Here is a 115,343-nt window from a genome sequence, read left to right as displayed (position 1 = left end):
GAGCAGCTCTTTGCCTTGGCCGGGCACGTACTCGGCGGCCAGGCCCGCGCCGGTGCTGGAGGCCGTGGTGGTGCCCAGGGTGTAGGAAGTACCCGCCGGGCGCAGGTTGGCGAGGTAGGCCGCGTCAAGGGCCTGGCGCCAGTTTACGCGCACGGTGCCGCTGGGAGCGGTAGTGTTGCTGGGCGAAGGCCGGTAGAACGAGCGGGTCCACTGCACGGGGCCGGCGGCGGGCGTGCGGAAGTACATATACTGCGGCACGTTCTGGTAGGGCGCCTGGGCTCGGGCCAGCTTCTCGATGTCGGCCTTTACCTCGTTCAGGCGGGTAGCAAACAGGTTCCAGCGGATCAGGTCGTACTTGCGGATGCCTTCGCCCCCAAACTCGAGGTAGCGCTCATTCACCAGCGCGGTAAAGAAGCTTTCCTTGGAGTTCAGGCTCAGGCCAACCGCGGCCTTGGCGGCGTTGCCGAAGGCGCGGGTACGCACCTGTAGCAGGGCCTCGCGGGCAGCCTGGGTGGGACCGTTCAGCTCGTTTTCGGCCTCGGCAAACATCAGCACTACATCCGAGAAGCGAATCAGGGGCCAGTTGTAGCCCAGGTAGTTGCTGGAGCCCGTCACGAGCGGAATGTGCCAGTCGCGGCGGAACTTGCCGTCGGCTACCACGTTCAGGGCCACGCCCGAGAAGAAGGTGCTGGTGCTGGCCATGCCGTAGGGGGCAATGGTGACGGGCAGGCGGGTGTCAGTAGAGTCGAAGGCGTAGAAGTAGGTGGGCGCAATGACCATGGCGCCTTGCGTAGAGCCGTAGGCGCTGGATGCGTTCTGCAGACGGGGGCCATTGTAGTAACCCAGCTTGCTGTCGGATACGGCGTTGGAGCCGCCGGCCCCTACCTGGAACAGAATTTCGTTGGCGGCTTCGGCACGCTGCTCGTTAATGCTCTTAAATACTTCCTGGAAGCTGGGGTTCAGCCGGTGCTCGGTAGGCTTGGCCATCAGCTCGGCGCACTCCTGGCGGGCAATGCGGTAATATTCCAGGTAGTCGGAGGGGCGTACCATTTGGGTACCTTTCAGGGAGTAGCCGCCCCGGTACAGGGCCAGGCGGGCGCGCAGGGCCTTCACGGCGCCTTTGGTAATCCGCTCGTTGGCCGTGCCGGCGGCCGAGCGCCAGGGCACCAGCTTCTGGGCCTGGGCCAGGTCGGCAATCAGGCGGGTCAGGGTTGCGTTGCGGTCGGCGTTGGGCAGGTTAAAGTCCTGGCCCGATACCGAGGGCGTAAACTGGGCCGGCACGTCGCCCCAGTTCCGGATCAGCTCAAAGTAATACTGCGCCCGCAGGGTCAGGGCCTCGCCGTGCAGGCGGTGCAGGGCGGCCGTGTCGGCGGCCGAGCCGCTGGTGTAGAGCGCCATCTGCGGAATCTGCTGAATGCAGATGTTGGCGCGCTCCACGCCCTGGTAGAGCTGGTTCCAGGGGTTGGTAATTTCAGTGTTGGTAGAAAGCGCCTTGTAGCGGGCAATGCTGCGGCGCTGCCCGTCGGGGGCGCCCGGCGAGCCAATCATCTCGTCGGTATCCACGGAGTAGTACAGGCTGATGCGCTGGCCGTAGCCGTTGTCGCCGGAAAGCGGGTCGTAGGCCCCGATAACGGCGGTGGTGGCGCCGGCCACGGTGCTGAACACGTAGGCCGTGGTGTTGAGGGCCACCGGCTCTACATCCAGGAAATCTTTGCAGGAAGATACCAGCCCGGCAGTCCCGGTAAGCGCCAGGGCGGCGGCTACGGCCCGGAAGGGGAATGTGGATTTCATATGCTGAAGTGGGAAAGCAGTGGGTGGGAATTACAGGGCCAGGTTCACGCCGAACAGGAAGGCGCGGCTGCGGGGGTAGGCGGCGTAGTCAACGCCGGGCGTGAGCGGCGACGAGCGGCGGGTGTTCACCTCGGGGTCGTAGCCGGTGTATTTGGTGAAGGTGTACAGGTTGTTCAGGGTCACGTAGAAGCGAGCCTGAGTCAGCTTCACGGGTGCAATCAGGGCCTTAGGCAGCGAGTAACCGATGGTTACGTTGTTCACGCGCAGGAACGAGCCGTTTTCCACGGCCCACGAGTGCAGGAAGTAGCGCTGGGTAGGCGTCCAGATCGAGGCGTTCTGGTTTACCTGGCGCAGGGTGTTCAGGTCCGTAATCCGGCTGCCATCGGCATTGATGGTGCGGTAGCGGTCCTCCATAATGCCCAGCACGTTGCTATACACGGTGTTGGGCGTGTTCGAGGTAAACTCAATCTTGTTGGCGTTGTACACATCGTTGCCCAGCACGAAGTTGAGGAAGATGCTGGCATCGAAGTTCTTGTACGTAAACTGCTGGTTCAGGCCGCCCGTTACTTTGGGGTTGGCATTGCCGATTACCTGCTGGTCCTGGTCGTTTACTACCCCGTCGTTGTTGAGGTCCTTCAGCCGGATTACGCCGGGCTGAGCCACCTGCCCTACCGCGGTACCCGAGGGCAGCAGGCCCGCCTTCGGAATCCAGAGGTTGGTAGCCGGATCAAAGCCCTCGAAATCGTCGGCGGTATAGAAGCCGTCGGTGACGTAGCCGTACATCTCGCCCACCGGCCGCCCTACCCGCGCCTTGAAGTCGGCGGCGGAGGCAAAGTTGGAGCCGGCCCAGCCCGAGTTGATGGGGGTAATTTCCTGCAGGTCGCCGCCCAGGCTTTCAATGCGGCCGCGGTTCATGGAGGCGTTGGCCGTGGCCGTCCAGGTGAAGTTGGGCTTGTTGAAGATGGTGCCCGTCAGCTGCAGCTCAATACCCCTGTTCGAGGTTTTACCCACGTTCTGCAGCTGGCTGGTGTAGCCCAGGAAGGGCGGAATGGGCACGTTGATGAGCAGATCGGAGGTAGTGTTGTAGTACACGTCGCCGGTGAACTGCACCCGGTTGTCCCACAACGCTAAGTCAACGCCCAGGTCGCGGGAGGTAGTTACTTCCCACTTCAGGTTGGGGTTGGGCAGGGTGGTAGCCGTGGCGCCCAGCACCTGCGCGTGGTTGAGGAAATAAGGAGCACTACCCGCCGAAAACAGCTGGTCGTAGAGGAAGTCGCCGATGCGGTTGTTGCCGGCCTGCCCGTAGCTCAGGCGCAGCTTCAGGTCCGAGACGCCCGAGACATCGGTAAAGAAGTTTTCCTTGGAAATACGCCACGCCGCCGAAGCGCCGGGGAAGAAGCCCCAGCGGTTGCCTTCCTTGAATTTCGAGGACCCGTCGGCCCGGAAGGTGCCCGTAAACAGGTACTTGTCGTCGTAGGAGTAGGTGAGGCGGCCGAAGCCCGAGAGCAGCCGGAAGTTCTGCGGAATATCGGTGCGGGGCAGCACAGGCTGGGCCGTTACGCCGGAAGGCAGCACCCCCTGGTTGATGTTGGCCCAGGCCCGCTCGGCGGTAATATCCAGGGGCAGGTAGTTGGTTTGGATGTACTGCAGCTTGTTGCGCTGCTGGTACACCTCTTCGCCCACCAGCAGGCCCACCACGTGCTTGCCCTTGGTGAAGCTATAATCCAGCACGTTCGAGTTGTTGATGGTGGACTGGTTGGTGGTGGTGATGGTGGCGAAGGGCAGCTCGTTGTAGCCCCCGGCCGGCTGGCGCAGGGTAGGCGAGTTGCGCCCGTTGAAGGTGCTCAGGTCGGCGTTGGTAATATCGAAGCCGGCCGTGGTCCGGAACACCAGGCCCTTGGCCAGGGTTAGGTCGGCGTTGGCCCCGATGTTGAAGGTGCGGCGCTTATCGTTGCGGAACTCGCTGTCGATGGCCACAATGGGGTTTACCAGCGACGAAGTGGTAAAGAAGTCGGGGTCGAAGGCGTTGGGGTCGAGCAGGACGCCCGTGCTGCGCGGCACCGAGAGCGGCAGGTACTGCACCGCATTGCGCAGGCGGGAGGTGGTATTCGAGCCGGTGGTGGAAGTACCGGCCCCGTTCACCTCCTGGTCGTTGAAGCGCATGTTCAGGCCAATGCGCAGCTTGTCGGTAGGCTTGGTGTCGAAGCGGAAGTTTACCAGGTTGCGCACAAAGCCCGAGCCGCGCTGAATGCCGTCCTCGTCGTTGCGGGTCAGGCTCAGGGCGTAGGTAGTGCCCTTCACCCCTCCCGAAACCGAGAGGTTGTGGGTTTGCTGGAAGGCGTCGCGCCCGAAGGCTTCGTCCTGCCAGTCCAGGAAGGGCGAGTTGCGGGCCCGCGCCAGGGTGTCGCTCAGGTAATTGGAGGAGCCAAACAGGCGGCGGTAGGTTTCCAGGCTGCCGCTGCCGGTAGCGCCTACCTGCTGGGAGCGTTCAAACTGATAGTCGAGGTAGTCTTTGGGGTTCAGCACGTCCAGCTTCTTGGCAATGCGCCGGAAGCCGGCAAAGCCGTTGTAGCTGATGACCGTTTTGCCCTCAATGCCCTTCTTGGTGGTAATAATTACTACCCCGTTGGCGCCGCGGGCCCCGTAGATGGCCGTGGCCGAGGCATCCTTCAGCACGTCAACGGAGGCAATATCCTGGGGAGCAATAACGGCCAGGGCATTTTCAATCTGAATGCCATCCACCACGTAAAGCGGGGAGTTGTCCTGGGTGATGGAGCCCCCGCCCCGTACCCGCACCCGCACATCGAGGTTGCCGGGCGTGCCTTCCGAAGACGTGAGCTGCACACCCGCCAGGCGGCCGGTCAGGGCCTCGGCGGCCGAGTTGACCGGGATGTCCTTGATCTGCTGGGCGCTCACCGACGATACGGAGCCGGTTACGTCGCGGCGCTGCACGGCCTGGTAGCCGATTACTACTACGTCGTCGAGGGTTTTGCTGTCTTCCTTCAGCGTAACGCTCAGGTCGGTGCGCGTGCCCACGGCCACCTCGTAGGGCAGAAAACCGATGTAGCTGAAGCGCAGGGTAGCATTGGCCGGCACGGTCAGCACAAAGCGGCCATCGGCGTCGGTGGTAGCGCCGGCCGTAGTACCTTTCACCACTACCGTTACACCAGGTAGGGCCTCGCCCTTATCCGACTTAACGACGCCCTGCACGCGCTGTTGCTGCGCCCAGGACGGTGCTGCTACCGCCAATAGCGGAGCCAGCAACAGTAGATTTCTTTTCATGACGTAGAGTGTGTGGGAATTAAGTGGGAATTGGAGCGCCGCAGGTGGCTAGCGCATGTCGGTTAGCGGGGCGGGGTCCATGTCGGTGTATTCCTGGTTTTCGCCGCCCATACCCCAGATGAAGGTGTAGCCGGCCGTACCGCAGCCTGAGTGAATAGACCACGGCGGGGAAAGAATGGCCTGCCCCTCTCCTACCCACAGGTGGCGGGTTTCCTGGGGCTGGCCCATGAGGTGGAGCACGCGCTGGCCCTCAGGCAAATCAAAGTAGAGGTAGGCTTCCATGCGCCGGTCGTGGGTGTGGGCCGGCATGGTATTCCAGACGCTGCCGCTGTGCAGCTGGGTCAGGCCCATCACGAGCTGGCAGCTCCGGATGCCCTCGGAGTAGATGTACTTATAGATAGTGCGCTGATTGGCCGTTTCCAGCGCGCCCAGGGTTACCGGTGTGGCTTCGGCCTGGGTCATGCGGGTAGTGGGGTACACGGCATGCGCGGGGGTAGAGAGCAGGTAGAACTTGGCGGGCTCGGCAGCATCCTGGCTGGCGAAGGTTACCTCGCGGGCCTCTTTGCCCACGTAGAGGCAGTCCTGGCGGCCCAGCTCGTAAGCGGTGCCATCCACGGTTACGGTGCCGGCGGCCCCGGTATTCAGGATGCCCAGCTCCCGGCGCTGCAGGAAGTAGTCGGCCTTCAGGTTCTCGGGGGAGGGTAGCGCAATGGCCTGCTGGGCAGGCATCACCCCGCCCACAATCATGCGGTCATAGTGGGTATATACCAGCTCGATTTCGCCGGCCACGAACAGGCTTTCAATCAGGAAGTTTTCGCGCAGCTCGGCGGAGGTCATGCCCGCCGTTTCGCGGGGCCCGATGGCATATCGTTGGGTCATGGAGTAGCTGGGTATTTGAGTAACTGAGCCAGCAGGGCAGCTCAGTAGGTGGACACAGAAAGGGGGTAGAGCGAAAACAGGGTTCTGGCGGAAGCGAGCAGGCCATTCAGCTACTCAGCTTACTCAGGTATTCTATCGTCCCATCCAGCCGCCATCGACGGTGAGGATGGTGCCATGGATGTAATCAGAAGCGGCCGAAGCCAGAAAAACGGTGGGGGCTTTGAAGTCCTGGGGGGTGCCCCAGCGGCCGGCCGGGATGCGGGCCAGAATGCTCTGGGAGCGGTCGGGGTCCTGGCGCAGGGCGTGGGTATTGTCGGTGGCGATGTAGCCGGGGGCAATGGCATTCACGTTCACGCCGCGGCCAGCCCACTCGTTAGCCAGGGCTTTCACCAGAGAGCCGATGGCGCCCTTGCTGGCCGCGTAGCCCGGCACGTTGATGCCGCCCTGAAACGTGAGCAGGGAAGCCGTGAAGATGATTTTGCCCGCGCCCTGCTCCAGCATGCGCCCACCCAGGGCGCGGGCCAGCCGGAACGGGGCATCCAGGTTAATAGCCAACACGTTGTCCCAGAGCTCATCGGCGTGCTCGGCGGCGGGGGCGCGCTGAATGGTGCCGGCGTTGTTGACCAGAATATCCAGGCGGGGGAAATCCTGCTGCACCCGGCTGATAAAGGCATCTACCTGCTCGCGCTGGCTGAAATCGGCCTGGTAGGCGTGAAACTGCCGGCCCAGGGCCTGCACTTGCCGCTCGGTTTCGGAGCCGCGCGGGGGTAGGGAGGCCGATACCCCGATGATGTCGGCGCCGGCCTCGGCCAGTCCGAGTGCCATAGCCTGCCCGATTCCCTTGTTACAGCCCGTCACGAGGGCTATTTTACCAGATAAATCGAACCAGGAAGCAGCAGACATGAGCAAGCAGGTTTATAAACTTTTCGGAGAAATCCGGTGTACTTTTGAAGCAGCCGACTGTCCATCAGCATGATTAAGGTTAAATGATGCTTTTCCGAAACGGAAGAGGATGATCTTAATAATTTGCGCAAACGATGTCGGGAACGTTGCCATTCGACTAATTGCGCGGTTTCGGCGGCAGCAATGGCTCTATATCCGGCGGGTATTTCTACTTTTCAGGCCCGGAACCCGTTGGTTGCTACCGGCTTGTTTCTTGGACTTTAGTAAGTACCCACTCTCCTACCCGTCCCACCTTCCTGTTGCCTCTGCCTGTGGAAACGTACACGATTAAAGACATTGCCCGCGAGCTGGGTATCTCTACTTCTACCGTATCGAGGGCACTGCGCGGGAGCTACGAAATCAACCCCGAAACCAAGCGCCTGGTGATGGAATGCGCTGAGCGCCTGAACTATCGCCCCAACCCAATTGCCCTGAGCCTGAAGGGTAGCGCCAGCCGGGCCATTGGGGTTATTCTGCCCCAGATTGCCAACTACTTCTTCTCGCAGGCCATCAACGGCATCGAGGCCATTGCCTACAACCGGGGCTACCACGTTATCATCTTCCAAAGCCAGGAATCCTACGAGCGGGAGGTAGCTAACGTGCAGCAATCCATGTCGAGGAAGGTAGATGGGCTGCTGATGTCCTTGTCCAGTGAAACCTCCGACGTGGCCCACCTGCAGGAAGTGCTGGATAAAAACGTGCCCCTGGTGCTGTTTGACCGGGTTTCGGCCGATCTGAACGTAACCAAGGTAGTAGCCGACAATTTCGGCGGGGCCTTTGCCGCCACCGAGCACCTGATTCAGTCGGGCCGCCGGCGCATTGCTCATCTCACCATTCAGCCCTGGCTCAGCATCACGCAAGAGCGCCTGGCCGGCTACCGGGCCGCTTTGGAGAAGCACGGGCTGGAATTCGATGAAAGTCTGATTCGCTACGGCACCTTCGGGCCCGACGAGGTAGGCCCCATGGTGGACGAGCTGATGCGCCACTCCGCCCCGCCCGATGCGTTTTTTACCGCCTCCGACCGCCTGGCCGTGGGCTGCCTGCAGGCCCTGCGCCAGCGCAACCTGCACATCCCGGAGGATGTGTCGCTCATCGGTTTTACCAACCTCAACGTGGCTGATTTTCTGGCCCCGCCCCTGAGCACGGTGGTGCAGCCCGCCACCGAAATCGGGCAGGTGGCCGCCGAGCGCCTCATCGACCAGATTGAGCGCAAGCACCGCGCCCTCCCCATTGAAACCGTCAAAATCCCGACGGAGCTCATCGTGCGCAGCTCCACGATGACAAGTAGTGAAGTGGTGAAATTGTGAATGTCATGGCGAGGAGGCACGACGAAGCCATCCTTCCTGACTAACGCCCTACCCCCTGAAATGTGACAAGCCCTTGACGACCGTGCTGGCGCCAAGGGCTTGTCGGTTTATCAGGCTTAGCACAGGAGAAAGGAAGGATGGCTTCGGTGCCCTCGCCATGACAGCTGGAAAGGGTTTGTCACATTTCAAGGGGTAGGCCGAATGGCATCATGCCGCCTCGCTAGGACACGCTTTACTCCACCCGAAACCAATCAATGTCAGCGCTGCCGGAGTCGTTGAACTTGCCGGGGCGGGTAGCGAACAGGCCGACTTTGGCCCCAATCCACTTGCCTTCGCGGGCCTGAAACTCGGGACCGAGGGGCTGAAAGGTCTGGCCGTCGAGGCTGTAGCTGAACTGGCACTTGGCGCCGGCTTTTACGGCTACGCGCAGGTAGAGGGGCTGCTTGGCCTGGGCGGCGGGCACTTCCACGGCGGGCGTGGTGGTTTCTGCGGTGCTTTTGTCGGCGTTCAGGCAGGTGCTTTGGCTGAGCTGCAGTTTGCCGCCTTGGTTGGTTAGCGAGAGGTAGGCGTAATCCAAGCCCATCATTACCAAGCCCACTTTTTCACCATCCAGGCGGGAATCGAAGCGCAGCTTGGTGGTAACGGTGAACACCTCGGCGGGCAGCTTTTGTAATAGTAAATTGGGCTGCTGCCAGAGGTTTTTGTAGCCCTCGGCCAATGGCATGGCGTAGAGGCGCAGGTACCCCTGCGGCCCGTTGAGGTAGGCCCAGTAGTCCTGGGGGTTGGCGTGCCACTGCCACTGCAGGCCCAGCTGGTTGCTGCTGAACTCGTCGGAAGTTAGTGGGGTAGCCGGGGGCTGAGCCTTGGCTTTAACTCGCGGTTTACGGTAGGTCAGTACGGGCTGGCCTTTGCCGTCACCGTCGGGGTCCTCCCCGATAACAGGCCAGTCGTTTTTCCACTGCATAGGCTGCAGGTGCACCACCCGGCCGTAGGGCCCCTGGTCCTGGAAGTGCAGAAACCAGTCTTCGCCCGCGTTAGTATCAACCCAGGCGCCCTGGTGCGGCCCATTGATGGGCGTTTTGCCCTGGTCCATCACAATGCGCTCTTCGTAAGGGCCGTACACGTTTTTGGAACGTAGCACCAGTTGCCAGCCGGTGGGTACGCCCCCAGCCGGCGCGAAGATATAATAGTAGCCACGGCGCTTGTAAAACTTCGGCCCTTCCAGCGTCGGGTGACCTTGGTGCCCGTCGAATACCAACGCATCGGGCCCGGTCAGGCTCAGGCCGTCGGGTGCCATCGGCGACACCGCCAGGATGGTTTTGATGCCAGCCCGGGAGCCCGCAAAGCCGTGCACGAGGTAGGCCCGGCCATCCTCGTCCCAGAGCGGGCAGGGGTCAATCCAGCCCTTCGCTTCCTTGATGCACACGGGCGTGCTCCAGGGCCCGGCCGGGTTCTTCGCCTTGGTCACGAAGATGCCCAGGTCGGGGTCGGGGTAGTAGATGTAGAACTCCTTGCGGTGGTAGCGGATGGCCGGGGCCCATACGCCGTTGCCGTGCTGGGGCTCACTGTAGCGCGCCTTGGGCAGTTGCTCCGTAAACGCTGCCCCGATGATGGTCCAGTTCACTAGGTCGCGGGAGTGCAGGATTTGCAGGCCCGGCGCGGCATTAAAACTCGATGAGGTGAGGTAGTAGTCCTCCCCCACCCGCACCACGTCGGGGTCAGAGTAGTCGGCGTAAAGAACCGGGTTCTTATACGTCCCGTTGCCCAGGTCCGGCACCCATACTTTTGATAAAGTAGATTGAGCCCAGGAGCCCAGCGGCAAGAGCAGCAATAGGGAAAGAAGTCGGCGCATAGGCAGCAAGGACAGGGTAGCGAAGAAGCAAGAAGAACTATCATTCCGACGCAGGAGGAATCTGGGTTATTCATCCAATGGCTTGACTCAGATTCCTCCTGCGTCGGAATGACACGAAGCAATGCGCCCCGACCACCGCCCCACTCACCAGAGCCAGTTGCCGGGGCGCTACCTGTTTAGCGGCCAGCCTGTTGCAGCAGCCAGGCCGCCAGGTCCTTCGCTGCCTGGAAGTTCTGGTACTCGGCCGGAATCTTGCGGCCATCCACGTACTCGTTGTATAGCCACGGGTCGCCCACGGCGAAAACAGTGCCCTTGCCCACCTTGGCCGTAGCGATGATGACGTGGCCATCTTGGGTAATAACCGGCTGGGCCGGGGCTTTCACGTCCAGCGGGGCCAGTTCCTTGATGTAGGCCGTGCGGGCATTCTTGAACACGGCGTTGCCAGCCGGCAGCGCCACTTTGCCTTGCTCAAACTGACTGCCCTTCACCATATTCAGGTTCAGGGACTTGAATTGAATACCGAAGGCCTGAGCCAGGGTATTGAAGCGCGGAATCTCGCAGTTGCTGGTATCGTTGGCCATAAGCACCAGCGTGCCGCCGTCCTTCACCCACTTGGTCAGGGCCTGCACATCGGCGGGCTGCACGAAGTTAGGCTTGGGCGTTTCCTTTTTGGTGTCAGGGTCCACGATGATGTACACATTGACGCCTTTGAGGGAGGTAGCAGTGGGCGCGGTGCTGATGGTAGCGGTTTTGGCGCCCAGGTCGCGGAACTGCTGGCCCCAGAAGTAGAAGCCCCCGTGGGTGCGGTCCTGCCAGGTATAGTGCCAGGGTTCCTCCTGCCCGCTGAGGGAGTTCTTGCGCAGCTCGTGGTTGAAGTAATTGTCTACGGCCACGGTTTTGCCGCTGCCCAGCTTGCTGTCGGCGGCCACTTCCATTTCCACGCTAGCCAGGATAAACGGCCCTACCCCCTTCAAATCGTTCTTACGCAGGGGTTCCGAGAGGTAGTACTCGAAGCTGCCGTCGCGGTAGGGGTTGCCGCCGAGGCCGCCTACGCTCACTGTGCCATTGAAGGCCAGGGCGTCGCCGGTTTCAGTAGCTACGAACTGTTTCAGCAGACCGTCGTAGCCTTTGCGGGCCACGTCGGCGTACTTCTTATCGAGGTAGCCCATGCGCACGCCCTTCTGCAGGAAATACACAAACATGCTGCTTCCGGAGGCCTCCTGGTAGTTGCCTTTGCGCGAAGCCTGATCGACTACCAAGGCCCAAGTACCTGTTTTCGAATCCTGGTACTTGGCCAGTACCGGAGCCAGTCGCTGCACATCTTTGATGAGCTGCTGGCGCTGGGGGTGGTTCTCGGGGAAGTAATCCAGCACATCTACCAGCGCCATGGCGTACCAACCCATACCCCGGTCCCAGAAGTTCGGCGACTGGCCAGTAGTTTTGTTAGCCCACTTTTGCTCCCGGCTTTCATCATAGCCGTGGTAGAGCAGGCCGGTTTTGGGGTCCACGAGGTTCTTTTCAATCAGAGCAAACTGCTTGGCTACATCATCAAAGCCGGCGGGCTGGTTGAATACCTTGCTGTATTCAGCGTAGAAGGGTTCGGCCATGTAGAGGCCATCCAGCCACATTTGGTTGGGGTACACCTTCTTGTGCCAGAAGCCGCCGGCCTTGGTGCGCGGCTGTCCTTCTAGCTGCTTGCGAAGCAGCTGGGCCGCCCTCTGGTACTTCTCGGCCTGGGGCACCGACATCTGCCCCACCGTGAGCAGGATGTGCCCGGTGGTCAGGTTATCGAGGTTATAGTCTTCCAGCTTGTAGGTCCGGATGGTGCCATCGGGGCGCACGAACTGGTCGAGGTCTTTCTGGATGTAGGTGAAGTAGCGCCCGTCGCCGGTGCGCTGCCACACCCGTTCCAGGGCTTTCAGCATCAGCCCCTGCTCGTAGTCCCAACGGGCCGTTTTGCGGTTACCAATCAGGATGGAGTCCGGGTGCCAGCTGATAAAGGCGTCCGCCATGCGCTGCGACATGGGCCGCGAGCTAGCAGGCGTGGTCTGGGCTTGAGTTGACAGAGAAGCGAGTAGCAGGCCGGAAAGGAGGAAGCGGCGAGAGAGCATGGGTAGGGATGTGCTGATGGTGCGCCTCACCCCCGGCCCCCTCTCCGGTGGAGACGGGGAGCCGAACAATTCGGATGCCGGGAGCAGGCGTACGTGTTGTCGTTTTCTTGTCAGGCTCCCCCTCTCCACCGGAGAGGGGGCCGGGGGGTGAGGCGCCCGCCAGAACGAGCGGGCAAACCGCTACATTTTCGACACGGTCACCGTCTTCTTGGCTACCTTCTCGCCGGTTTCCAAGCCTTTTTTGGCGGCTTTGGTGTCGGTGTTGCGTAGGCTCACGGCTTTGCTGCGGCTACCGGTAACGCGCAGCAGCAGGTCGGCGCCGGGGGCGTAGCGGATGTTATCGAGGCTGATGTTGCGGCTGTTCTGTACTTCCATTACCGGGTTGGTTTGCTTGGAAAGTAAGGTCACGTTCTTGAGACGGATGCCGTCGGCTTCCTGGCACACGAGGCCCTTGTTGCTTTCCAGTACCGTGTTTTCAATGTCCACGTCCTGGATGGCCATTTCCGGCAGTCCTCGCACCAGAATACCAGTGTTAGCGCCCTTGCACGTCACGTTTTTGATGCGGAAGCTCTTGAACTGGGGGGTGCCCTCGTTCAGGGGCTCGGCCTTGATTTCGGGAATACCGAAGGCCTCGCCGTTTACCTGCACCGGGTCCTTGGCGGCGTAGTACATATCGAACAGGATGGCCTCGCCGGCAATGTCGGTCATGTCCACACCGTCCACGAAGATGTTTTCTACTACCCCCCCGCGGCCCCGGGTAGTTTTGAAGCGTAGGCCCACATCGGTGCCCATGAAGGTGCAGTTGCTCACGTAAATGTTGCGGGCCCCGCCCGACATTTCCGAGCCGATTACGAAGCCGCCGTGGGCGTGGTACACTTTCGTGTCGCGGATGATGAAGTTCTCGGTGGGCACGCCGCGCTTGCGGCCTTCCTCGTCGCGGCCCGACTTGATGCAGATGCCGTCGTCGCCCACGTCAAACGTGCAGCCTTCCACCAAGCCGTTGCGGCAGGATTCCAGGTCGAGGGCGTCGGTATTCTGGCCGTACCAGGGGTTTTTGGCTGTTACGTTGCGCAGGGTGATGTTGTCGCAAAGCAGGGGGTGAATCGTCCAGGCCGGGGAGTTTTGAATGGTGAAGTCTTCCAGCAGAATTTGCTTGCAGCGCTGCAGGCTGAGCATGTTGGGCCGCAGGAAATCCTTAAACTCCTGGTATTTGCTGTAGTCGGGCTGTTGGCCGGCCGGAATGGTCCAGGGCTTGTTGAGCGTGGAGCCTTTCAGGGAGCTGGCCGAGGGATACCAGGTAGTACCCTTCTCATCTACTACCCCTCCCGACTTCACCAACCGTTGCCACTGACCAGCGTTCAGCTTTTCCTTTTTCACCATGCGCCACGCGTCGCCGGCCCCATCGAAGGTGCCCTGGCCGGTAATGGCAATGTTTTCCAGGTCGTAGCCCGAAATGGGCGACTGGTTGCGCACGGCGTCCTCGCCTTCCCAATTGGTTTTGATGAGCTGGTAGTCAGAGAGCTTGTTGCTGAACTGCACCAGGGCGCCTTTGGCTACGTGTAGGTTTACATTGCTTTTCAGCTGAATGGGGCCCGTCAGCCACAGGCCGCGCGGTACCAGCACTACCCCACCCTGCTTGCTGCAGTCGTCAATGGCTTTGCGGAAGGCTTCGGTGTTCAGGGTCTGCCCGTCGGCCACGGCCCCGTACTTGGTAATGTTAAAGGTGTCTTTGCGGAAATAGGGCTGCAGTACCACGGGCAGGTCATACTGATATTTGCCCGCGAAGGCCAGCGGCTGCAGGTGCGAGGCAATGCCCAGGTTCATCTTCTTCACGTCCTGGGCTACCAGTTGGGCCACGCGCTCCGCCCCGTAGGCCGAGAAGTGCGTGTTGTCGAGCTTGGTGTTGTTGGCACCGTTCTGGTAGCTCCAGAACAGGGGCTTGGTGCCCGCGTCGCCGAGCTGGGAGTACATCGCCCAGCTGGTTTCGTGCAGGTCAATCAGGGGCACCTTCTGAGTTTTGGCAACTTCCTTTACTACCCCGGGGTAGTCGCCGTGGTCGTCCTTGCGCTTGCCTTGCTCATCGAAGTAGCGGCGGCCAACGGGCGTGAGCAGCACCGGGTTAGCGCCCTTGGCGCGGGCCTCCTGCACGTAGCGGGTCAGGTTTTGGCGGTAGGCGGTTTTGGGCGCGGCGTAGCGGGCCGTGTCTTCCTGCTTGCTGTCGTTGTGGCCGAACTGAATAAACACCCAGTCGCCGGGCTTCACTTGCTCCAGCACTTTCGCCCAGCGGCCTTCGTGGCGGAAGTTGCGGGTGCTGCGGCCGTTCATGGCGTGGTTCTGAATGGTCACGCCTTCATCGAAATACTGCTTGAAGTACATGCCCCAGCCGCGCTCGGCTTTGTCCAGGGGCTTGTCGGACATGGTGGAGTCGCCGACCAGGAAAATGGTGGTTTTCTGGTCGGCGGCCGGCCGGAAAGCCAGCAGCACAATGGCCAGCAACAGAACGGTGAGCTGTTTCATACGGAGCGGGTAGGAGTTCGGAAGCAAGGCATCCCAGCTCAGACAGCATGGGCAACTGGAGTTTTCCAGGACCAGGTGCTGGTGAGTGAGTGCTGATATACCCATTAAGGTTAGCGGAATAGTTGGGGGTAGCCGCACCCGTCGGTGGCATTTTTTGTGCAATCGTTATCGGGAACGTTCCCAATGCCCGTTGCGGGGCTGGCGGCTGCACGCAAACGGCTCCGGCTACCACCGGATTCCCGCTGTTCGCCTTCTGGCTGGTCTTCGTAGAAGGGGAAGAGAAATTGCACTCGTCGCCCACAAAAAAAGAGTGCGGCCGAAGCACGCACTCTTTTCAGTTGGAACTCTAGCACTACCAATTTCCGGGGCGGGGTGGCCAGGCAGCTGGCGCTGCTGCCGCGGAAGTCTGGCGGGTTGCTTAGATGGAGTTCAGGAAGGCCACCAGGGCATCCCGCTCTTCCTTGCTCATTTCCGTCACGATTTTGCGGGAGTTTTCGCCTTCACCACCGTGCCACATGATGGCTTCTACTACGTTGCGGGCGCGCCCATCGTGCAGCAGGCTGGTGTGGCCGTTCACGGTTTGCTGCAAGCCGAGGCCCCACAGCGGAGCCGTACGCCACTCGCGACCGGAAGCCAGGAAATCGGGGCGGTTATCAGCCAGGCCGGGGCCCATGTCGTGCAGCAGCAGGTCGGTGAAGGGAGCAATTACCTGGTTCGATACCTCCGGACGACCGGGCAGCGTACCCGTTTTCATGCGGGGCACATGGCAGCTGCCGCACTCTGCCTTGGCAAACATCACGGCCCCTAGCTGGGCTTGGGCGCTGCTGTTGTTGCGGAAGGCTGGCACGCCCATGGTCTGGGTGAAGATGGTCAGGTCGCGCAACTGCTGCTCGCTGAGGTTAAGCTGAGCCGAGGCAACCGATTCACCGGGCTCAATGGGGAACACCGGCGAGGTCAGCCCCATGTCGCCGTTGGCAGCACCGGCATTCTGCTGACGCAGGCTGGGCTGGTTGGCCTTCCAGCCGAATCGCCCGAGGCGGGTGCGGCCCTGCTCCTCATCCCACACGCGGTTGGGCCGGCCCGATACGCCGTTGTTGGTGTTGTTGCGGGCAAAACCGAGGATGGTTTCCTCCGGTACGGCTTCCAGCAGGCCCAGGCCCGTTACCTGAGAGCCCGTGCGGGGCGAAATCATGGTACCGGCGGGCAGATCCTGCGTGGTTTTCGCGAACGTGTACGTGGGCCGGCGCAGGCTTACGGTGCTGCCATCCTTAAACGGCAGGCTTCGCTGCTCGGTGTAGCGCACCAGTACGTTGCCTTCGGCGCTGGCGCCGCGCACCTCGTCTTGCGCGTCAATGCCCTCTACTACCATCAGCGGCTGAATCTGGTCGCCGAAGCCAGGTACGGGCCTGGGCTCCCCGTGGGGGCCGGTGCCCGGCAGGCTCACGCGAAACAGCAACTGCGGGGTTAGTTCGCCGGTAGTGGCATTCACCTTAGGCAGCCCCGCGCGGGACCCGCCCAGGTGGCAGCTTTCGCACCGCACGTTGTTCCACAAGGGGGCTACCTCACCCAGCTCGAACGTGCGCTGAAACAGCACCTTACCGTTCAAGTGAGCCGTCAGGTCGGCGCCGCCCAAATTGGGAGCAGGCTGAATCATGCTCAGGCTACTGAAGTTGTTGACGGTGGTTGCACCGCCGGCGGCGGTAAAGGAGGCAAAGACCCGCCCCCAGTCCACGTCCAATTCATCATCATCGTCCTCGTCATTCGACGACACGGTAACCTGCAAAGCGTCAGGACCTTCCAGCTCAGGCTTTTCGCAAGAGGTCAACGCCGTAACTCCAACCACACAACCTATCAGCTTCCAGGAGGTAAAGGGTTTTATCATATAACTGTTCCAAAATGAGACTAAGACAGCGGCAATATACAGTGTAATTATATTGCTATAATATTATATTTAACATAAAACGATTTTTATTTTCTATGACTATACCAGCTTAAACTTAGCTTCTGTTCAGCGCTGGATTCAAATTGGGATAAATCAGGCAGGACGCGGCATTCCAGCCCTGCGCGTGAATTTCCCGAAAGTGGAAGAAGGGGTGTCTTTTTTGTTGCAACCTAGGGGCGCTTGCTGGCACGCCAGCCGGTAGTCGGGGCAGCGTATCGCCTAAACCCAGCTACGGCCGCCGCACCAGCCACATAATCAGACTCAGCAGCAAGCTCACCAGCAGCATGGACACAATTGGTGCATAAAAGCGGAAGCCCGGCCGCTCCACCCGAATGTCGCCGGGCAGCCGCCCAAACCAGCCCAACAGACTACCCCCACCCAGCCACACAAAGGCCCCCAGGGCTACCAGCACAAGGCCGAGAAGGATGAGGGTTTTACCGAGTTGAGGGGTCATCGAACAGGAACGTCATATGGGTGTTCAACGGAATACCAGCGCTGCTGAGTGCGGAGGCGGGCTATCAGTTCGTAAAGCCTACTTACTCCCCAGGTTGCCCGTTCGCCATAATCCTTAATATGTACAACCTTGCCGTTGCCATATTCAGCCGTTAGCCATGCCGTACCTGCATCCGTCCAGCTCACTGCGTAGGATTTAGCTAACTTATCAGGCTTTATGTATTGAAAGAGCTGTTGCAACTGCTCGAACTGTGCGCTGTCTAACTCGCTCTGAAATTTACCCCGCTCCCTGTTAAATAAATAATACTCACTACCACTGGTATATCCCACCTGATATTCCAGCTTACGGTCGGCGTGTATGGTTATAGTAAAGCTAGCGCAACAGTCAAACCCAAAGCTTACTTCCAGGCGGCTGAAACGTGGGGTAGCAATAGAAGTAGTATATTCTACCAAATCGCCGAAACGATGTACCAGTGTATCTATTTGTAGTACTGGTGGTGAAGAAAAGCCGTCTGATTGTGGTGGCGTGACGTGGTGCACAAATAGTAAGGCGGGCCGTCCATCTAGCTGCGTTACGGACACTATTTCGCAGGGCCCTGCTCCCCGCCCCTGCAAGTACTCTGTTCGGATTCCGTCATTCGGCCCGTAATCATAGAAGATATAGGGCTCATGCGAGAACCGTCCGAAGGATTCTCTCAGCCGAAAAGCTATCAAATCACTTCGCCCATTCCCATCTACATCAACTACTGCCCAGGGCTTTACATTCAGCGTAGTGCAGTATTGCTGACAGTCAGCATTGTAGGTTACTAGTGCGGTATCTAATTGAAAAGCCGGGTAGAAATAACTGCGCTTTCGCCACCCAGCGTGTTTTCTAACCCATTGTTCTACGTCGGCATTTGCGCGCAGTGAATCAATGCTGTTAGGAATACGGGCAACAACTACACGCGGGGTTAAAGCTGTAACGGGAGCTAATCGGCTCTTTCTTAACAGTTGCGCTGTAGCACCATAACTCAGCAGTAGCAGCAACCCGCTCAATTGCCATCTGCCCATCACCCCTTGTTATCAAACACGGGCTCAATCCTGCCCTCCGCGCCTACCTGCAGGGCGGCTTCGTAGCGGTTGCCGGTTTTGGAGGAGATGAAGCCGCGGATGACGCCGGTTTTGCCTTTGCGCAGGAGCTGGTTCATCTGGGCGTCGGTGAGGGTTTTGCCACCCCACTCGAAGGGTACCCGGAACTGGCAGTCCTCGCGGAAGCGGGAGCAGCCCCAGGCGCTTTTGCCCTTTAGCATCTGACCCAAGCGGCACACCGGGCAGGGTATCTGGCCGGGGTCGGTGGCGGTGGTGGGCTTGCTTTCGGCGGCGCGCACCAGCTCCAGGGTGTGCTGGGGAGTGAGCTTGATGGCGGCGCTGTACTTGTTGCCGGCGTCATCCAGAAAGCCCTGCATGACTTGGGTACGGCTCTTCTTGAGCAAATCACCGACTTGCTTATCGGTGAGCTTCTTGCCTTCGTATTGGGTAGGAAGCCGCAGCTGGCAGCCTTCGCGCCAGCGCGAGCAGCCGAAGGCCGTTTTACCGCGCAGCACATGGCCGCTCCCGCAGGCCGGGCACGGACCCAGCGCGCCGGGTACGGCGGGGGTAGCCGCCGCAGCGGGCGTCGGGCGAGGGTTGGCGGCTTTGGCGGGGGTAGCGGTTTCGGCAGAAGTTACCGTTACGGCCCGGCCGGAGCCATCCTGCTTTACCTCGTGCACCATTTCACGCACCAGCTGCTTCAGCTCGCCCAGAAACTGCTCCTGATCCAGCTGGCCGCCTTCAATCTGGCGCAGCTTCCGCTCCCACTGGCCCGTCAGCTCCGCCGATTTCAGGGTGGGGTTGCGGATGAGGCCAATCAGCTCCACGCCGGTAGCGGTAGGCACAATCTTCTTTTTGTCGCGGCGGATGTAGCCGCGCTTGAACAGGGTTTCGATGATGGCGGCGCGGGTAGAAGGCCTCCCGATGCCGTTTTCCTTCATGGCCTGGCGCAGCTCCTCGTCGTCCACGTTGCGGCCGGCGGTTTCCATGCCGCGCAGTAGCATAGCCTCCGAGTATTCGCGCGGGGGCTGGGTCATCTTAGAGTCGAGGCGGGGCTTGTGGGGGCCGTTCTCGCCTTTCTCGAACGAAGGCAGCACGGTGCTGACTACATCATCGTCGCCCTCGCCGGCGGCTTTGGGGGCCGAGGGGGCCTGCTGCTTCTCTGGGTCGCCGTACACCACGCGCCAGCCGGGGCTGAGAATCTGCCGGCCCCGCACCCGGAAGGTGCGCCCCGCGGCTTCGGCCGTTACCGTGGTGTTTGATACTTCACAATCGGGGTAGAACGCGGCCAGGAACCGGCGCACGATGATGTCATAGACGCTGTGCTCGGTGCCGCCCAGGCCGCCAGCGCTGGCCCCGGTCGGGATGATGGCGTGGTGGTCGGTAACTTTATTGTTATTAAAAACCTTGCCCGACTTCTTGATTTTGCCGGCCAGCAGCGGCTGGGTGAGGCTGTGGTAAGCCCCCAGCCCGCGCAGAATGCCCGGAATTTTGGGGTACTGGTCGTCGGGCAGGAAGGTGGTATCTACGCGGGGGTAGCTCACCACCTTCTTCTCGTAGAGGGCCTGCACCGTTTTCAGCGTGTCCTCGGCGGAAAGCCCCAGCTGGTTGTTGCACTGCACCTGCAGGGAAGTCAGGTCGAACAACGACGGCGGCGTTTCCAGCCCCTTTTTGATTTCGACGTTGGTGACGGTGAGCGGCACGTCCTTCACGGCGGCCAAGGCGGCGTCGGCCTCTTCCTGGGTCACGAAGTAGCCGCGGGCTTTCAGGCGGGCCTTTTCGTCGGGCTCGTCGTCGTCCTTACCCTTCTTTACTATGGCTACGTGGCTGAACATAGTACCCCGGTACTCCGTGCGCAGCACCCAGTAGGGCTCGGGCCGGAAGTTCTGGATTTCGTGGTAGCGGTCCACGAGCAGGGCGAGGGTAGGCGTCTGTACCCGCCCAATGCTGAGCACCTGGCGCTGACCGGGCGCGTACTTCAGGGTAAACAGGCGGGTAGCATTCAGGCCCAGCAGCCAGTCGCCCACGGCCCGGCTTTTGCCGGCCTGGTAGAGCGAGTCAAACTCCGAGCCGTCGCGCAGGTTCTGAAAGCCCTGGCGGATAGCTTCTTCCGTGAGCGAGGAAATCCAGAGGCGCTTGGTGGGCTTGCGGTACTTGGCTTCCAGCAGCACCCAGCGCTGAATCACCTCCCCTTCCTGGCCGGCGTCGCCGCAGTTAATGACTTCCTCGGCATTAGCCAGCAGGTTTTTGATAACGGTGAACTGGCGCACTACCCCGTCGTCGCGGCGCATGAGCTTGATGCCAAAGTTCTCGGGCACCATGGGCAAATCATGGATGCTCCAGCGCTTCCACTCGGGGCGGTAGTCCTCGGGCTCGCGCAGCTGGCAGAAGTGCCCGAACGTCCAGGTGACCTGGTAGCCGTTGCCCTCGAAATACCCGTCCATTTTGCGGGTGGCACCCAGCACCTGGGCAATTTCGCGGGCTACGCTGGGCTTTTCGGCAATGCAAACTTTCACTACTGGCTGATTCTCGCTGATGAATATCCTACCCCCGGGGCGGAAGCAGTACGGAATCAACAAAGATAACAGGAGAAAAAGTCGGGGCGAAGACGTCCAATTTCTATCTACACCATCTTTCAGGAGGCGGAGGCCAGCTCCAGCTGGTTGGCCGTCACGAAGTGGTAGCGCACCTCATAGAAGCCCGCATCAGACACCCGATCCAGCATCACTACGCTTTCAATTTCGAAGGGTAGGCCGCGGGCCGCTACCCGCACCGGGTTAAGGCGGCGCTGCAGGGCAATTTCCTCGCGGGCAATGTGGAGCGCGGCCGTTTCGGAGGAGGCCTGTACGCGCACGTAAAACAGGTTGGCCATCGGGAACTGACGGTGCTCCCGGATTTCGCCATCCCAATTGCTGAAATTATCTAAATCAGAAGGAAAAGCGCTGTCGTAACGCTCGTCCAGCACTTTCTGCTTTACGCGGTGGTAGGCCACGGGCGTGTTCAGGCGGTGGGTAATGAGGCGCACCAAGTGCTCTACTTCCAGCTGCGGGCCCTGCCCCACCAAGCTACCCCGGTGGTACAATCCAAATAGGTTTTGCTGCTCGTTGTGCGTAACCACCACGCCGCTTTTGGCCGCCACCTGCTGCAGTTCCTGCTCGTAGTCCTCCTGATCGGCGTGGAGGTGGCCCCAGCGGTTATCCGGCGGCACCAGTACCCCAAACTCATCGGGCGGCGTCAGGACCATGGTGGCGGAGTTGTTGCCCTCAAAAATGCGGGGGTAGTACTGCTTTAGCTGACTGAAGCTCAGACTGGCCACCCACAGCGCCAGCGTAGTGCGGTGCAGCCGGAAGGTGCCCGCTTCGCTATTCACGTAGTAACCAATGGAGGTGAACCGGCTTGCCTGGCTGAGCGGCAGGGTAATCACCTGGGGCTCATTCTCGGCGTTGAGGCCAAAGAAACACGGGTGGCCCTCATCGGCTAACTGAAGAACATACAGCCCGAAAGGAATATTTTCCTGGGCGCTCTGCAGCAGCGCCCCACGGTATTCCGCTTCGTGTTTTTTCACCTCCCCGGCCAACTGGACGAGTGAGTCATAGGCAAACAGTTCTTCAATCTTCCTCAAACCGTGCATGACAACGACACTATATACTTTGTATTATGCGGCAAGATATTATGACTAAGCCAACTTTACACAATTAATAATACAATATATAGTAAATATAGTTATAAAATATTGACAAAATAATATCTGCATATTACTGATTACCAGCCTCTTACCTGTTAGCGCTGCACAAACAGCCAAGCTCGACCGCAAAACAATTTCCAGCGGCGGCTTTTCCCCACTGCCCGGCTACCACCGTTACCTACGGTGGCGCTTCAATTCCTAGGCTCCGGGTCACTGAGAGCCGGAGCCAGCTGCCCCCCTCCCCGGGCTTGCAATGTGCGAAGGGAGTTACCTACCGCTTGGTTTTCAGCTGAATGCCCAGGGGCTGCGTATTGCATCCCGAAGCTTCTCTTTTCAGGAATTGTATGTGGTGGATGTTTTCCTTGCTGGCCGCCCTGTCGGCGGCGGTAGTGGTTACGCTTTCCAAGGTGGGCGTGAAGAATATTGAATCCAGTGTGGCTTTCGCCATACAGTCGGTGCTGATTGTGGCGGTGGCGTGGGGAGTGGTGGCCTGGCAGGGGCACCTGGGGCAGGTAGCCGAAATTGACCGGCGCACCTGGCTGTTCCTGATTGCTGCGGGCGTCATTACCTGCGCCTCCTCCCTGTTCTCGTTTCAGGCGCTGAAACTGGGGCAGGCGTCGCGTACTTCCTCCTTCGATAAGATTTCCCTGGTTTTCTCTATCCTGCTGGCTGCACTCTTTCTCAAGGAAAAAATAACCTGGCAGGTTATCCTGGGCGCTACCCTGATGGCCGCCGGGGCCGTGCTGATAGCCTTCACCCAGGAAAGTAATTAGCTCCGTAGTACGCAAAAAACCGCCGCACCCAACGGACGCGGCGGTTCCACACATCGAAAGCGCACTCCCCTCAGACTACGCCCGATGATGCTGCGTGCGCGGAGTAACTACCCCCGGCGCACCTGGTTGCTGGTTTTCTAACGGGCAGGCGTACCGCTCGGTGCAGCAGGCGCGGCGGCTTCGGCGGCGGTCTGCGTGCCATAGATGTGCTCCAGCTCCGTGATGAGGTCGTCCTCCACCTTGAGGTCCTTGAGCAGGCCTTCCTTGATATCATATACCAGTCCGTGCAGGCGCGGGGGCTTGGCTCCTTTGCGGGCGTTCTGGATAATGCTGGTTTTGGCCAGATTGCGCACCTGCTCTATCACGTTCAGCTCTACCAGGCGGCGCAGGCGGGCATCCTCGTCGGAAATGGCCAGGAACTCGGTTTCGTGCACCCGGATTACGTCGCGAATGTTGGTCAGCCAGTTATCAATCAGGCCAAACTGCTTGTTACCGGCCGCTGCCGCTACCCCACCGCAGCCGTAGTGACCTACCACCATAATGTCTTCCACGCCCAGCACTTCCACGGCGTACTGCAGCACCGAAAGCAGGTTGAAATCGGTGTTCACCACCATATTGGCGATGTTGCGGTGCACGAACATTTCGCCGGGGCCGGTGCCGGTAATAGCCGAGGCCGGCACGCGCGAATCGGAGCAGCCGATGAACAGGTACTTGGGCTTCTGCCCATTGGCCAGGCGGTTGAAAAAGTCGGGGTCCTGGGCGCGCTTGTCGCTAACCCACTGGCGGTTATTTTCCAGAATTGGCTCGATGCCTTTCATAGAGAGAGAAATGGAGAGGTAAAAGGGAAAGGATACTGCAGGTTTGGGAAGACGAGAAACGGGCCGCTTCAGGTTACGTGCCGGCTAGTGCCCCAGCACATGCACTTGCTGAATACCGCGCAATTCCAGGTCAATGCCGCGCTCGGGGGCCGAGAGACGAAAGTTCTCAATGGCTTCCAGCACATCGTAATCGATGAAGGAGGAATCGGAGCCATCAATGAGCACCTGGGAGTTGGGCGGAAGCTCGTTGAGCACTTTTACGATGCTGGCTTTATTAAGGAACGACACTTGCTCCGATAATTTCAGATGAATAGGCCCCCCGACCTGCGCCGCCGGCCGGCTCAGGAAGTACGCCGACTCATAGTTGGCCTTCAGGATGTAGAAAATGCCCACCACCAGTCCTATGGTTACGCCTTTTAGCAGATCGGTAAGCAGAATGGCAATAATGGTGACGACAAAAGGCAGAAACTGCTGCCAGCCCAGCTTCCACTGGGTGCGGTACAAGGTTGGCTTGGTAAGCTTGAAGCCCACCATCAGCAGCACGGCCGCCAGCGCCGACAGCGGAATCCGGTTCAGCACAGGCTCCAGAAACAGCAGGCTGGTGAGCAGCAGCAGTCCGTGAAAGAAGGCTGATATGCGGGTTTGGCCGCCGGCGTTGATGTTGGCCGAGCTGCGCACGATAACAGCCGTCATGGGCAGCCCCCCGAGCAGACCGCTCAGGATGTTGCCTACCCCCTGAGCCAGCAGCTCGCGGTTGGTGGGCGTTACCCGCTTGAGGGGGTCCAGCTTATCCACGGCTTCTACGCTCAGCAATGTTTCCAGCGAGGCAACAATGCCAATGGTGAAGGCTACGGTATAGGTAGCGGGCCGCTGAAACGCCGACCAGTCGGGGAAGGTGAAAACCCGGGTGAAATCCTGCCAGGCCGTGATGGAAGGCAGGCTGACCAGGTGCTCGGGCCGAATGCGAAGAACGGGGGCGGCGACATCCAGCAGGCTGTTGAGCCCAATGGAAACCAGCACCACCACCAGGGCGCCCGGCACCAGCCGCAACAGGGCAACGTGCTTGCTGAACGTATCCCAGAAAAGCAGGATGGCCAGGGAAACCAGCCCCACCAGGGCCGAGCCGGCACTGACGCCCCCCAGTGCTGATGTAACGGCTGAGAAGGTATTCTGGCCATCAAACTGCAGGAAGTCCATGTCCTCGAAGTAGTCCGAGTCGGCGCCTACAAAGTGCGGAATCTGCTTAAGAATGAGAATCAGACCAATGGCAGCCAGCATACCCCGGATAACGGAGGTAGGAAAGTAAAGCCCGATGATACCGGCCTTAGCTACCCCCAGTACCAACTGCAGCACCCCGGCTATTACGGTGGCGGCCAGTACAGCCTCAAATGAGCCTAGCGTACTCAGGGCCGAAAGGATTATGGCCGTCAGGCCGGCGGCCGGGCCGCTTACACTTAGCTGAGAGCCGCTAACCCATGATACAACTACCCCGCCTATGATGCCGGCGATGATGCCAGCCAGCAGCGGCGCCCCCGAAGCCAGCGAAATACCCAGGCACAAGGGCAGGGCCACCAGAAAAACCACCAGTCCGGCGGGCAGGTCTTTACCCAGGGTCTGCCACGGTGAGGAAGGCACATTTGGTGGTGGCTGAAGCGCGGATGCTTCGGCCGCCAATGTAGGCTTTAACATGGAGAGAGGGGAGTTGAGGGCAGACCATTTCGATGAAAGCCCGAAGACCACACCGAACGTATGCAATGCTACGACTCGCTTGTTAAGACCCCATTAAAAGTGAGTTAAAAGTAAATTAAAAGCAGCAGCCCCCGTAGCTGCGGGGACAAAACCCTGGAAAACAGCAACATACGGCGCGGTTTTATACCACCGCAGCCGGCAGGTCGAGGGTAACGGCCGTGCCCTGGCCCAGCTGGCTTTCCACGGACACATGGCCGCCGTGCAGATCCATAATCTTAGCAGTAAGGGGTAGTCCAATGCCGTGCCCCGGCACGTTGCGCACGGTTTCGGCCCGGAAGAAAGGCACAAATACCTGCTGGCGGTCGGCCTCCGTCATGCCCACCCCTTTGTCGCGTACCACCAGCTGTACCCGGCGCTGCGTGGCCGTGAGTGTTGCCACCACCGGACTGGGGCACCCGGCCGAAAACTTGCAGGCATTCTCCAGAATGTTCAGAAAGGCAGACAGCAGCAGGGGTTCGTTGCCGAGCACCCCGTAGGGTACCCGGCGCCGGCTGTCGGCGGGTTCACTGAACTCCAGGTCGATGCGGCAGGTAGGATGGCGGCGGTGCACTTCCTCGTGGGCCTGCAGCAGCAGCTCATCCACCCGAATCAGGCTCAGGGGCACCTGGGAAGGGTCGTCGGAGGCGCGGGCAATCTGCAGCAGGCCATTGGTGAGGTCTTTGAGCAGGCGTGCCGCGTCGAGGGTGTTCTGCAGCACGCGCCGATACTCCTGGGGGGTGCGCTCCTGCTGCAGCAGGGCCACTTCCAGCTGCCCGATAATGGCCGTGAGGGGCGTACGCAGCTCGTGGGAGGCGTCGCGGACGAAGGTGCGCTGTCCCGCAAAAGCCGTTTCGAGCCGGTTGAGCAGGCTGTTGAAGCGCTGGGCCAGCAACGACACCTCGTCCTGCCCATCAGACTGGGAAAGGCGGCGGTGCAGGTCGGAGGCCGTAATGTTGTCCACCTCCTGAATGATGCGCTGCATGGGCCGCAGGGCCTGGCCGGCAAAGAAAAACCCACCAATACCCACTATCACAAAGGAGGCCAGCAGGCCCGTGACCAGCACCGTCAGCAGGTCGCTCATTTTCTGGCGGCTGTCGTCATCCACCGAAGAAGCCACCACCACGAAGTCGCCGCGCCGGGCGTCGCGGTAGAGCAGGCCTACCGTCTGGCGGTAGTTCTGCTCCCGAATTACTTCCCGGCCTTCTTCGCGCACTGCCGCCAGCAGCTCCTGCGGCACAGGCTCCGGACCGTCGCGCCCCTCCTTAAACACTACCCGGTTGCGGGCGTCGAACACGCGCACTTCCTCCTGGGGTAGGGTGCGGTAGAACTGCCGCAGGTAGCGCCGGTAGGAAGCTCGGCTGACTTCGTCGGCGCGGTTGGTGCCATCCAGGTAAACGTGCGCCACAATGCGGGCCCGGGCAAACAGGCTCTCACTGAAAAAGTCGCGCCGCGAAGTGTAGGTAAAGTAGTAAATGGCCACCGAGAACAGCAGCAGCGTGATGGCCAGAATAAGGGCAAACTGCAGCGTCAGGCGCGTCCGGATAGTCATGGATCAGTTGTCAGGTACCAGTTGTGAGTTGCCGGGTATCAGTTGCCGGTTGCGGAAAGGTATGCCGACGCCTGCAGGTGTAGCGCATTGTCTTGGAACTGACAACCGGCAACTCACAACCGGCAACTGAATCAGTCTTCCTTCATCACGTAACCCATGCCTACCAGGGTATGAATCAGTTTGGGGGTGAAGTCTTTATCCAGCTTCTTGCGCAGGAAGTTGATATACACGTCGATGACGTTGGAGCCGGTATCGAAAGATGTTTCCCAGACGTGCTCCAGAATATCAACGCGCGAGACCACGCGGTTCTGGTTGCGCAGCAGATACTCGAGCAAGGCAAACTCGCGGGCCGTTAGCTGCACTACCTGGCCGGCGCGCTGCACTACTTTCCGCACCGGGTCCAGGGTGAGGTCGGCCAGGCGCAGCACCGCCTCCGCCGCCGGCGACTCGTTGCGGCGGCGAGCCAGGGCCCGGATGCGGGCCAGCAGCTCCTGAAAGGCAAAGGGCTTCACCAGGTAATCGTCGGCCCCGGCATCGAGGCCCCGGATTTTGTCGTCGGTTTCGCCCAGGGCCGTGAGCATCAGAATAGGAACACTCGTATCCTGGGCCCGCACTTGGCGGCATACCTCCAGTCCGCTCAAACCGGGCAGCAGCGTGTCCAGAATCAGCAGGTCGTAGCCGCCGGCCTGGGCCAGGCGCAGGCCCAGCAGGCCGTCGGCGGCCAGGTCAACGGTGTACTGTTGCTCCGTCAGGCCCTGGTGCAGAAAGGAGGCCACTTTCGGTTCGTCTTCAACCAGCAGAATTTTCATGGGCAGGCATACGCAAGTTTGGGCAGGCAAGGTAGCGCCTTACCAGAAGACCAGCCGAATTGCAGCTCAGCCGCAACCGCCCAGGCCATAATTGCGTTGCTTGCACAAATACTAATAATTATAGAAAAAATTTAAATACTCCTTGACTTTATAGATTACATCCAATACGTTTATGGAAATATTCCATGCCCTTTTTATCCAACTTCTCCATTTTTCATCTTCTCTCTGGTTATCGCCAGTAGCCGCTTTCCCTGCCTCACTCCTCTCCCCCTGCTGCTATGCTCCCCACGTTCTGCCGCTTCGGTTGTACCCTGTTATTGTCTTTACTGTTTGTTTTGCCCGCCCTGACGGGCTGCGTATCCCAGAAAAACCTTCCTTACCTGCAAGGCAAAAACTACAACGCACGCACGCCGGTAGTCACCGAAAACGCCCCGCAGCGCTACCGCATTCAGCCCGGCGACGTGCTCAGCATTCGGGTGCAAAGTGTGCAGCCCCAGCTCACGGATATATTCAACACCACCGACTCGCGGGCCGTGTTCAGCGGCGACCCGGGCAACCTGTATCTGACGGGCTACTCCGTGGATGAAGCCGGCACCATTAACCTGCCAACGGTAGGCAAGCTGAAGGTGCAGGGCCTCACGGTGGAAGAAGCCCAGAACCAGGCCCAGCAGCAGGTAGCCCGCTACGTGCGCGACGCCAATGTGCTGGTGAAGCTGCTTTCCTTTAAGATAACCGTACTGGGCGAGGTGCGCAATCCGGGCCGCTACTTTGTGTATAACGCGCAGTGCACCGTGCTGGAAGGCCTGGGCCTGGCCGGCGACCTGACCGAGTTTGGCAACCGCAACAACGTAAAGCTGATCCGGCAGACGGCCAAGGGCTCTGAGGTGGTCCTGCTTAACCTCACCGATCCGGCCCTGCTCAGCTCGCCCTATTTCCACCTGCTGCCCAACGACGCCCTGTACGTGGAGCCCTTGAAAGCCCGCACCGACCGCGGCAACGCCAACAACCTGGCCCTGGTATTCTCGGGAGTTTCGGCCCTGGCCCTCATTCTGAGCTACCTGAAAGTTTTCTAAGCCTGTACTCTCCTTTCCCCGCGCTCCTCTTACCCTAACCTGTTCTGGCATGGAAACACGTCCACACACTCCCTCCGACGAACTTGATTTGCACGAGCTGCTATTCCGGTTGCGCAACCGGTGGCCTTTATTTCTGGTGTCGGGGCTGCTGGCGGGCCTGCTGGCCTTCCTGTATCTGCAGGTGAAAGAGCCGGTGTACGCCTTCCGGGCCACCATGCTGCTGGGCGACCAGGGCACGGGCTCCAAGCAAGCCCAGGAGCTACTCAAAATCCTGGAGGTAAAGGAGAAAGGCACAAAGATGGAGGACGAAATCGGGCTACTGACCTCAGCCGATATGGTCAGCCAGGCCCTCAACCGCCTGCCGTTTAGCGTGGCGTATTACGCGGCTCCCGCTACCTGGTTGAACACGCTCAAGGAGGTGCAGGTGCGCGAGCGAGCCGCCGGCGCGGTACCGTTCCGGCTGGTGCCCGACCCGAATGCTCCCCAACTAACAGACGTCCGCATTTACGTGGAGCCCCAGGCAGATGGGCGGTTCACGATTACAGCCGATGCCGACAAAGGCCGCCTCTACAGCCTGCCCACCGGTGAGCTGGTGCGTGAGGTGCTGGACGTACACCTCAACGAAACTGTGCGCGCCGGCGACACGCTCCGCCACCCCCTGCTCACGGCCGTGCTGCTGCCCGAGCCGGGCTACCCGGCCGGCGGCTCCGCGGAGCGGTATTTTGTGCTGCTGCGCGACCACAACAGCCTGATTGGGGAGTACACCCAGCACCTGACCATCAAGCCCATCGACCGGGAGTCGCGGATAATTGAGTTGACCAGCAAGGGCACGGTGCCCCAGAAAGAAGTACAGTTTCTGGACACCCTGATGCAGAGCTACGTGGAAAATGACCTGCTGAGCAAGAACCTGACGGGCCAGAAAACGGTCGCCTTCCTCGACAAGGAAATCGGCCACCTCTCCGATTCGTTGCGGCGCTCTACGGCGGCGCTCAGCTCGTTTCGGGCGGCCCGGGGGGTAGTCGATGCCGGGGCCCAGTCGGCGCGGGGCATTCAGCAGCAAGGCGAGCTGGAGATGATGCGGGCCAAAGTGGCCACCAACCGCAAGTACTACCAGAACATGCTCAGCTACCTGCGCGAAAACCAGGGCACCACCCAGATTGTGGCGCCCAGCAGCGTTGGTATTGAGGACCCCGTGGTAAACAGCCTGATTCTGCAGCTCACCGACCTGAACAGCCAGCGGGCGGCCCTGGGCGTGAATGCCAGCGTAGAAAACCCCATGGTAACGGTGCTGAATGAGCGCATCAAGGTAGCCAAGGAAAGCCTGACCCAGACCCTGGCCAACATGACCCGCGCCGCCGATATTACCCTGCGCGACCTGGATGCCCAGCTCAGCCGGGTGCGGGGCAGCATGAGCCAGATGCCGGAAAATGAGCGGCAGCTGGCTTCGCTGCAAAGCAAAACCGACTTCAACGACAAAAACTATCAGTTCCTGATTGAGAAGCGGGCCGAAGCGGCCATTGCCCTGGCTACCAACGCCACCGACAAGAAAGTGGTGGACGCGGCCGGCATGCAGGGCGACGCACCCACCGCCCCTAAGCCGGGGGTGGTGATGCTAATTGCCCTGGTGGCCGGCCTGGGCCTGCCCCTGGGCCTCACGCTGCTGCTGGACAAAGCCAACCGCCGCATTCAGAGCAAGGAGGACCTCTCGCGCATTACCGCCATTCCGCTGCTGGGCGTGGTAGCCCACGGCAGCAAGCAGGATAAGGAAAACATGCTGCATGACCCCAAAGGCCCCCTGGCCGAGTCGTTCCGCTCCATCCGGGTAAACCTGCAGTATCTGGCCGCCGGCCTCGACAAGAAGCTGATCGGGGTTACCTCCTCGGTGCCGGGCGAAGGCAAAACCTTCTGCTCGGTGAATCTGGCGGCCGAAATGGCCCAGAGTGGCCGCAAGGTGCTGCTGCTGGAGTGCGACCTGCGCCGCCCCACCGTGGCGGGCTACTTTCAGCTGGATAACGCCTGCGCCGAGCACGGCCTGAGCAGCTACCTGATGGGCCTGAGCAGCCTGGAGGATAGCCGCCACCCCTCGGGCGTGCGCAACCTGGATGTGATGTGCTGCGGCCCGATTCCGGCCAACCCCACCGAGCTGCTGGAAAGCGCCCGCATGGAGGAGCTGCTGGCCCAGCTGCGCCAGCAGTATGATTACGTGATTGTGGACACCCCGCCCACGGGCTACGTATCGGAGTTCTTTATGCTGCTGCGCCACCTCGATGCCAACATCTACGTGGTGCGCCAGAACTACACCGACAAGGGCCTGATCAGCCAGATCAATGAGCTGCACCGCGAACAGAAAGTAAAGCATATCTACATCGTCATCAACGATATGCACTTCACCAAAACCTACGAATACCGCCATAAGGAAAAAGCCTATGCCTACGGTTATTAGGTAGCGCTCCGCTTCTTCCTGTCACCCTGCCTCCTTCCGGCCCGCCGGAAAACCGCTGGCCATACGCCCGCAGCTTTCCGGTCAGATTCCCGCCCTGTACTCCCCCGCGCTGCTCCCGTACCTTTCTACCCGGATAGCCTTATGGCATCTTCTGCTCCTAACCTGACCACCGCCGCCGTACATGGCGTCAAGTGGACTACTGCGGCAACTCTTACCACTTCTTTACTACAAATCGGCTACACCGCTACCATGGCCCGCCTGCTGAGCCCGGCGGCCTTTGGGGTGGTGGCCCTGGCCGGCGTTATTCTGCGGTTCGGCTCTTACTTCGCCCAAATGGGCATGGAGCAGGCCATTATTCAGAAGCCCCACATTACCCGCGCCGATATCCGGGCGGCCTTTACCTCATCGGTGGCTCTGAGCCTTGTGTTTGCCGGGCTGCTGCTGCTGGCCGCCCCCCTGGCCGCCGGCCTGGTGCGCCAGCCGGAGGTAGTACCCGTGGTGCGCGTACTGGCCGCCGGCCTGCTCCTGACGGGCCTCAATGCCACGGCCCTGAGCCTGCTGCGGCGCCGGATGCAGTTCCGGACCCTGGCCCTGATGGAAGTAGTTTCCTACGTACTGAGCTACGGCGGCCTGGGTATTGGGCTGGCAGTGCAGGGGTACGGCGTCTGGAGCCTGGTAGCGGCTACCCTGGGCCAGGGCCTGCTGCTGACGGTGCTGAGCTACGCCGTGGAGCGCCACGATATCCGCCCGCTTTTCGACTGGGCCACGTACCGGCCCCTGCTGGCTTACGGCAGCCGCATGTCGGCCATCAGCTTTCTGGAGTTTATTACCGGCTCCCTTGATACCCTGCTGATTGGCCGGCTGCTGGGCGCGGCCGCTTTGGGCATTTATAGCCGGGGCTGGCAGCTGATTGGCCTGCCCGTGTACTTCCTGACTACCAGCGTCTCGAAGGTGGTGTTTCCTTCCTTCAGCCAACTGCAGGCTGATAGACCCCGCCTGAAAACGGTGTACCTGAGCAGCATTACCCTGATTGCCACCCTGGTGCTACCTATCTGCGCCGGCGCGGCCGTAGCCGCCCCCGAAATTGTGCAGGTGATGCTGGGCCCGAACTGGACGGCCACCGTCCCGATTCTGCGGGTGGTGTGCGCAGCCTTTGGCCTGAGCATGGTCACGATGTTTGCGGGGGTAGTATGCGATGCTACCGCCACCCTCACGCCCAAGCTGTGGCTGAACCTGGGCTACGCCGTGCTGCTTACGGGCCTGTTCTTCGGGCTAAGCCGATTTGGGCTGCTGGGCGTGGCCGGCGCGGTGGTGGCCGGCGAGGTGATTCGGACGGTACTCTACCTGCTGCTCATGCGCCGGGTGCTGGCCGTCCGGACGGCGGAGGTGCTGGGTTCGTACGTACCCGGTTTGCTGGCGGGGGCACTGGTGGCGGCGGGCATTGCGGCCGTCCGGCTGCTGTTGCCGCCCGGCACGGTGCCCGCCTCGGTAGTGCTGCTAGCTGAAATGCTGACCGGCGCCCTGCTGCTGGGCGCCCTGGCCGTGGGGGCGCCGCCGGCCCGCCTGCGTAGCGTGCTGCGCCGCCTGCTGGCCGGCCTGCAGGAAGGCCCGGCCGGCCCGGGCCGCGCCCAGCGGCTGCTCCGTGCTTTTGCCACCCGGCTGGCCCGCCTCGATGGGGAGTTGCCCCCGGTTGCAACACCTGCCGCCGCCGCCCCGGCCCCGCGCCGGGCCCACCCGGCCCTGCTGCCCGATCCGGAAACCGAACTGGTATAGCTATGCGGGTACTCTACGATCATCAGGCCTTTACGCTGCAGGATTTCGGGGGCATTTCGCGCTACCACCACGAGCTGCTCTGCCACGCCAGCTGGCAGTCGGAGCTGGCCGTAGCCCTGAGCAACAACCTGTACCTGCGCGACGGGAGCTACTCCCACCACCGCACCTTCCTGCCCAACGTACCCGTGCGGGGCCGCTGGCGCGTGATGCGCTACTTCAACCACCGGGCCTCGGTGCGGGCGCTGCGCCGGGGCGCGTATGATGTCTTCCATCCGACCCTCACCGACGACGACTACTTTCTGGAGCTGCTGGAAGACCGGCCGCTGGTCATTACCCTGCACGACACCATTCCGACCTTGTTTCCGCAGTACTACCCCGACCGCGACGGGAAGGTACTGGAGCGTATTGTGCGGCGCGCCAGCCGTATTATTACCGTTTCGGAAAACACCCGCGCCGATGTGCTGCGCCTGTTGCCGGTAGCGCCCGAGCGGGTGTGCGTGGTGCACCACGGCTATGCCGACCGCGAGTACCTGAACGCAGGCCCCGCCCTACCCCTGCCGGCGCGCTACGTGCTGTTTACCGGCAGCCGGGCGCTGTACAAAAACTTCGGCGGCCTGCTGGCGGCCCTGGCCCTGCTCCCCCCGGCCGTAGCCGCCAACCTGCACCTAGTGTGTGCCGGTGGTGGTCCGTTTACGGCCGATGAGCGGGAGCAGCTGCAGCGCATAGGCTGGGCCGGGCGCGCCCACCAGTTCGGGCCCGTCTCCGACGCCCAACTCAACCAGCTCTACCGCCAGGCCCAGGTGTTTGTGTTTCCCTCGCAGTATGAAGGCTTCGGGTTGCCTATTCTGGAAGCTTTCGGCCAGCAGTGCCCGGTGCTGCTGAGCAGCGCCTCGTGCTTTCCGGAAATAGCCCAGGATGCGGCCTTGTATCACCACCCCCACCAGCCCGCCGAGCTGGCCCAGCAACTGGAGCGCCTGCTGCTGGATACGGCTCGGCGGCGCGAACTGGTGCGGGCGGGCCAGCTGCGCCTGCTCGACTTTACCTGGCAGCAAACCGCCCGCCGCACCCGCGCCGTGTACGAAGCCGCCGCCCAGGATGCTAACCCTCACGCCGTACTCTCACCGGTGCCCCCTCGCATTCCCGTGCTTGAGCTATGAAAATCAGTCTGCGCTTTCGCCATGTGCTGCCCGTGCTGGTAGTGGTAGCCACCGACCGGGCCTTCACCGACTTTGTGTTCCCGGACCCCGATGACCCTCGCCTGGGCCTGTACAACTATGCCATTACGGGTTTCTCGCTGCTGCTGATTGGGTGGTACTTCCGCTACCTGAGCCCGGTAATGCGCCGGTGGCTACTGGTTACGCTGGCCGCCACTGCTGCCCTGGCGCTGGAGTCGTACAATGGCTGGGGCACTCCCCTGGTTTACCCCCACGTATTTGCCAAGCTGCTGATTCTGCTGCCCATTTTTGCCCTGTACGCCTACTACCGGCGCCACCCGCTGCCCCTGCCTTTGTTTATGGGCTTGCTGCTGGGCGGGCTGGTGATTAACCTGGCGTTCTACCACCCCGAGGCCCTGAGCGTCTCGGCCTTCCTGGAAAACGAGCGGGGCTTTGATGTTACCTCGGCGTTTCTGCTGCTGCTGCCGGCGCTGTACCACTTCAACCACTACCTGACCCGGGGCGGCTTGCTGCGGCTGGCGGTATTTTTCCTGATTCTGGGGCTGATTGTATTTCTGCAGCACCGCACGGTGTGGCTCACTACGGCTCTGGCCCTGGCCCTTAATGGGCTGCTGGTAGCGGCAGGGCGGGTAGCGGGCGCACGCCTGAGCATGCCGCGCCTGCTGCCGGTTGTGCTGATGCCCCTGATAGCCGGCCTGCTGGGGGGCGCGGCGCTGGTACTGGACAATCCGCAGGTGCTGCGCCGGCTGGAAACCAGCCTGGAAGACATTGAGCACGCCGACAAGCAGGGAACCGGCAGCTGGCGTCTGCACCAGATTGAAACCTACCTGCCCTTCGTGGAGGAACACCCCGTGGCGGGCATGCGCCTGGAAGGTTTTGAGCTGCCCGTGCAGTTTTACGGCGACGGCGACACCCCCGTGTGGGCCGACCGCACCGGCCACCATTTCCACAGCTTCTACCTCGACCGGCTGTTCTACTTTGGGGTGCTGGGCTTGCTACTGGTGCTGGCCGTGCCCATCGGTCAGCTCTGGAAGCGGGCGCGGCAGCCAGTGCCCTTCAGTGGAGCTACGGCGGCCTTCGTGTGTTACGCGGGCTGCAGCCTGCTCTACGGCGTTTCCTATGACTGGCCTCCCTACCTCTACGGCCTGCTGGGCCTCACCCTGGCCCTGGCCGCGCCGGCCCCCATTGCGGCCCCGGCTACCTCCCCCGCCTTCGGCAGTGCTAGCCCTGGCGAAGGTTCGGTTCGGCTTCCGTATTCTGCCCCTCCAGCTCCCGCCCCGCATGCTCTCCACTCCTGACGCTGCCGTTGCTGCCGCCGCGCCGTTGCACACGCCGGTGCTGCTGCTCATCTTCAACCGCCCCGCTACCACCCGGCGCGTGTTTGAAGCCATTCGCCGAGCCCGGCCCCGGCGCCTCTACATTGCCGCCGACGGCCCGCGGGCCACGCACCCGGAGGACGCCGCCCGCTGCGCCGCGGCCCGTGCCGAGGTGGCCCGCGTTGATTGGCCCTGCGAGGTATTTACCTTGTTTCGGACCAGCAACCTGAACTGCGGCGTAGGCCCGGCCAGCGCCCTGAACTGGTTTTTTGAGCACGAAGAAGCCGGTATTATTCTGGAGGACGACTGCGTGCCGGCGCCCTCGTTTTTTCGGTTCTGCGAGGAGCTGCTGGCCCATTACCGCCACGATACCCGGGTGCTTCACATCGGGGGCAACAACTTCAGCCGGGAGGCCCGGCGGCCCCAGCCTGCCGGCGCCGATTCGTACTTTTTCTCGACCCAGGTGAACAGCTGGGGCTGGGCCACCTGGCGGCGGGCCTGGCGCCTCTACGATTTTCACCTGAGCCAGTACCACCGCCTCGCGGCCCAAGGCAAGCTGCGTGGCCTATACAGCTCCTGGCTCGAAAACCGCTACCGGCTCGGCAAAATCCGGAGTGTGGTGGGCCTGCCCCAGCCCCCCGACGTATGGGACTACCAGTGGCACTTTACGGTGGCGGCGCACTCGGGCCTCTGCATTGTGCCGGCCGTGAACCTGGTGGGCAACATTGGGTTCGGGGAGCAGGGCACGCACACCCTGGACGCCACCGATGCGTTTGCCGACATCCCGACCACCGATCTGGCCTTTCCGCTGCAGCACCCCGCGTTCGTGCTGCCCGACCGCCGCCGCGACCAGCAGCGGTTCCGGGAATTTTTGTGGGGGCGCCTGGCGGCCAAAGCGCGGCGCCTCGCTGCCCGCCTCCTGCCCCGCCCGTCCGGCCCACCGCCGGCTCCGGTTTCCTCGCCCCCTGTTCCGCACACCCAACTGGTATGAACGCTCTACTATCGGCCTACGCCTGCAACCCGGCCCACGGCGGCGAGGACAGCAACGGTTTCAACTGGGCCTGGCAAACCGCCCGGCGGGGGCATCGGGTGTGGTGCCTTACTACCCCCGACGGGCAGGCAAACATCACGGCCTTCCTGGCAACGCATGAGGTTAAGCTACCGGCCGAGCAGCTCCGGTTTTTGTTTGTGGCGGTGCCGGCCTGGGTGCAGTTCCTGTACCGCTGGCAGTTTGGGGTGTACCTGCACTACCTGGTGTGGCAGTACCAGGCCTGGCGGCAGGCCCGCCACCTGAGCCAAACGGTGACCTTCGATTACGTGCACCACGTTACCTACGGCAGTCTGCAGATGGGCTCCTGGCTGTGGCGGCTGGGTAAACCCTTTGTTTTCGGGCCGGTGGGCGGAGGGCAGCAGGCTCCGGCCGCCTTCCGGCCGCTTATTCCCGGGTGGTTCAAGACCGAAACCCTACGCAACGCCATCAGCTGGCTGCTGATGACCTTCGACCCGAACGTGCGCCAGACCCTGCGCCACGCTACCCTCGTGCTGGCCGCCAACTCCGAAACTGCCGCCCTGGCCCGCCGCCTCGGGGCGCGCCGGGTCGAGCTTTTCCTGGATACCGGCCTGCCGGAATCCTACTTTCCGGAAACAATTCCGGCGCGCCCGCCGGGCCCGGTGCTGCGGCTGCTGTGGCTGGCCCGGCTGTATCCGCGCAAGGCGCTGGTGCTGGTACTCGATGCCCTGGCGCGGGTAAATCCGCGGGTTGCCTTTCACCTGACCATTGTGGGTGATGGGCCCCTGGGGCAGCAGGTGCCCGGCTGGATTGCCCAGTACGGACTTACGGACCGGGTTACGTGGCGCGGGGCGGTGCCGTGGCTGGAAGCGCGGGCGGCCTTTCTGGAGCACGATGTATTCCTGTTCGGCAGCCTGCGCGACTCTTTCGCATCCCAGTTTCTGGAGGCTATGGCCACGGGCCTGCCCATCGTCACCCTCGACCACCAGGGCGCCCACGATTTTATTCCGGCTGCGGGGGCCATTAAGGTGCCGGTTACTACCCCCGAGGCTACTGCCAACGCCCTGGCCCGCGCCGTGGAGTACCTCCACGACCACCCGGCCGCCCGCCATACAATGGGCCAGGCCGGCTACCGCTTTGCCCGCACCCAAACCTGGGCCGCCCGCACCTACCGCCTCCTGAAGCTGACTGCCCACTTGGTACCGGCGCGCCGGGTGCGCTACCACCGGCCACCGGCGTTGCCCCTGGTACCCGCTGGTTAGCCGCGTTTCTGATTTGCATCTGAGTACCTCGCCCCGCTTTCTTCCTCCCCTATGCTCTACATCGTTATACCCGTTTTCAACCGGAAAGAATTTACCCGGGCCTGCCTGGAATCGTTGCGCCGCCAAACCCATCCCGATTTTCGGGTGGTAGTGGTCGATGACGGCTCCACTGATGGCACCGGCCAGATGCTGCGCACGGAGTTCCCCGAGGTGCTACTTGAAGAAGGCGACGGCAACCTGTTCTGGACGGCCGGCGTGAATAGGGGCATCCGGCGGGCCCTGGCCGAGGGGGCCTCCCGGGTAATGACCCTCAACAACGACGTGGTAGCTGCCCCCGATTTTCTGGCCCGCATGCTGGCCTGGGCTGATGTTCATCCGACGGCCGTGCTGGGAGCCCTGGAGCTGGATATTGCCACCGCCCGGCCCGTGTACGGGGGCGAAACCCTGGACTGGCGCACCAACACCCGCCGCGACCTGCTGGCCACCCTGCCGGCCGAGCAGCGCCACGGCCTGCACCCGGTTACCTACCTGCCCGGCCGCGGCCTGCTGATTCCGCGCCGGGTGCTGGAAACCATTGGGCTGTTTGATGAGCGGCGCCTGCCCCATTACCTCGCCGACTTCGACTACACCAGCGTGGCCCGGCGCCACGGCTTTCCGGTGTACTGCAACTACGACGCTCACCTGAGCACCTACCCCGAGGAAAGCGGCCAGGAAATAACCCGCCGCCAGCGCAGTCTGCGCGGCTACTACCAGCACTTGTTTGGGATTCGGGGCGGAGGCAACCTGCGCAACTTCACGTACTTCAGCCTGAAAAACTGCCCCCGGCCCTACCTGCCCTACTTTCTGCTGAACGGCTACGCCCGCCGCCTGGTAGGATACTTTTTGCACTAGCACCTCACCCCACGGCCCGCGGGTGCGGGGCCCCTGCCCGTTGTCTCTGTTTTATTCTCGCGCTATGATGGGCACTTCTATCCTGCGGCTGGCCGGGGCTCTGGGCTTGTTGCTGCTGGGCAGTTTCTGCAGGCTGGTGGGCCAGGATGCCGTACTTGTGATTACGCAGGGCGGCACGTATTCCGGCCGCTACGAAAGTCAGGATTCAGACCGGGCCTGCATCCGGATTGCCACCACCGAGCCCGTGGTGCTGGAAAACTGCGAGCTGCGCGGCCCCGGCCGCCTGATTGATGCCACCGCCGGCGGCGCCCGCCTCACCGTACGCAACTGCCGCGGCTACGGCCAGCCCCCGACGGCCGATAACCGCACCCGCGGCCGTTTTCTGGAAATAAACAAAGGGGTAAGCTTACTCGCCGAGCACAACTACCTGGAGCACACGGCTGGCCTGCTGGTGTACCAGTGGAGCGGCGACGGCTCAGCCACCCAGACCATAACCGTGCGCTACAACCAGGCGCGCAACATCGATGGCCGGTTTCGGAACGGGGGCGGCGCGCACGTCAGTTTTCTGCAGTTGAACGAAGTGCACGGCGTTGAGCGCATTGACATCGGCTGGAACCAGGTGATAAATGAGCCTAATAACAGCTTGGTCGAAGACAACATCAACCTGCACAACTCCTCGGGCACGCCTGCCAGCCCCCTGCGCGTGCACGACAACTACCTGCAGGGAGCCTACCCCCTACCTGCTACGGCACCGAAGTTTACCGGCTCAGGCATTACGACGGACGGGGATGCGTCCTCGGCACTTACTACCACGGCTTATGTGGAAGCCTACCAGAACCATGTGGTGAGTACCTGCAACGCGGCCATGAACATTGCCGCCGGCCACCACAACGTATTTCATCATAACCGCATGGTGACCAGCGGCCTGCTGCCCGATGGCACCCGCCTGCGGGCCACGTACGCGGCTACCTCCATTTTCAATGCCTACCAGAAGCCGGGCACGGTATTCTTCGCTAACCGGGTGGAAAACAATACGATTGGGTTTGTGAGCTGGGGCCGCCACTTGCCCGGACCTGACCGCCACGACTTGAGCGAGGGAAACTGTGCTGAGTGCACGGGCACTGTTCATTTGGCGGGGCCCATTACCCTGGCGCAGGAGCGCCAAGAGCTGACAGCCTGGCAAGCCCGGCTGCGCCAGACAGGCCAGGCCGTAGGGCCTGACAACAGCCGTAACCCGGTTTCTGCCGCGCCTTAACCCAAAATTTGTCTGGTAATGAACTGATTACCAGTGGCGGGATTTTTCGATGCCCGAATTTTATACAAACCCCCTGCACGGTAGCAGTAAGCTATTTTTTGGGCTACGCAGAGGACTATAAATAAGAATAATACAATATCCGGAGCTCAATAACGGGTTTGAGTTTTCAATCTATTTTATACATTTGCAGTGAACCAAGGGTATCAGTATAGAACTTTTCCAAGTCTATTATTGAGCAGGTTTTTTCAAAACGGGCAGGGTTGCGTAGTTTTCAGCATCCCGATTGCACCGAAGGGAGAACCGACAGTTCTGTGGGGCGCAGTAAGCCCCTGGTGGCTGCGAATGGGTAGTGCAGAGTGATAAACAGGTTTGCCACAGTAGTTTCGAACCAAATTGCGCAGCTGAGATGTTGGTACTGAGTGCTTCGAGGTATGGTCAGAATTGTGTCAGGCGCCGGGCGCAATTTGCAGGCCAGATCAGTACTACAGCAGCCAGCCTGCAGCAATAACACGGCTTTCGAATAGCACAAATTCCATCCAGCCATCTGGAACGAATTGACTTACGGAATAGGCTTTCACACCGTTTCCAACCTGGTTTTTTTCTTTGAAGGCTCACAGAATGCAAAAAGCCCTCGGACCACAATTTTTCCTGATGACTCAACGCAACCGCTCTGGTGCCCATTATCTGCCGCTGGCGGCAGTAGCCCTGTCTTTGTTTACGCTGGCTCCCGCTGCCAGCCACGCCCAGGGACAGTTTCCTTCAAATCTCACGTATTCGGCCCCCATTACTATTACCAAGGGGGGCACGTACACGGGCAACTTCCGCAGCACCGACTCGAACACGCCTTGCATCAAGATTCAGACCACCGAGCCAGTCACCATCACGAACTGCGTGCTGGTTGGCGCCGGCGACCTGATTGACGCTAAAAACGGTGGCTCTACCCTGGTTATTACCAACAACAAGGGCTACGGTACGAAACAGAGTGTGGACAACCGGCGCCACGGCCGGTTTGTGGAAGTAAACTCGGGCCGCTCCGTGCGGATTGAGAACAACTACTTTGAGCACACCTCGGGTATTGCCGCCTATAAGTGGGGCGGCGACGGCTCGGCCTCCCAAACCCTGACGGTTCGTTTCAACCAAGCCAAAAACATTGACGGCCGCTTCCGCAACGGCGGCGGCGAGTACGTGCAGTTCTGCGGCCTGAATCAGGTGCGCAACGTAGGCAACATTGAAGTTGCGTGGAACCAGGTGGTCAACGAGCCCAACAACAGCCTGGTAGAAGACAACATCAACTTCTACAACTCTGGGGGTACGCAGCAGAGCCCGGCCCGTGTGCACAACAACTACGTGCAGGGTGCCTACCCCTACCCGGCCACTGCCAACAAGTTCACCGGCACGGGCATGACCACCGATGGCGACGGCTCTTCGCCCTCGACCACTACGGCCTTCCTCAACGCCTACGAGAACCAGTTCATCTCGACCTGCAACGCGGCCATGAACATTGCCGCCGGCCACGACATCAAGTACTACAACAACCGCATGGTGACCAGCGGCTTGCTCCCCGATGGCACCCGCCTGAATGCGACGTACGCGGCTACTTCCATTTTCAATGCCTACCAGCAGCCGGGCAACGTATTTTTCGGCAACGCTACCACCAACAACACCATTGGTTTTGTAAAGTGGGGTTACAAGGTACCCTTCGCTGACCGCCACGACCTGAGCTCCGGCTCCTGCACCAACTGCACGGGCACCAACCATTTGCCCAACCCCATTACCCTGCAAACCGAGCAGAATGAGTGGGCTTTGTGGCAGCAGAAGCTGAAGCAGAACAACATCGTAGTTGGCGCCGACGGCACCAACACTGCCGCCCCGAGCCCCTCGGCTCCCGCGCCGCTCCCCGAAGCTCCGCCTACCACCAACACCCCAATTGTTAACACGCCAGTTCCTACTCCCAGCGAAGCAGTCTTTGTGCGGGCTATCAACGTAAACGGCGGCGCTATTACCCTTGACGGTCAAAACTGGGATGCTGGTAACGCCAGCGGGGTGCAGATTAACGGAATTCCGTTTGCCAACCAGAACGTAACGCTGAACCCAGCCACCGATAACGGCCGCGCCCAGATGATCCGCTCCTCGGTGTACTCACGCAACCTCAGCGCCAACGTAGCCGTCAGCAACGGTACCTACCTGGTGTATGCTTACGTGTGGGAAGACAACGCGGCCCAAACCTACAGCATCAGCCTGGAAGGCAAGGTGGTACAGAGCAACTATAACAGTGGCTCAACGGGCCGCTGGGAACGGCTGGGTCCGTTCGCGGCCACTGTCACCGACGGCAACATCACGTTTACTACCTCCGGTGGCGACGCCAACCTTTCCGGGCTGGAAATCTGGCGCCAGGGCGCTACGGCCTCGGCTCCCGCTCCTACTACCCCAGCGCCTACCACGCCGGCTCCGGCCCCGGCCAACCAGGCTCCTACAGTGAGCTTGGCTGCCAACAGCACGGTTACGGTAAACACGGCCCTGGTCCTGTCGGCAACTGCCGCCGATACGGATGGCTCCGTGGCGAAAGTGGAATTCTACAACGGCTCAACGAAGCTGGGCGAGGATACGTCCTCCCCGTATCAGCTGAGCTGGACGCCCACCGCTACGGGCAGCGTATCGCTCACGGCCCGCGCCATTGACAACGCCGGGGCTGCTACCACCTCGGCGGCGGTAAACGTGACCGTAAATGCCGCTCAGGTGGCCGCTACGGGCTCTACCTTCTACCGGGCCATCAGCCTCAACGGCGGTGCTTTCACCCTCGATGGCAACTCCTGGGAAGGTAGCAAAACCAGCAACTACAGCGTTAACGGCGCTTCCTTCGCCAACCAGAAGGTGACGTTGAACCCGGCCACCGACGACGACCGGGCTCAGATGATCCGTTCCTCGGTGTACAGCAACAACATCAACTTCACCATGAGCAATGTGCCCAATGGAACGTACGAGGTGTACGCCTACGTGTGGGAAGATGATAATGCCCAAACGGTAAACATCAGCCTCAACGGCCAGAAGGTGCTGAGCAACTTTAACACTGGCCCGGCCGGCTCCTGGAAGAAGATTGGGCCTTACGCCGTGAATGTGACCAACGGTACCATTCAGTTGACCAGCAATGGTGGCCACCTGAACCTCTCGGGCGTGGAAGTATGGCGGAAATCCACTTCCACGGCTTTCCAGCCCGTAACGCTGCCTTCGTCTGGCTTCCGGCCGGCCGCGGGGCAGGCACCGGCCGCCGCCGGTTTGCGCCCGGCGCTGGTAGCCGTGCTGGCTCCCGGCTCGCGTCAGCAGCGGGTAGGCCTGCGGCTTATTTAGCGGCGCCAGCAGTCTGCTACATGCTTTTTTCCGGCAAAGCCCGGTCCTGTTCAGGGCCGGGCTTTTGCATTTCCGGGGTGCCAGCACGGTAATCACAGCATATAATTTACTTTATTTAATATTAAAGATGAATATTTTTACCAAGGAGCTTTGATATATCAATCATAATGCAATAATTTGTCACTAAAGTTCTAAAAAGAATCTACCCCGATTCTATCCAGCTAACTTCTCATTCCCCTCTTTCATGAAGCGCGCACTCATCACCGGAATTACGGGTCAGGACGGCTCTTATCTGGCGGAACTACTGCTGAGCAAGGGCTACGAGGTGCACGGCATTAAGCGGCGCTCCTCGATGTTCAACACGGAGCGGGTGGACCACCTTTACCAGGATCCGCACGAGCCCCATGTCCGCTTCAAATTGCACTACGGCGACCTAACGGACTCGACCAACCTGATCCGGATTGTGCAGGAAGTGCAGCCCGATGAAATTTACAACCTCGGGGCCATGTCGCACGTGAAGGTATCCTTCGATACGCCCGAGTACACGGCCGATGTGGACGGCATTGGCACGCTGCGGCTACTGGAAGCCATCCGGATTCTGGGCCTCACGCACAAGACGCGCATCTACCAGGCCAGCACCTCGGAGCTCTACGGGTTGGTGCAGGAAGTGCCCCAGCGCGAAACTACCCCCTTCTACCCCCGCTCGCCCTACGCCGTGGCCAAGCTGTACGGCTTCTGGATTACGGTCAACTACCGCGAAGCCTACGGCATGTACGCCTGCAACGGCATTCTGTTCAACCACGAAAGCCCGCAGCGCGGTGAAACCTTCGTGACGCGCAAGATTACCCGCGCCGCCGCCCGTATTGCCCTGGGCCTGCAGGAAAAGCTGTACCTGGGCAACCTGGATGCCAAGCGCGACTGGGGCCACGCCAAAGATTACGTGGAAGCTATGTGGCGCATGCTCCAGCAGGACCAACCCCGCGACTATGTGGTAGCCACCGGCGTAACCACCACCGTGCGCGAGTTTGTGCGCCTGGCTTTTGCCGAGCTGGGCATTGAGGTAGGCTTTAGCGGCACCGGCGCCGCCGAAACGGCATTTGTAGTGGCCTGCCACCACCCCGATTTTCAGCTGCCTCTGGGCCAGGAGGTAGTGGCCGTGGATCCGGCCTACTTCCGCCCGACGGAGGTAGAACTGCTAATCGGGGACCCCACCCGCGCCAAAACCGAGCTGGGCTGGGAGCCGCAGTACGACCTGCCGGCCCTGGTGCAGGACATGGTGCAGGCCGATCTGCGCCTGTTCCGCCGCGACGCCGTGCTGCTGGAAGCCGGCCACCAGATTATGTACCACGACGAGTAGCGGTTGGATGAGGGCGCGGGGGTAGGAGGTTTTGTAAGGGTAAGAAGGTAGGTGGGTGTGAGGGCAGGAGTTGATAGCCCCCACTACCAGCGCTTCCGCCTTTTTTCTCTCTTCCTCCACACCCAAAACCCTCACGCCCTCCTACCCTCCTACCCTCCTACCCTAAATCAACTTCCCCTCTCCCGCATGGAATTAGACGCTAAGATTTATGTGGCCGGCCACCGGGGCATGGTGGGCGCCGCCCTGCTACGCCGCCTGCAGCGCGCGGGCTACCACAACCTGATTACGCGCACCTCTCAGGAACTGGACCTGCGCGACCAGGCCGCCGTGGAAGATTTCTTTGCCCTGGAGCAGCCGGCCTACGTGCTGCTGGCCGCCGCAAAGGTGGGCGGCATCATGGCCAACAATACCTACCGCGCCGATTTCCTGTACGATAACCTGATGATTCAGAGCAACGTGCTGCGCGAAAGCCAGCGCCAGGGTGTGCGCAAGCTGCTGTTTCTGGGCTCCTCCTGCATCTACCCCCGCTTGGCCCCGCAGCCCATCCGGGAAGAGCACCTGCTCACGGGGCCGCTGGAGCCCACGAATGAGCCCTACGCCATTGCCAAAATCGCGGGCCTCAAGCTCTGCGAAGCCTACCGTGCCCAGCACGGCTGCAATTTTATTACGGTGATGCCCACCAACCTCTACGGCCCCGGCGACAACTACGACAGCCGCAACTCGCACGTGCTGCCGGCTTTGCTGCGCAAGTTTTCCGAGGCCGTGGCGCTGGGGCTACCCCGCGTGCCGGTGTGGGGCACGGGCACGCCGCGCCGCGAGTTTCTGCACGTAGATGACCTGGCCGACGCCTGCCTGCACCTGCTGCTGCACTACGATGGGGCCGAGCCCGTCAACATCGGGACCGGCCGCGACATCAGTATTCAGGAGCTGGCCGACTTGCTGGCGGAGCTCACGGGCTACGCCGGCGAAATCCTGTTTGACTTCTCCAAGCCCGATGGCACCCCGCGCAAGCTACTGGACGTCAGCAAGCTGCACGGCCTGGGCTGGCAGCACTCCATTGGCCTGCGCGAAGGTATTACCGCCGTGCTGCAGTCGGCGGAGTGGCAACGGGCTACGGCCCGGCCGGAGCTGAACGCCCTGGCGTAGGCGCATTCCTGTTTCTGAAACTCTCCCCCCTTCCTTCCCTCATGTCGTCTGCTCCGTTTCCGGCCGCCGCTGCCCCGACAGCAGCTCCCGCCGCTTCCTCATCAGCCAACCCGGAGACAACCCAGCCGCTGCTCAGCATCTGCGTGCCCACCTACCGGCGCCCCGACCTGCTGGACCGGGCCTTACGCTCCCTGGGGCGGCTGCCAGCCGAGGTGGAAGTCATCATCTCCGACAACGACGCCGCCGCCGACCAGGGCGAGCAGGTAACTACCCAGGCCCTGGCGGAGCAGTTGCCGGGCACCTGGCGCTACTACCGCAACGCACCCGGCGGCTCGGCGGCTACCAACTGGGTAGCCTGCATAGAGCGGGTGCGCGGCCAGTACGTGCTCATGCTGCATGATGATGATTACCTGCTGCCCGGCGGCCTACAAACGGTACTGACTACGCTCCGGCAGCTCCGGCAGCAGCCCGCAGCGGTGCACGCCGTGCTCTTTGGCGTGAGCGTGGTGGATGCGCAGGAGCGGGAGCTACAGCGCCAGCAGCCCACCGGGGCCGGCTATCTGCCACCCGCCGCCGCCGTAGAGGCCGTGCTCACCGACTCGGCCCTGGTGCGCATGCCAGCCCTGGTGGTCAGCCGCGAAGCCTACCAGCACACCGGCGGCCCCGACCCCAGCCAGCGCAACACCGACGATACCGACCTCTGGCTGCGGGTGTTTGCGTTCGGCGGGGTGCACCTGGTGCCGGCCCTCACGGCGGCATACTCGGTGCACGAAGGGGCCCTGACCACCGGGGTTTTTCATGAGCAGAACATTGAGCTGCTCCAGCGCATTTTCCAGAAAGCGCGTACCCACAACCTGCTGCCGGAAGCCCGGCTGCGGCGGGCCGAGAATCAGTTTTTCCACCAGTTTATTCTGGCCGGGGCCTACCGGGCCCTGCGCCGCCACGATGCCGACGGTGCCCGGCAGGCGCTCCGGCTGTTTCAGCTGCCTACCCTGCGCCACCTCTCCACGCCGCTGCGCTGGCTGCCCATCCGGTGGGGGCTGGGCGTGCTGGTACGCCTGAACGTGACGCCACCCCGCCTGAACCGCCTGAGCTGGCTGCGCCCTACGGCGTAGGCCCTGGCAGCGTGGAAGTGCTACCCCTGCTTCCGGCCCAAAGGCCCCATTCGTAACCGACACCAGGTACTAAACCCTGCGGTGCAGTGCGGATGGGGCCTTTGGGCCGGAAGCAGGGGTAGCCGGGCTAGTTGTAGCGCCGATACACCGATTTCACTGGCTGGCCGCGCAGGTATTTTTCTACCCCTTCGTCCAGGGCGCGGCGGTACACGCCCAGCACCTCGTGCAGTTGCTCCAGCACGTGCCCAATAATAGCCTCGGTGTGCGAGTAGTTTACAATAAGGGAGGGCATGAGCAGGCCGCGGCGCATGGTTTCCTGCAGAAACAGGGTCCGCAGGGCGGCCGAGTGCTGTCCGGCGGCGTCGCGGGTGGTGTAGATCAGGCAGCAGGGCTGCCCCAGGGCCTGCACCTGCTGGCCAAGCCCATGCTCCCGCGCCGACTGGTGCAGGCCATCGGCTAGCTGCTGGCCCAGGTGGCGCAGGTGCTCCACCACGGGCTCCTGGCGGTACACCTGCATCACGGCGCGGGCGGCGGCCAGGGCGTGCGTTTCGGCCCCGTAGGTAGTGGAAAGCAGGAAAACCCGCTCGTGGGGGTGGTGCAGGCCGCCGCGCTCCATCAGCTCGCGTCGGCCGGCCAGGGCGGCCACGCTGAACCCGTTGCCCAGGGCCTTCCCGAAGGTGCTCAGATCGGGGCGGACGCCGTAGAAGCCCTGGGCGCCCTGGTTATGCCACCGGAAGCCGGTAATGATTTCATCGAAGATGAGCACTACCCCCTCGCGCCGGCACAAGGCCTGCACGCCTTCCAGAAAGCCGGGCGCCGGGGGCACTTCCTTTTCCACCTCCATCAGCACGCAGGCTACCTGGCCGGGGTGGGCACTCAGCAGGGCTGCCAGGCTGCTCAGGTCGTTATACCGAAAGCCCAGAGTCAGGTTCCGGATGGCCGGCGGAATCCCGGCTCCTACCGCCGTGGTACCGATAAACCAGTCATCGACGGAGAAAAACGGGTGGTCCTGACAGATGGCCACCAGGTGGCGGCCGGTGTAGGCGCGGGCCAGCTTCACGGCGGCGCTGGTCACGTCGGAGCCGTTTTTGGCGAACTTCACCATGTCGCCGGCTTTGGTAAAGTCCAGAAACTCTTCGGCGGTTTCCAGCTCCAACACGGCCGGCCGCCCGAAGTTGCAGCCCTGGCTCAGCTCCTGCGCCGCGGCGGCAACCACCGGGGGGTAGGCGTGCCCCAGCGCTACGGAGCGCAGCCCAGCCCCAAACTCTACGTACTCATTGCCATCCAGGTCCCATACCCGGCAACCTTCGCCCCGCACGATGTAGGGCGCCATGTGCTCGGGAAACTGGTCGTCGCCTTTGGCGTAGGTGTGGGCCCCGCCCGGAATGGCCGCATGAAACCGCTCCCGCAGCGCCTCTGAGCGCTCAAAAGAAGGGTTCAGAGCCGCAACCGGGGTAGCAAAGGAGGCGGAGGTCAGGGTCGATTCCATGAGTGAGGGGAGCGGCCGGAGCCGGTGGTAGAAGGTTACAAAGGTTGCAGCAGTCCGGCCGTTTCCAGGGCGCGGGCCGCCCGGTGCAGCAGCGCCACCCCCAGCCCTGACTGCTCGGCTACCTGCAGCAGGTTGTGGCTTCCGTCGGAGAGGTTAAGCAGCCACAGCAGAGCCATTTGCCAGTCGGCGCCCTCTTGTCCACCGCCTACCCCTTTGTACAAGCCCCGGCGGCCCAGTTGGGGCTCGCCGTAGGGGCTGAGGTTCTGGTACGTGCGGTTGGCTTCCAGGGCCGCGCAAAAATCTTCGGCCAGACGCAGACTTTCGACCAGCTGCGCGGGTTGCACAAAGCTCAGATTATCAGCGGAGGTATGATACTCGGCAAACTCGCCGAAGGGAGTGCGCGAGAGGCAGCCTACGGGCAGGTTGAAGCCGGGGGAGCAGTACTGGCGCTCATCGTAGCCGTAGGGCAGCCAGGGCCGCACCTCGTAGGTTGTTCCGGAGTCGCGCAGGACCAAGGCGGCGGCCCGGTCCACCTCGGCCGTAGCGCGGCGGCTTTGCTTGTAAGTGAAGCCGCCGGGCCCGCCCAGCAGCGTAAGCACCAGCCCGTGCCGGATGCGGCCCACCGCCTCGGGGTTACGACTCAGCCACACAATGGAGCCAATGGTGCCCGGCCCCAGCACCAGGCGGTAGGTGTAGCGGCGCGGCTGCCGGGCCAGTTCCTGCATCAGAAACACGGCTACCACCAGTCCCGAGAGGTTATCATTCGCCAGCGAAGGATGGCAGCAGTGGCAGGACAACAGTACTTCCTCCTCCGAAGCGCCCGGCAGCACCAGTTCGCCGTAGGTCAGGGCGCCGCTCTCATCCAGGGTGCTGTCAATGCAGACTTCGTAGTGCTCCTCCTGCAGCTGCTGGCGCTGGCGGTGGCTCAGGCAGAAGCCCCAGTTGGGTTGGTAGTAGCTGGTGCGGTAGGGAATCAGGTCGGGCTGCTGGGGCAGGGAAAACAGGTGTTCCTCCAGCTCGGCCCGCGAAAACCAGCCCCGCACCGGCGTACTGTACTGCAGTACGTGCAGGTTGTGCGCCCGGAAATCAATAACCCGCTCGCCGGCGGCGTTTTTCACCCAGGCGTCGCGGATGTTCCACTCGGCGGGCACCATCCAGTCGAGGGCGGGCGTGCCGCTGGGCACCTCGTGCACCTGCAGCTCCGGCAGGTATTCGCGCACGATGGCCAGGGTTTCGCGCACCCCGTTGCCCGTGAGGCTGCGGCAGATGGGAAACAGCCGCGCCAGTAGGGCATGCATGGCTTCGCCGGAGGCAAGGGCTGCTTCCGCAGCAGCGGGGGCAGGTAGCGCCGTAGAGGTTGGCATCAGCAGCAGGGGTAGGAAAACGAGGCTTGGTGAACGGGCAGCGGGCAGACCCCCTTGCTACTCGTACACCTGCACTTCCGGAATAGGCACCACAAAGCGCCCGCCCCAGCTGCGGATGTCCTGCATCTGCTCCATAATCTCCTCGCGCAGGTTCCAGGGCAGAATCAGCACGTAGTCGGGCTGGGTCTGGCGGATGCGGTCGGGGTGGCAGATGGGAATGCGCGTGCCGGGCAGAAAGTTGCCCTGCTTGTGGGGGCTCACATCCACGGTATATTCCAGAAAGTCGGTCCGGATGCCGCAGTAGTTCAGCAGCGTATTGCCCTTGCCGGGGGCGCCGTAGCCCACCACTGTTTTGCCGGCGCGCTGGGCCTCAATCAGGAATTCCAGCAGCTTGCGCTTGGTTGCCTTGGCTTTCTCCTCGAAGTCGCTGTAGTAGGCCAGGTCCGTGATGCCGGCCTCCAGCTCGCGGTGGCGCAGGGCTGTTACCCGTTCGGTTACGGGCCGACGCAGGTTAGCCGCGTGGCGGGCAAAGATGCGCAGGGAGCCGCCGTGGGTCGGCAGCTCTTCCACGTCAAACAACACCAAGCCGTGGTGGGCAAAGATGCGCTCCACGGTGTAAAACGACAGGTAGCTGAAGTGCTCGTGGTAAATGGTATCGAACTGGTTGCCCTCCATCAGGCGCAGCAGGTGCGGAAACTCCATGGTAATCACGCCGCCCGGCTTGAGCAGAATGCGCATGCCGGCCACAAAGTCGTTGATGTCGGGCACGTGGGCCAGCACGTTGTTGCCCAGCAGCAAATCGGCCTGCCCCGACAGCTCGGCCACGTACCGGGCCGTTTCCGTCCCGAAAAAGCGCACCAGCGTGTTGATGCCCTTGGCCTGGGCGTGGCCGGCTACGTTGGTGGCCGGCTCAATGCCCAGCACCGGAATATCCTTTTCCACGAAGTACTGCAGCAGGTAGCCGTCGTTGGAAGCTACTTCTACCACCAGGCTCTGGCTGTTCAGCCCAAACCGCTCGGTGGCCATGTCGGTGTAGCGGCGGGCGTGGCGCAGCCAGGAGGCGGAGTACGACGAGAAGTAGGCGTAGTCGTTCTGGAAGATTTCCTCGGAGGTCACGAACTCATCGAGCTGGACCAGAAAGCAGCTGCGACATACGCGGGCGTGCAGGGGGTAGAACGCCTCAGCCCGGTTGAACTCGTGGGGCCGCACATGGTTCTGGCACAGCGGCGAGGTGCCCAGGTTCACGAAGGTGTAGTCCAGCGGCTCCCCGCAAAACCGGCACGGACTGGCCGGCGGCTCTACGGGCTCGGGCAGCAGGTGGGGGGCATCGGCCCCGACGCATGGGCAAGTAGCAGTGAGCGTCGCACCGGAAACGAGCGAGGACAGATATTCCATAAAAAGGTGAGGGGAGTTGAAATAGGCGGAAAGAGCAGACAGATGCAGATAAGCGCGGCGGCCGCTACGCTACGGAGGGCGCCGCCGCTACGGTAAGCGGGGTAAGCGGCCGCGCAAGAGACTGGAAGTAAGCGGCCTGCTCGCGGCGCAGCTGGTCAATCAGCCGGCCCTCGGGCACCAGCACGTCATCGTAGGTCAGCACTTGATCTTTGGGCACGTCGTGGCGCAGAATGCAGCCTTCGGCCACGCCAATGGGCAGCAGGTTTTCGCGCTCAGCTACGTCGGCGTTTTCGGCCAGGCCGTAGGTGTGGTAGTGCCCGATGCCATCCAGCACCTGCCCGGCCAGCAGGGGCACTTTGGCGGCCGTTACTACCTCCACGCACATGGGGCCCGCCGGCGCCAGGGCGGCATCCTGAAACAGTACGGCCCGCGCTACGGTGGTGGGGGTTTCGAAGTGGCAGAGGTGGTAGGGGGTGTGGAAGCAGTACAGCGGCCCCGGCCCCAGCTTATAGAGCTTCAGGTAGTGCTGCTGCACGGGGTCATCAATGGTGCCCAGCACAAACACGCCGGGGCCGGGCTCGGCGCCCACTACGTAGTCTACTATGCCGGGGCCGTTGCCCAACAGCAGCTCGTGGGGGTACCACTCGGCGGCTTTGGTGATGGGGGTGCCCGGCTCCACGGTGGGCCCCAGCATGCCCCGGCGGGCCACGCGCATGCCCAGGGCATTGGCTACCACGGCCTGCTCAAAACTGATTTTGCTGCCATCGGCGAAGCTGGTCACCATGCTGGGGTTCTGGCCCCACTGCCGGGCAAAGCCTTCCTGGGTGGTAGGGTTGCGGTAAGGGTCGTGGAGACCTTTGATGTTGCCGCACAGCACCGGCGTTACCCCTAGGCCCTTCACGAAGCGGGCCAGGTTGAGGGTTACGCCCGGCTGGTCGCCGTCGGCCACGGTATATACTACCCCGGCGCGGTCGGCGTACACTTTCAGGATGGGCCCCACGGTGCCGTCGAGCTCGGCGTTGAGCAGAATGATGTGCTTGCCGTGCCGAATGGCTTCCAGCACCACGCGGGCGCCATGCTCCACGGCTCCGGTTACCTCAATAATGGCCTCGATGCCCGCGGCCCGACTCAGCAGCAGAGCGTCGTCGGTGATGGCGGGGCGGCCCTGGGCTACGCAGGCCTCCAGCTGCGCCACCGTCCCGACTTCGGTTACCTCGGTCACGCCGGCTTCGGCGTAAATAGCGCGGGCTTTATCTGGGGTGCGGTTGGCAATGGCTACCAGCTCCATGCCGGGCACGTAGCAGCAGATTTGCCGGGCCACGCCCCGGGCCATAAAGCCCGCCCCTACCATACCCACCCGAATGGGGCGGCCTTCGCGCTGGCGCTGTTGCAGCGCCGTATCAATAATGAGCATCTGGGAGAGAGTAACGGAGTGAGGGGAATAGCGAGTAACGGAGCAAATGAGCATCTGAGTAACTGCTGTGATAATCAGACTGCTAGCACATGGCACACCAGCCGCACGATTATCCCGCTACTCAGTTTACTCCGTTACTCAACCGGCACGGGCACGCGCAGCTCAAAGTCGGGGTGGCGCTGGTCTTTCTCGGAAATCAGGGTAGGCTCCAGGGGCCACTTGATGCCGATGGCGGGGTCGTTCCAGCGCAGGCCCCGCTCGAAGCCCGGAGCGTACTTGGCCGATACCTGGTAGCACACGTCGGTATTGTCCTGCAGGGTGATGAAGCCGTGGGCAAAGCGGCCCGGCACGAACAGCATCCGGAACGAGTCGGCGGTCAGCTCCACGCCCAGCCACTGCCCGTAAGTCGGCGACTCTTCGCGCAGGTCCACAATCACGTCGTAAATGGCCCCGCGGGTGCAGCGGACGAGCTTGGTTTCCTCGTGGGGCGGCAGCTGCAGGTGCATGCCGCGCAGGGTGCCGCGCTGGGGGTTAGAGGATACGTTGGCTTGCAGGGGCGGCATCAGAATACCATGCGCCTCAAACTCATCGGCGCACCAGGAGCGGGCGAAAAAGCCGCGCTCATCGGCCATACGGTCCACATCAATGATGAAGGCGCCGGGCAGCTCGGTTTCGGTGAAAATCATAAGGGGGTAGGTGTTGGAAGTTGATGGCAGAAAGCGGCGGCGGGCCACCCGCAGTCCTAGGCTATGGTAGCAGCCGGAGCCGCTACCACCCGGGCACTGGCGGCGCGGGCCCAGCCCAGGTCGTCGGCCAGCTCGTGCGCTTCGCGCAGGCTGGTGAGCACGCGCAGTCGCATCAGCTCCGAGGAGCGAAAGGCCGCGTCGCGGAAGTTCATGCCCAGCAGCCCGTCGCGCAGCTCGTCAATGGTATCCGCAAGGGTGCGGCGGGGCTGGTGGTCGGGGGCCAGCTCGCGGTACAGGCTGAAATCGACGCGGTAGGAGCGTTTGTCGGGCGGGGCGGCGGGGTTCAGGCTCACGCGGGTACCGGGCAGCGACTCCGCCACGGCGTAGGCCAGCTCGCGCACCTGGTAGTTCCACTGCTCCGAGCCCGTATTGATGGCCAGGAAGGAGCCCCCTACCTCGGGGGTGCGACCCAAGGCCCACGCAATGGCCCGGGCCATATCCTGCACATGAATGAGGGGGCGCCAGGGCGTACCATCGCTCAGGATGCTGATTTCGCCGGCGGCCACGGCCCCGGCCACGAAGTCGTTTACCACCAGATCCAGCCGCAGCCGGTCGCTCCAGCCGCAGGCAGTAGCAAAGCGCAGGCAGGTCACCACAAAGTGGTCGTCGGCGAGGGGGCGCAGGGCCTGCTCGGTCAGCACCTTAGAGCGGGCGTAGGCCGTGAGGGGGTTCAGGTCGGAGGCTTCGGTTTTGGCGCCCTCGCCCCCCGCCCCGTACATGCTGCACGAGGAGGCAAACACGAAGCTGCCCACGCCGGCCGCCTTGGCCTTACGGGCCAGCTCAATGCCAGCCAGGTAGTTTACATCCAGGGTTACCTGCTCGTAGGTCTGGCCCATGGGGTCGTTGCTGATGGCCGCCAGGTTTACTACCGCGTCCACGCCTTCGAGCAAGCCTTCGGGCAGGTGGCGGATGTCGCCGAAAATCTGCCGGTCCAGCCGCGACTCGGGCAGGCGGCGGGCCCCGGTGAGGCAGTGGGCAAAGTAGCCCATGTCGTAGCCAATCAGCTCGGCCTGCGGAAACTGCTGCCGCAGGTGGCGCACCACGCCCGGGCCCACGTAGCCCATGTTACCCGTGATAAGAATGCGCATATGGTGTAGAGTATGAGGGTAGGAGGGTATGGGGGTGTGAGGGCGAGGGGGGGGGGTGAGGAGGTGTAGGGTATGGGGATAAGGGGGCGAAGTGTCCGGAAGAGAGAAGGAAACCCGACAAGCCACGCTGTCAGCTTCTCCGCTATGCTTTCCTACCTTCTCATTGCAATAACGCCTGCCCTACTACCCCCTACCCCTCCTGCCCTATCAATCGGCCGGCATGATGGTGGGGGCGGCTACCCGCTGGCTGAGCGGGGCCACTACGGGAGAGGCCAGGATGTCGGCCAGCACCGGGTCGGGCTCCGCCGACTCAGGGGCGTTGCTCCATACTTTCCACTGGGCGCGGCCCTGCTGCCACATTTCTTCCAGCATGTTTTTGTCGCGCAGGGTATCCATGGGCTGCCAGAAGCCGGTGTGGCGGAAGGCGGCCAGGCGGCCTTCGGCGGCCAGGCGCTCCAGCGGGGCCTTTTCCCATACCGTGTCGTCGCCGTCGATGTAGTCGAAAATGGCAGGCTCCAGCACGAAGAATCCCCCGTTGATCCAGGGCGTTTCGCCGCCCTCCGGCTTCTCGGTGAAGCTGGAAACCAGGCTGCTGGAATCCTGCAGGTTAAACACCCCGAAGCGGCCGGGCTGGCGGACGGCCGTGAGGGTAGCCAGGGCGCCCTGCTGGCGGTGGTAGCGCACGGCCTCCCGAATGTCCACGTCGCCTACCCCGTCGCCGTAGGTCAGGCAGAAGGTTTCGTTTTCCACGTACTCGCGCACCCGGCGCAGGCGGCCGCCGGTCATGGTTTCCTGACCGGTATCTACCAGGGTCACGGTCCAGGGCTCGGCGTGGTTACGATGAATCTGCATCTCGTTACGGTCCATACGGAATGTCACGTCGGAGTTGTGCAGGAAATAATCAGAGAAGTACTGCTTGATCAGGTGCCCCTTGTAGCCGCAGCAGATAACGAAGTCGCGGATGCCATGGTGGGCATATATCTTCATGATATGCCACAGAATCGGCCGCCCCCCAATCTCCACCATGGGCTTAGGCCGCACGCCGCTTTCCTCACTGATTCGGGTGCCGTAGCCACCCGCCAGAATCACTGCTTTCATACGTGTAAGGGTTAAATCATTATCAGGGGAGAGAAGTCGATAAAAGGAGCTCAACACGCATTTACGGCATGATCTATAGTGAGCTAAGGTTGCTGAAATATAGATGTAATTATAATCTTGACAATATTTTTTATTAATATTTTTTATAAAAATTAAAATAAACGTGTGTATTATCCATTCGCCGCGCACAATGAGTCCGCCCGCCCTGTTGTGGGTGGGAGAAGCAGGGTTTTCGCACGGGGCAGCGGAGCTAGGCGGCGGACTGAGCAACCGGCCGGCCGGCCAGGTTAGCGAGTGTGCGCCGGGTGAGCAGGTACACGAAGCGGGTGTTGGTAACCAGGTAGCGGCGCCACAGCCGGCGCGGCTCCAGCCACAGGCGGTAGGCCCACTCCAGCCAGAGGCGGCGGGCCCACAGGGGCAGGCGGCGCTCCAGGCCCGCGTACACCGGAAACGCCTGCCCTACCCCCAGCATACAGGCCCGAATGCGCCCCTGGTGGGCAGCCATCCATTTTTCCTGGCGCGGGCAGCCCAGGGCCACAAACAGCAGGTCGGGGTCGGCGGCGTTGATGGCGGCTACCTCGGCCGCGTCTTCCTCCGGGGTCAGGGCCCGGAACGGGGGCGAGTGGGTGCCGGCTATGCGCAGCGTGGGCAGCTCACGCCGGGCCCGGGCTACCATAGCCGTCAGCACTTCGTTGGTGGTGCCATAGAAATACACCGACTGCCCGCTGCGGGCGGCGGCTTCCAGCAGCACGGGCAGCAGGTCCATGCCGGCCACGCGGGCCTGGGGCGCACTGCGGGGGTTGAGCCAGTGTACGGCGGCAGCTACGGGGCTGCCATCGGGGGCTACCAGGGCGGCCTCGCGCAGAATCTGCCGGAACTGGGCGTCGTGCTGGGCCTCCACTACCATGTGCACGTTGGCAAAGCACACGTAGGCCGAGGCGCGCGCCGCCCCCAGCTTCAGGATAGTCGCCACAAAATCAGCCACCGAGCCGGTTGAAATCCAGGAATCCAGAACGGGTAGTTTTGGCAGCATCTGGTGAGATAGTGAGTTTAAGAGTTCAGTAACTGCGAACGGCGCGGCATTGCCCGGTCCGACGGGCGCAGCCCGTCCGACCGATTGGCTTCGTGCTGACTTCCGGTCCGGGAGGGTTTGGCAAGATAGAGGGGGTAGGCGGGTGCCGGCCTTTCGGCGCGAATGGCGCGGACGGCAACCGGTCCGACGGGCTGCGCCCGTCGGACCGGGGCAAACTCACTATTTCACCGCTAGTAAGCGTTCTTTTCGCCTTTCACCATGTTCCAGACGGTAAGGCCGATGATTTTCATATCCAGCCCGAACGACCAGTTTTCTACGTACTTCAGGTCGTACTCCACGCGCTTTTCCATGGTGCCGGCCTCGCGGGTTTCACCCCGGAAGCCGTTTACTTGGGCGTAGCCCGTGATGCCAGGCGTTACGGCGTGGCGCATCTGGTAGGTGCGGATGTGCTTGCTGTATTCCTCCAGTTGCGAAATCATGTTGGGCCGGGGCCCTACCACCGACATGTGCCCGAGCAGGACGTTGAAAAACTGGGGTAGCTCGTCGAGGTTGTACTTGCGCAGGTACTGGCCCACACGCGTCACGCGCAGGTCGCCTTTAGTAGCCTGCAGCTCGGTCTGGCCGTGGCCCTGGCGCATGGTGCGCAGCTTGTAGCACGGAAACAGTTGGTTGCGCTTGCCCGGCCGCATCTGCTTGAAGAATACCGGCCCCGGCGAGTCGAGCTTAATGAGCAGGGCCAGCAGCGTGAGCACCACCGGAAACACGCCCACAATCACCAGCAGCGAGAAGGCAATATCAAACAGGCGCTTCAGCAGCTGATTGGTCCGGATGCCCAGCGGTGCGTGCCGGATGGTGAGAATGGGCAGGTGGTCGTAGAAATAGACGTTCACATCTTTACGGACGGTGCCGCGGAAATCGGGAACAATGCGAAAGGACAGGAAATGGTCGTCGGCGAAGCGCGAAAGGTCTTCAATCAGCTGGCGCCGGTCGAGGGGCATGGCGAAGTAGATTTCATCGACCTGGGTGCGCAGGCAGTAGTCCTTCAGCTCCGAGAGGCGCCCGCGCACCAGCGGCCGGATGCCGGCCGGCACGGGCTCGGTGCTATCGGCGAAAAAGCCCATAAACTGGTTGGCTATCGGGTCGTGCGACTCCAGGAAGCGGTACAGCTCCTGCCCGGAGGCCCCTGCGCCTACTATCACGAAGCGGCTGTGCGGGCGGGCCAGGTGCTTATGGTAGGCCCGGTAGAAAAACGTAATCAGAAAGCGCCCCGCCACCACGGCCGTTACCGAAAAGCTGTAGGCCGAAAACAGGTAGCGGGCCGGCAGCCAGTACATGTGCAGGGCCACTACCCCCAGCAGCACTACCCCCGCGTGCAGCAGAAAGGTGCGCATCAGATACAGCAGCTTCTCGGGGTAGGTAATCAGCCGGTCAGTACGGTACAGGTTGGCAAACTGCCCCGAGAGAATCCACCAGAGCAGGGCGAAAATGGCGTAGAAGAAGGGATAGTACCCCCCGAAATACCAGTTGCCCAGAAACAGGTAACCCGCCAGCCGGAAGGCCGCGAAAATCAGCAGAACATCTACCGCGGGCAGAATAAAACGGGAAGTATCAGAGTAGTGTCTGTAACGTTCCATAAGCCTGAGGGGAGAAGTGCTAAGGAAACTAAGTGTGGAGCAATCAGCGGTATAGCCTACGGGGGCGGTATGAACAAAGAAACGTATAATTATTCTTTTATCAATAATAAATATGATTAATTTTTACACACAGTAAACTATACCTTAGAATGGTTCATAAAGTTTCACCTCACTATTTTCTTTTTACCTCTATATAATCCTCCCCTTCAGCAAGCCTTCAACCGCAGCGTGCAGCCTATGCACCCCACCGGGGGTAGGCCCCACAGGGCGGTTTGCCAGCCCTTGTGTTGGCGGCTACTGATGCAGATAATCAAGTGGCATTAAGCTCCGGGCAGGCAGCCAGCCTTTGGCTCTGCCGGGCCTTGCTGCGCCGGGGCCTCCCTTGCCCAGTGGCTGATTAAGCGTAACGCTAACCAACAAAATCCGTAGGTTTGACATGCCAACCGTTACAGGTGTGTGTCGGTTGGCAAGAGCTGCACCTATTGCAACACAAGCCCCGGCTGACGAGCCGGGGCTTTTTGTTTGCCGGTGGCCTGCTGCCAGCCACGAGCTAAACTCCAAACTTTTTTGACGGTGTTACGGTCCGGATAGTAGAGAAATCCAACGCCCCAACAGGCAACCGTTCAGCCTTGATCCACTCAAAATTTGATTTGCAAGCTTAGGTATAGCGACTTCGTGAACAGAACGGAAACGCCTACCTGCGTCTTGTCGTGGCTGGCGTTGCATGGGCAGCCGATGCCTGGCCAGTTGTTCAACCAGCAGACGCACATGAGCGTCCCGGCCTACCTGCTACCGCGTTCGTAAACCAGCCATACGTTTTCCAGGCTATACAGCCTATCATGCTGATTGTCAGCCTATATTCACCGTATCTATTCCGGTACGGGTTGCTGCTTTTACTGCTCTGCCAGCTCTTCTCGACGGCTGCCTTTTCTGTTGTTTTCTGACGGGCCGGGTGGCGTGCTAGTGGCAAGCCGTTTTGGCAGAACCTAAGCCCTGCCCCAGCAGCCATCCAAAGAAAATTTGGCTTTCTGACGTGGGGCGCCGTACCTTTGCCGCACTCAATTCTTTCCCCACAAAGGATTGTTTTTATACAGAGGCGTGGAGAGACAGGCTCGACGAAACGCCGGCAACCTTCCGTAGCAGTACGGAAACGGTGCCAAGTCCTGACCATATAAAAACAACGTACCGTGAACCGCTTCCCGCACTTCGCCCCAGCTCCTGCCACCTCTGCTCCCGTACAGCATGGCTGTTGTGGCATGTGGTGTTGGGCCGTCTGTACGCCGCTGGCCGCGTAAGAATCCGCCGGTCCACTGGCCTTGGTCGGGGCAATTCTGAGTTTTGGAGGTACCGCCACCGCTGCTAAGGCGGGGCATTGGCCTACGGCCTAACGCGCTGGCCCTCCCCTGCCCTAACCGGCCCTTTTCCTACCTCCCTCATGCGTGCTCAACCCGAAATCTGTTCGGGCTTATGCGACTGCGTGGCGTCTTTGACCCCGGCTTGACTTCCGGAGGTTCTGGCGGTTACAGGGGGTAGCGTTTTCCGCTGACTTCAACTACCTATTTCTTTTTTCCTTCTCATGTCACAGCCTGTAAAGCCCATTGGCATTTATTTCGAACACCCCGAGTGGTTTAAGCCCCTGTTTGCCGAGCTGAACCGCCGGGGCCTGCCCTACGAGAAAATCGACGCCGCCCACCACCTCTTCGACCCCGCCGAAACCGAGAGCCGTTACTCCCTGGTAGTCAACCGCATGAGCTCCTCGGCCTACCTGCGCGGACACGGTCAGGGCATCTTCCACACGGCCGGCTACGCCACCCACTTGGAGCGCATCGGCACGCGCATCATCAACGGCTCGGCGGCCACGGCCATCGAAACCAACAAGGCCCGCCAGCTCAGCCTGTTTGCCTCGCTGGGCCTGAAATTCCCGAAGTCCTTCGTGATTAACCACGCCTCGCGGGTGCCCGACGCGGCCCGGCAGCTGCAGTTCCCCATCGTGGTGAAAGTCAACATCGGGGGTAGCGGCGCAGGTATCATCCGCTTCGATACCATGGCGGGGGTAGAAGCCGCCGTGGCCGCCGGGCAGATTGACCTGGGCATCGACCAGACAGCCCTGGTGCAGGAGTACGTGGCGCCCCGCGGCGGCCACATTCACCGCGTAGAAACCCTGAACGGCAAGTTTCTCTACGCCATGAAGGTGTACACCACCGGCGAGAGCTTTAACCTGTGCCCCGCCGAAATCTGCCAGATTCCGGAGGAGCCCGCCGCCGGTGATTTCTGCCTTACCGAAGCCCCCAAGAAGGGGATTCAGGTAGAAGCCTTTACGCCCCCGGCCGAGGTAGTAGAAGCCGTGGAGCGCATTGTGGCCGCCGCCAAAATCGACGTGGGCGGCATTGAGTACCTGGTGGATGACCGCACCGGCGAGGTGCTGTTCTACGACGTGAATGCCCTGTCCAACTTCGTGGCCGACGCCGTGAATGTGGTGGGCTTTGACCCCTACGCCCGCTTCGTGGACTACCTCGAAACCCAGATTGGCGCCCCCAACCCCGGCAGTCAGCCTGCTTCCGCTGAGGCCATTTCTTCCACCCACCAGCCGGTAGCGGCTTCCATTCACTAAGCCATGCGGTACGGATATTGGATGCCCGTTTTTGGCGGGTGGCTGCGCAATGTGGAGGACGAGAACATGCGCGCCGACTGGGACTACGTGAAAACGCTGGCCCAGCGCAGCGAGGACCTGGGCTACGACTTGTCCTTGATTGCGGAGCTCAACCTCAACGACATCAAGGGCGAGGAAGCGCCGAGCTTGGATGCCTGGAGTACGGCCGCTGCTCTGGCCGCCGTAACCAGGAAGATCGAGCTGATGGTGGCCGTGCGGCCTACCTTCCACTCGCCGGCTTTGCTGGCGAAGCAGGCCGCCAACATTGACCACATCAGCGGGGGTAGGATTTCCCTGAACGTGGTGTCGTCGTGGTGGCAGGATGAGGCCAAGAAGTACGGCGTGCACTTCGAGCAGCACGACGACCGGTATGCCCGCACCGCCGAGTGGCTGCACGTAGTGGACAACCTCTGGAAGCAGGACCATTTCTCCTTCGAGGGCAAGTTCTATAAGGTGACGGACTCCATTCTGCAGCCCAAGCCCGTGTCGCGCCCCCGGCCGTTCATCTACGCCGGCGGCGAATCGGAGGCGGCCAAGAACCTGATTGCCGCCCAGTGCGACGGCTACGTGATGCACGGCGACGAGCCCCAGGCCATCGGCCGCCGCATCCGGGACCTGCAGGAGCGCCGCGACCGGCTGGGTTTGCCGCCCATGAAGTTCGGGGTAGCAGCTTACAGCATCGTGCGCAACACCGAGGCCGAGGTGAAGAAGGAGCTGGAGCGCATTACCAACGTGCAGGGCTCGGCGGCGGGCTACAAAAACTACCAGCAGTGGCTGGCCGGCACCCAGCTCGAAAACCAGGTTTCTCTGCAGGACTACTCGGTTTCCAACCGCGGCCTGCGCTCCGGCCTCACCGGCACCCCCCAGCAGGTGGCGGACCGCATCGGGGAGTTTGAAGCCGTGGGCGTGGATTTGTTCCTGCTCCAGTGCAGCCCGCAGCTGGAGGAAATGGAGCGGTTCTCGGAAGCCGTCATTCAGGTGCTGGCATAAGCAAGTTTATCCGTGGCAAAAAGGCCCCGCTAATTGCGGGGCCTTTTTGTTTACCTAAAAGACTTCGGATGCTCGGGGAGCCGCCGGGCAGGCTGGTGCATCGTAGGGAGCAGGTAGCAAGCGGCGGGTTTGCATTCGGGGCAGGCCGGCGCTGCCTACATGGCCGGCCTGGCCATCAGCGCCTGCACGTCGTGTTCGGTAAACGCGGGGGTTGCGCCCGGATGGGTGGCCACCAGCGCGCCGGTAGCGCAGGCCAGGCGCAGCGCCTGCCCGGGGTGGGTGCCGGCCAGCCAGCCTTTAAGCAGAGCGGCCAGAAACGCGTCGCCGCTACCGATGGGGTCCTTTACTGCTACCGGCACCCCGGGTGCGCGGTAGAGGTGGTTGCCGGTCCAGAGCAGGGCCCCGGCGGCCCCGCAGGTTACGCACACGGCCTGCAACCCAAAGTTTTCGGTTAGCCACTGCATAGCAGCGGGCAGCTCGGGCTCCTTGCCAAACCAAGCCATAATTTCCGCTAGCTCGTGGTGATTCAGCTTCAGCAGGTTGGTTTGCGCCAGCAGCTCGGTTACTACCGCCCGCGTGTAGTGCGGCGGGCGCAGGTTCACATCGAATACTTTGAGGCGGGCGCGCTCCAGCAGGCGCCGCAGGGTTTGGCGGGAATCGGGCTGGCGGGCGGCCAGGGAGCCAAATACCACTGCCTCGGCCTGCTCCGCCCGCTGCTCCGGGGCCGCCCCGGGCCGGATGTAGTCCCAGGCCACGGGCTGGTCAATCTGGTAGGTTACATCCTGGGCCGCATCTACGCTGGCAGTTACCCGTCCGGTGGGGTAGTGCTTGCTGCGCTGAATGAAGGTAGTATCCAGGCCGCGCGACTGGATAAAGTGCAGGAGCTCCGTACCCGGCTCATCTTCCCCAACACAGCTGATCAGGTCTGCGGAGCAACCCAGCTGGCGCAGGTGCACGGCTACGTTAAGGGGCGCGCCGCCCGGCTGTCGGCCGCCCGGCAGTACGTCCCAGAGCATTTCCCCAAAGCAGACAATAGACATAGAAAGCAGCAAAGAAGAGAACGGCTGCCGGCTTCGGCAGCGGGACCTGTGGCAGCCAGCAGCTTATGGGGCAAGGGCGCCTCCTGCTCCATTACAGTACCTGGGTAAAAAGGTACGGCCCTTTGCCGAAGCGCCCCACCCGAAAGTGCTGAGCAAATTACGTTACGCAACGGACACTACCAGAAACTCAGGCCAGCTGCCGGGGTAGGGCGCACCGCTTTTTTCCGGCCCTAAACCGGGGCGCATAAGCCCGGTTTAGGGCCCTGGGGTAACCAGAAAGGCTTGTAGCAGTTGGCGGGCAGCGGTGCCTATCACTATTCTGACATTGCATTGCATAAACCTGGCGGGCAGTGTGTAGCTTTACTACAAACGGCTAGCTGCATTTCAGCAATACCCGGCCGTTGTGCTTCGTTTCTAAGGTAGTGGGTGGCAGCTTCTTTTTTGCGCATCTGCTTTCTCCTTTGCTCTTCACCTGCCCTACTATGCGTGCAGAACTACCGCACTCTACCCGTACCTCCTTTCTGTGCCTTACCCAACCCCGCCGGCCAGCCGGACGGGCGGGCGCGGCGGCCAGCCGGCTGCTGAGCCTGCTGCTACTTTTGCTGCTGAGCGGAGCCGCTACCACCACGTTCGGTCAGGCACCACCCCCTCCCCCCCCGGAGTGCGCGGCCGATGAAAAGTTTGCCAACACCTGGTACTTTGGCTTTAAAGCGGGGCTCGACTTCAACCAGGCCTCTGCCGACTCCCTTCCGAAGGTGCTCACAAATGGGGCAATGGATGCCCCGGCCGGCTCGGGGGTAATGTCAGACGCCAACGGCGAAATTCTGTTCTACAGCAACGGCGAAACCGTCTGGAACGGCGACGGTAGTGTGATGACCAACGGCACGGGGCTGGCAGGCAGCCGCTTCACTACCGACGGCCCCCTTCCCATCAAGCTGCCGGGCAAACCTATAGCTGGCCAACCCACGCGCTACCTGCTCTTTACCCTGAAAGACACCGTTGGCCTGAGCTACTCGGAAATTGAAATTCCTGAGGGTGGTGGGCCGGGCACCGTTATAGCGGCTACCAAAAACACCCCTCTGGCCCGCGGCACGGCGGAGAAGCTGACAGCCGTATTCCATAAAAACGGCTGCGACATCTGGGTTATCGCGCACGGCTGGGGCACTGCCAAGGGGGGGAATAATAACCGCGGCGACGCCTTTCTGGCCTACCGTGTGCGGCAATCAGCCGGCTATGTAGGTCCGGTCCTCATCGACGAGCCCATTATTTCAACCGTCGGCAGCCTGCACGCGCCAAGTGTGGCGGCCCTGGGCTATAAGGGCCAGATGAAGGTAACTCCCAATGGTCAGCAGTTGGCCCTGGCCCGCTACAGCGAAGTAGTGGGCGACAGCAGCAGCACCGTGGAGCTGTTTGGGTTTGATACCGGCTCGGGCCAGGTCAGCGTTAACCCACAGGTGCCGTACATTGTGGACAGCGGCGCCGGGAAATATTATGGAGTAGGGTTTTCGCCTGGCAGCTACCTCTATGCTACGGTGCGCAACCCGCCCAAACTGCTGCAATTCGACATCAGCGGCCGCGGGCCGGTTACCAAGGAAGACATTCCGCTCAAACAGAAAACCCCGGCCGACCTGGGCTCCCTGCAGGCCGCGCCCGACGGCAAGATTTACGTGGCCCGTGACAACCAGCCCGCGCTGGGCGTCATTCCGTACCCGGACTCGCTGGGGGCCAAGTCCCGCTACGCCGACGACAGCCTACAGCTGGGTGGTCGCCTGAGTGGCCTGGGCTTAGTCAACTTCAACCAGAGCTCTTTGTTGCGCGTGGGACCTATTGCGCAGATAACGGGTTGCCGACAGATTTCATTTGAGGCCCCACCCATTGATTTTGATAATAAGAAGTATCTCTGGACGTTCGGCGACGGTGCTACCTCAACCGAAGAGAACCCCGTTCATACCTACGCCAGGCCCGGCAACTACACCATCACGCTGCGCATCGACACCGACTGCTTTTGCCGCGAAAGCTCGGGGATAATCCAGGTGCCCGATCTGCCGGAGCCGGGTAGCATCGCGGGCCCGCAGGTGCTATGCGCTGGCGCTGCGCCGGCCGCGCTTACCAGCACTACCAATGCCTCCAGTGATGCTGACCTGCCCTTAGAGTACCAGTGGCAAACCTCCACGGATAATGCTACCTGGACGGATATTCCCGGGGCCACCGCCGCCACCTATCAGCCCGGCAACTCATTGCCTGCGGGCGTTACGTATTTCCGGCGGCGCGCCCTGCTGCTTTTGCCTGACCAAAGCGGTCCGTACTGTACCCCCACCTTTACCGCTTCGGTAGCCATTACCGTGCTGCCAGCCCTGACGCCGGGCGGCATTGCCGCCGACCAGACGGTATGCGCCGGCAGCCCGGTTGCCCCCCTGACGAGCACCGGTCCCGCTACGGGCGGTACGGGTACGTTTGCGTATCAGTGGGAATCGTCGGTAGATGGTGGTACTACCTGGACCGCTATTCCAAATGCTACCAGCGAAACCTTCGCGCCCGGACTGCTCACGGTTACTACGTCGTTTCGCCGCCAGGTAACCTCCGGGGCCTGCACGACTACGCCTTCCAACACGGTTACCATCACCGTGGTACCTGCCCTGACGGCCGGTACCATTGCGGCCAGCCAGACCATCTGCGCGGGCAGCATACCGGCCCTGCTAACCAGCGAAACTGCGGCTACGGGGGGCTCCGGCACCATTACCTACCAGTGGGAATCATCGGTGGATAATGCCACCTGGACGCCCATTGGCGGGGCCACCGGACCAAACTTTGAGCCGGGTCAGCTCAGCGTAACTACCTCCTTCCGCCGCCGGGCAACTTCGGGGAGCGGCTGCGCGCCGGTCTTGTCCAACGTGGTAACCATTACGGTAACGCCCGCCTTGGTGGCCGGCACTATTGCCGCCAGCCAAACAGTGTGTTCGGGTGCTACCCCCGCCGCGCTTACCAGCGCGGCCCCTGCTACGGGCGGCACGGGCACGTTTGCGTATCAGTGGGAGTCCTCGCCGGATATCAACGTCTGGGCGGTTATTGCGGGTGCCACCGCCGAAACCTTCGCGCCCGGTCCGCTCACGACTACCACCTACTTCCGCCGCCGGGTTACCTCCGGGCCCTGCGCCGCTACCCTGTCTAATGTGGTAACCATCACGGTACTGCCGACCCTGACGCCGGGCCGCATTGCCAACGACCAGACCATTTGCGCCGGGGCTACCCCCGCCCCGCTTACCGGCCCGGCCAGCCCTGAGGGCGGCACAGGCAGCTACGCCTACCAGTGGGAATCTTCCCCGGACAACACCACCTGGACGGCCGTTGGCGGGGCTACCGGCGCCACCTTCGTGCCTGGCCCGCTTACGGCTACTACCTTCTTCCGCCGCCGGGTAACTTCCGGCGACTGTGGGCCGGTGTATTCCAACGCCGTCACCATCACGGTGGTACCAGCCCTGACTGCCGGGAGCATCGCCGCTAACCAAACCATTTGCACCGGTGGTACTCCGGCTCTGCTTACCAGCACTACCCTGGCTGCCGGCGGCTCGGGCGCCATTGATTATCAGTGGGAAGCCTCGCCCGACAACGTTACCTGGACTACCATCCCCGGCGCCACCGCATCAACCTTTGCCCCAACTCCGCTGGCCGCTACCACCTACTTTCGGCGGCGGGCAACCAGCGGGCCCTGCGGCCCGGCTTATTCCAACGTGGTAACTATTACGGTAGCGCCGGCCCTGACCGCCGGTGCCGTTGGCCCCGCCCAGACGGTGTGCCCAGGCGCTACCCCCGTGCCCCTTACCAGCACTACCTCCCCTACGGGCGGCACGGGCAGCTACACCTACCAGTGGGAATCTTCTCCGGATAACAGCACCTGGACGCTCATTGACGGGGCTACCGCCGAAACCTTCGCACCGGGCCCGGTTTCGGTTACCACCTACTTCCGCCGCCGGGTAACTTCCGGTCCGTGCGGACCCGAGGTTACGGCTTCGGTGGCGGTAACAGTGCTGCCCGAACTGCTGGCCGGCACCATCGGCACCGACCAGGACATTTGTGCGGGAGCTACCCCGGCTCCGCTGAGCGGGGGCGGGGCCAGCGGCGGCACCGGCACCTTCACCTACCAGTGGGAAGCGTCCACGGATAACTCCACCTGGGCGGCCATCAGCGGCGCCACCGCATCAACCTTTGCCCCCGGCCCGCTCACGACTACTACCTTTTTCCGGCGCCGCGTTACCTCGGGCACGGGCACCTGCGCCACGGCGGTTTCCAACGTGGTAGCGGTGCGGGTGACGCCCCTGGTGACACCCACCGTAACCCTGGCCCCGGCCCCGGTGCAGTGCCCCGGCACCCCCCTGACCTTTACGGCCGCGGCTACCAACGTGGGGGCTAATCCCACGTTCCGCTGGCTGGTGAACGGCGTGTTCGCGGCCAGTGGCCCCACGTTTACCAGCAGCACCCTCGTCACCGGTGACCAAGTGCGGGTGGAGGTAACGCCCACGGCGGGGCTGTGCAGCACGGGGCCGGCAACGGCTTCCGTTACCGTCACGCGCACGCCTACTTCCCTGCCTACCCTTACTATTGCCGTGCAACCGGGCGGCCCCGTGTGCCTGGGAGCGCCTCTCACCTTCAGTCTGGCCAACGTGAACGGGGCGGGTCCGGCGCCGGAGTACCAGTGGCAGGTAAACGGCACCGATGTACCGGGCGCCACGGGCCCGGTATTCACCAGCACCACCCTGCAGGCCGGGCAGGTCGTGACGCTGCGCCTGCGCACTACCAACATCTGCGCCCAGCCTGTTACGGCGGTTTCCAACGGAGTGCCCGTGCGGATTCAGCCTCCGGTGGACGTGGACGCCGGCCCCGACCGGGAAATTCTGGCCGGCACCTCCATCACGCTGGAGGGCCGGGCCGATGGGCGCTACCCCGTGCGCTGGACGCCGGCCGCGGGCCTGCGCTTTACCGGCGACTCGCTGCGGCCCGTGGCTACGCCCCGCGTCACGACCACGTACACCCTCTCGGCGGGGGCGGGCGGCTGCGCCGACTCCGATCAGGTAACGATTACCGTGCGCCCGGCCATCCGGATTCCGAATGCCTTTACGCCTAACAGCGACGGCCGCGACGATACCTGGCAGATCGAGAACATCGAGCAGTTCCCCGACAATACCGTGACCGTGTTCAACCGCTGGGGCAACCAGATTTTCTCGGCCACCAACTACAGCCGGGCCAATGAGTGGCGCGGTGACATCAACGGCCAGCCCGCCCCGGTAGGCACCTACTACTACGTCGTCGTCACGAAGGGGCCGCTGGGCAAGTCCTACAGCGGGTCCATTACCATTCTGTATTAACCAAACACCCGGCCGTGCCAGCCGCGGCCGGGCTACCTTCTACCCTCCCCGCGAGGTTCTCAGGCAACTTCTGCTATGAAAAGAGCTTTAACGCTACTGCTGCTCCCGCTGCTGCTGCTGGCTGCCGCCCCCCTCCGGGCCCAGCAGCAGGCGCAGTACAGCCAGTACATGAACAATAACTACATCCTGAACCCCGGCACTACGGGCGTGGAGGACTACATCGACGTGAAAACCAGCTACCGCACCCAGTGGACGGGGCTGGAGGGCGCCCCCAAAACCTACTACCTCAGCGCCAGCTCCTCGCTGGGCAAGTGGCGCAGCACCGGCAAGCGCACCCTGCGCGACCGGCGCCGGCCGTTTCACGCCATCGGGGGGCTGATTTATAACGATGTAACCGGGCCCACCAGCCGCAAGGGGGCCTACCTCTCCTACGCCTATAACCTAGTGCTGGCACCCAACCTGCGAGCCGCCCTGGGCGTGTCGGCGGGCATGCAGCAGTTTGCCGTGGATGGGCAGCAGCTGCGGTTCTATGACACCACCTTTCAGGCGGGCAGCGCCGCCTCGCGGGTGCTCGATGGCTCTATCGGCCTGTGGGTCTATAGCTCCGATTTCTACGTGGGCATCTCGGGGGCGCAGCTGCTGGGTAACAAGCTCGATTTTTCTTACAGCCCCGATGGGGTAAGCGCGGGCGCGGGCAACACGCTCAAGCGCCACTACTTTGCCACGGCCGGGGTACGCGTACCGCTCAGCGACGACTGGTCCCTGGTGCCCTCGGTGCTGCTAAAGGCCGTGAACCCGGCCCCGCTTTCCCTTGACCTTAACGCCAAGCTCAAGTACCAGGATTTGCTGTGGGGAGGCATCTCGTGGCGGGCCTTCGACTCGTTTGTGGCCATGGTGGGCCTGAACTACGAGCAGCTCACGCTGGGCTATTCTTATGATGCGGGCCTTTCCCGATTGGCTGGCTACCACGGCGGCAGCCACGAGGTGCTGCTGGGGTTGCGGCTCAAGAAAAAAGCCCAGGTAGTGTGTACCAATCGGTTTTGGTAGGCAGGACGGGCGAGGCGCTCAGGCAGTCAACAGCTTTTATGAACGTACTTTACCTGACGGATTTAATCGGGACCGGCGTGTTTGCCATATCCGGCACGCTGGCTGCGCTGCACAGGAGAAAAGACCTCGACGTGCTGACCTTGTTTCTGTTTGCCTTTGTTACGGCCGTGGGCGGGGGCACCCTGCGCGACGTCATCATGCAGGCCTCCCCCGTGGTCTGGATCAGTGACGGTACCTACCTGATAGTGATTCTGGGCAGCACCCTGCTGGCCATTGCCTGCCGGCGCTGGTGGCTGGGCGTTCTGCAGCGCCCCCTGCTGCTGTTCGATACCCTGGGCATCGGTATTTTTACCATTCTGGGGCTGGAAAAAGCCCTGCACCAGGGCGTGAATCCGTGGGCGGCGGTGCTGCTGGGCGTTGTGTCGGCCCTGTTCGGGGGCGTCATTCGGGATACGCTGGCCAACGAGGTGCCGCTGGTTTTTGAGCGCCACCTCTACGCTACCCCTTGCCTGACGGGCGCCATTCTGTACGTGCTGGCCCTGCCCCTGGGCCTGAACCCCACTGGGCTTTTTTTGGGGGCGGTGGGCGTTATCACGGGCTTTCGGCTGCTGGCCCTGCGTAAGGGCTGGGCCCTCCCCCCCATCCGGACCTGAAACCTCCCCACGCGGCGGCCCGGGCCTGGGCCGCAAGCTTAATGGCAAAAGTATTGGCAATAAATAAAAAACCCGCTTCACGCGAGCGTAAAGCGGGTTTTTGTGGGCCCAACTGGAATCGAACCAGTGACCTACTGATTATGAGTCAGTTGCTCTAACCGATTGAGCTATAGGCCCTTGCCTTGCACAACCGCCGGGCGGTTGGTTTCAGCTGCGCAAACTTCGACTTTTGTCGGCAGATTTGCAACGCCTACCCCCTGACTTCCCGCAAACCGTTTACGGCCACCCCAATCCGCTATGCCAACCAAACTACCCAACCTGCTCTTCGATTTTGGGGGCGTCATCATCAATATTGATTATAACCTGACCCGGGAGGCCATGCGCCGGCACGGCAGCAGCATTGAGTTCACCCAGGCCGCCCAGGCCGAGCTGTTCGACCTGATGGAAACCGGCCGCCTCACGCCCGAGGAGTTCCGCCAGGGCCTGCGGAAGCATTACCAGTTGGCGGCCACCGACCCCGAGCTGGACGCGGCCTGGAATGCCATGCTGCTGGATGTACCCGCCGAGCGCCTGGCCCTGATTGCCGAGCTGCGGGCCCAGGGCCACCAAACGGCCCTGCTTTCCAACACCAACCAGATTCATATTGAGGAAATCAACCGGCGCCTGCGGGAGCAGTACGGCTTCGGGCACGGCATTGCCGACTGCCTGGACCGGGTGTTCTACTCCCAGGAGGTAGGCTGGCGCAAGCCCGGTGAGGAAATTTTCCGGCACGCCCTGGAGCAGATGAACTGGAAGGCCGAGGAAACGTTATTCATTGAAGACAGCCCCCAGCACATTGAAACGGCCCGCCGGCTGGGGCTGCGCACCTTATTCCTGACCCCGCCGCTCACGCTGCAAGACGCTTTGCCCGCCGCCCTCCGTGCCTTTCCCCGAGAATACTCCGCCTCTGTCTGATATCACGCCAGCGCCCCACCACCTCCCCAACCCGGCCCCCGCGCCCCCGGCGGAGGACGATGATGTGGAGGCCGCCTTCACGCGCTACGAACGCCCTGCCCTACCCCGCTGGGCCCGCTACGGCCTGCATCTGCTGCTGCTACTGCTCACGCTGGTGACTACCACCTTCGAGGGGCTGGTGCTGGTGGCCGGGGCGCTGGGGCAGGCCTATGCCCCCTATGAGCTGCTGGCCGGGCCCTGGCAGAACCTTTGGCCGGCCGTGCAGCCGGGCTTGTGGTACGCCCTGCCCTTTCTGGGTGTGCTGCTCGTGCACGAGTTTGGCCACTACTTCACGGCCCGCTACTACCGCATCCGGGCAACTCCGCCTTACTTCATCCCTCTGCCCATGGGGTTCGGTACGTTCGGGGCCGTTATCCGCATCAAGGACCGGATTTTTTCCCGGCGCGAGTTTTTTGATGTGGGCCTGGCCGGGCCGCTGGCAGGGTTTATAGTAGCGGTAGGGGTGCTGGCCTACGGCCTCACGCATTTGCCCCCGCTGGACTACCTCTACAACATTCACCCGGAGTACCGCTTCTACGGTTCCCGCTACGCCCAGTACGTGTACCAGGCGGGCCAGGGCGCGGGCACAGTGCTGGCCCAGCCCCTGCTGTTCCGGGCCATGGCCGCCGTGCTGGCCGACCCGGCCCTGCTGCCCCATCCCAACGAGCTGGTGCACTACCCCCTGCTGGTGGCCGGCATTCTCTCGCTGTTCTTCACGGCCCTCAACCTGCTGCCGATTGGTCAGCTGGATGGCGGCCACATTGTGTACGGCCTGCTGGGGCCGCGGCGGGCGGCGCGGGTATCGGTGGTTTTGTTTGTGGGCTTTATCTTTTACGCGGGCCTGGGGCTGTTTTCGTTGGCTTCCGAGGGCACTACCTGGCTGTACTGGGCCGGGCCTTACGCGGGGTATCTGTTTCTGGTGTTCCGGCGGGTGGTGCCCACAGTGCGCCGCGCCGTGCTGCTGGGTGGGGCGGTATGGCTGGCGCAGGTGGCGCTGGCCTCGGCGTTTCCTGGGGCTGAAGGCAACCCCGGCTGGCTGGTGTTCGGGCTGGTGCTGGCCCGCCTGACCGGCATTTTTCACCCACCGGCCCCCGATGAGCGGCCGCTTTCCACGGGCCGTAAGGTGCTGGGCTGGCTGATGCTGGTTATTTTTGTGCTCTGCTTTACGCCCTTTCCGCTTACATTCCGCTAAAGCCTTATCGGCCGGCAGCAGGGCCTGCCGCCCCGATTTTTTGAATGACAGTTCCGCAATTTTCTCAATATCAGTTTCTTCGGGGTTCTACTCAGCTACTGCTGCGCCAACACGGCCTGCACGTAAGCCAGCGCAGCCGGCGCGGGGCGGCGTGGCTGGAAACCGAAATTCCCTACGAAGAGCTGCTGCCCGTGGAGCTGGAATACGCCAGTCCGCCGCCTCTGCGCACCGAGTTCTTCTGGATACTGGCGTGGCTGATTGCACAGGCGGCGCTCCACCTAACTCAAAATCGGCAAGACACGGCCGCTCTACTGGTGGGCGGTCTGGGCTTTGTGCTGGGCCTGGGGGTAGTGGTGCTGGTGCGCCGCCGCCGGGCCCGCACCGTTACGCTGGGCACCAACCGCCTCCGTGTTGTGCTCCGCAACCGCCGCAGTCAGCGCGCGGTCCTGGAGGCCTTCACCGAGGAGCTGCGCCTGCGGGCCCATGGCTACCTGCGCGAAGAATACGGCCAAATCAACCCACTGGGGCCCATTGAGCTGCAGCTGCACCGCTTGCGCTGGCTACACCAGCTCCGGGTGCTCAGCAACGAAGAGCTGCAAACCCTCAGCACCCGCCTCACCGGCCGCCTCTCCCTGGCCCCTCTCAACCTGATGGGCCAGGAGCTGGAAACGCCCTACGTGAATTAACAGTGCATGAGTGACGTGTCATGGCGAGGAGGCCCGACGAAGCCATCCGTCCTGACCAACTCCCTACCCCCTGAAACATGACAAGCCCCGCTCGATTGTCATGGCGAGGAGGCACGACGACGCCATCCGTCCTGACCGATTTCCTACCTCTTAGGAAATGACAAGCCCTTACTTCCGGCGTGGAGGTAAGGGCTTGTCACATTATCAGGTTTGTCGCAGACGAGAGGAAGGATGGCTTCGCTCTGCTCGCCATGACGCCCTACTCAGCTACTCTCTACCCCAGCGCCGTAACGCCGGGCAGCTCTTTGCCTTCCATGTACTCCAGCAGGGCGCCGCCGCCGGTGCTGATGTAGCTTACCTGCTCCGAGAAGCCGAGCTGGTTTACCGCCGCGGCCGAGTCGCCGCCGCCGATGAGGCTGAAGGCGCCCTGCTGGGTAGCATCGGCAATGGCCTGGGCCACGGTTTCGGTGCCTTTGGCGAAGCTGCTCATTTCGAACACGCCCATCGGGCCGTTCCACAGGATGGTTTTCGACCGGCGCACGATGTCGGAGAAAGCCTTGATGGACTCCGGGCCGAGGTCGAGGCCCAGCCAGCCGTCCGGAATCTGGTTGTTGGGGGCCACTTTGGTTTCGGCGTCGTTCGCGAATTTGTCGGCAACAACGCTGTCGGTGGGCAGCACCAGGTTCACGCCTTTGGCTTTGGCCTTCTCAATCAGCTCCAGGGCCAGGTCCATCTTGTCGGCTTCCAGCAGGGAATTGCCGATCTGGCCACCCTGGGCCTTGGCGAAGGTGTAGGCCATGCCGCCGCCAATCAGCAGGTTATCTACCTTGTCCAGCAGCTTCTCAATGATGAGAATTTTGTCGGAAATCTTGGCCCCGCCCATGATGGCCGTGAAGGGATGCTCGGCCTGCTCCAGCACCTTCTTGGCGTTGTCCAGCTCGCCTTGCAGCAGGTAGCCGCCTACCCGGTCTTCGGGCGCGAAGCTCTCGGCCATAACGGCGGTGGAAGCGTGCTTGCGGTGGGCCGCCCCGAAGGCGTCGTTCACGTACACCTGACCGAGCTTAGCCAGCTTGGCGGCAAACTCCGGGTTACCCTTTTCTTCCTCACCGTAGAAACGCACGTTTTCTACCAACAGAATCTGGCCGGGCTGCAAAGCATTGGCTTTTTCTTCGGCCTGCAGGGCATCATCGGCAAACTGCACCTCCTGGCCGTACTCCTGACCCAGGCGGGCTACAATATGCTTCAGAGAGTATTTCTCCTCCGGTCCGCCCTTGGGCCGACCCAGGTGCGAGAGCAGCACCACGGAGCCGCCATCCTGCAGGATTTTCTTGATGCTCGGGGTAGCCGCCCGGATGCGGGTGTCGTCGGTGATGGCGAAGCTCTTATCCAGCGGCACGTTGAAGTCCACGCGCACCACGGCACGCTTGCCGGCGAAGTTGTACTGATCGAGGGTTTTCATGGAAAAGGAAATGGGTTTGGCTGGGGCGAAGATAGGTGATGAGGTGATGAGGCGAGGAGGTGACTTGCTCCATTCCCCAACGGGCAGACACCTCCAGCGAGAATTCTGCCATCCGGTAGCTGGCTCACCTGTCACCTGTCACCTGTCACCTGTCACCTGTCACTTGTCACCTCCTCGCCTCATCACCCCATCACCTCATTACCTATCTTTGCCCCTACGTATGAAAATAGGCATCTTCTTCGGCGGCCCGTCGCGCGAGCGGGAAATCAGCTTTGCGGGCGGCCGCACCGTGTATGATAACCTGGATAAGTCCTTGTTTGAGGCTGTGCCCGTGTTCGTGGACAGCCGCGGCAACTTCATCCTGCTCAACTGGGAGTACATCTATAAGGGCACTATCCGGGACTTTTACCCGCCCGTGTCGGCGCTGCCGCGCACGGAGTTGCCCTGGCAGGTATACATTGAAAGCCTGGGAGAGTTGAGCCAAGAGGAGCAGGACCGCATCATTTCCGAAGTGGGCCGGCGCATTCAGCCCCAGGAGTTGCGCCCCCTCATGGACTTCGCCTTCCTGGCTTTGCACGGCCCGGCCGGCGAGGACGGGGCCATTCAGGGCCTGCTGGAGTGGTACGGCATTCCGTACTCCGGCTCCGGCATTCTGCCTTCGGCCTTCGGTATTGATAAGATTGCCCAGAAAAAGCTACTCAAAGCTCTCAATCTTCCTACCCCAAAGTTTCGGGTGCTAGAAGAATCATGGGCTCTGAATGCCGCACATCCCAAATATCTGCGGGGATTAGTTGAGGACCTTGGTCTACCTCTGGTTATTAAGGCCCCACGCCAAGGTAGCAGTCTGGGTATCAGCATACTGAAAGAAGAGGATTCAATGGCCTTTACAAAAGCCATCGAGCGGGCCCTTTTCCAGCATACGATAACACGCGAGGAGTGGGCCGCGCTGGACGAGACGGCCCGTTTGGCCTGGGTACGACGGGTGACAGATATCCGAGAGGGTATTGGCTTACCCATCACGGCGCTTGCTGCTTACGCCGGTTTTGGAGCCATTTCCTCTGATTATGTCATCCCTGTTGTGGATCATCCAGAGGCCCTGCTGAATTTCCTTGACCAGCATTTCCCAAAAGCTGATGAAGTTCGATTACGCAGCACCACCGGCGAAACGCAGGTGCTGGTCGAGCAATTCATTGCCGGCCGTGAGTTCAGCTGCATCGTAGTGGAGAATGAGCGGGGCGAGCCGCTGGCATTGCCACCCACAGAGATTGTGAAAGGGGATGAAATGTTCGACTACCGCTCAAAATATCTGCCTGGTCTGGCGCGCAAAGTAACGCCCATCGATTTGCCGGAAGCTGATATCCAGCGGATTCGCCAGCAGGCGCAAACGATGTTCAGCACGTTTGGCTTCCAGGTCTACGCCCGCCTCGATGGATTTATTCAGGCTGATGGCACCATTTTTCTGAATGACCCGAATACCACCTCGGGCATGCTGCCGGCTTCGTTCTTCTTCCACCAGGCCGCAGAAATTGGGCTCAATCCCTCGCAGTTCCTAACCTATATCATCCGCACCTCTTTGGTTGCACGGCGGCGTAGTGGTATGGCGCCAACCAAACTAGAAGAGCAGATTCGGCAACTAGATGCAGCCGTAGCGGCCCGGGCCGCGGAGGAGCGCACCCGCACCAAGGTGGCCGTGATTATGGGCGGTTACTCCTCGGAGCGCCACATTTCGGTGGAAAGCGGCCGCAACATCTACGAGAAGCTCAGCTCCAGCGTGAAGTACGAGCCGGTGCCGGTGTTTCTGACGGGTAGCAGCCAGGAGTTCCGCCTCTACGTGCTACCCATCAACGTGATGCTCAAGGACAACGCCGACGACATCCGCGAGAAGGTAGAGCACCTGGAAGCTGGCCACGGCCTGCACCCCATCCTGGAGCGCATCCGCCGCGAGGCCCAGGCTATTACCAGCACCTACGCCGGGCAGCCCACGGCCCAGCCCCGCCGCGTGTCGTTTGAGGAGCTGGCCCAGATGGTGGATGAGGTGTTTATTGCCCTGCACGGCCGCCCCGGCGAGGATGGCGCCCTGCAGCGGGAGCTGGAAAAGTTCGGCCTGCCCTACAACGGCTCCGGCGTGGAAAGCTCCAGCATCACCATCAATAAGTTTGAAACCAACCGCCGCCTGCGCGAGGCCGGCATGCGTGTGGCCGAGCACCGCATGGCCAACCGCCTGGAGTGGGACGCCGACCCGGAAGGATTCTACCGCAGCCTGGAAACCCAGTTCCCCTACCCCTTCATTGCCAAGCCCGCCGACGATGGGTGCTCTTCGGCCGTGAAGAAAATCAAGAACCGCCAGGAACTGGAGGCCTTCACCCGCCTTATTTTCCGCCAGGAAGAACCCCTCAGCGAGGCCGAAGCCACTACCCTCAGCCTGGGCTTCAAGGAGGAATTCCCGCAGAAGGATGCCTTCCTGGTCGAAACCTTGATTGACCGCGACGGGGCTGCGCACTTCCTGGAAATTACGGGCGGCCTGCTCACGCACTGGACCGACGGCGGCGAGCTGCAGATTGAAGTGTTCGAGGCCTCTGAAGCCCTGGCTACCGGCGAGGTGCTAAGCCTGGAAGAGAAATTCCTGGCCGGCGAAGGCCAGAATATTACGCCCGCCCGCTACGCCCCGGACCTCACGGAGCGCCAGCGCATATCGGAGGAAGTGAAGAAGGAGCTGCGCCGGGTGGCCGAAATCCTGAATATCCAAGGCTACGCCCGCATTGACGCCTTTGTGCGGGTGCGCCAGAACGGGGCCGTGGAGGTGATTATCATCGAGGTGAACTCCCTGCCCGGCATGACGCCCGCCACCTGCATCTTCCACCAAACCGCCCTGGCCGGCTACACCCCTTACGACTTTATCGACCAGATTCTGGAGTTCGGCAAGCAGCGCACGGCAAGTGCCGTAGCGCAGATAGAAAACAGGTAGGGAGCGGGGCTTGCCCCCGCCCATCGTCCACACGGCTTCAGGTGTGCCATCCGGACGGCGCGAACGATGGGCGGGGGCAAGCCCCGCTCCCTACCTGGTCAACTTCTTCGTGCTAGCCTTCTAATTTCTAGCTTTGTCAGCTTCCGGCTTCTAACCCCTAGCTTCTCCCCTGATGTCTTTCTTTAAATCCGATACTCCCGCTGACCTGCTCAAGCATGTGCTGGTGATTTTGCTGGCGACGGGTATCCTGGTGTTCGGGTTCTTTTACGTGTACCTGCCCATCACCACCAACCACGGCGAAACCATTGTGGTACCGAAGATTACGGGCATGAGCCAGGCCGAGCTGGAAGACTACCTCGACGAGCGGGACCTGGCCTACTTCGTGGACGACAGCACCTACGACGCCTCCATCCGGCCCGGCACGGTGCTTACGCAGGAGCCCAAGGCGGGCGAAAAGGTGAAGGAAGGCCGCAAGATTTACATTTCGGTGGCCATGAAGAACCCACCCGTCATCAAAATGCCCAAGCTGACGGACGGCTCCCTGAAAAACGCCCAGCTCATCCTCAAAAGCTACGACCTGATTGTGGGCCAGATTAAGCTGGTGCCCAACATCCAGAAAGATGCCGTGCTGCGGCAGTTTGTGGGCGGCAAGGAGGTAGCACCCGGCGCGGCCATCACCAAAGGTACCCGCGTGGACCTGGAGGTAGGCGACGGCCTGGGCAACCAGGAGTTCCCCGTACCCAACCTCGTGAACATGCCCGTCGATGAGGCCACTACCCTGCTCGTGGGCCAGGGCCTGCAGCCCGGTGAAATCTTCTACCAGGAACCCGAAGAAGGCCAGGCCGAAGGCACCGTGGTGAAGCAGCGTCCCGTGCCCGGCCCCGGCACCACCATCCGGATGGGCCAGCTCGTGGACCTCTGGGTAGCCGGCCAGGAGCCCGTGAAGGAAGTGCGCTAACTCTGCGCCGACCCAAGGCTGAAATACAAGTGAAAAAGGTTCGTTGGTTATACCACGAACCTTTTTTCGTTTCTGTCCGTGAGAGAAGCACGGCCGCCTGCTCTTGGTTGGTTTCTGTTACTTTGTTATCAATGACTCGTTTTCTACGCTTTCTGCCCGCTGTGCTGGTAGCGCTGAGCCTGCTGCCCCGGGTTGGCTTTGGGCAAGTGCTGGTTCACCCGCTGGGTACCGAGCCCGCGCACCGGGCCGCGCCCGCCCCGGCCCGCCGGGCGGCAGTGCTGGCCCTGCCGTTCTTCGATGATTTTTCAAGCCAGCCCGAAGGACAACCCGACGCCCGGCGCTGGGAAACCTCGGGGGGCACCCTCATTAATAACCGCTACCCCCGCCGTCCGCCCACCAAGAACGTGGCCACCCTGGATGGACTGGATGCCCAGGGTAAGGCCCGGGGGCCGGTGTCGTTTATTGGGGAAGGCGACCTGCTGACTTCCCAGCCCCTGGACCTAAGCGCCCTCAGAACCACCGACAACGTGTACCTGAGCTTTTTCTGGCAGGCCGGCTCCATCTTCGGGCCGCCGGCTCCCAGCGGCTCGCGGCCCATTGCCCTGTACGTCGATTTTCTGAGCCAGAGCAACCAGTGGGAGCAGGTGTGGCAGCTGCGCAGTCCCGGCGACACAACCGTATTTCGCTTCCAGGCCCTGCCCGTTAATCAGGCGCAGTTTCTGCACGCCGGGTTCCGGTTCCGGTTTCGGATGAACGGGGTGCTCTACAACAACCGCGACGCCTGGAGCGTGGACTACGTGCGCCTGGACCGCAACCGCACCGCCACCGACTCTACGTTCCGCGACATAGCCGTAAGCCGCGCCCTGCCCAGCGCTCTGAAGCGCTACACCGCCCTGCCCGTGGCCCAGTTCAACCAGAACGCGGCCCAGGAGCTAACGGACCGCACCGGCACCACCGTCAACAATTTTGATATTGGTCCGGCCCCTACCCCCATCAGCTGGACCGGAACCCTGGCAGTGCTGCCCGGCGGCCCCACCAGTCAGTTTCTCACCGGCGGCCGCTCCCTCGATGCCAACGCGCGCCAGCTGCCGGTAACGGGCAGCGTGCGCACGGCCACCGTACCTCTGACTACTACCCCCAAGTTTCTGCGCCAGCGCCTTACCCTGCTGACCAACGAAACCAACCCGCTTACCCAACCCAACGACACGATAAGCCGCGTTACGCCCCTGACCGACTATTTTGCCTACGACGATGGCACGGCTGAGGCCAGCGTGAGTCTGCCCACGGCCTCCACCGGTCCGGCCAGCTACCTGGCCCTGCGCTTCGACCTGAACCAGCCCGACCAGATCCGGGCCCTGCGGCTGTACCCGGTGCTGGCCACGGCCGGCGGGCGCGCTATCACACTCAACATCTGGGACGATGACGGCACGGGCAAGCCCACCGCCCGGCCCAAAGCCACCAAAGCCTACACTGTACCCACTACCCTCCCGGAAGGGCAGGCGTTTGTGGAGGTGGCCTTTGATGCGCCGGTGCCCGTGAGCAATCGGTTCTATGCTGGTTACGGGCAGGCTGCCACGCCGCAGTTTGTGGAGTTTGGCTTGGATTTGAATAACGCCTCGCCCCCGGGCTACCTGCTGCTGAACGCGCTGGATACCTGGAGCATCAATAACACGGCTACTCCCACCCGCCCCGCGGGTGCCCTGATGCTGCGGCCCGTAACCGGCAGCACTGTCACGGGCACGGCGGCCCCGGCCGAGGTGGCGGCTACCTACCTGCTTTACCCCAACCCTGCCCCCGCCCAGGGCCGGGTGCGGGTGCAGGGCCGCTACGTTAGTGCCACGGTGCTGGATGCGCTGGGCCGCGTGGCCTGGGAGCAACCGACGGGGCAGCAGGGCCAGGCGGAGCTTGTGCTACCTGCCCTGCCAGCGGGCCTGTATTTTGTGCGCCTGATTCTGCCCGGCGGTCAGCTGGTGACGAAACGGCTGTCGGTGCTGGCGCCGTAAGCAGCAGCTGGCAACAGTGTACCGGTTTCTTGTTATTGCTACCCCCCCCCCGACGGGCGTAAACCGCTACTTTTCTTCACCCTTTACCCTAAACTAGTCCCCATGACTGACATCACCCCCGCCGAACTCAAGGAGCGCCAGGCCGCTGGTACGGCCCCCACTATTATTGACGTGCGCGAAACGTGGGAAAACGCCGAGGCCAGCATTACAGGCAGCCAAAACATTCCGCTGGGTGAGCTGCCCGGCAAGCTCGACGACTTGGAGCACCTCAAAAATGAAGAGGTGGTAGTACACTGCAAGGGGGGCGGGCGCTCGGCCTCGGCCAAAGCGTTTCTGCAGCAGCAAGGTTTCCAGAACGTGCGCAACCTAGTGGGCGGCATGCAGGCCTACCAGCAAGCCTAACGGACCACCTCCGCACCACAAAAGCCGACTCTACCAGCTGTGGGGAGTCGGTTTTTGTGTGCTGCAACTGTTCCTATCGAAAAAATTTACTTTCTGTTTCTCAACTAGTTGAAATGAATTTCGTTATTTAGTTGTACACAATTAAATAGCATAAAATTTAATTAACTTCCTTTGCGGAGTCTCTATGCGTAAGCCAACGTCGCCTTCTGTTGTACATCCCGCGCTGCAGCTGGAAAATCAGTTGTGTTTTCCGCTCTATGCCCTGTCGCGGATGATTACGAAAGCCTACCAGCCGCTGCTGCAGGAACTGGACCTGACCTATCCGCAATACCTGGTATTTCTGCTTTTGTGGGAACACCAGGAGCTGACGGTAAAGGAGTTAGGCGAGAAGCTGCTACTGGACTCCGGAACCCTGACGCCCCTGCTCAAGCGCCTGGAGCAAAAGCAGTGGATCAGTCGCCGCCGCGACCCGCGCGACGAACGTTCGGTGATTATTGAGTTGCTGCCGGCGGGGCGCGCCTTGCACGAGCGGGCCTGCAAGGTGCCCGAGCAGATTTTCGCCCAGCTCAACATAACCCCAGCTGAGTTTGAAACGCTACGCACTCAGCTGAATACGCTCCTGAACCACTTGGCCTAGCGCCACTTTTCTTTCACATTTTCTTTCCCCCCCTCTCATGAAAATCGAGAAAATCTTCACGGCCCAGGCCAAAGCCAAAGGAGGCCGCGACGGTCAGGTTACTTCCGAGGATCAGGTGCTGAACCTGGCCCTGAGTACGCCCAAAGCCATGGGCGGCCCCGGCAAAGCCGGCGCTACCAACCCCGAGCAGCTGTTCGCGGCCGGTTACGCGGCCTGCTTCGAGGGCGCCCTGGGGGTAGCCGCCCGCCAGGCCGGCGTGAAGCTGGAAGGCGTGACGGTGGAAGCCTTCATCGGCATTGGCAAAGCCGAGGACGGCGGCTACGGCATCTCAGCCGACCTGCACGTGAACATTCCGGGCGTAGAGCAAGGCCAGGCCGAGCAGCTGGTAGAGGCCGCCCACGGCATCTGCCCCTACTCGCGCGCTACCAAAGGCAACATTGAAGTAGCCCTCACCACTACTACCAACGCCGCGTAGCCGTTTAGGCGGCTTCTTACCGGCTGCCATCCTGAGCTCTTGGCCGGCCTTATTCGCCCCGAACGGGTAGCCTACCGTTCAAGGAGTTGAAAAGGCCGGCCATAAGCCCAGGATGGCAGCTTTCGTTTCCTGGCTTCCGTCGGCCTTCCATTCTGTTCACTTCCGTTGCCTGCGTTATGCAAAACCGCACCATTCTGCTTGCCAGCCGCCCTACGGGCGTGCCCTCAGTCGAGAATTTTCGCTTTGAAACCCGCGAGATACCGGCTCCCGGGCAGGGACAAGTGCTCCTGAAAGCCCGCTACGTTTCCGTGGACCCTTACATGCGCGGGCGCATGAACGAGGGCAAATCCTACATTGCCCCCTTCGAAGTGGGCCAGCCCATAACAGGTGGCATGGTAGCCGAAGTGCAGGAAAGCCACCTGGACCGCCTACCCGTGGGCAGCCTGGTAGTAGCCAACCTGCCCTGGCAGGAGTATCAGGTGGCGGACGGGAGAGGGCTACAGTTGATTCCGGCTGGCCAGGCTCCAGCCAGCTACTACCTGGGTTTGCTGGGTATGCCCGGCCTGACGGCATATTTCGGGTTGCTGGACATCTGCCAGCCCCAGGCCGGCGAAACCGTAGTGGTATCGGGGGCGGCGGGCGCGGTAGGAATAGTGGTGGGGCAGATTGCCAAAATCAAAGGCGCCCGGGTAATAGGCACGGCCGGCTCCGAGGACAAAGTGGCCTACCTGAAACAGCTAGGCTTCGATGAGGCCATCAACTACAAAACGACGGATATCCCGGCGGCTCTGGCCGCGGCGGCCCCCCACGGCGTGGACTGCTACTTCGATAACGTGGGCGGCCCCATCACCGACGCGGTATATGACCTGCTGAACACGGGCGCCCGCATTGCCATCTGCGGGCAGATTTCTATGTACAACGCCACGGAAGTACCCGTAGGGCCGCGCCCCGAAGCCAAGCTACTTAAAACAAGCTCCCGGCTCCAGGGCTTCACTATTGGCAACTATTATTCCCGCTGGCCCGAGGGGGTGCAGCAGCTTACCGCCTGGTATGAGGAGGGTAAGCTGCAGTTTGAAGAAACCATTACCGAGGGCTTCGACCAGATTCCGGCGGCTTTCCTGGGGCTGTTCCGGGGCGAAAACACGGGCAAAGCCATTGTGAAGCTTGCCTGATGTGGTGCTGGCCACCAGGGCTACCCCCATACGCGCGCCGGACAACACCCTGGCTACCCTAACCGGCCGTCCGCCGCGTACTTCAGCTCGCCCAGCTCCACCAGTTCCCGCAGCAGCCCCGTAACCACCGCGGCCTGGCCCGGCGCAAACTGCCTGAGCACTTCGCGGGGCGTTTGGGGGGTAGCCTTCAGCAAAGACACTAGCTGGGCCCGCACCTCGGGGGCAGGCACCGCTTCCTGGCGGGCCTTTTTTTTCGCCAGACAAAAGTCGCAGACGTTGCAGGCGGGCGCGTCCAGCTCCCCGAAATACTGCAGCAACAGCTGCTGGCGGCAGCGCCCCCCGGCGGCGTAGCCAATCACCGCCTCGGTTTTGTGGCGGGCCAGCTCCCGGGCCAGCTGGAGGCGCTTCTGATCCAGCGGCAGCTTGTCGGCATCAAAGCGGGGGGTAGTAAACAGGGCCTGGGGCGCGTTGTGGCTGGGCTGGTATTGAATAATGCCCGAGCGGTGCAGAAACAGCAGCATCTTACGCACATCCGTCACGCTCAGGCGCAGGTACTGGGCCAGGCTGTTCTCCGAAATTCGCTGAAAGCCCGCAAACAGCTCACCCCCATTAAAGCGCAACAGGCTTTTGATCAGCTGGTCATGCTGCTGGTTGGCTACCTGGAAGCGGTACAGGTCGGTGTGGTCGATGGGGATGTGGACGCGGGCGGGGTTGTTGACGGCTTCATTCAGCTGCACGAATCCCTCGCGCTCCAGGGTACGCAGGCTGTTGTGCGCATCCAGAGCCCTGATGCGGTAGGTTTCCGCGAACTGCTGCAGGTCGAAGTCGAAGGCCACCAGCTCGCCCCCGCCCACTGCCGTGCGCGAGAAATTGGCCAGCGCTTGGTACACGCGCCGTGCGGTGTCCAGCGGGGGGTAGGCCTGCTGAGTGCGGCGGCGCAGCTCGTCGGCGTCGTTGGGGCCCTGCAGCAGCACGGCAAAGGCGTATTTTTCGTCGCGGCCGGCCCGACCCGCCTCCTGGTAGTAGGCCTCCAGGTTATCGGGGGCTTCCAGGTGCACTACCAGCCGCACATCGGGTTTATCGATACCCATGCCGAAGGCATTGGTGGCTACCATGCAGCGCGTTTTGTTTTGCATCCAGTCCTGCTGAGTGCGGGTGCGCTGCTCAGCAGGCAGGCCGGCGTGGTAGGGCGCGGCGGCTACCCCCTGCTGCCGCAGGTAAGTAGCCGCTTCCTCGGTCTGGCGGCGGGTGCGGGCGTACACAATGCTGGTTTTCCCCTCGCCTACCCCCCGTACCACCTCCAACAGGCGCCGCATCTTATCTTCGGTAGTTAGCACCGAGTAGGATAAGTTGGGCCGGGCGAAGCTCTGCTGAAACACCCGGTGGGACGCGCCAAACTGCAGTTTCTCTACAATATCCTGGCGCACCTGCTCGGTGGCGGTGGCCGTGAGGGCCATGCAGGGCACACCCGGCAGCAGCTCGCGCAGCTCCTGAATGCGCAGGTAGGGCGGGCGGAAATCGTAGCCCCACTGGGAAAGGCAGTGCGCCTCATCCACGGCCAGCAGGCTTACTTTCATCTTGGGTACCCGCGCCCGGAACATATCCGTCAGCAGCCGCTCGGGGCTTACGTACAGAAACTTCACCGGGCCGTACACGCAGTTGTCCAGGGTCTGGTCGATTTCCTGGTGACTCATGCCGGCGTACACGGCCTCCGCCTTTATTCCGCGTTTGCGCAGGTTTTCCACCTGGTCTTTCATTAAGGCAATCAGCGGCGACACCACCAGGCACAGGCCCGGCCGGGCCAGGGCCGGCACCTGAAAGCAGATGCTTTTCCCCCCGCCCGTGGGTAGCAGGGCCAGCGTATCGTGCCCGGCCAGCACCGCCCGGATGATGTCTTCCTGCAGGGGCCGGAACCGGGTGTGGCCCCAGGTCTGGCGCAGTACGTGCAGAATATCGTCGGTGGCTTGCTCGGGCATAGGGCAAAGGTAGCGCCTCCCCGCCCCCGGCGCTAGTGGCCGACGGTTTTCGGGGCAGCCGGCGGCAGCAGGTGGGCCGCATGGCGCCGGATCAGGCGGGCCCCTACGGCGGTGGTTCCGGCCGTGGCGGCCACTACCACGGGCCAGAATACGTTCATGGGTAACAGGCGGGTAAACGTTTCGGCCCAGAAAGCAGCGTACAACCCTACCACCGACCAGTTCATGAAGTAATAGTGCCAGTACAGCCACCCTCCCAGGCGCCGACGCGCCAGCAGTGGCACCATGCCGCCGGCCAACGAAACCAGGCTAGCCAGCGCCAGCCAATGAAACGGGCCAAAGCTGCCTGTAACCCGGAAAATGGTAAAGGCCGTGGCATTTACCACCAGCATGGCTACCACGTACAGATAGCCTATCTGCCGGTGCAGGCGGCCACCTTTGCGGTTGAGGAGTACTACGGCCCCGACCAGCATGGCAAGCAGGGCGCTTAGCAGATGAATAAGTCCGGTGGTGGAGTGAAACATAGCGCTATCCGGCGGAAGTGGAACTGAATTGACGACCCGAAGGTGGCCCCACATCCGACCGGCCGCAACCGCAGGTTACTGAAGCGCCTGTTCCAGTGGCTGAAATGTCAGGAGCACGGCCCCAACCGTTTGCTACCCCCTGCTGTTGCGACCAGGCTGCCCACCTATGCAAAAAGCCCGCTACCAAATGGTAGCGGGCTTCTCACAGATAGGGTGCACAAACCTTAGGCAGCGGCGGCCTGACCATTCTCCCGGTCGTCGATGGCCTTCTTCAGCTTGGCAATGGCCTGCACGGCGCGCTCCTCGTCCAGACGGTTAATATTGAGCAGCATCTTGGTCTTTTCCGGACGGGTGATAACCGGGTGGTTCAACAAGCGGATGATTTCCTCTTTCTGGGCAGCCGTGGCGTAAGCCGGAGCCGGGGCTTCCGGGGCCGCTGCGGCGGGTTCGGCAGGCACGGCCTTCATAGGAGCCGGAGCCTCGGCGGCTACGGCTACCGGAGCGGCGGCCGGCGCTACTACCATGGCGGGCTGGGCAGCGGGCGTGTTGCCGCCGTACTCCATCTCCTCGGCCGGGGTAGGCTCGTAGCCAGCGGCGCGAATAATCCAGGCCAGAATGTTGCGGTAGGCTTTGCCGATGGCCCGGGTCTGGGCCATGCTCATGATGGCAAACTCCTGGTAGAACTTCTTGCCCTGCTCCTTATTCGAGCAGATGGCAAAGCCCGCCCCCACCGTGTGGCCCGACTTCATATCGAAGAGGGTCACCTTAGCCTGGTACTTAATTTCCTGTTCCGTCGAAACGTTGATGACGTGGTCCACGATGGGCACGATGCCCAGGCGCGAGCCAGCGTACTGCCAGCCTTCCACGTTCACGAACTCCTTGCCCTGCACCGTCGTGCTGAGCTTGTTATCCTTGATGAATTTAGCAAGGTCCGTCGCCAGGTGCAGCGTCTCGTCGGAGCGCGAGATGTCAAAGCTCTCCACTTTAGTCTTACGAACCGGCTCTTTGATGGTCTTAGTTGCTTCGCTCATGGCGTCTTTCCTTTTATGTCCTGTAGTACCGTATTGTGTTACGTGAATATAACCAAACAGCCCGCTAAAAGGTGCAAAAACACTGCTTTTAATATGTATTTTTTATTGTTGATTATCAGCTAGTTGTAAATATAATTTCCAAAATCTTTAGCTGGCCTCTGTTTTTAGCAACCCGTACTCGCAAAAACACGCTTCCCGACGATTCCGCCCACCCCACTCCAACGCTGCGCGTCGGACTATTTGGCTTCGTGCTGACTTCCGCCGGCAAGGGGTTGCGGCCGTGGAAGGGGTAGGCGGAAACCGAGCAAGTAGCGCAGGCGTCAACCGGTCCGACGGCTTAGCCGTCGGACCGGGGCAACCCTGGGGCACAACCTAATAGCAAAAAAAGAGGAGCGGCTGTCAGGTGGCCGCTCCTCTAATAATCAATTTCTGCTATGTTATAGTTCCGCTTCCCTACCCCTCCCAGATGTTGCCATCCTTCATGGTAATCTTGCGGTCGGCCATTTCGGCCAGCTGGTCGTTGTGGGTCACGATGACGAAGGTCTGGCCCAGCTCCTTGCGCAGCAGAAAGAAAATCTGGTGCAGTTCCTGGGCATTCTGCGAGTCGAGGTTGCCCGAGGGCTCGTCGGCGAAAATGATTTCGGGAGAGTTGATAAGGGCCCGGGCCACGGCCGTGCGCTGCTGCTCGCCCCCGCTCATTTCGGAAGGTTTATGGTCGGCGCGACGCTCCAGGTTCAGCATTCCGAGCAGCTCGCGGGCCCGCACGCGGGTTTCCTTCTCCGAGCGGCCAGCCAGGTAAGCGGGCAGGCACACGTTTTCGAGGGCCGTAAACTCGGGCAGCAGGTTATGAAACTGGAAAATAAAGCCGATGTGGCGGTTGCGGAACCGGGCCAGATCGGAGCGGCCCAGGGAGCTGACGGATTCGCCATCAAACAGCACCTCACCGGAATCAGGGTTATCGAGGGTGCCCAGGATGTGCAGCAGCGTACTTTTTCCCGCCCCCGATGAGCCAACGATGGACACGATTTCCGATTTCTCAATGGTGAGGTCAATGCCCTTGAGCACTTCCAGCGTGTTGTATTTCTTGCGGATGTTGATGGCTTGCAGCAAAACGGAACCAGGTAAAGTGAGCCCGGGCGGGTACGGGAAACAAATCTACGGAATGTAGGGCGTTGCCGGTTATGAGTTGCTAGTTGTCAGTTATCGGTTGCCGGTTTTTAGTTACCGGTTATCGGAGCCGAAACCAAGGTCCGGAAGGTTTCAGCGGGTACGGGAGGTAGGCAAAGCGAATTTTTCGGCCCGCAAAACGTAAAATCTCCGGGCGGGTAACCGGCAACTGGCAACTGGCAACGGAAAACTGCCTACTTTCGCGCCTAGTAAACCACCCCCATACCGGACCCTTAACTGACCTCTATGAACATTCACGAGTATCAGGGCAAAGACATTCTGAAGCGTTACGGCGTACGCGTGCAGGAAGGCATCGTGGCCGATACGGCCGAAGAAGCCGTTGAAGCCGCCAAAAAGCTGACCGAACAAACCGGCACTGGCTGGCACGTTATCAAAGCCCAAATCCACGCTGGCGGGCGCGGCAAAGGGGGCGGGGTGAAACTCGCCAAGAACCTGGAGCAAGTCAAAGAAATTGCCGGCCAGATTATCGGCATGCAGCTGGTAACCAAGCAAACCGGCGCCGAAGGCCGCAAAGTGCACCGCGTACTGGTGGCCCAGGACGTGTACTACCCCGGCGAGTCGGAAACCAAGGAGTTCTACATGAGCGTGCTGCTGGACCGCACTACGGGCCAGAACGTTATCATCTATACTACCGAGGGCGGCATGGACATTGAGGAGGTAGCCGAGGCGCACCCCGAGAAGATTCACAAGGAGCACGTTGACCCGCGCGTGGGGCTGCAGGGCTTCCAGGCCCGCAAAATTGCCTTCAACCTGGGCGTCGAAGGCGAGGCTTTCAAGGAGATGGTGAAATTCGTGCAGGCCTTGTACAAAGCCTACGACGACACCGACTCCAGCATGTTCGAAATCAACCCCGTGCTGAAGACCTCGGACAACAAGATTCTGGCCGTTGACGCCAAAGTAACCCTCGACGAAAACGCCCTCTACCGCCACAAGGATTTCGCGGCCCTGCGCGACACCAACGAGGAAGACCCGCTGGAAGTAGAAGCTTCGGAGTCGAACCTGAACTACGTGAAGCTCGACGGCAACGTGGGCTGCATGGTGAACGGCGCCGGCCTGGCCATGGCAACCATGGACATCATCAAGCTTTCGGGTGGTGAGCCGGCCAACTTCCTCGACGTAGGGGGTGGGGCCAACGCCCAGACCGTGGAAGCTGGCTTCCGCATCATCCTGAAGGACCCGAACGTGAAGGCCATCCTGATCAACATCTTCGGGGGTATTGTGCGTTGCGACCGGGTAGCCAACGGGGTGGTAGAAGCCTACAAGAACATCGGCACCATCAACGTACCCATCATTGTGCGCCTGCAAGGTACCAACGCCGAGGAAGGCGCCCGCATCATTGATGAGAGCGGCCTGAAGGTGTATTCGGCTGTGCTGCTGAAAGATGCCGCCCAGAAAGTGAAAGAGGTGCTGGCTGAGCAAGGTATTTCATAGTTTTTTTCCTATATTTTCTGGTACCTTACTATGCCCATCCGGTTCGCCGGGTGGGCATTTTGTTTGCCGGTTGCCAACCTGGCCCAATTTCCTTCCGTTTACAGCAGCTCATCAGCGTTTTACTATGTCCGCGAAGACCTTTACGCTTTGTTTGCTGGCCGTAAGCTTTCTTGATTCTCCTGCCTGGGCCCAAACGGGGCCGGGAGCCGGCCTCTCGTTTCCCTACCTCACTACCCTCGACCCGGTTTCCTACCCTTTCCAGTACAGCTCGCCCAAATCCGACTACCTGACCCGCTTCCGGGAAATGTATGGTCTGGACCAGGTGGTAGCCCAAGAAACCACCGACCTGGGCCGCGCCCGCGCGTTGTGCCGCTGGGTGCACTTCCGATTGAGCCACGACGGGCACAAGCAGTTTCAGTCTCAGGACCCGTTTGCGATTCTGAAAGCCGCCATGCTGGGCCAGCAGGTGCAGTGCGTGGAGTTTGGGCTGGTGCTGGCGGCGGCTTTTAACGCGGTAGGCATTCCGGCCCGGCCGCTGTACCTGAAGGCAGCCAACGTGCAAACCAAAGCCTCGGCCGCCGGGCACGCCCTGGCCGAAGCCTGGCTGCCCGACCAGGGTAAATGGGTCATGGTGGATGCCCAGGCCGATATTATTCCGCTGCTCGCTGGTAAGCCCCTGCACGCCGTGGAGCTCCAGCAGGCCCTTTCGGCTGACGATCCTGCCCTCAGCGTGCTTACCTCTACGGACGCCAAGCCCAAGTCTTATTTTAAGTGGTTGAATCAGTACCTGTTTTACTTTGATACCGTCATGGATAACCGCTACGGGGTGAAATCAGCGCGTACCGGGCTGATGCTGGTGCCGCTGGGGGCTCACAAGCCCGTTATCTTTCAGCGCACCGAAGCCATTCATAACATGCGCTACACCAACTCGGTAGCCACTTTCTACGCTGCCCCTACCAACATCGATTGGTTGGCGGCAGGCACTGACGCGGACCGCTAGCTGCTTCCGGGCAGGCACCCTACAACACAAGGCCCGACTACTGGAGTAGCCGGGCCTTGTGTTGTAGGGTGAGGGCAATCAGCCGTGCCTATTGCACTCCGCCGTTTGCGGCTACGCCTGCATTTTCTTCGGCTTGCACCGGAAGGGGCTCACCCTGCACGCGCAGTTCTACCTCAATGTTGCCGCGGGTGCCCACCGAGTACGGGCAGATTTTATGCGCCTGCCGTACCATATCAATGGTTTTCTCCCGGTCAAAGGATTTCAGATCTACATCCAGTACCGCTGACAGGCCGTAGGCCTCACCGTCCTGGAACAAGGAAACCGAGCACTTGACCTCGGTTTGCGGATCAAGCCGGTCGCCGGCGCGCTGGGCAATAACCAGCAGGGCCTGCTGAAAGCACGACGAGTAGCCGGCCGCGAACAGCTCCTCGGGGTTGGTGGCGCCTTTTTTGCCGCCCAAGCCTTCCGGCACCGACATATCCAGGTCAATGGTGCCGCTGGAAGAACGTACGTGGCCGCTGCGGCCGCCAATGGCCGTCGCATCGGCCGTATATAGAGTCTTTTTTTCGGTGCTTGCCATACAAAATAGGTTCAGGTGGTGTTGGTATTCGAATTTAACTGCCCTGAGCCGCCGAAGGTTACCGATGAGCTGTACAGGATTTTGCGGAAAATGCGGATTACTGTTTGGCGGCCCCGCATTTTCTCTCTAGTTTTGCCACCCACTACCCCCCTGGTGGCGTAGTACAACGGATAGTATGGGAGTCTCCGAAGCTCTTGATCCAGGTTCGATTCCTGGCGCCACCACTCCTCAAGCCCTTGCCTGACCCAGGCAGGGGCTTTTTGATTTACAGCGGGCCAGGAGCCTGATGCCAGATGCTGGATATTTTATTATTCAAAGATATTTTAGTAATATCACATTAAGCACTTCAGGCACAGTCTTGTGTGCATGACGGCGAACCACCAGCAGATTTTAGCACTTCTTCCCCGTCAGCTCTGCATGAACGCCTACCCGTTTATTCCCTGCGCATCTGTGTTACTGGCTGTGGGCGTTGGTTTTTCAGCCTGCGATTCTAAACCCACTCACTCAAACGGCGCAACTCAGCTGGCTCAAAGTCCGTCGAAGAACTCCTCGGCTGATTTTATGGACCCGGCCCCTACGCCTTACAATCCAAGATACAAGGGTGGGGAGGGCTTTGTTGAGCGAAAAGACATTGAGCGCATCAAAGTTTTCACCGGCAATCATCAACAAGATCGAAGCCGGGTTGGCTATCCGCAGGCTTTTTTCGTGTCCAGGGAGCTGTTGAAACGTGTTTTGTTCCCGGAGGAATTCAACAAAGGCGTTGCCACGCAGCAGTGCAACGGCCTGCGGATTTATCTGGCCCAGGAGAAGAAAGGCGCGGAACCCTACCTGGTAATTGTGGGAACTACCTACAGCGAGTCCCTGCAACGGAACATCGACCTTCTGCCGACCACCAACAAGGACGAAGTTAAAGGCGCCGCCCAGGTAGCCACCTATTTCATGATTCAGACCGATGACAAATGTCCTTCCAACTGCGACGTGGATGGGCGTTTGTACACCAAGCGCTGATTTGCTTACCCTGTGCAATGGACAACTGGGCGACCCTGCACGTGCTCAATCGGGCGTTGGAAGCCGCCCCTTTGGGAACCTTTGCCTGCGCCTGGGTCCGGCGGCACCACCTGCCGCCCGCTTTTCGGGCCGTGTATTACTACGTGGGCATTGAGGCGCTGTTTTACGTTCTTGACATGTTCAGCCGGCTCGTCTTCCGCAACAACGTGTACCTGTACCACGCCGATACCGTGGTGCTGGTCTGCTGCCTGCTGGGGGCGTACCGGCGGCTGCTACCCCAGCGTCTTCACCGCGCTATGGGGGCCGGGCTGCTGCTGTTTCTGGGGGTAGCCCTGCTGGACGCGGCGGTACTCAACGGCCTTTTCACCGACGTAAACACGTACTCCCAGGCCTTTGGCTGCGCCCTGCTACTGGCCCTGGCCATCTGGCACGTGCTCCACCTCACGCGCGGCAGCGCCCAGGGCAGCCCGCTGGAAAAGCAGCCCGAGTTTTTCCTGAGCACGGCCGTGCTGGTGTACTGCTCCAGCTCCGTGGTCAGCGCCGTGGCACTCAACATTATTTACCACGCCGGTTACGACGTAGCTACCGTTATTCGGCTGGACACCTTGTTGAGCGTGCCTGATATGCTGCTGATGGCCACGCAGATGGGCCTGCTGGCCTGGATGTTTCAGCTTTTCCCGCTGAGCGTATCGCCCCGGCGCGCCTTACCCCACTGGCTGCACTACAGCCGCTGGCATCCGCGGCACTACCACCTGCTGGGCCGCTCGCTGCCGGGCCTGCGCCTACCCCGGCGGCCCCGCTGGAGTGCCCCCTGAGCCTACCGGGCCGCTCCGTACCAGCCCGGTATTTTTTCCTGCACAAGCTGGCAGCCACCCATGCCCGAAGAACTTTTACCACTGCTGTTTGTTGGCCCCCTGCTGCTGCTGCTGGCCGTGGGCATCGTGGGTGTGCTGATTCGGGAGCAGCACCGGCGGCTGCGCCAGGAGCAGGAAAAGCAGCTGCTGCTGGCCCAGCAGAACGAGATGCTGGAGCAGCAGGTGGCGCTGCGCACGGCGGAGGTGGTAGCCCAGCGCAACAGCCTGGAACAGGCCCTGCAGGAACTGCGCACCACCCAAACGCAACTTATTCAGAAGGAAAAGATGGCTTCGCTGGGGGAACTGACGGCCGGCATTGCCCACGAAATCCAGAACCCCCTCAACTTCGTCAACAACTTCTCCGAAGTCAGCAGCGAGCTGCTCAGTGAGCTGGAAGCCGAGCAGCAGCAAGCTCCCGGCCGCTCCGCGCTGGAAACCGAGCTGCTGGCCGACCTGAAGCAAAACCTGATGCGCATAACCCAGCACGGACAGCGCGCGGCTGCCATTGTGCGGGGCATGCTGGAGCACTCGCGCGCCAGTAGCGGCGAGCGGCAACCCACGGACCTTAATGCCCTGTGCGAGGAATATCTGCAGCTGGCCTACCAGAGCGCGCGAGCCCGACACAAAAACTTTACCGCTACCCTCACTACCCGGTACGCGCCGGGCGTGGGTCCGGTATCCGTAGTGCCCCAGGACGTAGGCCGTGTGCTGCTCAATCTGTTTCTGAACGCCTTTTACGCCGTGCAGCAGCGCCAGCAGCAAAGCGCCCCCCCGTACCAGCCCGAGGTGACGGTGAGCACAAGCGTACGGGGCGGGTACGTAGTAATTACGGTGCGCGATAATGGCACGGGAATTCCTGTGGCCATCCGGGAAAAAATCTTTCAGCCCTTCTTCACCACCAAGCCCACTGGCGAAGGCACCGGCCTGGGTCTTTCGCTGAGCTATGACATCATTACCAAGGGCCACGGCGGCCTGCTCACACTAGACACGGAACCAAATGAGTTTACGGAGTTTAGCATTTCACTACCGCTGCAGGCAACTTCTTAAATAACCGGTAATGCCGAAAGGCAGTGCGCAGAATAAAGTGCGGTCTTTTGCTGCATATCATCTATTTTATCTTTATTTTTATTCTTCCAAGAAAACAAGAAAAGTGCGCAGCACTCAAGCGGTAGGGGCCTGCTTTAACTGTCCTACTCCTGGCGGTTGTTGCGGAGCCCGGGACTTGGCTGGGGCCAGAAGCCAGCTGAGCGTGCGAGTGAGGTAGTGTAGGACGCGGAAGTTTTCGCCGGTCCGGCCCAGAGCGGCCGTCATTAATTGGGAAAACTTTTGTGCGCAGGTGGCCCCGGCCCCGCGTTTCCATCCCAAGCAGGCAGTGCATCATGCTGATTGAGCAACTTATTCCGTTGCGCTTACGCACCCGGCGGGCACCCCGGCCGGCGGCGGCGCCGGTTCTGGAAGCTACCCTAGCTTCCCGGCACGACTATGGCCTGTTCTACCGGCTCTCGGGGCAGTGGCTGCGGCAGCTGCTGGTGCACGGGGCTCTGCTGGTGGTGGGCGTATTCTGCGCGGCCCTGGGCCTGAAAGCCTTTCTGCTGCCCAATGGCTTTATTGATGGCGGCGTTACGGGTATTTCTCTGCTGGTCAGTCAGGTAACGGGCATTTCGCTGTCGGCGCTGATTGTGGCTATCAACATTCCCTTCATCATTCTGGGCTACTTCCAGATAGGCCCGCGCTTTGCCCTGAAGACCCTGCTGACCATCCTGACTCTGGCCGGGGTGCTGCTGGTGGTTTCCTTTCCTTCGCTGACCCAGGATAAGCTGCTGATTGCGGTGTTCGGGGGGTTTTTCCTGGGGGCGGGGGTAGGCCTGGCCATGCGGGGCGGGGGCGTGCTAGACGGCACCGAGATTCTGGCGGTGTACATCAGCAAGAAGCTGCCGGGCTCCATCGGCGACATCATCCTGATTATCAACATCATCATTTTTGGGGTGGCGGCCTGGCTGCTTTCCGTAGAAACGGCCCTGTACTCCATTCTGGCCTACCTCTCGGCGGCCAAAACCGTCGATTTCGTTATTGCCGGCATTGAGGAGTATACCGGCCTGACCATCATTTCAGCTCAGAGCGAGGCCATCCGCCAGCTGATTACTGACAAGATGCGCCGCGGGGCCACCGTGTACGAGTGCACCCGCGGCTTCGGCTCCCACGGCCACCAGCACCTGCGCATCGAGGCCATTTTCACCGTCGTGACGCGGCTGGAGGTGATTCATCTGACCGATGAGATTCGTAAGCTGGACCCCCACGCCTTCATTGTGATGCAGAGCGTGAGCGACATCCGGGGCGGCCTGATCAAGAAACGTCCGCTCCACTAGCGGAGCAGGGTAGCACATCCGGCCCGGTAGCACCTTTTGGGTTATATCAGGCTTTGACGCAGCAGTACGGCAATGGAAACATGGCAGCAGTTTTTGGGGGTGCGGGCGCGGGAGGCGAAGACGGTGTGGCTGTTCTTTCTGCATAACTTCCTGCTGGGCATCGGCACCATTCTGGTGTACGTGGTGGCCAACGTGCTGCTGCTGGAGCACCACCCCGAGCGCAACCTGCCCCTAGCCTATGGCTTAGGGGCCCTGGGCATGGTAGGGGTAGCCCAAGCCTATACCTATTGCGAGCATGCCTGGCCCCTCAAAACGCTGGCCCGTCGCACGTTGGTAGCGGCCATCGGATTCACGGGGCTGCTGGGTGGCCTGGTGCTGCTGCAGGCCAGCGCCGTGGGCGCGGCCGTGCTGCTCATGGTGGGCTACCGCATTATTTACCTGCTGACCAATCTGGAGTTCTGGGGGCTGTCGGCGGTGGTGTTTGATGTGCGCCAGGGCCGGCGCCTGTTCAGCGTCATCAGCTCCGGTGACATGCCCGCCAAGGCCCTGGGCGCCGTGCTGGCGGTTTTCGTACACGCCCGCACCGACCTGGTTTTTCTGCTGGTGCTGGCTTTTGGCGCCTACCTGGCGGCGCTGTACACCCAGCACCGCACCTTCCGGGCGCACGTAGTAGAAGCCCGGCCTACCCCCGCCCGGCCGGTCCAGCCCGTTCCCTCGCCCCTGCTGGGAAGGCTGCCGGGCAGCAACCCGCTGGTGGGGTCCATGGGCCTGAGCTGGCTGGCCGTGGCGGGCGTGGCTACGGGCGTAGAGTACTTTTTCTTTGTCAATGTTAAGTACAAGCTGCTGGAGCAGGCCACCATTCTGCAGTATGTAGGCGGGGTGCTGGCCCTGTCCTACGGGCTGGCCATGCTGGGCAAGCTCCTGCTCACGCGCCACGGCCTCGATCGGCTGGGCTTGCCCCGCACCCTGCTGCTACTGCCACTCACGGCCCTGGGCGGGGTAGTGCTGTTTGGGGCCCTGCAGCTGCTGGGCGTAGGGCCGGGCGGCCAGCTGGTGTACTTCTGCGGCCTGTATCTGGGGCTGGAAGTGCTGCGGCGGGCCGTGTTCGAGCCGGTGTTTCTGGTGTTGTTTCAGCCACTTTCGCCCCCGGAGCGCCTGAAGGGCCATACGCTGGTGAAGGGTTTCTACGAGCCGGTGGGCATGGGCCTGACGGCCCTGCTGCTGCTGGCGGTGCAGGCGGCACCTGCTCTTGGGGCCTGGGTGCCTTTCCTGTGGATGGGCCTGCTGCTGCTGGGGGCTATGCTGCTGCTTCAGCGTACGCATCAGTATTACCTCGCGCAGCTGAAAACGGTGCTTAGTCGCCGGTTTCCTAACCAGCCGCCTGCCGGCCCGCCGACCAGCGTGTTTGAGATGCGAGAAGAAGTTACCTCACTGGAGGACGCGGACGCCCCGGAGCATGACCTGGCCGGGCGGCGGGGCTCGGCTTTGCCTACAGACCCCACGGAGGCGTTGCACCACCCTGACGCGGCGGTGCAGCAGGCCGCCATCAGGGCCTGTCTGCGGGCCGAGCCCACCCACCCTCCTGCCCTGGCACGCCTGCACGAGCTGGCCGCCGCCCCGGAGGCCGAGCACCGCCAAACGGCCCTGGGGCTGCTGGAATTGCTACCCCCACCCCAGCAGGTAGCCTTGTTGCGCAGCTGCCTGCACAGCCTGGAGCCGGGGCTTACGAAGGCAGCCGTGGCGGCGGCCAGCCAGGTACCCGGGCCCGAGGTTATAGCCCTACTCATTGAGTTGCTGGAGGAAAAAGCCGTGCGCAAACCAGCGGCCGATGCGCTGGTGGGCATGGGCGCGGCCGTGCTGCCTACCCTGGAAAAAGCCGTGCACCGCCTCACCGACTACCCCCTGCTGCGCCGCTTAACCGCCGTGTGTGCCCGCCTGGCTACCCCGGCCGCACGCCGCGTGCTGGTGATGCTGGCCCAGCAAACCAACCTGACCCGGCGCGCGGCCGCCCTGCAGGCCCTCACCCGCTTCGATACCGTCGTGACCGACGCGCCGCTGTTTCAGCACCTGATGCAGAAGGAAATGCGCCTGGCCCAGCAGCTGCTGCACGGTATGCTGGGAGCCAACGTGGAGCTGCGTTCCTGCCTGAAATACGAGCTGAGCAAGGTGCAGCAGCGCCTGTTCGGGCTGCTGCTGCAGCTCTACGACCGGCAGCCCATCCTCGACGCCCAGCGCAGCATTGCCCGCGTGGGCCAGGAGCGGCAGGCCAACGCCCTGGAAATCCTCGACAACCTGATTCCGCGCCCCCTGTACCAGGGCTTGCAGGCCCTGGTACAGGTAGGCCGCCTCACCAAAAAGGTCCAGACCTTTGATCAGCTGCTGGGCCCTGTGCCGCCGGAGTCCATCCTGACGACCATTCTGCAGCGGGGCGAAGAGGCCTTTGCGCCCTGGACCATCAGCGTGGCCCTGCGCCAGTGGCAGCCTACCCCGGCTACCGTGCCTACCCTCCGCGCCTACCTGCAGGCGGCCAACGTGCTGGTGCGGGAAAGCGCCGAGGATGTGCTGGAGCTGCTGCCGGCCCGCTACCCGGCCGTGCATGAGCACTGGCTCAGCCTCTACCCCACCCCTGGCGGGCCGGCCCACCCTACGCCCCTGGCCCCGCGCGTGTCGGCGGTGGAGCGGGTACTGCTGCTGAAAAACACTTCCCTGTTTGCCGAAACGCCCGAAAACGTGCTCAGCAGCATCGTGCCCATCATGAAGGAAGTGAGCTTCGAGGAGCAGCACCGGATTTTCGCCCAGGGCGACCTGGGAACTTCCCTGTTCATCATCTATACCGGTCAGGTGGGCATCTTTACCGAGGAGCACCAGCTGGCGGTTTTCCATGAGGGCGACTTTTTCGGGGAGCTGGCCTTGCTGGATGCCGAGCCGCGCTCGGCCTCGGCCGTGGCCCAGGGCCCGGTGGTTGCCTTCCGCCTCGATCAGGAAGATTTCTATGATGTGATGGAAGAGTGCGCCGAGGTGCTGCAGAACATTCTGCGGGTGCTCTGCCAGCGCCTGCGCCTCCAAAACGAGAAAATCAGGGGGCTGGCCGTGGGCGAGATGGTGAAGTAAGCCAGGGCCACTGGCCGTCTGGTGGGTCTGGCTTCAACGTAAGTACAGGTGTGGGCTGAGGTGGACCACGGTTCCGGGGCGGCGGCCGGGGCCAGCAGGCTCAGGTACGCCGCGGTTTCTACCCTCATGTCTGCTCCTTCCTCCTCTCTGCGCTCCTGGCCCGCGGCCCGCACCATTAGGGGGCGGGTGGGTGCCTGGCTGAGCCATTGGTGGTGGCGGGCCATTAACCTGGGGGTGCAGCCGGGCCTCACGGTGTGGCAGCTCAAGCGGCTTCACCTGCTGAACGGCATCTGCTGGATTACCATTGGTATTTACGCCGGCTACGTGCTGGTGTACCTGAACTCGCCCGACTGGCTGACGCTGCGCATCTGCCTGGCCGGGCTGGTGCTGCACCTGCCGCCCCTGGTCCTGAACTACTACCACCGCTACGACGCCTCGGCCTACTATAACATCCTGAGCGTAACCCTGATCTGCTCCCTGACGGCCGTGGTACGGCGCTACAACGGCGTGGAGTACTTCCTGATTACCAACAGCATTGTGGGCATGCTCTTTTTCCGCACGTTCTGGAAGCTGACGTTTCTGTTTCTGGTGAACGTGGCCGCCTACTTCGCCGTGCGCTACGCCATGACGGTGGTGACGTTTTCGCTCTACGTGCCGGGCAGCGCCTACTTCTACAACATCAACGTGGCCCTGTGCTTTCTAACGTTGTTTCTGGTGGTGTACTATTTCCGGAGCGAGAATCTGCAGCAGGAAACCCTGCTCAGCCGCCAGAATGAGTCGCTGGCCCAGTCGTTGCAGCACCTGCGCACCACCCAGGCCCAGCTGGTGCAGCAGGAAAAGCTGGCGAGCCTGGGGGCCCTCACGGCCGGCATTGCCCACGAAATCCAGAACCCGCTCAACTTCGTGGACAACTTCTCGGAGGTAGGCCTGGAAATGGTGCAGGAGCTGCGCGAGGCGCTGGCCACCGAAACCTTGTCGAAGGAAGCGCAGCAAAACGTGGCCCTGCTGCTCGACGACCTGACTCAGAGCCAGCAGAAGGTGCACGAGCACGCCGACCGCGCCGGCAGCATTGTGCGGGCCATGCTCCAGCACAGCCGGGCCGGTACCGGCCAGCGCCAGCCCACCAACCTGAATGCCCTCTGCGACGAATACCTGCGCCTGGCCTACCACGGCCTGCGCGCCAAGGACCCCAACTTCAATGCCACCCTCACCACCGATTTTGCCCTGCACCTGGCCCCGGTGGCGGTAGTGGCCGAAGACCTGGGCCGGGTGCTGCTGAACCTGTTTACCAACGCCCTGTACGCGGTGCAGCAAAAGTCCCGCCACGCCGCCCCCGGCACCTACCACCCTACCATTGCCGTAAGCACGCGCCAGCTGAAAAACACCGGGCAGGTGCTCATCCAGGTGCGCGACAACGGCACGGGCATTTCGCCGCAGGTGCTGGAACAGGTTTTTCACCCCTTTTTCACGACCAAGCCACCGGGCGAAGGCACCGGCCTGGGCCTTTCGCTGAGTTATGATATTGTGACCAAGGGCCACGGGGGCACGCTTTCCGTTTGCTCCCAGGAGGGCGAGTACAGTGAATTCAGTATCCGGCTGCCGGCCCCGCGCATCCAAGCGTAAGCTCCTGCGTATACAGCGGCATTCTGGCCTCCCGCCCGAGGCGGCGGGCCCCTACCCCTGATCCTCACCCCAACCCCTCTCACACGATGAACAAGTACCTGCTCTCGACCCTGGCTCTGGCCTTCACCTTTAGCACCGGCACCACCCTGGCTCAGGGCAAGATGAAAACCAAATCGGACGACGAGAAAACCAAAACCAAGGAAGGTGGCATGACCACCAAAACCAAAGTTGCCGACGATGGCAAAGTGAAGGTGAAAGGTGAGTCGGAGGACGGCGCCAAGCTGAAGGCCACCACCAAGCCCCGCAAAGGCGTGGACATGAAAAACATGTCGATGTCGTCGGGGGCGGGCGTGATGGTAGGCGGTGCCATGATGACCCCGGACAAGGACATCGTGGATAACGCCGTAAACTCCACCGAGCACACTACCCTGGTAGCCGCCGTAAAAGGCGCCGGCCTGGTGGAAACGCTGAAAGGCGCGGGCCCCTTTACAGTTTTCGCGCCCACCAACGCCGCTTTTGACAAGCTGCCGGCCGGTACCGTGAATACGCTCATTCAGCCCGAAAACAAGCAGAAGCTCACGACCATCCTGACCTACCACGTGGTGCCCGGCCGCCTGCTGGCCGCCGACCTGAAGGACGGCCAGATGCTGACCACCGTGGAAGGCGAAACCCTGATGGTGCACCGCTCCGGCAACACCGTAATGCTGCACGATGCGAAGGGCGGCATGGCCAACGTGACCATTGCCGATGTGGTATCCAAGAACGGCGTAACCCACGTTGTTGACGCGGTGCTAATGCCCACGAAGTAAGCATCTTGCTTGCGCGACCAAAAAGGCCGGCTCCGGAAACGGGGCCGGCCTTTCTGCGTAGTAACCGTGCGCGGGCGACTGGGGCGGTGTATTACGGAATTGTTACCAAACCCGGCCAAGGCTTTCGTAGCTTAGGGGTGCGAACAGGATTTGCGACCTTTGCCCTTCGCCTTTCTTTACCACACCCACTTGCTCTTATGAAACACTTTTTCGCTTGGCTGGCTGGCGTGGCGCTCGGCCTCAGTTCGGCCGCGGCTCAAACGCTTCCGGCGGCTCCGCCTACTACCCTGCAGGGCCAGGACCTGAAAACCTGGCTGCGCCAGAACTGGTATGATGGCAAGCGCATCGAGCTGAGCTACAACGCGGCCCGGGGCCGCATGTACAATTACGTTGATAACCAGAACGGGAAGGTGGTATGCGTGTACTCGGGCTACACCGAAAACGCGCCCCTGGACTCCAGCAGCACCAACCCCGGCGTGGTCACGCGCATCAACTGCGAGCATACCGTGCCCCAGTCGTGGTTTGACGAGGTAGTGCGCATGCGCTCCGACATTCACCACCTGTTTCCGACCTACGACACCTGGAACAGCAACCGCGGCTCCGACCCGTTTGCAGAAATTCCGGATGCCCAAACCCGCCTCTGGATGCGCAACAACCAGAGCCAGACCAGCATCCCGACGGCCAACATCAACGAGTACAGCGAGGATACGGACACGCAGTTTGAGCCCCGCGAAGACCACAAGGGCAATCTGGCCCGGGCCATCTTTTACTTCTACACCATGCACCAGAACGAGAAGTTTGATGCGGGCAAGGAAGTAATTACGGCCGCCGCCAACCTGCAGACCCTCTACCAGTGGCACCTGGCCGACCCGGTGGATGCCCGGGAGCGGGAGCGAAACCGCCGCGCCGCCAAAAGCCAGGGCAACTTCAACCCCTACATCACCTACCCCGATCTGGTAGCCCGGGCCTGGGGCTTCCAGGTGCTGCCCACGTTCTTCTTCGCCACGGCTACGGGCAGCGCGCCGGAAGGTAACACCGGCACCAGTACCTATACGGCTACTGTTTCGGTGACGCCGGCGCCTACCGCTCCCCTGACCGTGGAAGTAGCCCTGGATGCGGCTACTTCCACCGCCACGGCCGGCCAGGATTTCGCCTTTGCCTCGCCCCAGACCCTGACCTTCGCGGCCGGCCAAACGTCCCAGACGGTAACCGTAACCCTGAACGGCGACACCCAGCCCGAAGCCAACGAAACGGTGGTGCTGACCCTGCGCAACCCCGCGGAGGGCGGGGCTGTGGGCGGCCCGGCCTCGCACGAGCTGACGGTTACCAACGACGACGGTCCGGCACCGACCATCACATTTGCTTCGGCCAGCGGCAGCCTGCCCGAGGGCGAGGCCGGCACGAGCAGCACTTACTCGGTAAACGTGACGCTCAGCGGCAGCGCCCCCACCGCGGCGGTAACCGTGCCCGTATCGGTTAGCACCACCGGCACCACGGCCACCAGCCCCGCCGATTATATCCTGACTACCACCAGCCTAACCTTCGCGGCCGGGCAGGCCTCCCAGACCCAGACGGTAACCTTAACGGTAGTGGGCGACGCCCAGCCCGAGCCCAACGAAACCCTGCGCCTGGTGCTGGGTGCCCCCACTACGGGCGGGGCCGTGCTAGGCGCTCCGGCCGCTCACGTCCTTACTATTCAGAACGACGACCAGGCCCCGGTGGGCTCGCCCTGCACCGACCTGTTTTTCTCGGAATACGTGGAGGGCGTGGCGGGCAACACCAAAGTGCTGGAAATCTTCAACCCCTCGCCGGCCGCCGTTAGCCTCGAAGGCATGCAGGTGCGCCTATACGCGCCCGGCTCCACTACCCCCTCGCAAACGGCCACCCTCAGCGGCATCATTGCCCCCGGCGACGTGTACGTTATTGCCAATACGGGCGTCACCTCTTCTGTGGTACAGGCCCAGACCGATCTGCAGTCGGGGGTAGGCTTCTTTAACGGTCCCCACGCTATTGGCTTGTTTTCGGATGCGGATACGCTCGACGTGATTGGGGTGATTGGCCAGACGCCGGCCAACAACGCCTGGACCGTGCCCGGCGGCTCAACCCGCGACAATACCCTGGTGCGCAAGCCTACCGTAAGCCGCGGCCAGGCCCGCTGGAGCCAGGCCCAGGACGGCTGGCAGGCTCTGGGCGCCGATGTATATACCAACGTAGGCACCCACATCAGCAACTGCACCACGGTAACTGGCACCGCCACCGCGGCTCCCCTGAACATGGGTATTGAGCTGTTCCCGAACCCGGCCGCCGGCCAGGTGCAGCTGCGCCTGCCTGAGCTGCGGGGTCGCCAAGATGCCGTTATCAGCTTCTACAATCCCCTGGGGCAGTTGGTGCTGACTCGTACCCAGGCCCTGGGCGGCGCCGAAACCGCTACGCTCGATGTCCGGACGCTGGCGAACGGCCTGTACTCGGTGCGGGTACTAGCCGGCGGGGTGCGCTACAGCAGCCGCGTAGCCGTGCAGCACTAAGCAAACCAAGCTTTTACCAAGCCGGCCTACAAGCCCGGCAGCTATGCTCTACCCCGAGTGTGGCTGCCGGGCTTTCGGTTTTTGCCTACCCCCTATGTCGCCGTTAAGTGCCTGCTGTGGGCAGACTAGCAGGCAGACTAGGGAAAATAAAACGGCCCGCATTGCAGTGCGGGCCGTTAGGTACATGCGGTGTATTCTCCACTCATTCAATACGATAATTGTAAAAAACAATCCGGTCTATACCTCCGCAATGGTGAGAACCGGAATAGTGCTGTGCGCCAGCAAGCCCGCCGTAACGTTGCGCGGAAACGGCACGCCCGCAAATGAGCGGGTTCGCGTCACGAAGGACAGCAGATCGGCGTGGTGCCGCGTGGCCGTGCGCCGGATACCCTGCTCTATGCTGGGGTAACGGCTGGTAGCCACTGTATGGGCCACGCCGCGCAGCAGCCCCATCAGGCGGAGTTGGGTAGCTATTTCCTTTATTTCCGGCGACGACTCGCTGGTGTGCACATGAATGCCCACCACCTCCGGAATGATGCGCGTGAGTAGATGATCCACGTCGCTGGGCAGATGACTGAGAACCAGGGGGTAGCGTGAGCACGTGAGCTGGGCCAGCAAGTCGGGGATGGTTTGAGCGGTCGGGGGCAACCACACGGCCCGGCGGTCGGTATCCATTACAATGCGCCGCGGCACCGGCCCCGCCCGAAACGTAATTGGCACCACCAGCAACGGCTGGGCCAGCTGGCGCACCAAGTACAGCGCGGTGCTGGTAGCCGCCGAGGCCAGGCTCTTGGCCGGGTTACTGTTTCCAACTACCAGTACATGGCCAGCCGCAGCGCCCATAGCGGCGCTCAGCCGACGCAGCGGGTCCGTGGCAACCACCTCCCAGGTGCACGGCACCAACTGGCTTATCTGCTCCGCCAACTGGGCTAGGGCCAGCACCGGGGCAGGCGCATCCGTACCAGCCAGGGGCACATGGAAATAGGTACCGGCTGCTTCGGGCAGCACATGCCACAGCCGCAACTGCCCGCCGATATGCCGGGCCAATCCCGCCGCGTAGTACAGCGCGTTAGTGGCCGTGGCCGAAAAATCCGTCAGGACATGAAACGTCAGCATACCAACAGGCCCCACAAGAGGTCAGATAAACCCTTTCAGGAAAGGTAGCTTATTCCAGAGTATCGAAAATTAATACCACATTAAAAACGTCTTATAATCAGATATTTCAACCCCGCTTGCCGGGAGGGCCGCCGGCCCGCCCAAGGCCAGGCGCGCAAGTTGTTGCGCCTGCCTTGGGCGGGCTATGCGGGAAACAGGGCTGTCTGCCTGGTGTTAGCGCGGTTGCAGTACCGTTAGGCGGCAGCCTCGTCCAGCAGTTCATTATACTCGGGGTGTTGCTCTACAAAGTGCTGCATAAACTCGCAGCTGGTGCGCACTTTCAGGCGCTGTTCCCGGGCGTAGGCCAGCCCGGTCCGGGCCAGCTTTTCGGCTACTCCCTGGCCCCGTAGTGCTTCCTCCACAAAAGTGTGGGTGAAATCGATGACGTGCTGCGCGGGGTAGCTGTAGGCCAGCTCAGCGGTGTAGCCGTCCTGAACGAGCGTAAATTCCTGATCAGAAGCGTTGTGGGCAACGGAAGAAGTCATAGGTAAGGTAGTGAGGTAAGACAAAACAAGCCGGCAGAACAGAGCAGTACCGCCATTTGCCGAGTATTTACGTATGAGAAGCAGCACCGGTCATTGGTACCGGCCGCTACCTTTCTCTTTCCCTCCTCTTTCTACTTCAGGCCCTATGGCACATACTCCCGAAACCCCCGATTTTTCTTCCCAGGATTCCGCCCAGCCTACCTCCTCGGAGGGGCACAACACCCCCCAGTACGGCGAGTTCGGCAAGCCCACGGAGGCCGCCCAGGCCCGGGCAGGTGCCAGCCCATCTGCCAGTGTAACGCAGGGCGGCCAAGTTGCTCCGCCGGTAGCCTTCCCGGAACAGCGCGGCAGCACCCCGCAGAACCTCGACCCGTCGCTGGCCCGCCAGGTAGCGGACGACGAATATGGAGTGCAGCGCGAAGGCTGGGCCCAGGATGACCCGCGCTACGGCGGTGGCACCCGCAACTGGGCTACCAACGAGCCGGCCAACCACAGCACCGGCCCGGCCCCTGAGGATGACGAAAAGCCGCGCAACCCCAACGTGGGCAAAAACGACAACCCCGACGAGTTCAGCGCCTTCCGCCCCGACGAGGGCCGCGGAATTCCCGGCTCGGGCAAGGAAGATCTTCTTAAAGCGTCCGACAAGGACAAATAGCCTTGCTGGCCTGACTTGTTTTTACTGAAGCGGCGCGCAGCCGGACTTCGGCCCGGCTGCGCGACAGCTTCCTTACTTTTCTTAGACTATGGCAACCGAACCCAACCAAGACCCCGCCGCTGCGCTCAACCCCGACTCGGGCGCTAACCTGACGGAAGCGCAGCGCAAGCACCGCGAGGAACTCTACAGCTACAAGCGCGATGAAGAAGGCACCCTCGACACCTCGGCACGCCTGGAGGAAGAAACCACGGGTATTCCGCTGGATGGCTCCGGCAACTCCGGCCCCGATGCCGACAGCATGAGCCGCCGCGACGAGCTAGACATTCCGGGCTTCAACAACCCCATTGACGATAATAACCGCTAGCCGTTCATACCCCCTGGCCGGTGTGCAAGGGGGCAGAAACGGCGGCGGAGGCAAGGCTACCGGCCCGCCCTCTGGAAAGCAGCACGCGCGAGATGCCACTGGCACTTTGCGCGTGCTGCTTGCTTTCAGAGCGGGCCGGCTCACTCAACTAGTAGCCAAGGATATCTTACCCGCCGGGCCGGCAGCCTGTGGGTTTCTGGCCCACACCAGGGTAACTAGCAGCCCGGTGGAAAGGGCCTCCGGAAGCCCCATATTGGCCGTATCGGCCATTTGGCGGCAGGTTTCAGTGCTGTGACGGCTGACATCGGCGGCAGTTTTACGTATAGCTGGTTTCCGTACTTTTCCGCTCTCCCAACAATCCACTCCCATGGCAGCTCCTTTTCTTGTCCTAACCGATTTCACTCCCGCCGCTGACCACGCCCTGCGGTATGCGGCCGCCCTGGCGGCCGCTACAGAGGCCGCGCTGGTGGTGCTACATGTCCGACGCGAAACCCTGCTTGATCCGGACGCTTTCAACGGTAGCATCCGGCACCTGAGCGAGGGCGAAATAGCGGCGGCGCTGCAGCAGCGGGTACAGCCCCTGGGCGTTAGCACCACCGTAGAGTCGGCAGTTGAGGGGGTGGAAGCCGCCGTGACCGATGCCGTGCGCCGCCATGCGCCCGCTCTGGTGGTGCTGGGCAAACCCAATACCGACACGACCCCGGATGAATTGGTCAGCACTACTTCCCTCAAGCTGCTGCGGGCCACGCGCACGCCGCTGCTGGTAATACCCATAGGGTCGGAGGCAGCCGTGCCGCCCCACTGCGTTACCATTGCCGCCGATAACAGCAGCTTTGACCTGAAAGAGCAATCGGCGGGGGCGCAGGCAATGCTGCAGAAGCTGCAGCCCCACCTGACGGTGGCGCACGTAGCCGAGCCCGAGGACAGCGACACCTGCCAATCCGCACTGACGGCGGTAACCACCAGTGGCCTGCTGGCCGGCAACAACTTTCGGGTGCACTGCCACGGCACGCGTCACCGGCGCATTCCGCTGGGCATTCTGCAAGCCGCCGCCGAAACCAAGGCCGATTTGCTGGTACTGGTAGCCCGGCGGCGCAGCTTCCTCGGCCAGCTCTTCAACCGTAGCATTACCGCGCAGGTAGTGCTGCACGGGCACCTCCCCATGCTGCTGCTCCCTTCCCTGGGTTAGCCAAGCGACGCGCGTTGCCGCCGCTACCTCTAGCTGGAAAGTATAAGGTAGCGGCGGACCCAAATACAACCTAGCCGGCCGGGCCAGCGGCTTCTGTTACCAGCGCCACCCCAACTGCGTGCCGGCATACCAGTTGCGGCCCGGCGCGGGCTGGAAGTAACGCCCCCCGAAGGCGTTGAGGTCGTTGCCGAGCGAGTAACGGCGGTCCGTGGCGTTTTCCAGGCCTGCAAATACATCTAGCGCCAGCGCGCCCAACAGCTCCCGCCGCCACCCAGCGCGGCTCCCGAAGGTCCAGTAGCCGGGTGCGTATTCGGTGTTGGCATCGTTGAGGGGTAGGCGGGCCTGGTGGTTTATGGTGGGGTTGAGGTAGAAACCCAGCTGCTCCGTAAAATCGAGGCCGGTGGTGAGGGTATGCGGGGCCGTGCCCGTGAGGCGGTTGCCGCCGAAGTTGCTCCCCCCACTTTCGTAGCTCCCGAAGCGGTAGTGGTTATAGGCGTAGCTCACAAAGGCCCGCAGGCCATAGGCGCGGGCCTGCTGTGCCGGGGCGCCGAGGGACGCCCCTGCTTCCGGCCGCCATAGCCAGCCACTCAGGGCCACTTCGGCTCCGCGCTGCCGGGTAGTGCCGGCGTTGGCAAAGAGCTGCACGCCCTGCTCGGTGGTGCGGGTAGTAATGGTCTGGCGCAGGCGCAGGTCGTAGAAGGCCACGTCGTAGCGCAACCGCTCCTGCCACAACTGCCCGCGCGCCCCCACCTCGTAGCTGGTGCCGCGCTCGGCCTGCAACGCCCGGTTGATGGAAGCATCGGAGGGCCGGATTTCCTCTTCCGTCGGGGGCGAGAAGCCCGCACTTATGCTGGCGTACACGGACAGGCCCGTTCCGAACTCGCGCAGCAAGGCTACCCTCGGCGACACCTCGGGCCGGAAGTTGCGCTCCAGCGCGTAGGCATCGGGGCGGGTGGCGGCCTCAGAGAGGCGGCTGATTCGGTAGCGCAGCCGGTTGTAGCTGGCCCCGGCCGTGAGCAGCAGCCCGGCCGGCAACTCGTAGTCGGCCTGGGCGAAGGCAAAGCCGGTCAGGGTCCGGATTTCATCGTCGTAGCGCAGGGGGCCGGGCGTGCCGGCGCGGTTCTGGTAGTTGCGGGAGCTTTCAAACCCCGTCTGGCCCTCGGCGCCACCCTGCAGCCGCAGCGTACGCCCGGCCAGGGTGGTGCGGTAGCTGCCCACTACCCTGCCCCCGCAGCTGAGCACCGTATTCCTTTCAAAATCGACCAGATACGGTGTGTTGATGCGGCTGCCGCTCAGGTAGAGGGTAGTGCGCAAACTCAGGCGCTCCGAGAACCGGGCCTCGTGGGTTGCTCCCAGCAGGGCCGTGCGGGAAGCGTAGTAGGTGCGCTGCTCTACGGTGCCGGGGCTGGTAGCCGTGCCGGGGCGGGCCTGGCGCGGATTCGCCTCAAACTGAGCCCGGGTAAGGCCGCCGGGCAGCTGGTAGCTTATATCGGAGTAGAGCGCATGGAGGCTCAGCGTTTGCTTTTCGGTGGGCTGCCACTCGCCGTCCAGCGTCAGCACGTCGCGGCGCAGGGCGCTTTGCTGGCGGTAGCCCTCCAGGGTCTGGCGGGCGTAGGCGGCGCGCAGGTAACCGGTGGCAGTACCGGTTTCGGCTGATGCCGTGTAGCGCCGCAGCCCAAAGCTGCCCGTTGTGAAACCCACCTGGGCCCGGGCCTGGCCCGGGGCCGGCCGCCGGCCCGTGAGCAGCACGGCCCCGCCCGTGCCGGCCCCGTACACACTGGCAGCGGGACCTTTTATCACCTCAAGGCCTCCCAGCAGGGCGGGGTCCAGAATGTTCAGGGGGGTGCTGCCGCTGGCTTCGGTGAAGGGCAGCGCCTGGTAATACACTTTGGTATTGCGCACCCCAAACGGCGAGCGAAGTGTGCTGCCCCGCACGCTCAGACGGTAGCTGGCCGTGGCGCGCTCCTCCAGCCGCACCCCCGGCAGCGTATTGACGGCCTGCGTGAGGGCGTTTTGCGGAAACCGCTCCAGCACGCGGGCATCGAGCACACTAACTGCCGCCGCCGTGCGCCGCAAAGGAAGCTGCTGACCGTAACCCGTCACGGTAGCCTCGGGCAGCAGTTGGGGCCGGAGCATGGCAGTATCGGGGGGGGTAGGGATAGGGGCTGGCTGCTGGGCGGCTACGGAAAGGGGCAGCAACAACAGCGGCACGGTGTAGCGGTAGGTCATGGGGATGAAGCTGAACTTGGGCCGGGCAACGCGCCTCAGTCCCGGGCTGCCGGACACAGGTAACCCGAATGCTATACCCGATTGCGGCCATTTCGTTTACGAGCTCCCGCTCCAGGTAACCCAGCGCCCGCCGGCGCAGCAGCTCAGGCACTACCCCGGAGCCTATCTTCCTGCTTTTTTTTTAGCCTTTTTTTCCCTGCTCCGCTGTGCCAGGCGAGCCACGCCGGGGCTCCAGCTGCTTTCAAGCAACCAGCCCGTGGCCTCTGTCGTGGAGTTGCACCGGGCCTTGTATCAGTAGCTTACTGTCAGCTTATTAATTTAATTGTGTTTCCGCTATATACCCTGTTACAATCTCAACTGTATTTCGCCAGTGTAGGCAGTTTTTGGTGCCGATACCACCCTATCATTGTTGAAACAGAAGCTCTATATCGGACCTACTTAATATAACATTAACAATAAAAAATAAAACTTTATTCTTACCTTATAGTATTGCAACTTACTATCTGCTTCGTCAGATGAAGGGCTGGCTCACTTCAGTAGCGAATGGTAGCAGGGGAACCCGGGCAGCGGCACAACTAACGTAGAGGAATGCATGGAATCTTTACTTACCGGATATCAGCATAGCTTGCCCTTTCCGGCTGCCGCAGTCGGGTACGGTGCTCCGGCGCCGGCTCTCGAGTGTCTGGCGGCGCTACAGGCCCTGCACCTGCTCGATTCGGAAAGCGAGCCATCCTATGATGCGCTGGTGCAGGAGGCGGCTCAGCTGTGCGGCACTCCCATGGCCTCCATCAGCTTTCTGGATGCGGAACGCCAGTGGGTGAAAGCCCAAACCGGCCTGCCCGGGCTGCTGGAGCTGCCCCGGAGCGTTTCGTTCTGTGCTCATGCCCTCGGGGCCGGCTCGCTGCTGCAGCTGCACCAGGCCCAATCGCCCGAAATATTTGGCCGCAACCCGCTGAGCGGTGAGCAGCTGGGCGTGGTGTTCTACGCCGGCTACCCCATCCGAACGGCCGAAGGCCACGCCGTGGGCGTGCTGGCCGTGTACGATACCACCCCGCGCGACCTGACGCCGGAACAGCAGACGTTTCTGCGGCTGCTGGCCCAGCAGGCGGGTCAGGAGCTGGCGCTGCGGCAGGCCCGGCTGGCCCGCCAGGCGGCCGAGGCCGCCAGCCAGCGCAAGCAGGTGTTCCTGGCGGCCGTCAGCCACGAAATCCGGACTCCGCTGCATGGCATTATGGGCCTGACCCGGCTGCTGCGGGAAAGTTTTATTACGCCTCAGCAGGAAGAGCACCTGACGATTATTCTATCGTCGGCGGAAACCCTGCTGACGGTTGTCAACGACATTCTGGACTTCAGCAAGGTGGAGCTGGGCCGCATGGAGCTGGAGCGCGTGCCCTTTGATGTGGCCGCTACCGTGCGCGACGCCACCCGCTCGGTGCAGCACCTGGCCCAGAGCAAAGGCCTGACTCTGCACACCCACATGCAGGATTCGGCTATGCCTACGGTGGAGGGCGACCCGTTCCGGTTGCGGCAGGTGCTGCTGAATTTGCTGACCAACGCGCTGAAGTTCACGGAAGCCGGCCACATCAGCGTGACGGTGGAAGTGGCCGCGGAAGATGCCCGGCAGGTGCAGCTGAACTTTTGCGTGGAGGACACGGGCGTGGGCATCAGTCCCGAAAAAGCCCAGGAAGTGTTCCGGGCCTTTGATCAGGCGGCCACCAGCACGGCCCGGCGCTACGGCGGCACGGGTCTGGGTCTGGCCATCTGCAAAAGCCTCATTGAGCTGCAGCAGGGCCGCATCTGGCTGGAAAGCCAGCCGGGGCGCGGCAGCTGCTTCCGCTTCTCGCTGGCCTACCCCATCAGCGCCTATACTCTCCCCGCCGAGGACGTGCTGCCTTCCCTGGCCCCGGGCCTGCTGCAGGGCCTCTCGGTGCTGCTGGCCGAGGACAACTCCGTGAACAAGCTGCTGGCCACCACGTTGCTGCAGGGCTGGGGCGCCGAGGTGGAGGTAGCCACCAACGGCCGGCAGGTGCTGGACCTGGCCGAAACCCAGCCCTACGACCTGATTCTGATGGATATTCAGATGCCCCAGCTTACCGGCCTTGACGCCACGGCCTACCTGCGCGCTACCGCCAACCCCAACCGCCACACCCCCATCATCGCCCTCACGGCCAACGCCCTCAAGGAGGAGGTGGGCGCCTACACCCGCCAGGGCTTCACGGATTACCTCATCAAGCCCTACTCCGAGGCCGAGCTGTACCGCATTCTGGTACGGGCAACCGGGCGCACGGAAGCGGCCCCGGAGCTGCCCCGGCCTTCCTACAACTTTTCCCAGCTGGGGCGGCTGGCCCACGACCAGGAATTTATCCGGAAGATGCAGCAACTGTTTCTGGATACCGTGCCCGCGCAGCTGGGGCAGCTGCGCGAAGCCCTGGGCAAGCGGCGCTGGAAAGCGGCTAGTTTGCTCACGCACAGCCTCCGGGCCACGTATGGTAGCCTGCAGATGGCCGAAGCTATGCACTGCCTGAAGCAGCTGGAAAAAGCCATGCAGCCCCCACCGCCTACCCCCCAGCCCCTGCTGAACCTGCTGGGCCTGCTCACCACCATCACCAGCCGCATGGCCGACACATTTGCCGAGCACCTCCAGCAGCAGGCTGAGGCACAAGGCCACGCAGCTGCCTCCGCCCTGCTGTTGCCAGACAACACCACTGAAAAAAACCTGGTACCTGTTTAACAAGCAGCATATTATGCCCAATCCAACCTCTATCACCCCTGTTAATTCGTGGCGCGCTAGGCCTTATTGAGGCATTTTTTTAACTTACGCCATAATTATTTTCACGAGTTCTATTTTCTAATACAAATATTAATCAATATAATTACATAAAATTAGAACATACAAGACTCATAGTCGTACTATGCCGTACGGTGTGAGTTGAGAAGTTTGGTAAGGTTGTACTGCTCTAGCTACTGCCTTGTGCGCATCCCTTGACACTGTACTTTCGTTACCCTGGCCCTGCGGCCGAACATACCTAATTACCTCACTCATAGCCATATTTCGACTACTGAAATAGCTGGCTACCCCATTTGCTCTCCTGAAGCGCGCCCGCCGTCCGCTTCGCTCCCGCTCTGCTGCCCCAGCACCATCAGGCCTCAGCCCGCTGGCAGCCCTCTCTCCCTCTACTCCCACCCGGCCACCTCGGCCAGCCTCCTGGGGCTGCCGGAGGGCTTTTTGGTGCGTCGGTACCGGGCTACTTCCTGTGCTCGGCTCCCGGAAGCCCAATTTTTTATCCGATTAGCAGCATCAAATTCAGCTGACCCTGACACTTTCTACTCACCATAACTTCTGGCACTTATGGTCTTCCCCAAGAAACAACTCCTCATCATTGATGATGAGCCCTCTATCCGGCTGATTCTGGAGCACTACTTTTCCACGGAGTACGATGTGGTGGTTACCTCCAACGGGCAGGAAGCCCTGAACTGGCTGCAGAAAGGTCACCAGGCCGACGCCATTGTGGCCGACTACGAGATGCCGCAGATGGACGGGCTGGAGTTTCTCAAGCGCCTGCGGGCCCACGCCTCCCACGCGGCTACGCCCCTGCTCATGCTGTCGGTGGCCGACGAGAGCAGCAAGAAAATCCAGTGCCTGCGGCAGGGCGCCGACGACTACATCGTGAAGCCCTTTAACCCGGAAGAGCTGGAAATCAGAATCAAGAATGTGCTCAACCGCGTGCGGGCCTAGGGCCTTTCTCCTGTGCCGCCTACCCGACCTGTACTACCTAAAATTCCCGATCTGTATTGGTCCAAGACTACCAACACTTTCTGGCTATGAACGCTACCGCTCCCAACCTCTATCCTTCCAGTAGTGCCCCTCAACCGTTGCTCCCCGGCGGCTGGCAGCTCACACACCGCCCCCTCCGGAAACCGAGAGCCGTGCGCCCCCGGGGCCGCGTCATGCGCATGCCGGTGGCCAAGCGCCTCTTCGATATCGTTTTCTCCTCCCTGATTCTGTTGGCCCTGCTACCCCTGTTTCTGGTGGTAGCCCTGCTGATTAAGCTCGAATCGAAGGGGCCGGTGCTGTACTACTCCTACCGCGTGGGTACGGGTTACCGCAAGTTCCGCTTCTGGAAATTCCGCTCCATGCGCCCCGACGCGGATCAGCTGCTGGCATCCATGAAAAACCAGAACCAGTACCAGGCCGCCTCCCCCGAGGATGCGGCCGTGGAGCCGGGCATCTGCGCCTGCGGCCACGAGGGCGGGGCCTGCCAGAGCCACCTGATTGACCAGCACGGCAACCTGATTTGTGAGAAGCACTACTACCAAACCAAAAAGGCGCGGGAGGAGGCCACTTTTATCAAAATTGCCAACGACCCGCGCATCACCCGCATCGGCATGTTTATCCGCAACACCAGCATCGACGAGCTGCCCCAGCTCTTCAACGTGCTCCGCGGCGACATGTCGCTGGTGGGCAACCGCCCCCTACCCCTCTACGAGGCCGAAAAGCTCACCACCGACCAGTTTGCTACCCGCTTTCTGGCCCCGGCCGGCATTACGGGCCTGTGGCAGGTAAGCAAGCGCGGCAAGGGCGGCGACATGTCGGCGGAGGAGCGCAAGGCCCTGGATGTGGAATACGCCACCAACTACTCCTTCCGCAAGGACCTGCAGATTCTGCTGAAAACCTTCCCGGCTTTGCTGCAAAAGGAAAACGTCTGATGAAAATTGCTTTCTACTCACTGGTTATTGCCCTGGCGGCCGCGCCCCTGCTCGGCCGGGGGCAGCAGGTAGCCGGGCCGCCGCCCCCCCCTACCCTGCCCTGGGAAGAGCGTTTTTTTAAGTCCCCCGAAGCGGTGCTGCCCATCCTGTACCAGGCCGCCATCAGCCACTCGGCGGGGCTGGAAAAGCTGGAGCTGGCCAAGCAGGTAGCAAACGAGGACATTCGGCTGGCCCGCAAGAAAATCCTGAACTCGGTGGCTCTGGGCTCCAGCTACAACTACGGCACCCTGCCCTACTTTGCCACCAATGGCTCCACGGAGCGGGTGCAGCAGCTGAATGCCTTTGCCCTGGGAGCCCGGGCCCAGTACAACGTGGGCCTGAATGTGATGGTGCCCCTGGAGCAGCTTTCCAGCCGCCGGGCCACCATTCATAAGCAGGAGCTGCTTCTGCAGCAGGCCACCGCCGAGCGGGCCGTAGGCGAAACTGAAGTGCGCCGCCAGGTGATTCTGCTGTATCAGGAACTGGCCCTGGCCCGCACCAACCTACAGCACTACCAGAACGCCGTACAAACAGCGGGCATCAGCAAGAAGCTGGCCGACAGCAAATTCCGCAGCGGCGAAATGCCCGTGGACGAGCAGATGGCCGCTACCGAGCTGCACAACAAGGCCCTGCTGGCCCAGGAAGAAGCCCGCAACAAATACCAGACGGCCCTGCTGCTGCTGGAAGATCTGCTGGGCACGCCCCTCCACCTCTTAATGAATGGCCGATGACCCTGAAAGACCTCTACCGGCTGCTGCGCCGCCACTGGCTGCTGCTCTTGCTGGTGCCGCTGGCTACCTGCGTTTCCATTTATTTCTTCGGCCGTAACCGCGACAAGAAGTACACTTCCGATACGGTTATCTACACCGGCATTGCCTCGGGCTACAAGATTGACGGCGACAACAACGCGGCCGGGGGGGGCTGGAACGCCGCTTCCACGGCCTTCGACAACCTGCTTTCCCTGATTAACTCCCGCGAAACGCGCGAGGAAGTGGGCCTGCGCCTGCTGGCCCTGCACCTGCAGGAGCGCAAGGCCAGCGGAGCCGCTGCCGCCGTAAAAACCCAGCAAGCCTCTACCGCCCCCACTGGCCTGCTGGCTTCGGTGCAGCGCGTGCTGATGCCCTCCAAGCTTAACGCCGCCGATGAGCATATGCTCGACTCGCTGGCCGCTACGCTGGGCGGCAGCACGGCCGATGAAACCCTGGCCCACCTCACGGCGGCCTACAAAATCAACAACACCAACGCCATTTACCGGCTGCTGTACTCCAAGCACCCCTACTACTCGGAGGTGGCTATGTGGAATATTTCGGCCAACCGTATCAAGGACAGCGACCTGCTCAAGATTGAGTACACCTCCAAGAATCCGCAGGTGTGCCGCGAAACCCTGGATATTCTGACCCAGGTGTTTATCCGCAAGCACAAGGAGCTGTTTGTGGGCCAGAACGCCAACGTCATCGGCTACTTTGATGAGGCGACCCAGAAGGCCTACGCCAAGCTGCAGGCCGCCGAGAAAAAGCTGCTGGCCTTTCACCAGGCCCACAACATCGTCGACTACGATAAGCAGATTATTTCCTCCACCGAAGAGCGCCAGCTCACGGCCGACAAGCTCAACGAGCTGGAAATGCAGTACGCCGGGGCCAGCTCGGCCCTGAAATCGACGCAGGCTTCCCTGGGCCGGCGGGGCGTATCGAACCTGAAAAGCCAGGAAATTCTGCGCCTGAGCAACCGCCTGGCCGAGCTGAACGAGCAGCTTTCGGAAGCTGAGCTGCTGACCAAAAGCGCCAACACGCCCGAGGGGGCAGCCCGCGTGGCCAGCCTGCGCCAGCAGGCCGCCAGCGTGAGCAGCAGCCTGGATGCCGCTACCACCAGCTACGACGCCGACTCCCGC

The 115,343-nt window shown here is 61.9% G+C and carries 83 protein-coding genes, 2 tRNA genes and 1 riboswitch (2 of these 86 running past the window's edge); of the genes, 49 read left to right on the top strand and 36 right to left on the bottom strand.

Going from position 1 to position 115,343, the window contains the following annotated elements; translation table 11 throughout:
* From GGU46_RS08595 to GGU46_RS08580, 4 genes are all read right to left on the bottom strand, one after another.
* Window positions 1-1,791: the 5' portion of a RagB/SusD family nutrient uptake outer membrane protein gene (locus GGU46_RS08595; RefSeq protein ID WP_183403122.1), read on the bottom strand. It extends 60 nt beyond the left edge of the window; only the first 1,791 of its 1,851 coding nucleotides appear in the window; it begins with the start codon at window positions 1,789-1,791; its stop codon lies beyond the left edge, outside the window.
* A 30-nt stretch (window positions 1,792-1,821) separates the two neighbouring features.
* Window positions 1,822-5,073, bottom strand: coding sequence for a SusC/RagA family TonB-linked outer membrane protein (locus GGU46_RS08590; RefSeq protein ID WP_183403121.1), 3,252 nt, complete (start codon window positions 5,071-5,073; stop codon window positions 1,822-1,824).
* Between the two features lie 48 nt (window positions 5,074-5,121).
* Window positions 5,122-5,952, bottom strand: a complete 831-nt coding sequence (gene kduI / locus GGU46_RS08585) for a 5-dehydro-4-deoxy-D-glucuronate isomerase (protein ID WP_183403120.1) — start codon at window positions 5,950-5,952, stop codon at window positions 5,122-5,124.
* Between the two features lie 132 nt (window positions 5,953-6,084).
* Window positions 6,085-6,855 carry an SDR family oxidoreductase gene (locus tag GGU46_RS08580; RefSeq protein WP_183403119.1) on the bottom strand — a complete coding sequence of 257 codons (771 nt, stop codon included), beginning with the start codon at window positions 6,853-6,855 and terminating at the stop codon, window positions 6,085-6,087.
* Window positions 6,856-7,166: 311 nt separating this feature from the next.
* On the opposite strand from GGU46_RS08580, the gene GGU46_RS08575 reads away from it, so the two are divergent.
* Window positions 7,167-8,201, top strand: coding sequence for a LacI family DNA-binding transcriptional regulator (locus tag GGU46_RS08575; RefSeq protein WP_183403118.1), 1,035 nt, complete (start codon window positions 7,167-7,169; stop codon window positions 8,199-8,201).
* Between the two features lie 232 nt (window positions 8,202-8,433).
* On the opposite strand, the gene GGU46_RS08570 is transcribed toward GGU46_RS08575, so the two are convergent.
* From GGU46_RS08570 to GGU46_RS08535, 8 genes are all read right to left on the bottom strand, one after another.
* The gene (locus GGU46_RS08570; protein WP_183403117.1) at window positions 8,434-10,053 is read right to left on the bottom strand and encodes a glycoside hydrolase family 43 protein; all 1,620 of its coding nucleotides are present in this window, start codon (window positions 10,051-10,053) and stop codon (window positions 8,434-8,436) included.
* A 176-nt stretch (window positions 10,054-10,229) separates the two neighbouring features.
* A complete protein-coding gene (locus tag GGU46_RS08565; RefSeq protein WP_246417618.1) occupies window positions 10,230-12,164 on the bottom strand; it encodes a DUF4350 domain-containing protein in 1,935 nt (644 codons plus the stop codon).
* A 180-nt stretch (window positions 12,165-12,344) separates the two neighbouring features.
* Window positions 12,345-14,681 (bottom strand): glycosyl hydrolase family 28 protein, encoded by a 2,337-nt coding sequence (locus tag GGU46_RS08560; RefSeq protein WP_183403116.1) that lies wholly within the window; start codon window positions 14,679-14,681, stop codon window positions 12,345-12,347.
* A 418-nt stretch (window positions 14,682-15,099) separates the two neighbouring features.
* A complete protein-coding gene (locus tag GGU46_RS08555) occupies window positions 15,100-16,563 on the bottom strand; it encodes a di-heme oxidoreductase family protein (RefSeq protein WP_183403115.1) in 1,464 nt (487 codons plus the stop codon).
* A gap of 289 nt (window positions 16,564-16,852) precedes the next feature.
* The gene (locus tag GGU46_RS08550) at window positions 16,853-17,077 is read right to left on the bottom strand and encodes a DUF2905 family protein (RefSeq protein ID WP_183403114.1); all 225 of its coding nucleotides are present in this window, start codon (window positions 17,075-17,077) and stop codon (window positions 16,853-16,855) included.
* Complete coding sequence (locus tag GGU46_RS22435; RefSeq protein WP_184093962.1) at window positions 17,074-17,616, bottom strand: DUF6438 domain-containing protein; 543 nt, start codon at window positions 17,614-17,616, stop codon at window positions 17,074-17,076. The genes GGU46_RS08550 and GGU46_RS22435 overlap by 4 nt, the downstream gene beginning before the upstream one ends.
* A gap of 509 nt (window positions 17,617-18,125) precedes the next feature.
* Window positions 18,126-20,723 (bottom strand): type IA DNA topoisomerase, encoded by a 2,598-nt coding sequence (locus tag GGU46_RS08540; RefSeq protein WP_246398841.1) that lies wholly within the window; start codon window positions 20,721-20,723, stop codon window positions 18,126-18,128.
* 56 nt (window positions 20,724-20,779) lie between these two features.
* Entirely contained in the window at window positions 20,780-21,709 is a 930-nt protein-coding gene (locus GGU46_RS08535) for a hypothetical protein (protein ID WP_183403112.1), read from the bottom strand.
* A gap of 464 nt (window positions 21,710-22,173) precedes the next feature.
* Here GGU46_RS08535 and GGU46_RS08530 point away from each other — a divergent pair, with 464 nt between their 5' ends.
* A complete protein-coding gene (locus GGU46_RS08530) occupies window positions 22,174-22,602 on the top strand; it encodes an EamA family transporter (protein ID WP_183403111.1) in 429 nt (142 codons plus the stop codon).
* A gap of 137 nt (window positions 22,603-22,739) precedes the next feature.
* Here GGU46_RS08530 and GGU46_RS08525 read toward each other — a convergent pair whose 3' ends face one another.
* From GGU46_RS08525 to GGU46_RS08510, 4 genes are all read right to left on the bottom strand, one after another.
* Window positions 22,740-23,420: a carbonic anhydrase gene (locus GGU46_RS08525; protein WP_215906289.1), complete on the bottom strand. Its 681-nt coding sequence runs from the start codon at window positions 23,418-23,420 to the stop codon at window positions 22,740-22,742.
* Between the two features lie 84 nt (window positions 23,421-23,504).
* A complete protein-coding gene (locus GGU46_RS08520) occupies window positions 23,505-25,109 on the bottom strand; it encodes a SulP family inorganic anion transporter (RefSeq protein ID WP_183403110.1) in 1,605 nt (534 codons plus the stop codon).
* Between the two features lie 181 nt (window positions 25,110-25,290).
* Entirely contained in the window at window positions 25,291-26,697 is a 1,407-nt protein-coding gene (locus tag GGU46_RS08515; protein WP_183403109.1) for a sensor histidine kinase, read from the bottom strand.
* 131 nt (window positions 26,698-26,828) lie between these two features.
* Window positions 26,829-27,506, bottom strand: coding sequence for a response regulator (locus GGU46_RS08510; RefSeq protein WP_183403108.1), 678 nt, complete (start codon window positions 27,504-27,506; stop codon window positions 26,829-26,831).
* 335 nt (window positions 27,507-27,841) lie between these two features.
* Between GGU46_RS08510 and GGU46_RS08505 the strand changes: the two genes are divergently transcribed.
* The 13 genes from GGU46_RS08505 to GGU46_RS08445 all read left to right on the top strand — a co-directional run bounded on the left by GGU46_RS08505 (window position 27,842) and on the right by GGU46_RS08445 (window position 46,666).
* On the top strand, window positions 27,842-28,579 hold the full coding sequence (locus GGU46_RS08505; protein WP_246417614.1) for a polysaccharide biosynthesis/export family protein: 738 nt from the start codon (window positions 27,842-27,844) through the stop codon (window positions 28,577-28,579).
* A 49-nt stretch (window positions 28,580-28,628) separates the two neighbouring features.
* Window positions 28,629-31,022 carry a polysaccharide biosynthesis tyrosine autokinase gene (locus tag GGU46_RS08500; protein WP_183403106.1) on the top strand — a complete coding sequence of 798 codons (2,394 nt, stop codon included), beginning with the start codon at window positions 28,629-28,631 and terminating at the stop codon, window positions 31,020-31,022.
* Between the two features lie 141 nt (window positions 31,023-31,163).
* Window positions 31,164-32,795 (top strand): lipopolysaccharide biosynthesis protein, encoded by a 1,632-nt coding sequence (locus tag GGU46_RS08495; protein WP_183403105.1) that lies wholly within the window; start codon window positions 31,164-31,166, stop codon window positions 32,793-32,795.
* Between the two features lie 2 nt (window positions 32,796-32,797).
* Window positions 32,798-33,952, top strand: coding sequence for a glycosyltransferase family 4 protein (locus GGU46_RS08490; protein WP_183403104.1), 1,155 nt, complete (start codon window positions 32,798-32,800; stop codon window positions 33,950-33,952).
* Window positions 33,949-35,268 carry an O-antigen ligase family protein gene (locus tag GGU46_RS08485; protein ID WP_183403103.1) on the top strand — a complete coding sequence of 440 codons (1,320 nt, stop codon included), beginning with the start codon at window positions 33,949-33,951 and terminating at the stop codon, window positions 35,266-35,268. The genes GGU46_RS08490 and GGU46_RS08485 overlap by 4 nt, the downstream gene beginning before the upstream one ends.
* Entirely contained in the window at window positions 35,252-36,277 is a 1,026-nt protein-coding gene (locus tag GGU46_RS08480; RefSeq protein WP_183403102.1) for a nucleotide-diphospho-sugar transferase, read from the top strand. Before GGU46_RS08485 ends, GGU46_RS08480 begins: the two co-directional genes overlap by 17 nt.
* Window positions 36,274-37,557, top strand: coding sequence for a glycosyltransferase family 4 protein (locus tag GGU46_RS08475; protein ID WP_183403101.1), 1,284 nt, complete (start codon window positions 36,274-36,276; stop codon window positions 37,555-37,557). The genes GGU46_RS08480 and GGU46_RS08475 overlap by 4 nt, the downstream gene beginning before the upstream one ends.
* 51 nt (window positions 37,558-37,608) lie before the next feature.
* Window positions 37,609-38,448 (top strand): glycosyltransferase family 2 protein, encoded by an 840-nt coding sequence (locus GGU46_RS08470; protein ID WP_183403100.1) that lies wholly within the window; start codon window positions 37,609-37,611, stop codon window positions 38,446-38,448.
* A gap of 64 nt (window positions 38,449-38,512) precedes the next feature.
* Window positions 38,513-39,703 (top strand): glycosyl hydrolase, encoded by a 1,191-nt coding sequence (locus tag GGU46_RS08465; RefSeq protein WP_183403099.1) that lies wholly within the window; start codon window positions 38,513-38,515, stop codon window positions 39,701-39,703.
* A 651-nt stretch (window positions 39,704-40,354) separates the two neighbouring features.
* Complete coding sequence (locus GGU46_RS08460) at window positions 40,355-43,048, top strand: Ig-like domain-containing protein (protein WP_183403098.1); 2,694 nt, start codon at window positions 40,355-40,357, stop codon at window positions 43,046-43,048.
* 244 nt (window positions 43,049-43,292) lie between these two features.
* Window positions 43,293-44,405, top strand: coding sequence for a GDP-mannose 4,6-dehydratase (gmd, locus tag GGU46_RS08455; protein WP_183403097.1), 1,113 nt, complete (start codon window positions 43,293-43,295; stop codon window positions 44,403-44,405).
* Between the two features lie 186 nt (window positions 44,406-44,591).
* On the top strand, window positions 44,592-45,551 hold the full coding sequence (locus tag GGU46_RS08450) for a GDP-L-fucose synthase family protein (protein ID WP_183403096.1): 960 nt from the start codon (window positions 44,592-44,594) through the stop codon (window positions 45,549-45,551).
* A 41-nt stretch (window positions 45,552-45,592) separates the two neighbouring features.
* A complete protein-coding gene (locus GGU46_RS08445; protein ID WP_183403095.1) occupies window positions 45,593-46,666 on the top strand; it encodes a glycosyltransferase family 2 protein in 1,074 nt (357 codons plus the stop codon).
* A 127-nt stretch (window positions 46,667-46,793) separates the two neighbouring features.
* Here GGU46_RS08445 and GGU46_RS08440 read toward each other — a convergent pair whose 3' ends face one another.
* The 9 genes from GGU46_RS08440 to GGU46_RS08400 form a co-directional block, all read right to left on the bottom strand.
* Window positions 46,794-48,155, bottom strand: a complete 1,362-nt coding sequence (locus tag GGU46_RS08440) for a glutamate-1-semialdehyde 2,1-aminomutase (RefSeq protein ID WP_183403094.1) — start codon at window positions 48,153-48,155, stop codon at window positions 46,794-46,796.
* 35 nt (window positions 48,156-48,190) lie between these two features.
* Complete coding sequence (locus GGU46_RS08435; protein ID WP_215906288.1) at window positions 48,191-49,519, bottom strand: DUF4910 domain-containing protein; 1,329 nt, start codon at window positions 49,517-49,519, stop codon at window positions 48,191-48,193.
* A 57-nt stretch (window positions 49,520-49,576) separates the two neighbouring features.
* Window positions 49,577-50,914 carry a class I SAM-dependent methyltransferase gene (locus tag GGU46_RS08430; protein ID WP_183403093.1) on the bottom strand — a complete coding sequence of 446 codons (1,338 nt, stop codon included), beginning with the start codon at window positions 50,912-50,914 and terminating at the stop codon, window positions 49,577-49,579.
* Between the two features lie 64 nt (window positions 50,915-50,978).
* Window positions 50,979-52,328: an NAD(P)H-dependent oxidoreductase gene (locus GGU46_RS08425; protein WP_183403092.1), complete on the bottom strand. Its 1,350-nt coding sequence runs from the start codon at window positions 52,326-52,328 to the stop codon at window positions 50,979-50,981.
* A 134-nt stretch (window positions 52,329-52,462) separates the two neighbouring features.
* Complete coding sequence (rfbC, locus tag GGU46_RS08420; RefSeq protein WP_183403091.1) at window positions 52,463-53,014, bottom strand: dTDP-4-dehydrorhamnose 3,5-epimerase; 552 nt, start codon at window positions 53,012-53,014, stop codon at window positions 52,463-52,465.
* 56 nt (window positions 53,015-53,070) lie between these two features.
* Window positions 53,071-54,162, bottom strand: a complete 1,092-nt coding sequence (locus tag GGU46_RS08415) for an NAD-dependent epimerase/dehydratase family protein (RefSeq protein ID WP_139923449.1) — start codon at window positions 54,160-54,162, stop codon at window positions 53,071-53,073.
* Window positions 54,163-54,369: 207 nt separating this feature from the next.
* Window positions 54,370-55,260, bottom strand: a complete 891-nt coding sequence (rfbF, locus tag GGU46_RS08410) for a glucose-1-phosphate cytidylyltransferase (RefSeq protein WP_139923451.1) — start codon at window positions 55,258-55,260, stop codon at window positions 54,370-54,372.
* A gap of 250 nt (window positions 55,261-55,510) precedes the next feature.
* Window positions 55,511-56,293 (bottom strand): WecB/TagA/CpsF family glycosyltransferase, encoded by a 783-nt coding sequence (locus GGU46_RS08405; protein ID WP_139923453.1) that lies wholly within the window; start codon window positions 56,291-56,293, stop codon window positions 55,511-55,513.
* Window positions 56,294-56,523: 230 nt separating this feature from the next.
* A complete protein-coding gene (locus GGU46_RS08400) occupies window positions 56,524-57,927 on the bottom strand; it encodes an exopolysaccharide biosynthesis polyprenyl glycosylphosphotransferase (protein WP_183403090.1) in 1,404 nt (467 codons plus the stop codon).
* Between the two features lie 1,083 nt (window positions 57,928-59,010).
* Window positions 59,011-59,105, top strand: a riboswitch (SAM riboswitch).
* Window positions 59,106-59,503: 398 nt separating this feature from the next.
* Here GGU46_RS08400 and GGU46_RS08395 point away from each other — a divergent pair.
* Together GGU46_RS08395 and GGU46_RS08390 are read left to right on the top strand one after the other, a co-directional pair.
* On the top strand, window positions 59,504-60,538 hold the full coding sequence (locus GGU46_RS08395) for an ATP-grasp domain-containing protein (protein WP_183403089.1): 1,035 nt from the start codon (window positions 59,504-59,506) through the stop codon (window positions 60,536-60,538).
* Window positions 60,539-60,541: 3 nt separating this feature from the next.
* Window positions 60,542-61,567: an LLM class flavin-dependent oxidoreductase gene (locus GGU46_RS08390; RefSeq protein WP_183403088.1), complete on the top strand. Its 1,026-nt coding sequence runs from the start codon at window positions 60,542-60,544 to the stop codon at window positions 61,565-61,567.
* A gap of 155 nt (window positions 61,568-61,722) precedes the next feature.
* Here GGU46_RS08390 and GGU46_RS08385 read toward each other — a convergent pair whose 3' ends face one another.
* Window positions 61,723-62,607, bottom strand: a complete 885-nt coding sequence (locus GGU46_RS08385) for a carbohydrate kinase family protein (RefSeq protein WP_246398845.1) — start codon at window positions 62,605-62,607, stop codon at window positions 61,723-61,725.
* 482 nt (window positions 62,608-63,089) lie between these two features.
* Between GGU46_RS08385 and GGU46_RS08380 the strand changes: the two genes are divergently transcribed.
* The 3 genes from GGU46_RS08380 to GGU46_RS08370 all read left to right on the top strand — a co-directional run bounded on the left by GGU46_RS08380 (window position 63,090) and on the right by GGU46_RS08370 (window position 69,667).
* Window positions 63,090-67,967, top strand: a complete 4,878-nt coding sequence (locus tag GGU46_RS08380; RefSeq protein WP_183403087.1) for a T9SS type B sorting domain-containing protein — start codon at window positions 63,090-63,092, stop codon at window positions 67,965-67,967.
* Window positions 67,968-68,042: 75 nt separating this feature from the next.
* Entirely contained in the window at window positions 68,043-69,014 is a 972-nt protein-coding gene (locus tag GGU46_RS08375; protein ID WP_183403086.1) for a PorP/SprF family type IX secretion system membrane protein, read from the top strand.
* 38 nt (window positions 69,015-69,052) lie between these two features.
* A complete protein-coding gene (locus GGU46_RS08370) occupies window positions 69,053-69,667 on the top strand; it encodes a trimeric intracellular cation channel family protein (protein WP_183403085.1) in 615 nt (204 codons plus the stop codon).
* Window positions 69,668-69,770: 103 nt separating this feature from the next.
* Here GGU46_RS08370 and GGU46_RS08365 read toward each other — a convergent pair.
* A tRNA-Ile gene (locus GGU46_RS08365) sits at window positions 69,771-69,844 on the bottom strand.
* A 120-nt stretch (window positions 69,845-69,964) separates the two neighbouring features.
* On the opposite strand from GGU46_RS08365, the gene GGU46_RS08360 reads away from it, so the two are divergent.
* The 3 genes from GGU46_RS08360 to GGU46_RS08350 are packed head-to-tail and all read left to right on the top strand — an operon-like array spanning window position 69,965 to window position 72,538.
* Window positions 69,965-70,621, top strand: coding sequence for an HAD family hydrolase (locus GGU46_RS08360; RefSeq protein ID WP_183403084.1), 657 nt, complete (start codon window positions 69,965-69,967; stop codon window positions 70,619-70,621).
* Window positions 70,587-71,852 (top strand): site-2 protease family protein, encoded by a 1,266-nt coding sequence (locus GGU46_RS08355; protein WP_317171882.1) that lies wholly within the window; start codon window positions 70,587-70,589, stop codon window positions 71,850-71,852. Before GGU46_RS08360 ends, GGU46_RS08355 begins: the two co-directional genes overlap by 35 nt.
* Before the next feature lie 44 nt (window positions 71,853-71,896).
* Window positions 71,897-72,538 (top strand): hypothetical protein, encoded by a 642-nt coding sequence (locus GGU46_RS08350; protein ID WP_183403083.1) that lies wholly within the window; start codon window positions 71,897-71,899, stop codon window positions 72,536-72,538.
* A 274-nt stretch (window positions 72,539-72,812) separates the two neighbouring features.
* Here the strand turns inward: GGU46_RS08350 and GGU46_RS08345 are convergent, their stop codons facing one another.
* Complete coding sequence (locus GGU46_RS08345; RefSeq protein WP_183403082.1) at window positions 72,813-73,997, bottom strand: phosphoglycerate kinase; 1,185 nt, start codon at window positions 73,995-73,997, stop codon at window positions 72,813-72,815.
* A 220-nt stretch (window positions 73,998-74,217) separates the two neighbouring features.
* Here GGU46_RS08345 and GGU46_RS08340 point away from each other — a divergent pair, with 220 nt between their 5' ends.
* The 7 genes from GGU46_RS08340 (at window position 74,218) to GGU46_RS08310 (ending at window position 82,609) form a co-directional block, all read left to right on the top strand.
* Window positions 74,218-76,962 (top strand): D-alanine--D-alanine ligase family protein, encoded by a 2,745-nt coding sequence (locus GGU46_RS08340; RefSeq protein ID WP_183403081.1) that lies wholly within the window; start codon window positions 74,218-74,220, stop codon window positions 76,960-76,962.
* Window positions 76,963-77,134: 172 nt separating this feature from the next.
* Entirely contained in the window at window positions 77,135-77,920 is a 786-nt protein-coding gene (locus GGU46_RS08335) for a PASTA domain-containing protein (RefSeq protein ID WP_139923491.1), read from the top strand.
* A gap of 131 nt (window positions 77,921-78,051) precedes the next feature.
* On the top strand, window positions 78,052-79,923 hold the full coding sequence (locus tag GGU46_RS08330) for a T9SS type A sorting domain-containing protein (RefSeq protein ID WP_183403080.1): 1,872 nt from the start codon (window positions 78,052-78,054) through the stop codon (window positions 79,921-79,923).
* A 102-nt stretch (window positions 79,924-80,025) separates the two neighbouring features.
* On the top strand, window positions 80,026-80,325 hold the full coding sequence (locus GGU46_RS08325; protein WP_183403079.1) for a rhodanese-like domain-containing protein: 300 nt from the start codon (window positions 80,026-80,028) through the stop codon (window positions 80,323-80,325).
* 184 nt (window positions 80,326-80,509) lie between these two features.
* Window positions 80,510-80,962: a MarR family winged helix-turn-helix transcriptional regulator gene (locus tag GGU46_RS08320; RefSeq protein ID WP_183403078.1), complete on the top strand. Its 453-nt coding sequence runs from the start codon at window positions 80,510-80,512 to the stop codon at window positions 80,960-80,962.
* A gap of 37 nt (window positions 80,963-80,999) precedes the next feature.
* Window positions 81,000-81,437, top strand: a complete 438-nt coding sequence (locus GGU46_RS08315; RefSeq protein ID WP_215906287.1) for an organic hydroperoxide resistance protein — start codon at window positions 81,000-81,002, stop codon at window positions 81,435-81,437.
* 176 nt (window positions 81,438-81,613) lie between these two features.
* On the top strand, window positions 81,614-82,609 hold the full coding sequence (locus GGU46_RS08310) for an NADP-dependent oxidoreductase (protein WP_183403077.1): 996 nt from the start codon (window positions 81,614-81,616) through the stop codon (window positions 82,607-82,609).
* 53 nt (window positions 82,610-82,662) lie between these two features.
* Here GGU46_RS08310 and GGU46_RS08305 read toward each other — a convergent pair whose 3' ends face one another.
* The 4 genes from GGU46_RS08305 to GGU46_RS08290 form a co-directional block, all read right to left on the bottom strand.
* Window positions 82,663-84,585 carry a RecQ family ATP-dependent DNA helicase gene (locus GGU46_RS08305; protein ID WP_183403076.1) on the bottom strand — a complete coding sequence of 641 codons (1,923 nt, stop codon included), beginning with the start codon at window positions 84,583-84,585 and terminating at the stop codon, window positions 82,663-82,665.
* A 32-nt stretch (window positions 84,586-84,617) separates the two neighbouring features.
* Window positions 84,618-85,106: a DUF2306 domain-containing protein gene (locus GGU46_RS08300; protein ID WP_183403075.1), complete on the bottom strand. Its 489-nt coding sequence runs from the start codon at window positions 85,104-85,106 to the stop codon at window positions 84,618-84,620.
* Between the two features lie 224 nt (window positions 85,107-85,330).
* Window positions 85,331-86,137, bottom strand: a complete 807-nt coding sequence (locus tag GGU46_RS08295; RefSeq protein ID WP_183403074.1) for a hypothetical protein — start codon at window positions 86,135-86,137, stop codon at window positions 85,331-85,333.
* 453 nt (window positions 86,138-86,590) lie between these two features.
* Window positions 86,591-87,247, bottom strand: a complete 657-nt coding sequence (locus tag GGU46_RS08290; RefSeq protein WP_139923512.1) for an ABC transporter ATP-binding protein — start codon at window positions 87,245-87,247, stop codon at window positions 86,591-86,593.
* Window positions 87,248-87,550: 303 nt separating this feature from the next.
* Here GGU46_RS08290 and sucC point away from each other — a divergent pair, with 303 nt between their 5' ends.
* Window positions 87,551-88,756: an ADP-forming succinate--CoA ligase subunit beta gene (gene sucC, locus GGU46_RS08285; protein WP_183403073.1), complete on the top strand. Its 1,206-nt coding sequence runs from the start codon at window positions 87,551-87,553 to the stop codon at window positions 88,754-88,756.
* 124 nt (window positions 88,757-88,880) lie between these two features.
* On the top strand, window positions 88,881-89,756 hold the full coding sequence (locus tag GGU46_RS08280) for a transglutaminase-like domain-containing protein (protein WP_183403072.1): 876 nt from the start codon (window positions 88,881-88,883) through the stop codon (window positions 89,754-89,756).
* An 88-nt stretch (window positions 89,757-89,844) separates the two neighbouring features.
* On the opposite strand, the gene GGU46_RS08275 is transcribed toward GGU46_RS08280, so the two are convergent.
* Entirely contained in the window at window positions 89,845-90,336 is a 492-nt protein-coding gene (locus tag GGU46_RS08275; RefSeq protein ID WP_183403071.1) for an organic hydroperoxide resistance protein, read from the bottom strand.
* A gap of 152 nt (window positions 90,337-90,488) precedes the next feature.
* Between GGU46_RS08275 and GGU46_RS08270 the strand changes: the two genes are divergently transcribed.
* The 9 genes from GGU46_RS08270 to GGU46_RS08230 all read left to right on the top strand — a co-directional run bounded on the left by GGU46_RS08270 (window position 90,489) and on the right by GGU46_RS08230 (window position 102,632).
* Window positions 90,489-90,560, top strand: a tRNA-Arg gene (locus GGU46_RS08270).
* 142 nt (window positions 90,561-90,702) lie between these two features.
* Window positions 90,703-91,344: a hypothetical protein gene (locus GGU46_RS08265; RefSeq protein ID WP_183403070.1), complete on the top strand. Its 642-nt coding sequence runs from the start codon at window positions 90,703-90,705 to the stop codon at window positions 91,342-91,344.
* A 17-nt stretch (window positions 91,345-91,361) separates the two neighbouring features.
* Window positions 91,362-92,159 (top strand): hypothetical protein, encoded by a 798-nt coding sequence (locus GGU46_RS08260; RefSeq protein WP_183403069.1) that lies wholly within the window; start codon window positions 91,362-91,364, stop codon window positions 92,157-92,159.
* Between the two features lie 60 nt (window positions 92,160-92,219).
* On the top strand, window positions 92,220-93,245 hold the full coding sequence (locus GGU46_RS08255; protein WP_183403068.1) for an ATP-binding protein: 1,026 nt from the start codon (window positions 92,220-92,222) through the stop codon (window positions 93,243-93,245).
* A gap of 332 nt (window positions 93,246-93,577) precedes the next feature.
* Window positions 93,578-94,564, top strand: coding sequence for a YitT family protein (locus tag GGU46_RS08250; RefSeq protein WP_183403067.1), 987 nt, complete (start codon window positions 93,578-93,580; stop codon window positions 94,562-94,564).
* A 72-nt stretch (window positions 94,565-94,636) separates the two neighbouring features.
* Window positions 94,637-97,675, top strand: a complete 3,039-nt coding sequence (locus GGU46_RS08245; protein ID WP_183403066.1) for a cyclic nucleotide-binding domain-containing protein — start codon at window positions 94,637-94,639, stop codon at window positions 97,673-97,675.
* Between the two features lie 126 nt (window positions 97,676-97,801).
* Window positions 97,802-99,298 (top strand): sensor histidine kinase, encoded by a 1,497-nt coding sequence (locus GGU46_RS08240; RefSeq protein WP_183403065.1) that lies wholly within the window; start codon window positions 97,802-97,804, stop codon window positions 99,296-99,298.
* A gap of 317 nt (window positions 99,299-99,615) precedes the next feature.
* Window positions 99,616-100,107: a fasciclin domain-containing protein gene (locus GGU46_RS08235; protein WP_246398933.1), complete on the top strand. Its 492-nt coding sequence runs from the start codon at window positions 99,616-99,618 to the stop codon at window positions 100,105-100,107.
* A 197-nt stretch (window positions 100,108-100,304) separates the two neighbouring features.
* Window positions 100,305-102,632, top strand: coding sequence for an endonuclease (locus GGU46_RS08230; RefSeq protein ID WP_183403063.1), 2,328 nt, complete (start codon window positions 100,305-100,307; stop codon window positions 102,630-102,632).
* A 237-nt stretch (window positions 102,633-102,869) separates the two neighbouring features.
* Here GGU46_RS08230 and GGU46_RS08225 read toward each other — a convergent pair whose 3' ends face one another.
* Window positions 102,870-103,748: a universal stress protein gene (locus tag GGU46_RS08225; RefSeq protein WP_183403062.1), complete on the bottom strand. Its 879-nt coding sequence runs from the start codon at window positions 103,746-103,748 to the stop codon at window positions 102,870-102,872.
* Between the two features lie 233 nt (window positions 103,749-103,981).
* A complete protein-coding gene (locus GGU46_RS08220; protein ID WP_183403061.1) occupies window positions 103,982-104,272 on the bottom strand; it encodes a GNAT family N-acetyltransferase in 291 nt (96 codons plus the stop codon).
* Window positions 104,273-104,417: 145 nt separating this feature from the next.
* Here GGU46_RS08220 and GGU46_RS08215 point away from each other — a divergent pair, with 145 nt between their 5' ends.
* The 3 genes from GGU46_RS08215 (at window position 104,418) to GGU46_RS08205 (ending at window position 106,480) form a co-directional block, all read left to right on the top strand.
* Window positions 104,418-104,927 carry a hypothetical protein gene (locus tag GGU46_RS08215; RefSeq protein ID WP_183403060.1) on the top strand — a complete coding sequence of 170 codons (510 nt, stop codon included), beginning with the start codon at window positions 104,418-104,420 and terminating at the stop codon, window positions 104,925-104,927.
* A gap of 88 nt (window positions 104,928-105,015) precedes the next feature.
* Window positions 105,016-105,291 (top strand): hypothetical protein, encoded by a 276-nt coding sequence (locus tag GGU46_RS08210; RefSeq protein ID WP_183403059.1) that lies wholly within the window; start codon window positions 105,016-105,018, stop codon window positions 105,289-105,291.
* A 367-nt stretch (window positions 105,292-105,658) separates the two neighbouring features.
* Entirely contained in the window at window positions 105,659-106,480 is an 822-nt protein-coding gene (locus tag GGU46_RS08205) for a universal stress protein (protein WP_183403058.1), read from the top strand.
* 96 nt (window positions 106,481-106,576) lie between these two features.
* Here the strand turns inward: GGU46_RS08205 and GGU46_RS08200 are convergent, their stop codons facing one another.
* Window positions 106,577-108,709, bottom strand: a complete 2,133-nt coding sequence (locus tag GGU46_RS08200; RefSeq protein ID WP_183403057.1) for a TonB-dependent receptor family protein — start codon at window positions 108,707-108,709, stop codon at window positions 106,577-106,579.
* Window positions 108,710-109,301: 592 nt separating this feature from the next.
* Between GGU46_RS08200 and GGU46_RS08195 the strand changes: the two genes are divergently transcribed.
* The 5 genes from GGU46_RS08195 to GGU46_RS08175 all read left to right on the top strand — a co-directional run.
* Window positions 109,302-111,440: a GAF domain-containing hybrid sensor histidine kinase/response regulator gene (locus tag GGU46_RS08195; RefSeq protein WP_183403056.1), complete on the top strand. Its 2,139-nt coding sequence runs from the start codon at window positions 109,302-109,304 to the stop codon at window positions 111,438-111,440.
* Between the two features lie 618 nt (window positions 111,441-112,058).
* A complete protein-coding gene (locus GGU46_RS08190; protein ID WP_183403055.1) occupies window positions 112,059-112,445 on the top strand; it encodes a response regulator transcription factor in 387 nt (128 codons plus the stop codon).
* 86 nt (window positions 112,446-112,531) lie between these two features.
* A complete protein-coding gene (locus GGU46_RS08185) occupies window positions 112,532-113,416 on the top strand; it encodes a sugar transferase (protein WP_183403054.1) in 885 nt (294 codons plus the stop codon).
* Window positions 113,416-114,186 (top strand): TolC family protein, encoded by a 771-nt coding sequence (locus GGU46_RS08180; RefSeq protein ID WP_183403053.1) that lies wholly within the window; start codon window positions 113,416-113,418, stop codon window positions 114,184-114,186. The genes GGU46_RS08185 and GGU46_RS08180 overlap by 1 nt, the downstream gene beginning before the upstream one ends.
* Window positions 114,183-115,343: the 5' portion of a GumC family protein gene (locus tag GGU46_RS08175; RefSeq protein WP_183403052.1), read on the top strand. 1,092 nt of this gene lie beyond the right edge of the window; the window shows 1,161 of its 2,253 coding nt (coding positions 1-1,161); it begins with the start codon at window positions 114,183-114,185; the stop codon falls past the right edge of the window. Before GGU46_RS08180 ends, GGU46_RS08175 begins: the two co-directional genes overlap by 4 nt.

This window comes from Hymenobacter latericoloratus, assembly GCF_014199535.1.
Taxonomy (GTDB): Bacteria; Bacteroidota; Bacteroidia; order Cytophagales; family Hymenobacteraceae; genus Hymenobacter; species Hymenobacter latericoloratus.
The sequence above is the reverse complement of the archived record's forward strand: the minus strand, read 5'-3'. Positions and strand labels throughout refer to the sequence as shown.

What these genes read in the sequence shown, in the direction of transcription:
- GGU46_RS08590 (WP_183403121.1), bottom strand. Translation starts at nt 5,073, where the DNA reads ATGAAAAGAAATCTACTGTTGCTGGCTCCGCTATTGGCGGTAGCAGCA.
- kduI (WP_183403120.1), bottom strand. Translation starts at nt 5,952, where the DNA reads ATGACCCAACGATATGCCATCGGGCCCCGCGAAACGGCGGGCATGACC.
- GGU46_RS08580 (WP_183403119.1), bottom strand. Translation starts at nt 6,855, where the DNA reads ATGTCTGCTGCTTCCTGGTTCGATTTATCTGGTAAAATAGCCCTCGTG.
- GGU46_RS08570 (WP_183403117.1), bottom strand. Translation starts at nt 10,053, where the DNA reads ATGCGCCGACTTCTTTCCCTATTGCTGCTCTTGCCGCTGGGCTCCTGG.
- GGU46_RS08565 (WP_246417618.1), bottom strand. Translation starts at nt 12,164, where the DNA reads ATGCTCTCTCGCCGCTTCCTCCTTTCCGGCCTGCTACTCGCTTCTCTG.
- GGU46_RS08560 (WP_183403116.1), bottom strand. Translation starts at nt 14,681, where the DNA reads ATGAAACAGCTCACCGTTCTGTTGCTGGCCATTGTGCTGCTGGCTTTC.
- GGU46_RS08555 (WP_183403115.1), bottom strand. Translation starts at nt 16,563, where the DNA reads ATGATAAAACCCTTTACCTCCTGGAAGCTGATAGGTTGTGTGGTTGGA.
- GGU46_RS08550 (WP_183403114.1), bottom strand. Translation starts at nt 17,077, where the DNA reads ATGACCCCTCAACTCGGTAAAACCCTCATCCTTCTCGGCCTTGTGCTG.
- GGU46_RS08530 (WP_183403111.1), top strand. Translation starts at nt 22,174, where the DNA reads ATGTGGTGGATGTTTTCCTTGCTGGCCGCCCTGTCGGCGGCGGTAGTG.
- GGU46_RS08525 (WP_215906289.1), bottom strand. Translation starts at nt 23,420, where the DNA reads ATGAAAGGCATCGAGCCAATTCTGGAAAATAACCGCCAGTGGGTTAGC.
- GGU46_RS08520 (WP_183403110.1), bottom strand. Translation starts at nt 25,109, where the DNA reads ATGTTAAAGCCTACATTGGCGGCCGAAGCATCCGCGCTTCAGCCACCA.
- GGU46_RS08515 (WP_183403109.1), bottom strand. Translation starts at nt 26,697, where the DNA reads ATGACTATCCGGACGCGCCTGACGCTGCAGTTTGCCCTTATTCTGGCC.
- GGU46_RS08510 (WP_183403108.1), bottom strand. Translation starts at nt 27,506, where the DNA reads ATGAAAATTCTGCTGGTTGAAGACGAACCGAAAGTGGCCTCCTTTCTG.
- GGU46_RS08500 (WP_183403106.1), top strand. Translation starts at nt 28,629, where the DNA reads ATGGAAACACGTCCACACACTCCCTCCGACGAACTTGATTTGCACGAG.
- GGU46_RS08495 (WP_183403105.1), top strand. Translation starts at nt 31,164, where the DNA reads ATGGCATCTTCTGCTCCTAACCTGACCACCGCCGCCGTACATGGCGTC.
- GGU46_RS08490 (WP_183403104.1), top strand. Translation starts at nt 32,798, where the DNA reads ATGCGGGTACTCTACGATCATCAGGCCTTTACGCTGCAGGATTTCGGG.
- GGU46_RS08485 (WP_183403103.1), top strand. Translation starts at nt 33,949, where the DNA reads ATGAAAATCAGTCTGCGCTTTCGCCATGTGCTGCCCGTGCTGGTAGTG.
- GGU46_RS08480 (WP_183403102.1), top strand. Translation starts at nt 35,252, where the DNA reads ATGCTCTCCACTCCTGACGCTGCCGTTGCTGCCGCCGCGCCGTTGCAC.
- GGU46_RS08475 (WP_183403101.1), top strand. Translation starts at nt 36,274, where the DNA reads ATGAACGCTCTACTATCGGCCTACGCCTGCAACCCGGCCCACGGCGGC.
- GGU46_RS08470 (WP_183403100.1), top strand. Translation starts at nt 37,609, where the DNA reads ATGCTCTACATCGTTATACCCGTTTTCAACCGGAAAGAATTTACCCGG.
- GGU46_RS08465 (WP_183403099.1), top strand. Translation starts at nt 38,513, where the DNA reads ATGATGGGCACTTCTATCCTGCGGCTGGCCGGGGCTCTGGGCTTGTTG.
- GGU46_RS08460 (WP_183403098.1), top strand. Translation starts at nt 40,355, where the DNA reads ATGACTCAACGCAACCGCTCTGGTGCCCATTATCTGCCGCTGGCGGCA.
- gmd (WP_183403097.1), top strand. Translation starts at nt 43,293, where the DNA reads ATGAAGCGCGCACTCATCACCGGAATTACGGGTCAGGACGGCTCTTAT.
- GGU46_RS08450 (WP_183403096.1), top strand. Translation starts at nt 44,592, where the DNA reads ATGGAATTAGACGCTAAGATTTATGTGGCCGGCCACCGGGGCATGGTG.
- GGU46_RS08445 (WP_183403095.1), top strand. Translation starts at nt 45,593, where the DNA reads ATGTCGTCTGCTCCGTTTCCGGCCGCCGCTGCCCCGACAGCAGCTCCC.
- GGU46_RS08440 (WP_183403094.1), bottom strand. Translation starts at nt 48,155, where the DNA reads ATGGAATCGACCCTGACCTCCGCCTCCTTTGCTACCCCGGTTGCGGCT.
- GGU46_RS08435 (WP_215906288.1), bottom strand. Translation starts at nt 49,519, where the DNA reads ATGCCAACCTCTACGGCGCTACCTGCCCCCGCTGCTGCGGAAGCAGCC.
- GGU46_RS08430 (WP_183403093.1), bottom strand. Translation starts at nt 50,914, where the DNA reads ATGGAATATCTGTCCTCGCTCGTTTCCGGTGCGACGCTCACTGCTACT.
- GGU46_RS08425 (WP_183403092.1), bottom strand. Translation starts at nt 52,328, where the DNA reads ATGCTCATTATTGATACGGCGCTGCAACAGCGCCAGCGCGAAGGCCGC.
- rfbC (WP_183403091.1), bottom strand. Translation starts at nt 53,014, where the DNA reads ATGATTTTCACCGAAACCGAGCTGCCCGGCGCCTTCATCATTGATGTG.
- GGU46_RS08415 (WP_139923449.1), bottom strand. Translation starts at nt 54,162, where the DNA reads ATGCGCATTCTTATCACGGGTAACATGGGCTACGTGGGCCCGGGCGTG.
- rfbF (WP_139923451.1), bottom strand. Translation starts at nt 55,260, where the DNA reads ATGAAAGCAGTGATTCTGGCGGGTGGCTACGGCACCCGAATCAGTGAG.
- GGU46_RS08405 (WP_139923453.1), bottom strand. Translation starts at nt 56,293, where the DNA reads ATGCTGCCAAAACTACCCGTTCTGGATTCCTGGATTTCAACCGGCTCG.
- GGU46_RS08400 (WP_183403090.1), bottom strand. Translation starts at nt 57,927, where the DNA reads ATGGAACGTTACAGACACTACTCTGATACTTCCCGTTTTATTCTGCCC.
- GGU46_RS08395 (WP_183403089.1), top strand. Translation starts at nt 59,504, where the DNA reads ATGTCACAGCCTGTAAAGCCCATTGGCATTTATTTCGAACACCCCGAG.
- GGU46_RS08390 (WP_183403088.1), top strand. Translation starts at nt 60,542, where the DNA reads ATGCGGTACGGATATTGGATGCCCGTTTTTGGCGGGTGGCTGCGCAAT.
- GGU46_RS08385 (WP_246398845.1), bottom strand. Translation starts at nt 62,607, where the DNA reads ATGTCTATTGTCTGCTTTGGGGAAATGCTCTGGGACGTACTGCCGGGC.
- GGU46_RS08380 (WP_183403087.1), top strand. Translation starts at nt 63,090, where the DNA reads ATGCGTGCAGAACTACCGCACTCTACCCGTACCTCCTTTCTGTGCCTT.
- GGU46_RS08375 (WP_183403086.1), top strand. Translation starts at nt 68,043, where the DNA reads ATGAAAAGAGCTTTAACGCTACTGCTGCTCCCGCTGCTGCTGCTGGCT.
- GGU46_RS08370 (WP_183403085.1), top strand. Translation starts at nt 69,053, where the DNA reads ATGAACGTACTTTACCTGACGGATTTAATCGGGACCGGCGTGTTTGCC.
- GGU46_RS08360 (WP_183403084.1), top strand. Translation starts at nt 69,965, where the DNA reads ATGCCAACCAAACTACCCAACCTGCTCTTCGATTTTGGGGGCGTCATC.
- GGU46_RS08350 (WP_183403083.1), top strand. Translation starts at nt 71,897, where the DNA reads ATGACAGTTCCGCAATTTTCTCAATATCAGTTTCTTCGGGGTTCTACT.
- GGU46_RS08345 (WP_183403082.1), bottom strand. Translation starts at nt 73,997, where the DNA reads ATGAAAACCCTCGATCAGTACAACTTCGCCGGCAAGCGTGCCGTGGTG.
- GGU46_RS08340 (WP_183403081.1), top strand. Translation starts at nt 74,218, where the DNA reads ATGAAAATAGGCATCTTCTTCGGCGGCCCGTCGCGCGAGCGGGAAATC.
- GGU46_RS08335 (WP_139923491.1), top strand. Translation starts at nt 77,135, where the DNA reads ATGTCTTTCTTTAAATCCGATACTCCCGCTGACCTGCTCAAGCATGTG.
- GGU46_RS08330 (WP_183403080.1), top strand. Translation starts at nt 78,052, where the DNA reads ATGACTCGTTTTCTACGCTTTCTGCCCGCTGTGCTGGTAGCGCTGAGC.
- GGU46_RS08325 (WP_183403079.1), top strand. Translation starts at nt 80,026, where the DNA reads ATGACTGACATCACCCCCGCCGAACTCAAGGAGCGCCAGGCCGCTGGT.
- GGU46_RS08320 (WP_183403078.1), top strand. Translation starts at nt 80,510, where the DNA reads ATGCGTAAGCCAACGTCGCCTTCTGTTGTACATCCCGCGCTGCAGCTG.
- GGU46_RS08315 (WP_215906287.1), top strand. Translation starts at nt 81,000, where the DNA reads ATGAAAATCGAGAAAATCTTCACGGCCCAGGCCAAAGCCAAAGGAGGC.
- GGU46_RS08310 (WP_183403077.1), top strand. Translation starts at nt 81,614, where the DNA reads ATGCAAAACCGCACCATTCTGCTTGCCAGCCGCCCTACGGGCGTGCCC.
- GGU46_RS08305 (WP_183403076.1), bottom strand. Translation starts at nt 84,585, where the DNA reads ATGCCCGAGCAAGCCACCGACGATATTCTGCACGTACTGCGCCAGACC.
- GGU46_RS08300 (WP_183403075.1), bottom strand. Translation starts at nt 85,106, where the DNA reads ATGTTTCACTCCACCACCGGACTTATTCATCTGCTAAGCGCCCTGCTT.
- GGU46_RS08295 (WP_183403074.1), bottom strand. Translation starts at nt 86,137, where the DNA reads ATGAGCGAAGCAACTAAGACCATCAAAGAGCCGGTTCGTAAGACTAAA.
- sucC (WP_183403073.1), top strand. Translation starts at nt 87,551, where the DNA reads ATGAACATTCACGAGTATCAGGGCAAAGACATTCTGAAGCGTTACGGC.
- GGU46_RS08280 (WP_183403072.1), top strand. Translation starts at nt 88,881, where the DNA reads ATGTCCGCGAAGACCTTTACGCTTTGTTTGCTGGCCGTAAGCTTTCTT.
- GGU46_RS08275 (WP_183403071.1), bottom strand. Translation starts at nt 90,336, where the DNA reads ATGGCAAGCACCGAAAAAAAGACTCTATATACGGCCGATGCGACGGCC.
- GGU46_RS08265 (WP_183403070.1), top strand. Translation starts at nt 90,703, where the DNA reads ATGACGGCGAACCACCAGCAGATTTTAGCACTTCTTCCCCGTCAGCTC.
- GGU46_RS08260 (WP_183403069.1), top strand. Translation starts at nt 91,362, where the DNA reads ATGGACAACTGGGCGACCCTGCACGTGCTCAATCGGGCGTTGGAAGCC.
- GGU46_RS08255 (WP_183403068.1), top strand. Translation starts at nt 92,220, where the DNA reads ATGCCCGAAGAACTTTTACCACTGCTGTTTGTTGGCCCCCTGCTGCTG.
- GGU46_RS08250 (WP_183403067.1), top strand. Translation starts at nt 93,578, where the DNA reads ATGCTGATTGAGCAACTTATTCCGTTGCGCTTACGCACCCGGCGGGCA.
- GGU46_RS08245 (WP_183403066.1), top strand. Translation starts at nt 94,637, where the DNA reads ATGGAAACATGGCAGCAGTTTTTGGGGGTGCGGGCGCGGGAGGCGAAG.
- GGU46_RS08240 (WP_183403065.1), top strand. Translation starts at nt 97,802, where the DNA reads ATGTCTGCTCCTTCCTCCTCTCTGCGCTCCTGGCCCGCGGCCCGCACC.
- GGU46_RS08235 (WP_246398933.1), top strand. Translation starts at nt 99,616, where the DNA reads ATGAAAAACATGTCGATGTCGTCGGGGGCGGGCGTGATGGTAGGCGGT.
- GGU46_RS08230 (WP_183403063.1), top strand. Translation starts at nt 100,305, where the DNA reads ATGAAACACTTTTTCGCTTGGCTGGCTGGCGTGGCGCTCGGCCTCAGT.
- GGU46_RS08225 (WP_183403062.1), bottom strand. Translation starts at nt 103,748, where the DNA reads ATGCTGACGTTTCATGTCCTGACGGATTTTTCGGCCACGGCCACTAAC.
- GGU46_RS08220 (WP_183403061.1), bottom strand. Translation starts at nt 104,272, where the DNA reads ATGACTTCTTCCGTTGCCCACAACGCTTCTGATCAGGAATTTACGCTC.
- GGU46_RS08215 (WP_183403060.1), top strand. Translation starts at nt 104,418, where the DNA reads ATGGCACATACTCCCGAAACCCCCGATTTTTCTTCCCAGGATTCCGCC.
- GGU46_RS08210 (WP_183403059.1), top strand. Translation starts at nt 105,016, where the DNA reads ATGGCAACCGAACCCAACCAAGACCCCGCCGCTGCGCTCAACCCCGAC.
- GGU46_RS08205 (WP_183403058.1), top strand. Translation starts at nt 105,659, where the DNA reads ATGGCAGCTCCTTTTCTTGTCCTAACCGATTTCACTCCCGCCGCTGAC.
- GGU46_RS08200 (WP_183403057.1), bottom strand. Translation starts at nt 108,709, where the DNA reads ATGACCTACCGCTACACCGTGCCGCTGTTGTTGCTGCCCCTTTCCGTA.
- GGU46_RS08195 (WP_183403056.1), top strand. Translation starts at nt 109,302, where the DNA reads ATGGAATCTTTACTTACCGGATATCAGCATAGCTTGCCCTTTCCGGCT.
- GGU46_RS08190 (WP_183403055.1), top strand. Translation starts at nt 112,059, where the DNA reads ATGGTCTTCCCCAAGAAACAACTCCTCATCATTGATGATGAGCCCTCT.
- GGU46_RS08185 (WP_183403054.1), top strand. Translation starts at nt 112,532, where the DNA reads ATGAACGCTACCGCTCCCAACCTCTATCCTTCCAGTAGTGCCCCTCAA.
- GGU46_RS08180 (WP_183403053.1), top strand. Translation starts at nt 113,416, where the DNA reads ATGAAAATTGCTTTCTACTCACTGGTTATTGCCCTGGCGGCCGCGCCC.